Source organism: Acinetobacter sp. ANC_7513 (assembly GCF_056779915.1).
This window is the reverse complement of record NZ_JBWYIW010000001.1, coordinates 576,717-687,157: the sequence shown is the minus strand read 5'-3', so window position 1 is coordinate 687,157 and position 110,441 is coordinate 576,717. Positions and strand designations below refer to the sequence as shown.

Genomic DNA, 110,441 nt, shown 5'->3' with positions numbered 1-110,441 from the left:
TTTTCATATTGACCAGTAATTGGATTCCATCGACCACTTGAAATAACCCTTGTGCATGAAAAAGGGTGAGTTGCATCGATTAATTTGCTATCTAATGCTTTGGTGAGCTTGGATTGAATTTTGTTTTTAATCATGACCCAAACTCCAATCATATAGATAAAATAGATCTTGCGTGATGCGCTGAATTGAATACGCCTCAAACTCTACACTTGGGCATTCTTCGCCCATTCTCTTTTTAAGTTCTTGCCAAATATGCACTGCTTCGTGTGTTAGAAGACTGTGAATCTGATTTATTGTCCAATCGGTCTGGTTGCTAATTTGCACTATTGCAGAATCATCTGGTAAGAAATTTACTCTTGCGCTTGCACCACCCTCAAGAAACTCAAATAGTTTCGGCTTACATGTCATCTTTAACAGCAATTTGTCAAGCTGCTCTTGATTTGTGACTAGCGTGTAGCGCATGTGTTGAAACGGCGTCTCGTGCCAAGCTGGTAGGCGTAATTTTTTGGTCATCGATACACCTCAAAACTAAAGCCATTCGACTTATTCTGATTCTCAAGATCAACTGATTGAATCAATGCTTTGGCAATTTGCTCATATCGAGTTACAACAACCGAACCCTCGGCAAATGTTTCACTCACCGACACACCGTTGGCGTTAACCGTTTCGCTTACCGTTTGACGATCTACACCGACAAATAGCGCTTCATCAATGATGCCGCGAACAATTTCAGCAGCAGCTAAAGTAAGATTCTCATCAATTGATTCAGGCACAAAACCAATCTGATTTTTCACCCAAGCATTAGCAAGAATCAAGGTTTGAGCTTTATCACTGGAGATTTCAAACGGTGTTCCAATGATATGAAGCGCTTGTTGTTCTGTAATAAAGCTCATGTTTCACCTATTTTTTCTTTGCTTCTTTGGGTGGAGGTGCATCTGTATTTTCAGACAGCAAATCACCAGTTGTACCTGCATTTTTAATAGCAACAAATTCAGCTTGGGATGCAGCTAACTGCTCTTCGAGTTCTTTTACTTTTAGAGCTAAAGCATCACGCTCATTTTTAATGCCTTCAATTTCAGCTTTTAAGGCTTCATTTTCAGCAACAACTTTTTCGCATTCAGCTTTAGCATCATCGATTGTTTTTTGAAGTTCGGGTGCGATTTCAACACTTAATTGACCAGTGATTTTGTTCACTTTGGGTAATTCACGCACCTCGACATCAATACTTAGCGACTCGTAATCAGCTTTAATTTTCGGGTAATCGCCATAAATAATTACTGCTTCAGCAGATGGGTTTGGTTTATCGTAGTAGTCTGGATTCTGAAATGACCCCAACTCATCAATACCTGAGCTTTTTTTTGCATAGATAATTTTCAATTCTGTCTCCAAAAAGAAAGAGGGCCTAAGCCCTCCTTTATGGTGTACCTGACAAATCAAGCAATGTGCCAGCTGTCATCTTGTTGCTTGTAGCATGTTTAATCCAGTTAGCATCAGCACCCAATAGCGCCAATGTTGGGTTGGATCCTTTCGAGGAATCCCATGAATAACCCATGATATCTAAATTAAAAACACCTTCTGCACGCATACCTATTGCAAGGTTCTCCTCATCATTGATGTCGTAGGCACGGAAACCAGGTGCTTGCGATTCAGTCACCGTCAATGCGCCAGCTTGCAGACCAAAGGCATCATTGTCACCAACCAAGTCAGTCACCAAAACTGGTTTACCTAACGTTCCAGGTACCCCACCATAAATAACAATCTCAGATTCACCATAAACCTGATTTGTAAGAGCCTCATCCACAATATCGAAATACGTATCAGAGTTCATAACCCAGAGTGAAATGCGTCCAAACTTATCACCAAATTTACGCATACCTCGAGTTAAAGCTTTGCGACCATCAACAGCAATACTTCCAGCCGCAATCATGTCAGGATTGCTGCTAATTGCTGCCTTTAAAGCGGTCAAACCGTATTGAAGACGCCCAGCAACCAATGCGTCAGCAAGGTCTTGACCAACGATTTCAGCGAACTCTGCTGGTGAGCGTGCACGACGCTTAAAAGCCTCTTCAGTTGAAGCATATGGACCATATTTAAATGGAATTTTTACACCTACTGATTCACCAGCACCAATCTTCTTCGGTGTAACTTTTGCCTGCGAGTTAACGTCACGATGCTCGATACTTCCGCCAACGCGATAAAACGACTCTTGTTTAAAGTCACCTTGAATTATTTCATTCACATAGCGGATTGCACCGTTTGATGCTTGGTTAAATACATTAAGATTGTCTTGTAGGCGCTCTAGGTATGCTGTTTGCGCTAATTGGTTGTAGACAATCATGTCACTATTAACTGTAGTCGTCATTTCGACTCCTTATTTTGGAAGTTTTAAATATGATTCCTGACCATGCTGACGAATGTAATCTGCTTTAGCATCAGCATTCATCTCACTGCGTTTAAAGCCAGAATTTGAACCACCACCACCCTGATAACCACCGCCTTGAGCTTGATTACCCTTTAGAATTGAATCCTTGAATGGACATCCACCAATCAAAGTTTCTAAAGCTTCATCAAAATCGGCAACTTCACCTGGTCGTGAGCGTGAGTAAATTTTTTGACCGTCAGCACCGTAAGCCACAACTTTTCCATCTTCGATTTTAAAGTTTTTGCCGAAAGTGGCTTGAACCATCTCTCGTGGCGCTGCAATTTTTTCTTCTATGAACTTAGAACGTAAGAATCCACCACCGATTAGCTCTTCGTAATAATCGTTTTCGACTTTTTCCAACTTTTGAACCACTGGAGCGTATTTTTCTTCAACAGCCTTGATTGCTTCAGCTTTGATTTTTTCGACTTCACCTGCATCCACAAGTTTTTTGTCATCAAAATTTTTCAAAGTTTCTAAAGCTTTTTTTGCAGCTGCTGGATCTTCAATACCTTCAAAGTTTTTAAGTTGAGCAAGCGCCTGTTCTTTTGCTTCACGATGTGTTTTTGCTTCCGCATTTAGTGAGCTGATTTTTTGCATAGCTGAGCCAGCATCAAACCCCACTTCTTTACCATCGTCATGCACAAAGATTGGTAAGCCTTGTCCATCTACTTCTGCATACGTTTTGCTATCGATTTGTGTCGTTTTAAGTTTCATTGGTATCCACCATAATTTTGAGCATCCGCTCGGTTGCGCCCTATTCATCCGAATTTCAGGCAATAAAAAAGCACCCGAAGGTGCATGTTGAGAATTTCGTTTGTTTAATCTGTTGTCATAGACTTAAGCCGCATTCAATACTCGGTTAAAAGTTTCCCTATCCATTTCTTCAAGCTCAGCCAATGTGTAACCACGCTTATTTAATGGGTCGGCAAACTTCTCAATTGGGAATTTACCCTGCTTGTAAAGTAAGTAATTAGATTTGCCCAGCCATTTACGTTGGAAGAACTCATCTTGGTTAGCGAACCATTCGGGATAGGTGGTATTTGCATCCACTTGACCAATAATGCCATCTCGTTGATCTTTCGGAATATCTTTAACTTTTCGCTCATCTGCAACAAAAGGACGCTTTCCGAAAATCTTGCCTTCAGCATCACAACCAACATAAGTGGTTCTATTATTAGGGTGAACAGGAAATCTAGGCCGTTTTGGATCATCAATTGCAAACACTTTGCCATCAATTGATGCGCAATACTTGCATGTCCTACCATCCAATGTGGAGACAACTCTTACATGTGTGTATTCAAGGGCTTTATATGTATCAATATATGCTGCATTCGACACATGACTTCGAGCTGTTCTTACCTGTCTTTCAATGCTTGATCGAGATGTGTGAAGCACACCATCTTTATAATCTAAAGACTTTCGACCTTTGATTCGCTGAACAATCTGCTGATTGGTTTGACCTTGCGAAATACCATCACGAATAATGAATTCAACTTTCTTTCTTAGTGAATCCGCAATATCGGCAAATAGATAATCAACTAAAGCACCGCCAGCAAAGGGAATTTCTTTAGCCCTACTTAAAACCTCAGCGCCTTTTACAACTGCTGCTGTTTCGCCTGCAATTTTGGCAACGTAAGATGCTTCGTAAATTGCTAGTTCTAATGCTGTTTTATTAAATTGCCCACTTAGGTCAACATCGATGGATTTAAACCACTCATTTAGAATGGTTTTAATTTCCTCAATGTTCTTTGAAGCCTTCGCTTTACTCGCAAAATTAAGCGATTTCAGCGCGTTTCGTTCTGAATCTGATAAATCCTCAAGCAACTCTGCCAAACGCTGTAATTTCGCATTTGAGAGAGAATTAAAGTGCTTGATTAATTCATTTACTGATTGTGATGAAGCTCGGTATAGATAAGCGTTGTGTTGACTCAACGCATTGACCAAGGCTTTTTGCGTTGAGATGTTCATATGTTACCTGTTAAACATTTAAAACCATAAATTTTTGTAAATAATTAACAAAAGCGTTAGCAAACTTAGAACTTTCTATATCTGCTTGTTTAATTTCAGACAATATTTTATTTAATTCTGTGTCATTTCTAACACCTGATTGAATGAAGTTGTGATGATCAACATTAAGACTATATTGCTTTTTAAAAGCCTCGAGGTAATCACCAAGATTTTTTATTTGATTATTTAAGTCTGTCTTAAACTTTATAGATTCTTCATCCTGCTCTGCAAGTTGATCTTTTAATTCTCTTAACTTGGCTAAAATAATATTAAAGCCTAAATTAAAAACTGCAATATCTACATTTTTGGCAGATGGATACAAACTTAAATAAGGAATTATTTCAATAAGTTTAAATTTAATTTCACTACTTACCCTTTCATTTTTTAATGCGCGATGCTGCAGTCTCCAATCACTATATAACGTCGCTGCTATAGCTGGAGCCAAGAAATAAGCCGTTAAAGTAATTGTGTTGTTAAAAATGCTATAAGCCTTTTTGGGGTCAAAATAAGGCCCATCAGATTTAACACATACACCAACAATAAAATGTAGGATTGAGAATATTACAACAATCCATATCCATTTATAATTTTCTATCTTTTTTTGAATATCACTCATAAATCCCCCTATTTTTAGAGGGATATTACATAAAATCCTTCAGACTTAACACTACTCTTGATACGAGCCATCCACCCCATCCTCTCTAGCCTCAATCTGCTTCACTACATCTTCCCATTTAGAATCTGTGAAAGTGCCTGTTTGCTCATAGTGGTACCAAACAAACCATGGCATCGAGCCATTTAAGCAAGCCTCATAGATCAAGCGCGACCGAACAGGATCATATTTCGGTTTATTAAAGTCTTGAGCAATCGAATAACTTAGTTCTTCGGTTGTGAAATCTTGACTAGGCATTGCAAATTTTGCACACCAACGCAAAGCATTAGTGAAAGCTTCAGACACGTTTGCAACCACAAGCGACAAAACCGAATGTTGAATCGAGTTTTCATTATCTGCTTGGGTTGCTGTCTTATTTGCTGAACCAACCTCAATAAGCCTTGCGCCAAGCTCTTTCATCTGATCCCACTTATCTTGCATGCGCTTGTAAGCTAGACCATTTTCATCAGCTTGGATGAATTTACCATCGGTTGGGATTCCAGACCGACTACCCACTTGAGCGCCCGACTCTTTTACCATTGCATATTGTTCAGGTGTGATGCTTGGAAAACACAAAGTAGGCTGACCAACAATAAAAGCTGATTCCTCAACATCTGCTGAACTACGATAATACGATAACTCTAACTCAGCCAATCCGTACAAAGGTGGCATTTGAATCTCATCAGAGTTATCTACGGCACCACAAAAAGTGAATGGAATGTAATCCCAAGTTTTTCCACTAAAGTCAGTCGGAGTCGACTCACTAAATAAATACCACTTCCCTTTATCATCTTGCTTATAAACCTCAATAACGTAGGTTAATAAACCATTGATGACTTTAAGCCACAAGCAGCGATATTGCTTAGTTTCAGAGGTTTCAAACCCATTCCGCTCTTTGACTGTCTCAAGTATCTTGACGTAGCTTAATTTTCGTTGATTACCAATCACAATGTGATCCCAATCTTCAATCAAGCCCGCCTCAATCACATGAATCATTGGAAAAGCGTTTTTAGATTTATCCTCTTTTAGAGTGCGACTCGGTGTGGTTGCTGGATAGTCAACGTAAATACCGCAACGATAATTTCTCTCCACCAACCGTGTTGCACGCTGAGATACTTGCCAAATTGAACGCCCTGCACCATCTGCATTTCGCTCTAAATACGCAAGCTCATCAGGGCGATTAAATACAGGTGTCTTGCCAAATGCCAATCCAATGTGATTTGACAGTGTTACAGAAGTTACGCTTGGAAAGATTGCTCGAGCCTTGTATTCCTTGTAACGCTCTTCACCAGTCTCATCATTCTTAGATTTGAAAAGCGTTGGTAATGGCAAATAAGTTTTACCAGCTTTCTTAATTACCTCAGGACCTTTGCAAACATCATCCAACTTTTTCCAAGTTTTTTCATGTTCTAGAAAGTCGGCATGTTTGCTTGTGATACTCATAATTAAAATCCGAAAATTGGTAGGTCGATTGATGTGACTTGAGGTGCTTCATTTAATTCATTGAATCCATCGCTCAAACCATCTACTTGGTCGTCATGAACACCATTCGGGAACACTCGAAGCTCCTTAATAAGTTCCCTATTCCAATCACCGCGAAGCATCTTCACATTGCCCACATTCACTTGTGCTGCAAAAGGTTGTGCTCTTGTCACTTTGTCGCCCGAAACTGTTTCAGCTTTTACATTAAATCCTGACAACATCGTGACGAAGTTTTTAGCTTGAGCCTTACCTGCTTGTCCTGGATCTTGCGGTAGGCGAATCATGACTTTTTTACCATCCATTTGAGCAGTTTGTTTGATCGTGTTTTCAACACCATCAGGACCCCAACGACCACGCACCATATCGACAATGTAAATTGTGTTATTTGTGGTTTTTAGCATTCTAGGTCCAGCAGTCCAGTCACCTTCGTTTTCAGAGGCTGCTAAATCCCATGCTCGTATTTCTTTGACAATATCAGGTGGTAATGCATCAACAATTTCAATTCGATCAGGTTTAAAAAAACCTCCAGCTGGAGGTGAAGGTAATTGGCGATACTGCCCCGAAAAAACATAGGGTGCCGCATCTTCCATCTGTTTTAAGCGCTCAATGCTGTGTTTCTCAGGCCATAAAGCCGTTCCATCATCTTGAATTGCAGACAAACATAGATGTTCCCATTCTTCACCATTACCACCATCTAAAAGCCAACCAGACAAATCATGCTCATGAAGCCTTTGCATAATCACAATGATTGGGGTTTCAGGTGAGTTTGTTCGAGACTCTAATGTGTTCTGAAACCACTCAATGACGTTGTTTCGGATTGTCTCAGAGCTTGCTTCTGCTGCTTTATGTGGGTCATCAATGATAATTGCCCCACCAAAACCTGATCGAATCTTACCAGCACCAAAACCCGTAATTGTTCCACCTGTACCTTGTGCATAACACACACCACCGGCAACAGTTCGCCAGTCATCTTTAGCCTTACTGTCTTCACGTAGCGCAAGATCAGGAAATACACGCTTAAATGACGGCTCTAATACCAAGTTTCTCGTTTGCGAAGCATTGTTTGCCGCTAAAGTCGCTGAATAACTAATGTGAATAAATTCCGAATCTGGAACTTTTCCAAAACACCAAGCCATAAAATTAATTACAGCAATTTCAGTCTTTGAATAACGTGGTGGAATATTAATTATGAGTCGCTTCGTTTCACCTTTGAAAACCTTCATTAGCGCATCACAAAGCACTCGATGATGCCAGTTGTGCATCCATTTATATTTTCGACGCTCTTTAAACATGTAGCGCGTAAAAAAATATAAATCTTCTTGTGCTTCAATCTGTATTGCTAATTCTCTCGCTGGATCAATATTCATTAATAACTTGCTCCCGAGCTTTTAAATAGCTTTCGGTAGGCACGTTCTGATTAATTGTTTCTATAGGCTTACCATCTTTACCAGTGATTTCTTGGCGGTTGGTGTATTGATTACCTTCTTCTTTTGCAGCTTGCTCCAAAATCTTTAAAAGCATCACTGTGTTTTTAGAATTACGGGTAGCCAAGTTTTGATACATCTGCAAACGAACTGCTTTGTTGGCAATTGGAATATTTTGAGGTTTCTCTAGGAAATCTTTACGAGTCAATTCAAATTCTTTTTTCAGATCTTCACTTAGGTTTTGACCTGATCTCTTTGTCGGATCGTATGATTCACATTGCTGCAAAGATAATTCAAGTCCCTCGAATTCTTGTTTGATGAGTTCTGCAGTTTCCTTGGGTGTATTAAACACAGCAAGGGAGCGAACTATAAACAGTTTTTGCTCCTTATTTAGTCTTGCCATAATTTCACCAATATCTAACTACATCCAACAATTTACAAATAATCAAGCCAACTTCAATAAACACGTACCACATGCTTGAGCAATTTTAGCCTTACCAATCGTTGGGCCATTGTTTGCAAGCGCTACCATCTTCTGAACATCAGTCGAAGCACCATAGCGTTTAACCACACCATGGAATTCTTCAACGTCGTGACTTCTCATTTCTAAAGATGGTCTACCTTCTTGATCATACATAGGACCATGATTGCCTTGTTTGTGACCTAAGTGATAAAGCTCATGCTCAACCAACGCCATAAACTCTGTGTCTGAACACTCTGAGCAAAATAGCGCATCCAATGTAATTAATGCTTTTGGTAAAAATCCAAACCACTCAATCATTTGTGTTTCTTGTCTGTATTTCTGCCAACCGCTTACTTTGAACTGAATAATTTCAGCTTGACCTAAAACTCTTTTCCCGCGTTTTACATACCCAGAATCACACCAAAGAAATGCTATGCCACTATGATCAATTAAATGAGTGTGATCCTCGTTAAATAAATCACTATCCTCATCGAGTATGCATTCATGAAGCCAATCAATAATATCTTGAGCTGGTGCAAATTTAGCTTCCAAGCACCATTCATGCTCTAATAGATCTTTTGGTGGAAGTGGTCTATTCATATCTTCTGCCATTAAAAAACCACCCGAAGGTGGTCTTGGATTTTCCAATCATTGTTCATTTATTGTGGCTTGTGCTTTTCTGATAATTTCATAAAGCTTTTCAATTTTATTATCGTTGATTGAGGCGATCCCGCCACTGGCAATATTTTCAATAACCGCCACAGCTATAGCAGCTTTAGCTTTAATTTTTTCAATTTCCAATTGGGTTTCTAATTCTAACTTACTAGCCGACATAATTACTTCCTTGTGGTTGTGTTGAAATTAATATTTACTCTAAATTAAACTAAATTTCAACAGCATACATCAAATCATCCGGTGTATGTAAATAGCACCCATGCTTATTACAGAACGCATGTATGTCGTTTAGGTATTCAGTGAACTGCTGAACCGATGCATCTTTAGTGCTTATCAACTCATTCAAGCCATCTGCCACAGCTTGGTATTGCGGATGCTTTTGTTCTTTTAAAACTTTGACTGCTGCAAATGTGTTTCGATACTGACTAACATCATCACGATCATAGATCCGCGCTAAGAATCTTTTCTTGAAATACAAATGCTCTGTATCTTTATCAGTGCCCTGGTGTTTAGCCCATTGTGATAGCCACATCCAATAAATACGATTCTGCGCCTTACTTCGATCATCTTCTTTCTGATTAATGCGAACGACTAGTGGTTTACCCTCATGAATCGCACTGGTGTAATTGTTGTGTAAGAAGTTAATGACTTTGGTGATGTCAGCATGAGACTGAATAGGAAACACGGCTTTTTGCATTTCCCTCTCCCAAAAAAAACCACCCCGAATGGAGTGGTTCATAATTTCACATTAATTTAATTGGTAATTAGCATAGTATGCATTCTTTTAACAATCATTAAGATATTTAAAAATATTGTGAGCATTAAAAATGCAATTAAAAAAATGAGGATTTTTGAAGAAATACATGTGTATATCGTGTGGGTTAACTCACCTACTTTTGAATAAATTAAACACACCAAGACAAGCAAAAGCGCTACTACAATTGAAAAGCTAATATTAAAATATAACTGTCTCAATAACGCCTTTTTGTCTGTGTAATTTTCATCAAGATTCTTACTAAAAATCCATCTATATGCAGCAGAATCATTCAAACTTGGGTTTTTATCAATTTCTTCCTTAAAAAGTAGATACTTTTCATATTGCTCATCTATTTTATTCTCTTGATCAAAGATCAAAACCAAAACAGATAATAACAAAGCTGTAAATATGGATCCAAAATTAACAAGTAGTGAGAGAGTATCTCCTGTAATTTCAGAAATATAATATACAGCTAAGCCTGAAAGAATTAGAGGTACAATATAGAAAGTAAAAAAATCATACTTGTTAAAAGTTCCATCACTATTCCCTAAGGTTGAGCAATGCCCTCGTATAATAGAAATGATATCGATTTTTTTGCTCATAATTTTATACTCAATATTTTCAGTTAAGCTGAAAAATCTGATTTAATTGTTTCGCACCACGCCAAGATACTTTCAGTAGTTGGGTTTCCATCATTCAACTCAAGCTCGTCAGGTGCTTCAATTATACAAATTTCATCTGTGATATTTGTACCAATTCTTACCTTTCTTGTTTTTCCATTTCTTTGAACGGTTGCTACAATATTTTGATAATCTTGTTCAAGAACTTCTAGTAATTGATGTTGTTTAGAGTCGTCCTTTCCGAACGAACCCCAAGTACCAAAGTTACCACCCTTGGGTGCTTTAATGCTAATTACAGTTTCTGCTTTAGGAGCTATATTCGCAACCTTATCCGCTAAATCAGAGTGGTTATTCTTAGGAATGGCCTTTATCTCTTTAGTCACCGCCTCTTGCCACATTTTCAGAGACTTTGCATACGACTTCGATCTCATTTGGAAAACTCTATCGTATTTAGTTCGGCACATTTTATTAAGCATTTCTAAGAAAGCAGCTTTTATTCCTGATCCCCTCACACCATGAAATAATACTAAACCATCAGATTTAGAGGCGGGCAGATAGAAATAAATAAAATGAGGTATTTGCTCAGCAAAATTAACCCCCTTTTCATATTTCTCTTCTGGGTTGAATACATTTATTACTGTATTTTTTTGCCCATAGTTTCCAGTGCAAATCCATCCATAAATTCTTCTATTTACTACATCAAAAACAAAGTCTTCCCTAAAAACTATAGTTGACTTAACTTTTGGATCGACTCTCGCACCTTCTTTTTGTTTTTCTTCGATCCATGTTTTTAGCAATTCAAATGCATCAACTTTGCCATTAAATAATGACCCAAGTAAGGGATATCCGACTTTTCCATCAATCTTATCGTGCATTCTTATCCCGTACGGATGTAGCGTATGCATAATTTCCCCATTAGTTAAATATAAAATTTATCTTATGGAGTAAAATAATATCACATTACATTTTTTAACAAACTAAAATAAATCAAAACACCTCTTCAACCTTACTCATCATCACTTCTGTCTTAACCAACCATTGTTCAAATAGCTTTTCAGATTGCTCTCTATTTCCAAGCTTAAATTGATCAAATTGACTATGGCATGAATAGCAAAGCGGCACCGTAAACTCATCACTTGCCTTAATCCCTCTTCCCTTACCATGCTTGGAACTATTTGAATGAGCAGCTTGGCTTGGCGATTGACCACACCTCACACAAGGTAGCTTCCGAATCTCAGCGAGTCTTTTTGCGTTCCGCATTTATCAAATGTCTTAAGTTGTCAGTTTGGATTCTGATTTCATTCATACGGCGCTGACAATCTTGTTTGAATGATTCACGGCTATTTAAGTGATTAAGATGCGCTAGATGATAATGATCGCTCTCTAGCTTCTTAAGGCTTTTCTCAGCTTCTACGATATCGACCATTCGACACCTCATAAAAAAGAAAAACCCCGCCAATTCTTAAGAATCTATAGCGGGGTTATGTGCCGTAATACATTCGGCTATCAACGTAAAATAACTCGATACTTTAATAATGGATATGAGTTTTCATCTTTCCTTTCAATCCAGCATTCAATTCCATTACCTTGCTTTAACATCTTTTTACTCAATATGACCACAGCATTAAGTTTCTCCGCTTCCATAGTGTCCAACTGCATATCTTCTTCAAACACGTTTTCATCAATGTGATTGTCTTTACAATAAAGACATCCAAGGATTTTATTAACCTTATTTGTTGACCAGTTTGAATTCATCCGTATTACCTATTTTATAAAAATAATAGGTTGTATTTTAGCAGATAATTGAACGCTCGTGGAAAAGCCAAACACCATAAGATATTGATATTTAATGCATTCATTGCATTCATACCTCAACCTTGATTGGCACTTACTCAACCTCTTTTAAACAATCTCGACACACTTTTATTTGATCATCATTAATCGTGTAATCAATTTCAGTAGCGCCATGAAAGCCTAGAATACAAAGTAATTTACGGAGCATACGATTCTCCAGAAAATTTTTGGGCGATTCTATGTATCTCTACCCACCCAAGAAAGTGTACGCACGATAATACAAATCCCAATTACCAAGTACAGTGATGTCTTTAAGAAAATAAACCCCACCAAATGAACCTAGAGCGGGGTTTAGTGCCGTAATAAGTTCGGCAAGTACTTCATAAAGGGCTTGCTCTTACCTGCGAGCCCTTTAGGTTGGCATGGTGCAAATACATGCATGCGTTAGAAATTCAAGTTAGATGTTAAACATCCAGGTTTATTGAAAGGAAAACGCAATTCCGGATTTCAACTTGAATAGTTCCGTTTTGCTTACGGTTACAACCCAAGATCACATTAACACCCATTTAAACTTGAAATTTAAAGTTAATGTAAGGGAATTTATTTAGTGTTTTAACTTGCTAATTCAATGAAAGATTAATTATGTAAATAATCCAATATCAATTTATTTGTGATTTTAAACACAATAAAATTAACTGATAGATATTCATTAACTGTTAATAATTTAAAAGGCAAAAAAATACCTCCTGGGTGAGGAGGTAAAATTGAAGAACAGGTTAGGTCCTGTGCATAAATAATATTCAATTTCTAAAAGCGTAGCATTAGCAATAAGTTACAATATTATATTAGAAGAATTCATTAACCCGAAGATTTTAATTCAAGCTGTCTATCATCTTGAGTAATCTTAATTTTAATATTTTGATAAGTACGCTTACTAGGATTCATAGCGGATCCTACTACCTCTTCAAAAAACCTTCTATCTTTCATTAACTCTGCATATAGCTTGTAGCCTATCAATATTCTTTCAGGTTTTTTATTATTCGCTAATGTTTCTTTAAAAATATTGTTTAACTGGTTTACATCTACCATAAATAAAAATTTGCTCTAAATTTAAGAAGCACATTATGCCTTATTTAAAAGTACAAACAATGACAACTGCCTGTTATTAAAGCTTTCAGAACAAACAAACGGTTAAAACACTATACTTCGTAACTTTATCACCAAAAAAAAGAAATATTGATAACAAAAAAGCCCACCATTTGGCGAGCTTAATTTAAACATGGTCTGAAACTGCGTAATACGACCAGTATAGTTTTACTATACTATTCCAAGGAAAATTTTCCTAGAACTATTTTCATATTTCTTTAAAGGTATTTTTCTTATACTTCTTGATCGCCTCAGATGCTCCATTTATAGCAGTTTCAATCGCAATAACCATTAATTTCTCATATTGCTCCCAAGTGCATTCATAAGCCTTAAGAGACATTTGATGATCGCCAATGCCCATGTAATACATACATCCATATTTCGTATATGCATTTTCAAGTCTTGGGTTTATTGCAAAATCCAATACCTTTCGAGCCATTAACCATGCCAGGTGATACATTGCAATTCCCTGTGGCTCGCGCTTCTTATCTGCTTGCGCATTAGTGAGCATTATCTTCGCTAGATGATTTCTAATGTACTCATAGTCTGATTTTGCCAAATCCCCATATATAATCAAACTCGTCACCGACTTCTCTAATTGAGTATCCATACTCGCAATCGCACCAAGACGATCTTGATAATCTAAAGGCTTTTCAGCAGTTCCTCGAACAGTAGGCTCATAATTTGCAGTTTTAGCTGTAATTCCCTTTGCCAGCCATTCAAATGGTTCAAATTTGTCAATCGCTAAATCAATATTAATTGTGCTCATCCCCATCCCCTTAAAAATTCTCAAACTTCCAACCACTTTGCTTATCCCAATAAACCGCCACAAATGGGATAGGGTGTATTGAAGCAGCGACTTTGATCTTCACTTTTGCATCATCTTCCCAAAAGCCTTTCACTTCATGCGCCTCAAGCTCACCATTTGCTTTCATTACGATAAAATCAGGCGAGTAGAATGTTTTGTCTGCCAAGCGAAACTTGATTGAATCGAAGGCGAAATACTGGATTTCGCCCGATAGTTTTAGTTGTTCTAAATGTTGAGCGTATTTGCGCTCTGTATTGTTCATTACGCCCTGTTTAAGTCGCCCTAGTGCTCTTGCACCACCTTTCGACTTGCTAGCCGAAATGGTGGATTTCTGGCGCATTTGACGAGCTTTGAGTTGCTCCTCTGTCATTCTCACTACTTCTTCACCTCTTGGCAGTGAATGCAAATCTCTAAGTCGTAAATCCAGCAGTATTGGAATTCATGATTACAAGCATGAATAATTGTTTGCTTATTCATCCTTTCCACCCCTCAACTTCTCCAAAACCTACATAATTTCGCTCATCTTCCGCTTTCAGCAATTCAAACTCAGCGTGAATAGCATCCCATTCCTGTTTTAATGATTCATGAGTTTCACCAGAAGCTAGACTTGTAGAGCCGTTTAATTTGTCTCTTAATGTTTTTAGATCGTTCATACTGCTACCCCAAACAACTCTTTAGACTTATCGGTTAGAAAAAACCTAGAATCCTTAAGACCAGAATATTTTCGGTGTATATACCCTGCATCCTCTAAACACTTAAGGTATCTTTGAGTTGATCGTAGAGATAAACCACTAAGCGCTTGGTCTCTGATTTCAGAGGTGCTGGCGATAGGAGTGTTTTGTATAACCCTTAAAACCAATACAGCTCTTTCAAAAACATCTATTTGATTTCTCACGCCACACCTCCAACACTCTTTACCGCACCTTTAATTTTTGCCGCCAATTCTGCTGGACATGGGATCCCTTGAACTGGTGCATTGTTATGACCTATGGCTTTAGTCTCAGGCTTCTTCCATAACCGCTGAACACGCCCTTTATCCTTAGCTTTTTGAAGATAGTCTTCGTAGATGTCTTTAAATGCTCTGTGGGCTGCTTTCTGCCCCTCAATATTCAAGATATGGCGAACCTCATCTAAAGCGCATTTAGCAAGCTCTGTGATCGGCTTACTTCTATCAGCTTCAAAGTTCATAGCTTTAGCCCATGCTTGATCTGCGGTCCACCAATCTGATGCAATACACCAGCTTCTGAATTCAGGAAGTGATGGGCACCACTTCTCTGTTAACATGCGATCCAAACCACGTTTGATATCTACAGGCTTAAGACCATTCAACACTGTGCACGCTGTTAGCTTTAGTTGGTCCGCTTCAACATCGCCATACTTCTTGTCAAACTCATTCCCATAAAGCTGTTGAATACGACCTAAAACCTGATCAGCCACTTCGATCGGGAAATCAACCGTGAAGGCGTCTTGAAATAACTGAATACTATTCATTAGTTCACATCCTTCATTTGTGGTTGAGCAAAGCCTTGACCAAAGCGATGTGCTTTAGGTTGGGTAGACTGATTTTGGTTTTGATTCTTCACCCACTCCGCCTTAAATCCTTTCCATGAATTCACAACACAGTGTTCAAGGACCTGATTTAAAGTGAGTCCAGATTTTTGTTGTTCAGAGATAAGAGACTTAAATGCTGTTTCTGAATTAACGGCTTTCTTCGCTTTACGAACTTCCATGTATTCAGAGATAAGTTTTTGATCTGCTCCTTGAGAAACCAGAGCATTAGCAAAGTTGAATTTCCCTTTATATATATTGGTAGATTCATTGGTAGATTCTATTGGTAGATTCTGTGTACCAAAATTGGTACTGGTCGCAGTACCAATTTTGGTACTGGTTGAGGTACCGTTTTTGGTACTGGTACCTTTTTTGGTACCGGTTAAGTCATCTTCACGACCACGCACGCCGATCAATTGATAGACTTTTACCCCATTGCCGCGCACCTCTCCGGTAAAACGAATCAGGTTTATTTCTTGTAGGCGCTCCAAAACTTTCATGATGGTTTTGCGGTCGCATTTAGTGTCAATCTCAAGGCGTTTAATGCTTGGCCATGCTTTATGATCCTCTCCCGCTCGATCAGCCAAGGAAAGCAAGGTTGCACGCTGAGGACAGCTCTCTACAGGCGCAGTCCACGCCCAGCGAGTTGCATCTAAGCTCATTGCACCACCCCTTCACTCACAAGCTGCTCAATTACCCACTGTTCGCCCTTGTTAGTGAATTTGGATTGTGGGTAGCCTTGTTCTGTCTGTTTGACTTCGCCATAACCTTTGTCGATAAACCATTGAGCAAAGGTGCGTCCAGCAATACGACGGTCATATACACCCATATCAGCAAGGTATTGATTGAGTTTTACCGCTGACATGCCGACCTTTTTACCTACCTGGGAGGCGTTTAAAAGGTTTTTGGTGTCGGCAACACGGTCGAAGTACTGAACTTTAGGTGCTGCAAGCTCCAATTGACGCGCTTGATCGGCTGCGAGTTGTAGGGCTTCAGCGAATGTTTGAGGGAGGTGTACAGCGTTTTGGTTTTCTAGTTCATACCAACGTTTTACTAGTGCTGCTGTGAACTCTGGGCAAAGCTGAGCGACCACTGTGATTGAGTCTAATTTGCCTTGTTCGCCAGTAAAGACATACACCTCAACATTGTAGGTGCGACTATTGGCTTCTTTTTGCACAACCTCAATTTGAGGACATGCTATTACCTGTTGATTAATGAGGTTTTCGATAAGGCGCTTAACATTATCGTGGCGTTTTTGACAAAGCTTTGAAATATCAAGGCTTGTCATGCTCTGTTGATTATGATTAAATTGTGTCATCATATTCATGTTTACTTTCCTGTTAGTTAGTGAACAACCGGAAAAGCCTGACCTCGACCGTCAGGCTTTTTCTGTTTCTGGGTTATTAATACAAGCTTGGATTTGTTTATCTAGCTCAGCCAAAGCAACGTGCATCTGGTGAATCACCTTTGACATGTCTTGCACTTCACCTTTCGTGATACGGCCATCCGCCATGATTACGCGGAACAGGCTCATCACATCACCGCCCTTCATACCAATGCACAGCACTTTGTCAGTCAGTGACATGTCGCGGCATTCAGGAATTTCAGGTAGATCAATTGCAACTTTTTCATGTTCAGCAGATAGGGCATGCAAAATGCGGAAATCACCAGTTAAAGCCATAAGCTTTGAAGCCTCGGCCAGTGTTAAGTGGTGAGTTTCAGTATTTGGATTTACTTTGCTGTTAAGCACAGCCGGGCTTTTGATTCCCATACGTGCGGCTAGAGCTGAAGCTCCACCTGGGTAGTCATGAACTGTGTTGTACGCTGCATCCGTTATGTTCATTTAAGGTTCCTTTGAACGTGGTTGTTTAAATTCAAATGCTTAATAATTGGTTTAAGCGGTTAACAATGTTTGCGTGGTAGCTTCTCGAACGATCTTGTAAGAAATTCCAGGTATAACAGCCATGATTTTTCCAACAGAAGGATCGGGAACGTATTCACCCCATTGATTAATCGCCTGAGGGGTAATTCCAATTTCTTCAGCTAGGCGCGATGCATTTTTAAAATGATCAAGAGCGTCGCTGGTTTTGATAAGTACTCTCATGCCTAATCTCGAAAGTATGCTTTATTATTAAAGTGTACTTTAACACATTTATGCAAGCAAGCTTTATTAATATTGTTGTAAGCTGGCTTTAAATTTAAAGTGAATTTTAATATGAGTACTCTTGAGGATCGGATTAATCAGGCCATATCTCATTTCTTGTCCAAAAAAAATCTTAAGAAATTGGACAGAGCGGCTATGGCTAAGTATTGCGAAGCATCTGTGGCTGCGGTTGGTCAGTGGATTAATGGCAAGACAAAATCTCTTGATAGCTTTAAAAATGCTAAAGCTGCCCAATTTTTGGGTGTAAATCCCCACTGGCTAGCTGGTGATCCTAAGTACGGAATGCTAGACGCATCAAGTGATCAAAAACTTGATAACAATATCGATTTGGCGCAGAAAATAAATATCGAGGGGCGGCCTGTTCCTGTTATCTCTTGGGTGGCTGCTGGCTCATTTGAGCCGATCGAGACTGTTTTAAAAGATGCGGAGATTGAGGAACACCTTCCTCCGATCAAAGAGTGTGGCAAGAATGGCTATGGGTTGGTAGTTGTCGGCAACTCAATGAAGCCAGACTTTAAACCAGGTGATCGTATTTATGTAAATCCTGACATTCAGACTTTTGATTTACAGACTGATGATTTAGTTATCATTGCTTGTTGTGGTGAGAGTGAGGCTACTTTTAAAAAACTTATTATTGAGGGTGGTGAAAAATATCTTCAGCCACTTAACCCTGATTGGCCTGAACAGATAATCAAGCTTACAGAAGATTGCCGCCTGGTTGGAAAGGTTGTTGGTTTATATCGAAAGATTTAGAAAATAAAAGCCGCTATATGCGGCTTGGGTATTCAGGACTACTACTCCTGAATTGCGGGCTAGTAATCCGCTAAAGGTGAAGGTGAGATTAGCGAATGCTTTATTACACTGGTGGATGCCATGTATTTAAAGCAAGAAGAATCTAGCAAATCATTGGAGCCGAACGCCCCTACGGTGTGGCCACACCTTCAGGGCAAGCGCTAGGCATAGCGCTATACAAGTTACACCAATTTAACTTGGTGAGCGCTCGCCATTGTTTTCAGAGATTTATCAATGATCACATTGACGTTGCAGACTAAGAAGGGTCTGAAATTAAAAGTAAAAATAAACCTTTACTTGATAATTGCAATCCTATCTTGGTTTGCGTAAAAACGAGGGGGTGTGATAAGCACCCCCTCACCTATATTTTAAAATACATAAAATTAGAAGAAAAAACAAATGCCGCATACCCGAGCGGCTCCTGGATCGGATGGAGAGAATAATGGCAATACCTAAATACTTAATCAGCTACGACTTAATTAAGGATAAGGACTACAGCAAACTAATTAATGCTATTAAATCTATAGCTAATGGTTATACCAACCCATTGAAATCAGTTTGGATTATTGGTCATTCCGGGAAAGCTTCTGACATAGTGACAGCGCTTAGCCCTTATATGGATTCAGATGATAAGTTACTGGTCACTTTAGTCACTAAAGACACCTCCTGGACTAAAACTTTAGGAGACAAGACTAGAGAGTGGTTGCGCAAACATGTTTGGTCATAATTTAGGTTCGGATGTAATCCCAATACCATTATCAAAATCTATTTGAGCTTTTAAGGCTTGATCAAGGTAGATTTGTACACCATCTACCTTAACACCTTCCAGTAGGGTATAAGAACAACCCATAATCTGAACCTTACTTCCTTTTGGGATTACAGCAACTTCAATTTCTTTTTTTCACTCATAATAAACTCCATCTAACCCACCCCATCGGTGGGTTTTCTTTTGTCTATTAAAGCACAAATTAAAGCAAAGTTTAAAAATAATATTAAAGTATGCTTTACACACCATATTTATTAAAGTATGCTTTAATTATCAAGTAAAAAAAGCCCCAGCGTTGCGCGAACAACCTGGAGCATGACCCACACCAAACTGTGAGTGAAATTATTATGAATCAACCCGCATCACACAGTCAAACCCCGAAGTTTGACAAAGTTCAGAGTCAAACAACTCCAATCCTATATCAGCCACCTACTAAGGCTGAAATGAAACCTAAGTCATTCATTAAAGACACCATTCACAACATTGTTATGGCCCTAGTCGTAGTTTCAATTATGAGTGGTCTCACAACTGCTTGCTTCTATGCAGCCGATAAAGAAGCTGAATATCAACAAAATCAAGGAGCGCAGCATGAACGCAATATCAATTCAAACTGACTTATTAGCTCCCTGTTTTCCAGCTTTTAAAGTTGAATCGGAAATTGTCTTAGGTGATCGAATCCAATTTGCTCTAAGCCTTGGGTGTTGTTCGATTGATTGCTCAATGCCTGTGCTTAAAACCACACAAAGCTTTTTGATTAACCACACTTCCGATCCACAAAACGAAATTGATTTAGATATCGACTCGTGGAAAGCCATTGAAAATACGCTTGTTGATGTGCTTGCAAGTGATGGTGTGGCGATTCAAGAAGGTCAGCAATTCATGCTCACAGATGATCAAATTTATCGATTAAATGAGCGCATCGAGTGGGCTGTTGAAGAAGCTTTTGAAAAGGAATTAGCAGCAAAGAAGTTGGCTGCTGAAGAATACTGAGGGATTGGAAATGAATGCAAAATTTGAATTGGAAGTTTTGAGTGAAAACTCTAACGAGGTTGTTGAGGCTTTTAAAACTGAAGGTGGAGCACAAGCCTTATTTGATCGTATTGCTAGTCAAGCTAGATCAATTGTACCTGATTTACTAACCGACAAAGGTCGCAAAGAGATTGCATCGGTGGCTCGTAAAGTTGCGTCTACAAAGACCGCTTTTGATGCTCACGGCAAAGCCCTTAAAGAGCAATACACGGTAATCACAAACAAGATCGATGCAGATCGAAAACTATTCCGTGACCAGTGTGATGCCCTGCGTGATGAGATTCGCAAGCCGTTAACTGATTGGGAGAATGCTAAAAAAGCACGTGAAGCAGAGATTCAGAGCAAAATAGCTGAATTTGATAAGGGTCGTATCGATATTGGTTCTCCTGCTGAGTTAATAAAATCTGTAATAGCTGAAATCGAATCAATCGCGATTGATGACTCATTTGATGATTTCAAGGATGTTGCAAAGCTTCGTAAATATGAGTGCTTAGAGCACATGAAAGTCATATTGATCGAACGCGAAAAATTTGAAACAGAGCAAGCAGAACTCGAAGCACTGCGCCTTGCTGAACAACAACGCATTCAGCGTGAACATGAAGAACAAATTGCTCGTGAAGCTGCTGAACGTGCAACTCGTGAAGCGGAGGAAAAAGCTCGTTTAGAAGCTGAACGTGTACAACGTGAAAAGCTGGAAGCGGAACAGCGCGAAGCTCGACTAAAAGCAGAAAAAGAAGCCGCTGAACTGCGTGCGGTTCAAGCTGCTGAAAATGAACGTAAGCGTCTTAAAGCAGAGGCATTTGCTAAAGCTGAGGCAGAGCGTAAGGCTGAAGAAGCACGTAAAGCAGATGTGGAGCATCGACGATTAATTAATCGTGAAGCTTTTGATGCGATCCAAGCGCATTGTTTGGGTATTTCAGAGGCTCAAATAAAAGAATTAATTGGTGCGATTGCTAAAAACCAAATTCCACATGTTTCAATCAAATACTAAAGGTGAATGATATGAATGCACCAGTACAAACGAATTTAATTACCGCTCAGATCAGTCAGCTTTCTACTGTGCTTGGTTTGCACAACGTTGATCCTGCTGAGCTTGAGCAAACTTTAATTCAAACTGCTTTTAAGTCATCGACACAAATCACACGCGAGCAAATGGGCGCACTGCTGATTGTTGCAAGTCAGTACAAATTAAATCCCTGGACTAAGGAAATCTACGCTTTCCCTGATAAGAGTAAAGGCATTATTCCTGTAGTGGGTGTTGATGGTTGGTCTCGCATCATCAATAGCAACCCAAACCTTAACGGAATTGAGTTTGTGTTTTCGGACAACATGGTTCGTATGAATAAGGCAAAGGTTGATTGCCCTGAATGGGTGGATTGCTTGATTTACCGCAAAGACCGTGACCGCCCTACTGTAGTTCGTGAATATCTGGATGAAGTATATCGTGAGCCAATGGGTGCTAATGGTTTTGCAGGACCTTGGCAATCCCACCCTAAACGCTTTTTACGCCATAAAGCTTTGATTCAGTGCGCACGCTTGGCTTTTGGTTTTGTTGGTATTTATGACCAAGATGAAGCGGAACGAATTCAGGAGAATAACTCACCTAAAACAGTTAGTGGCTTCGATGAAAATACAATCCCTAATGGTTATGAGGAATTTGAGCTGCAGCATCTGAATGAAATGCGCGCCTTAGCTCTTGAGGGTCTTGAGGCTCTTCAAGCTGGTTTTGATTCACTACCTAAAGGTAAATGCCGTTCTCACTTCTGGACTATTCATAAAGAGTCGCTTAAAGCAGCAGCAGAAAAAGCAGATCAATCACATGGAGAGACTTATGAACATTCTCCAGCGTAATGGTGATTGGCATGCTCAAAGATGTGGAAAAGTTACCGCATCGCGCATAAAAGACATGGGTGCTAAGCCAACTAAAGGCAAGAAGTATAACGCCTTAACACTAACTATTCTTTCTGAGCGCATAACTGGCGTTCAGGAGGAATCAAAGCCGACCGCATTGATGCAATGGGGTATCGATCAAGAACCTTTTGCAATTACTGCTTATGAAAATGAGCGTGGTGTGATTGTTTTAAACGTGGGGTTGGTTGATCACCCTGCTATTGAAATGAGTGGGGCGAGTCCAGATGGTTTGGTTTGTAAAGATGGTCAATTAGAAATTAAGTGCCCATCTACAACCATACACCTAAACACCATTTTAATGGATGAGGTACCTGCTGAATATATTCCACAGATCACATGGCAGTTGGCCTGTACTCGTCGAGCGTGGTGTGATTTTGTGAGTTACGACCCTCGCCTACCTGAACATTTACAGCTTTTTATTAAAAGAGTTTATGCAAAGGACTTAGATATTCAGGGTGTTGAAAATGAAGTGATTGCTTTTAATCGCAATGTCGATATTGCCTTAAAACAGCTACAAGCTTTCGAGGTGGCAGCATGAGACAGCGAATTAAGGTCAAACCACCAAGCGATTGGCAGATACTACGTAATCGCTACCCAAGTGCTCGAGCCTATAAAAATCGAATTGCTTTGCGTGTATCTCAGCAAAACGATTTTTCGGAGTGGCTTGTTGATCAAGGTGCTGATGTTTTTACCAATGCTGAGCAATACGAAATTTTAAGATTCAAGCTTAATGGTGAATTGGGAATTTGGTATCAAACAGGGTCTGGCAATCTTCTTATGCATGACTTGGCCGACAAATTTAAAGCTGAGGTGGCAGCATGAGCCACACATACAACAGTCAAACTCGCACAGTTGAAATCACATGTAGAGGCAGAGTTAAAACTTATAGAGATATCAATCTGTTCGGAATCGAGGCATGCGTTAAAGACTTTGTGAGTACGTGGGGATATCGAAATGGCTAAGTTATTACCAAATAGCATCTCAGGACCTTTTTTAGAATGGCTTGAGCGTGGCGGTCACAAGATTACATTAAAGAAAGATTTAATGGTCATCACTAAGGATGGAAAGCGTGGCGCAATACCATTCGAGCGCCACAGAGTTAAAGAGTTTTATCACTTGGATGAGTATTTAGCTCAGCGTTACGAGTTATTTCTCACTCAATATTTTAAATATGGCAAAGATTTTATTCATGATTTGAGGCTCGGCATTGCGAATAGATATTTTCAGGCGGTTCGAGTTAATCAGTTGGCAAATTTAGCGAAGGTGGCGTGATGGATATTCAAAATTTTATCGCTGAATTTAAGAAGACTTTCGTTTACGACATGCTTAAAGATTACGCGTCTGACGAAAAGTTATTTGATCATGTGGTTGAAGGCACTAAAGTCATTTGGATGAAAGAGCAAACTCGTCAAATGTGGTCAATGTGGCAAGCAGCCAAAGCGAGTGTGGCGGAAGGGTTTGTTTTGGTTGAGAAATCAAAAATTAAGACTTGGTATCAAGATGATAGCGAGCCTGAAAACTACTGTTATGAGGCTGGTAACTTGGATGATCTTGGCGACTACTTAGATCATGAAGACATAATTCAAGTAAATAAAATTGAAGACGCAATTATTCAAACCACGCCGCTGTTTGGAGTATGGAAATTTAAATTCATTGGCGGCCAAGTTGAGCGTGATCGCTTTGTTCTTTGTTCATCAGAAGTTGAAGCTAGTGCTATTCGAGATGAATATCGCCGAATGCTCGGATTGCAAGCACAGGGGTGAAGCGATGTATGACTTTAATTGCCCTTACTGCTCATGGGGTATGAACCGCGACGATATTTTCGACCAAGTTCATGAGGATGACCATGTTGGTGAATGGGATGTGAAATGTAATAGCTGCAAGAAAACTTTTGAATTGCAAGCTGAAGTAAGCATCGATTATTGGGTCAATACAAAAGAAGCACAGGAGCCAGCCAAATGAAAATGAATGCACCAATTAAAATTGAAATGAAGGTTTATGCGGTTGAAGAAGAGTCTGGTCAGCAAGCAGTTGTAACCATGTCGCTTCCTTTGGGCCAATACCCTACTCGAACAACATTAGAGTCTATCTTTAAGCAAGCTCAAGATGCTCTACCTGAAGGCTTTCGCGTGATGGATAAATCCGAATTCTTTAATGCTTATCTGCAGGAAGAATATGGAGCAACCGAAAAGTTTGCGACTCCAGGATCTCGTGAATTTACCGATGAAGATATTGAAATGGAGCAAGACAATGACTGAAATTCAACGCACAAACATTGATTTTGCAAAGAACTTTCTTGAATTGATTGGTCCACGTGTAGGAAATGGAACAGGTATTCAAGGCACATTAACAGATGGTGAATTAGGCGCTCTATATCACATCGTTCAAGAGTGGTTATTTGAACATGATTTACCTGAGAGTGTGGTTGAGAGCTTAAAGGAGGTTTCTTAATGGCTTTAAAAAGTTTTAAGAATATCAATGAAGATGAACGATCTAAATTATTAAAACCATTTTTAGATGCACCTAATGATCAAAAGTTTGGACAAGATTTGGTAGCGTTATATTTAGATTGTTCCCCTTGGACATTGGCTAGAATGCGCTGTGATGGGTCTGAACTCCCCTACACCAAAATTGGTCGACGAGTTGCATATAGAAAAGCTGATGTATTAGCATTCGAAAAAAGCAGAACCGTCACCTGCACAGCTCAATACGCATAATAATAAGGCAGGTTTACCCTGCCTTTAATTGCTTAAGTCTTTCATCCCATACACTTTCATAATTAAAACAATCAATTTTCCCTTGATATACAACCTCAATCATATTCATGGATGCTCTTAATTCCTCCATCGGGATTTGAACATATCCACCCGTGACATCTAACCGTGGTCTAGCAGTATGGTTAAGGAGTCGTTTAGTCACATAGATGTTAAACCTTAGTAAATTACATATTGACGCGAAGGTACGCCTAAAATCGTGCATCGATACATAAAAATTAACCTGAGCACCTATTTTCTTGAGCGCAGTATCTACAACAGTGGCGTGAATATTATGAGAAGTTGGAAGTTTAGTCGCTGGGAAAACCCAATCATTTTCTTTTAGTAAGTATCTTTCTTTTAATATAGACAGCAAATGATCCCCTACTGGAAATTCATGATTAGAACCATTTTTCGTATCTCTAAAAATAACTATACCTTCTTTAAAATTCACATCTTCCCATTTAAGACCGCAGACTTCTTGACGACGGCAACCGGTATACATGGTAAATAAAATGATATCTCTATGCGTGTTGGATCGTGCTGTATTTTCTAGATTAAGTTCATCCTCATAATTCAAAACGGCGTTGTAGTACTTATGAATGATACTTTTATCTAAATGCCTATTACGACTTTCAATCTTATTCCAGCCTTTAGTTACGGCAATAATATCTACCGGATTGCTTTTTAAAATTGGGTTTTCATCGGTCGAATAAAGCACATGAATATATTTCCAGACCGTGCCAAGCAATGAAATTGCACCATTGGCTGATGACTTGCTGAGCTCAGATACTTCGATAAATTTATCCAGGACTTCTTTTTTTGTTATTTCAAAGAGCTTACGATCTGACCACTTTAAGTATAAATCAAAGTATTTTTTATACTGCCTAATTGTTTTAGGTTTGAATTCATTTCTATCGATATAAATCTTTAATGCCTCATCTACAGTAATATTTAAAAAATTATTTACGGAAACTTTTTCATTTAGACTAATGTATTCCCCATTGGAGATTTGAGCCAAAATCATTTGGGCTTTTGCTCGAGCAGAATTTACGGGTATTTCGTTCGCTTTCCCAATCACGACTCGATAAAGTTTCCCCTCGTGTCTTCGTTCTACAATATAGGATTTTGATTTTGTGGTGACACGAATCGCGAAACCGATCAAATCTTTATCTCTGATAATTTTTTGACCAGAATCCGTCAATGGGATAGCATCAACATTAGACTTGTTGAGTTTCATGATTAATCCAATAAACCTTCAGTAAGTTTATTAAATCATGCTTCTCAACAGTCTACAAATAGTCTACACGTGATTTTTTAAGACTTTTATAGCATCGTTAAAATTGATATAAACCACTAATAAATATATAATTTTAAGTTAAGAATAATCCACAATGGTGTTATAGAAAAAGTAGAATCCACCTAACCTACTTTGGATTGGGAATGTTTGGTGCATATTGAACCGTGCTTAATTTCGAATAGAACTATATTATAAAATAGATAATGAATAGTGATGAGAATAAGAAAGGCAGCTCAAGGCTGCCTTTAAATTAATTCAGTGCGATGACTTTAACTAAGATTGTTTGTGATTCTTCAAAGTCATCAAATATTTGCTTTCGATTAAGTTCTTTTGACTTCACTTTAAACTCATGATTCTGGTACTGAATGACTGATGGAATTGAATCGAAATACGCATAGTCTGCCTCGATGGTTTCTTCAAACAATGGAGTGCCCAATTGATAGTCTTTGCTCTTCAGCACCACATATTTCACAGTCGTTTTCATTTCATACTCTTTTATTAACGCTTTATTTTTAGTTATATCACCTTTTGAAAAGTGTTCAATCAAAAATAGAAACGTTTGACCATAAAGGACTCAATCAATTATTTTTTACCACCTTTAAACTTAATTCAAGCAACCTGACAAGCATCACAAAAAGAAAAATAGCAAAACACGACAATAAATATATATTTTTTGATAACTGGTTAACATTTATATGGATTGTATGCTAAATTTAGCATATACAAAAACAACATCTATTTAACTGGTTGATAATAATGAAAGTTCAATTTATATCTATTCTTACTGCTCTTTCACTGAGTGGGTGTATCGTTGTATCCAATAAACCAAATGCAAGTTCTGCAAAAGCTTATGCATCTAATGTTATTGATTTTAAACCTTCAGAAAATGCCAAGCGAATTGAAACACGTGGTCAGGTGATTTGTGAACCATCAAAACCATGTACTGAGTTAACATTTGATTGGAAACAGCAGAGCAATAATTTATTTAGAGTACATACCAATCTATTTGATCGAAAATCTTTTGATATCAAGCAAGTGATTTTCACGCTAGATGGTCAAACTTATCCTTACACAACTTTAACTCAAACCAATACACGATCAGTCAACAATTCCGATCTCATTAACTCTACAAATTACATTGATGTACCAATGAATTTTGTCGTTATGTTTGATCAGTCTAAATCTATCGATATTGCTGTAGTGACAGATCAAGGTGCTATTACGCATAGCATTTTAAAAGATGGGCATGCATCGTTTGCCTATCAAACATTTAAAAGTGGCTACCAACAATTTAAGCAAAAGTAAAAAAAGACCCACTATGGGTCTTTTTTTAATCATCGATACAAAACTGCAACGTGTAATTAGACTGCTAGGCATTTCATTTTTTAGAATTTTTCGTTAGATTTAACAAATTGTGTACACAGTTATAATAAACAAGACAATAGGTAAAATCATGAAAATCAAACTAGCGCTTATTTCAGCATTGGTTGTATTAACAGGTTGTGCAGGAAGTTATCCAGAACGTGTTGAAACCAAAGGACCTCTCATCTGTGCTACTGATGAAATTTGCCCTGAGCTTGCACTCCGTTGGAATGATGAAAAGCGTAATGGTTTTAAAATAACTGCAGATGTAAATGACACTATACAGCACGATATAAAACAATTGAACTTTATTGTTGATGGTCAGCCTTATGTCTATTCAACAATTCAACCAACCCAATATGCAACTGCAGCTGGTGTAACGAATTCATCTAATTTTATTGTCGTTCCTGTAAGTTTTTTAAACTCATTTAGAGATGCAAAACAAATTGATCTAAAAATCGTGACAGCTAACGGCGAAGTGACTCGTCCCATCCTGCAAGCTGACGGTCAGAAGTCTTCTGCTTACTTAACATTTATCAAAGGTTATACAGGTCAAACTATCGAATAAATGAATTATTCACTAAAAAGCCAGTTCGTTGAACTGGCTTTTTTTTAAGGCTTACAACTTTTTTGATAACTTGTTCCTAAATCTTGGAATGATAACTCAAAAGAATTTCTCATTTTTTTTGCAAATAATGCTTCTTCTTTTGCTTTAGCCATATGAATATTCTTTTGTGCTATTCGCTCTAAAGCATTTAATGCATCTGCATATTCACAAGCTCTTTGAATGATCAACGAAATATTCTGCTTACTATCGACCGATTGATGTAGTCGAATTTGACTCGCTTCAATTTCGTTATAAATTGACTTCACTTCAATATCAAACTGAGATTGTGTTAAGCCATTCGCATAACTATACGATAATCCGAATAAGACCATCGCCCCAACCAATATCCTTATTTTCAATTGAATTCCCCATAAAACGTTCAATTGCAATTTTAAAATTATATTAAAAAGCCAGATCAATCATCTGGCTTTTTACATCATACGCTTTTTTACTTTGGTTAAATTGGCTCAAATGGCGCAACAACGTCGGCATTTTGGGCACGATGACGCATAAAGTGATCCATTAACACGATTGCAAGCATCGCTTCAGCGATTGGTGTCGCACGAACACCCACACAAGGATCGTGACGACCTTTAGTAAGAACATCCATATCTTCACGATTAATGGTAATCGTTTTGCCTGGTGTGGTAATAGAAGCAGTAGGTTTTAGTGCAATTGATACACGAATATCTTGACCACTTGAGATACCACCTAATATACCACCAGCGTGATTCGCTAAGAAGCCATCAGTTGTCAGTTCATCACGTGTTTCATGACCAAATTGTTCAGCCACGCCAAAACCATCACCAATCTCTACACCTTTAACCGCATTAATTGACATCATCGCATGAGCGATATCAGCATCTAAACGGTCGAAAACAGGTTCTCCCCAGCCTACGGGTACTTTAGAAGCAATAATTTCAAGTCGTGCTCCACAGCTTGTTCCTTTTTCACGCAATGATGTCACAAGTGCTTCAAAGCGTGGTACGGCATCAACATCACCACAAAAGAATGGATTATTCGGCACTTCATTCCAATCTAATTTTGCTGTTTTTTCAGTTCCGATTTGAGTTACATGCCCACGGATTTCAATACCAAATTTTTCAAATAAGAATTTTTTAGCAATTGCACCCGCTGCAACACGCATCGCTGTTTCACGTGCGCTTGAGCGACCACCACCACGGTAATCACGGAAACCATACTTTTGTGTATAAGTATAGTCTGCATGACCTGGACGGAAAGTTTGTGCGATATTACCGTAATCTTTAGATTTTTGGTCTGTATTACGAATTAAAAGACCAATGGATGTCCCAGTGGTTTTACCTTCGAACACACCTGAAATAATTTCAACTTCATCTGGTTCTTTGCGTTGTGTTGCAAATTTAGAGGTACCTGGTTTACGACGATCTAAGTCTATTTGTAAGTCCTCAGCTGATAACTTCAGACCTGGTGGAACTCCATCTACAATCGCCATCAAACCAACACCGTGAGATTCACCACAAGTTGTTACACGGAACAATTGTCCAATACTATTGCCAGCCATGTTCAACAACTCCTTTAAACTTGAATAGATTGAATGAATAAATCACGATATTGACGGCATTGTGCTGCAGTCAGTGCAAAAATACCTGATCCACCACGTTGGAATTGCAACCAGTAGAAATCAACAGTATTAAAGTTTTGCTTCATCGCCCATTCTGAGTTGCCCACTTCAATGACGATTAAACCATCTTCAGTTAAATAGTCTGCGGCTTGAGCCAGCATTTTACGCACAAGATCCAAACCATCTTGACCCGCTGCCAATGCCAATTCTGGCTCGTGATGAAACTCATCTGGTAAATCTGCCATATCTTCAGCATCGACATACGGCGGATTAGAAATAATTAAATCGTATTGATTTTCAGCAGGTATTTTAGCAAAAAGATCAGATTCCAATAAAGCGACTTGATACTGTTTATTGTGATGCTCACAGTTGATTTGAGCAACCTCAAGGGCTTCTTTTGAAATATCAGTAGCATCGACTTCAGAATCAGGGAATGCATATGCCAAAGCAATTGCGATACAACCAGAGCCAGTACACATATCCAAAATACGCTGTGGAGTTTTAGGATTTGGATTCACTGGCAAATTATTGACCGCTTCTCCCATTTCACCATTTTCAGTCAAACAATAAGGTGCAAAACGATTTTCAATTAGCTCAACGATTGGTGAGCGTGGAATCAGTACACGCTCATCTACATAAAATGGTTTACCAAAGAAATAAGCAAGATTTAATAAATATGAAGTAGGAACACGGTCATTGATACGACGTTCGAGTAAACTCAAGAATTCCGCAACTTCGCTTGGCAGCAATTTTGAGTCTAAAATCTCAGCATCGGCATTCCAGTCTAGTGACAAAGTTTGTAAAACTAAAGCAGAACTTTCAGCAAAATAATCTTCAGTACCTTGACCTAAGTGTGCATCGTATTGACGTAATGCTGTAACTCCAAAACGAATAAAATCTCGAATAGTTGTTAAGTTTTCAGCGGCTTCCTGTAGATGTTCAGGGCTAATAGTCGGTCGATCCACTTAAGGCGTCTCCAAGGTCAATTTTTTAAAAACGCTCTATGATACCTTGTTTTATCCTATTAATAAAAAGTTCTATCGGTGTTATTCGGCAAATTTGTATTGAAAATTTGAATAGTTAGAATTATCCATTGAATAAGGTCTACTCATTCAGGTTTTAAAATAGCGAGAAAGTTGATTAAAACTAACGATATTGAAAATAATCGTGTATACTCGAAGCCAACTAGAAAATTTATGTTGTTTCATTAAATCTTTTATTTCGCAGTGTTAGTCATAATCCTACGTTTGGTTTCAGATTTTAAGTTTCATTTTTTTTCCAAGTTACATCATTGAGTTCAAACTCATAACATTAAAGTTTTATTAGGATTCCTATTATGTCTAATACTGTTAAAGGTACAGTTAAATGGTTCAACGAAACTAAAGGTTTCGGTTTCATCCAACAAGAAAACGGTCCTGACGTTTTTGCTCACTTTAGCGAAATCAAAGGTTCAGGCTTTAAAACTTTGGCTGAAGGCCAACAAGTTGAATTCAGCGTAACTCAAGGTCCTAAAGGTCCTAACGCTGTTGACATCGTAGCAGTTTAATTAACTGTTAAAAAGAAGCGGGCTTTGCCCGCTTTTTTTGTCTCTCGAAAAGCTCACCAGACTTGAAAAAGAAAATTTAGACTCAAACTAATAAAAGTTAAAGTGAATTTCAAAAGTTAAAGTATGAGTTATAAACACAATAATTTAATGGCAATGCGTCAAAATTACTGGAGTGATGATTCTTCCCCTCGTGTCACAACAGAAAAACAATTTCTTAAGCAATTTTTGATGGATCATCAAATTTTTGAAAATCCAAGTTTGGATGATGTTAAATATTTTTTCTTCAGCTTACCTAGCGTCATTATTATCAAAGCATATGCCCTTGGATTTATTCATGAAACTGTTGTCAACTTAATGAAGTTATTCATCTCTGAGTATCGCGTGTCTCTGTCTACTCGAGCTCAACTCCCAGTTAAATATCGACTTTAAAAAGCTTAGGCTATTTAAGTTTGAATAAATTGACCATTTATACACCTGATATTGAAATACTTGAACTATTTTAATACGTTCATAACATGTAATATTCAATACAATGATTTCTCTGCGCGATTCGCTTAAAGGACCTAAACTTCATGTCAGATCAGAATGAAAAGCTTAAACAATTAAAAACTTCTTCAATGGATCGCCGTCTTTCGATTGCGAAAGCTTCTCTACTGGCTGGCACACGCTGGGCTGCTTCAAGTGCGAGTTCTATTTTTTCAAGCGAAGAAGAAAAAGAAAAAAAACGTAAACAAGCGATGAAAGAACAAGCTGACTATCTCGTTGCTGAAATCGGTAAATTAAAAGGCTCTATCGTCAAAATTGGTCAAATGATGGCGTTATATGGTGAGCATTTTCTACCTGAAGAGATCACGCAAGCTTTAAACACTTTAAATAATCAGACCGTTGCCCTCGCGTGGCCTGCGATCCATGAGCAACTGCGCAACCAACTTGGCTCTAAACTCGATGATCTCACTATTGATCATGAGCCTTTAGGCACCGCATCATTAGCACAGGTTCACCGTGCAACACGTAAGTCTGATGGTCTTGAATTGGTGCTCAAAGTTCAATATCCCGGTGTAGCAAGCGCAATTGACTCAGATATGAGCTTGTTTAAGAACATGCTCAAACTTACACGCATGGTTCCTCAAACTCGTGAATTTGATCAATGGTTTGATGAGGTTCGCGAAATGATGCACCGTGAAGTAAATTACATAATTGAAGCTGAAACAACACGTCGTTTTAGAGCGCGTTTAAAAGATGATCCGCGTTATGTTGTTCCACAAATTATTGATCAATATTGTACAGATCAAGTGCTTTGTATGACTTTTGAGCGTGGTGTTCCGATTAATAGCCCAGTCATGCTTTCACTCCCTCAGGAACGTCGCAACAAATTAGGTGAAGCATCGCTTGAAATTGCCGTTCGTGAAGTGTTTGAATGGGGCGAGATGCAGACTGATCCTAACTTTGGTAACTACCTAGTACGCTTAGGTGACGGCGCGCAAATTGAAGATAAAATCATTCTTTTAGACTTCGGTGCGATCCGTCAATTTGATGATCAACTCCTCAAGGTAGCTCGTAATTTAATTACCGCGGGCTATCATCATGATGCTCAAGCCATGGTCAATGCTATGACAGGTTATGAGTTTTTCGATGCAATGCCATTAAGCATTAAACCTGACATGGCAAAAGTGTTCCTTCTAGCTACTGAAGCTTTTAGTACTTATAGCAATAATCCAGACCTACCAACAGGCATTATGGATGAACAGCAGCGCTATGATTGGAAACAAAGCCAACTGCATAGCCGTGTGATGCAACGAGCATCCAAGTCGATGGCATCGCGCTATTTTTCAGTTCCACCGAAAGAATTTATGTTCATCAGTCGTAAGTTCATAGGTGCATATACATTCATGACTGTGATCGAAGCAAAAACAAATGTGCGCAAAATGATCCAATCATATGTTTAAGGAACAAAGACCATAGTGATCTATCGTGTCACTATGGTCAATTTATTAAATAAAAAATTGAATTACTAAAAAGAATATATCTTAAATTTCATTAGAATACCTATTCAATTACCATTTATCTGTTTGGTCAAAAAAGTCTTTTAAGCTAGTCATTTTCGACATAGTCATTTCACTAAACACATGTCACGATCTTGTTGTATAAAAAAACCATCAGGGAATTTACAACAATGAATGATATCGCAAACAAAGCGCAAGGTTTAGGCTTAGCCTTGATCACTAAGCTCGCAGGCAGTGATTTAATCGATCAATTAAAACTAAGAAAAATTATCGAACGCTCGCTTTATCAAGGTTCTAAGGCTGGATTTAAAACCTTGGGCTCTACACAGAAAATTTTTAAACAAAAATCCAATACTCCGACTCAACGTCTATCCAATCAGCAAAAAGGGTTATTTGATCTCAGCCTTTCTGAAGAACAACAGATGACTGTTGATGCGATGCAACAATTTGCTCATGAAGTTCTCTACCCCCTAGCACATACAGCCGACCACCAAGCTACTTTTCCAGAAAACTTATGGGCTCAATTTAAAGATTTAGGTGTCAATTATTATGCATTGCCTGAACAATACGGCGGCGTTGCTTCAGAAAAGAATGTGGTTACAAATGTGCTGATCGCAGAGCAACTTGCACAAGGTGACTTCTCATTAACAGCTACATTACTCTCCACGTTCTCAGTCATTAATGCAATTACACAGTGGGGTTCAGCAGAGATTCAAAATAAGTATTTGTCGGCATTTAGCGAACAAGATGATCTATTTGCAACTTTTGCTGTTCAGGAAAATACACCTGCTTTCAACCCTTTCCAATTAAAAACAAAAGCGACACGCCAAGGCGATCATTTTGTCATTAATGGTGAAAAAACTATCGTTATTCTAGGTGAGCAGGCAGATCTTTTATTGGTTTCCGCAGATTTAGATGGAACAGCTCAGGTTTTCATTGTTGAGCGAAATGAAACGATTTCATATAAAGCAAATCCAGCAATGGGGCTGAAAGCAACCCAATCTGTAAGCCTAAAATTTAACAACACACCAGCATTTAAACTAAATGAGCAAGATTTTGATTATTCAGCGTTCATTGATCTGGGCAATTTAATGTGGTGTGCAATGGCAGTGGGTACATGCCAAGCGGTTAAACAATATTGCATTCAGTATGCCAATGAACGCACTGCATTTGGTGAACCAATATCCCACCGTCAAAGTGTTGCATTTATGATCGCGGATATGGCTATTGAAATTGATGCTATGAAAATGTTGGTTTTGAATGCTGCAAGCCGCGCAGAATCAGGTTTAAGTTTCCATCGTGAAGCATACTTAGCACGAATTTTGTGTGCAGAAAAATCAATGAAAATTGGCACTGATGGCGTACAACTCTTAGGTGGACATGGCTTTACCAAAGAACATCCAGTTGAACGTTGGTATCGGGATTTGCGTGCTACTGCCATTATGCATTCTGGTTTACATGCTTAATCAAATAATAAAAATTTAAGGACAAAGATGATGAATTTAGAAAATCCGAAAAAATTTAAAATGCTTGTTGATCAAGCTCATCAGACAGCGTTAAACGTGCTTCGCCCTATTTCACGCAAATATGATAAAGCTGAACATGCTTATCCCAAAGAACTCGACATGTTAGCATCCCTATTGGATGGTATGAATGAAGGTGGCGATGGTATGAATGCTGGCGCTGCCGTCAATAAACGTGGAGATACGACTCAAGGCAACAAAAATGGCGTGAACATGTCTACTGCTTTGGGTGTAATTGAGATGTGTTATGGCGATACTGGTTTATTACTTACCATGCCTCGCCAAGGATTAGGTAACTCTGCAATTGCTGCTGTAGCCAATGAAGAGCAACTTGAACGCTTCAAAGGAACTTGGGCTGCGATGGCAATTACCGAGCCAGGCTGTGGATCTGATTCTGCAGCAATACGCACCACAGCGACTAAAGATGGTGATGATTATATTTTAAATGGCGAGAAAATTTTCGTCACTTCTGGTGAACGAGCTGATTCAGTCGTGGTTTGGGCAACACTCGATAAAAAACTTGGGCGTGCAGCAATCAAATCATTTGTTGTTCCTAAAGGCACGCCTGGCATGACCGTTGAACGTCTTGAACATAAACTCGGAATTAAAGCTTCAGATACTGCTGTCATTCGCTTTATCGATTGTCGTGTCCCTGCTGCAAATTTATTAGGCAATGCTGAAATCGATGTTGCAAAAGGTTTCGCTGGCGTCATGGAAACTTTTGATAATACACGCCCTCTTGTGGCCGCAATGGCAGTTGGGTGCTCTAAAGCGTCTTTAGAGCGTATCAAGGAAATTTTTAAAGACCAACTAGATGCTGAATATGCCACCCCCTACCTTCAATCCTCAAATATTGCAGCTCAGATTTATCGTATGGAAGCAGAATGGGAAGCTGCTCGTTTATTAACCCTAAAAGCTGCATGGATGGCTGACAATAAAAAGCCTAACTCGCGTGAAGCTTCAATTGCAAAAGCGAAAGCTGGACGAATTTGTAATGAAATTACATTGAAGTGTGTCGAACTTGCTGCAAGTGTAGGCTATACCGAAGATGAGTTGTTGGAAAAATGGGCGCGTGATTCCAAAATACTAGATATCTTCGAGGGTACACAACAAATTCAACAGCTTATTGTTGCGCGCCGTGAACTTGGAAAATCATCAAGCGAATTGAAATAAATCACGTTGAATTAAACTCAACTCCGATGAAACTTAGATATACTCTGTGAAGATTTACTAAGTTTCATCGATTATGTACTTTATTCGAACTATTCAACCCCAAGATAATCCCCATATTGCAAAAATCATTCGTGAAGTCTCTGTGGAGTTTGCTCTCGCTGCTGAATCAGGCTTCGCAGTAGCAGATCCAATTCTAGATCAACTCTATGACGTTTATACAAAACCTCACTCCATATATTGGGTTATTAGCAATGACCAACACGAGGTCTTTGGTGGTGGGGGCATTGCACCTTTGCTGGGCCACGAAAACACCCTAGAGATACAAAAAATGTATTTTATGCCCTCAATACGAGGTTTGGGTTTTGCAAAACAAATTCTAGAAAAATGTATCCAATTTGCACGAGATCAGGGTTACACGCAAATTTATCTCGAAACCACAGCATCTCTCTGGCAGGCTGTAAAATTATATGAAAAATTAGGTTTTCAACATCTACAACACTCATTAGGAAATACTGGACATAGTGATGCATGCGAAATACGCATGTTAAAAGTATTATAAAAAAACCGACCCATGGTCGGTTTTTTTATTTTTGAGTGTTAGCCCAATAATTTATCAATAACACCAAATTTTTTAAAAATTTTTGCTCGTCGTTTTGGATGAATATTGGCTTTATTTAAATCGCCACCATAATGGTCAAATACGCGCTTATCCATAATTTTAAACCATAACTTAGGTATTAATACTGGGATCAACATCGTCGCATATCCACTTGGCAACACTGGCGCTTCTTCAAAGTTTCTCAATGCTTGGAATGGTCGTGTCGGATAAGCATGATGATCCGAATGGCGCTGCAACTGGTATAAGAATAGATTGGTTGTGATGTTATTATTATTCCAACTATGTTCAGGCATAGTGCGCGAGTAACTTCCATCCTCCTTCTTTTCTCGCAATAAGCCATAGTGCTCAAGATAGTTGACCATTTCGAATAAAGTCACACCATAAAGTGACTGAATGGCTAAGAATGGTAAAATTTTCTTACCATACAGTTTTAGCATCGTTGCGTGAAAAGTTGCACTAATGGCTGCGCCGTGAAATAGCTCATTTTTCAGTGAAAAGAACGACTCACCCTTACGATTTAATCGATGTTTTTCAATCAGTATTGCTGACTTCAAGCCACCGCTAATGGTTCTTGGAAGAAACTCATAAAAGGTCTCACCCATCTTAGAGGTCGCTGGATCTTCTGGAGTAGCTGCGCGCTTATGATGCCCATATGGGTGCTCAATACGGAAATGATTGTATCCAAGTGGTGCTAGTGTCACGTGTGACCAATAATGATCTGCACGCTTCGGTCGATGGCATAGTTCATGGGCAGTATTCACACCAATACCATTGATCAACCCCATAGTACAACCAATCAACAACTGATCCAACAATGGGGTTTCTTTACGAGAGACCACATATCCAGCAAAAAAATTGGCTGCATATTGTAAAGGCACAAACATTTTTACTATACGATCATAGTAAGGATCACTGACTAATTTTTTGATCTGCTCATCACTCGGATTATTCTCATCAGTACCGACCAAAGCATCAATGGTGGGAATAATTACGTGTAATAATAAAGGTCCACCTAATGCAAACAATTTTTTAGTTGCTTTAGGTCCGTATTGATATCCAGCCAAAAAGCCCATCCCTAATACAGGTAGTGCTGGACTAAGCAACCATAAGTAACGCTTCTTATCCAGTTGTAAGCCTTGCGCTATCGGGTTCTGACTCAATAACTCTTCAACTTTTACCTTTGCATTCACTTGCCATTTTCCTTTTCTATTTCTTATTTTTATCTTTGTTCATTTCAAATTTCAAATACAGTCGTAATCGTCCAAAAAAGCTATTGAGTCGTATTTCCACAACGATTTTGAAGCTAAAATACATTATAGAAATCTTTACACATGTTAAGATTCAGCAATTGTAAGCGTATAGGGAATATACGAAAAACATGGATGCCCTCAGTCAAGTTTTTGAAGATATTCACCTCAAAAATACGGAATATCTCTACCTTCAAGCACAAGGTAAATGGGCTTTTGAGTTAAGTCATCAAACAGCCATGATTACCTATATTTTATTATACGGTGAAGCCTTTTTTAAATTTCAAAATGGCGAACAGCTACACTTAAAAGCTGGAGATATGGCAATTATTCCTTCTGGAATGTCACATCAAGCCTATAGCCATCAAGAACAAAGATTAGTCAACATTACTCAAATAGATCATTTATTTAAAGGTTTAAGAGATGATGAAATTATCCTCGGTGACGAAGATGATAAATCTGAGAAATCTCTCATCTTCAGTATACGATCTAACATGGACAGTATTATGGGTGGACCATTGATTCAAGCCTTACCCACTTATATCCATTTAAACAATGCACTGAATGCTAGAGAGCCGGAGTGGTTAAGGATCGGGCTTTATTTCGTGGCTGATGAAACCAAGATGAACCGACCTGGTCGCCATAAGATTATGGATCACGTGGTGAGTATTATGTTAATCGAATGCGTGAGAGATTACATTTCCACGCTTACAGATCAGAATAACTGGTTAAATGCACTTACTCACCCAGAATTGAGCCCTGCATTTTCAGCGATTCACAGCCAACCAGAACGAAACTGGACTGTAGAATCATTGGCAGAAACTTGCTTTATGTCGCGTTCAAAATTCGCTCATTTATTTCAAAATATGGTGAATGAAACACCATTAGCATACTTACAGAAACACCGTTTAAGATTAGCCAGTCAACTTTTACGCTTGAGCCAGCTTTCAATCCAACAAATCGCGCACAAAGTTGGTTATTCATCAGAGACCGCATTTAGTCAAGCCTTCAAAAAACATTATCTATGCAGTCCAAGCCAGTATCGGAATACTTATTTGAATTAATCGAATTGAATAAATCATAGCAAAATAAAAAAAGCACCGAAGTGCTTTTTTATGAAGATAGAATTACTGGTGAGTTACTTAATTTTTGCAACTGACTTTAAATACTCAGTGTAATCTTTAAGTAATTGTGTACCACGATAGTTTTGATAGAGCTGTGCAAGCTGCTGTTTTTCTTCAGCCGAAATCGAATCCATAGATGGTTTTTTTACCTCAGCCACACCGATAATTACCATTTCATTTGGTAATTGAGCTGTAGTCACAGACCACATTCCTGCTTTAGGTGCAGGTACACTAAATGCAGCACGTTCAATTTCTCGTTTAAGACCTTGAGAACGACTAAAAACACCAGCATTTACGAAAGATTGCTGATGCTTAGTTAAAACCTGCTGCGAAGGTAGTGTTTTAAAATCCTTTAACATTGCAGCAACTTTTGCTTGAGCAGCTTCATATGCCTTTTGATTCAACAGCTTTTCTTTAACCTTCGCTTTTGCTACTGATAAAGGTTGAACACCAGCTTCACGGTATTCACGAACTTTCAACCAAACTGTATCACCATTCGCCAATTGTATATTGCTGGTCGCGTTACGATCACCATTTTTTACATCTTGACTAAAGATCTTAGCTTTTACAGCAGGATCCGCTAGGACTGTATTTTGAGTGGCAAGAGTTACATTATTCGCAGTGACCAATTTAGCCGATTTTAATTCCTGAGGGACTACATCTAATGCATCGCTACTTACAACGAGCTCGTTCAAACCATTTACTAGATCAGAATAAGCATTGGCATTTTTAGATTTTAATAAATCAGCTTCAAGACGTGCTTTTTCAGACTCAAAACTAGCAACATTCACTTGATCAGCTTTAGCTTGAATAATATGTACACCAAAATCGGTTTTTACTGGCTTAGAAATCGTACCTTTTGAAGCTTGAACTGCATTATCAAAAGCATCACCGAATACACCGGCTTCATAACCATCAACTCGACCCGCATTATCTTTGGAACTAGAATCTTCAGAATACTGTTGAGCGGCCTCTGCAAAAGATAATCCTGATTTAATTTTTGCATAGACCTCATTGGCTATTTTTTCAGCCTCAAGCGCAGTACGATTATCTGTTGTAATCAAAATATGTTGGACTTCAACTTTGGCATTTTTATTTTGTTGAGTTACATATTGATCATAAGCTTGTTTTAATTCTGCATCTGTAACAGTTGTTGTGGCATTTGCTACCATAGCAGGCGTTACCAATACATAATCAAGATCAACTGAGGCTGGTTGCTTAAACAGCACTTTATGTTTTTCATAATAAGCAGCGACTTCAGCATCAGTTATTTTTAAAGACGTTTTGTAATCATCCAATTTTACAGATGACATAAATAACGTACGTTGCTCACCTTGTAGATTTGCGATTTGCTGAATATCACTTTGGCTTACCAAAGAATTATCACGAATGCTTGAAACTAACATTTGAAGCGCATGATCTTGTCTTAAATTTTGGATTAGACCCTGGCTCGTCATATTAATTGATCGAAGATAGTTTTCATAAGCTTGTTGTGAAAATTTACCATCAACCTGCAGACTTGGCTGTTGAGCAATCATTTGTTCAATCTGAGCATCACTTAAACTGATGCCTAACTTTTCAGCCTGCTGAACCAATAAAGCACGATCAATTAAACTATCTAGAGCCATTTGTTCAATATACGATTGATTCAGAAGTGATTCATCACCTTGAACCATTTGTAAGAATTGATCTTTATAATTCTTCGTTTGAACTTCTAGCTCTTTATTAGAAATTTCTAAATCATTAACGGTTTTAGCAATCCCATCTTTGTTTCCACCACCGAAATAGCCTTCAATACCGACCAATGCCAATGGTGTCAAAAATAATACTAGAAGGACTTTGCCGAGCCACCCTTTAATGAGTTTACGAAACGATTCCATAGGTATTCCAATATTTTATTTCAAAGCGATTCTAACTGATAATCCAAACCGAATATATCAGATGAAGCCATAAATTTTCTTTTTAATAAAAAACGCGCCAAGTCGGCGCGTTTTGGACTTAATAAGAATTAAGCTACAGAATCTTTTAAACCTTTACCAGCTTTAAAGCTAGGAACTTTGCTTGCTTTAATTTGTAATTCTTCGCCAGTTTTCGGGTTACGACCAGTGCGTGCAGCACGATCTTTAACGCTGAAAGTACCAAATCCTACTAAAGTAACAGAGTCACCTTTTTTCAGCGCTTCGCCAATAGAAGCAATAGTCGCGTCCAATGCCTTACCAGCATCAGTCTTAGACAATCCCCCTTTCTCTGCAATTGCATCAATCAATTCTGATTTATTCATGAAGATTACGTCCTCTTATATCGTTTGTTTAAAATCCAAGGCTTGTATTTTAAAAGGCCATGACGACTTTATAGCAATGCTTTGGGGGGAAACGCAATACTGCTCGACCTGTTTTGATCAAAATAAGCGACAAAAAATACCAAAATTACAGTTTTATCTCTAAATCCATCATTTTTTTTCGAGTTTAGCTCGTAAAGCTTGATTTTCAGCAATGAGCACATCTAATTTCTGGTGAATATCTAAAATCATATTCTCAAGATGTTGTACATCTTTAGTTGAGACGAGCCCAATACGATTAAGCGAAGTACTCACCCCGTGATCTAAAAGTTTTTCCACCTTATCTTTTTTATCCGTAACAGACTCTTTAGTTTTTTCCGCAACTTTGTTTACTGTTTGATCAGTAAATTCAACCGTTTTAGATTCAAGCTCTTCACCAACTTTGACTAAAGAGTCAAACATTTTATTACCTTCTTCCTCTGCGCGAGAAAAAGCACCTAAACCAGCAAGCCAAATTTGTTTAGTATATTTACGAAAATCAAGTGTGGACTTACGTTGATACTTTGTTTTACGTGAGTTTGCAGGTTGTGAGTTGTCCATTAATTCCTGTTCTTTATTGTTATTTACATCTTGATCCACCGTTACACTCCTGTATATTTTAGCCTCTAAACTGACTATTCGTGCATAAAATACATTGATAATATCAAATATCGCTATTGAACCTTGTTCAAAACTGTTCTACAAAGCAATGATAAATGATGTAATCTTAGACTTAATTTAAGTTTGTGTTAATAGAACTTTTTAGATTTATTAAATTTGAATAGGATTTATTTATGAGTGAATCGCAACAACAACAAGGTCATACCCGTTTGTTGCTTAACATTGTTATGTTAGTTTTAGAGACATTCTATTCTTTCGTCTTAAAACATGACCGTGTTGTTCGCCTTCAAGCAAAAAAATTTGTAGAACAACAAATTACAATTAAAATGAATAGCTATATCCCCTATTTTGACTTTTATATCCAATTTACGGATAAAGGCATCTTATTTGACCTTCAAGCGCCAGAAAAAGAACCTGACCTCAAGGTAAGTAGTACTTTAGTCGATATCATTCAAATTTTCGGGTTTGCAAACCGCAGAAGTTTAAAAAAAATGCGTATTGAAGGTGATCAAACCCTTAAAGACGAATTCAGAGATTTAGCATTACATCTCTCAACACCGAAATTAATTTCAGATTGGAAAAACTGGTTAACAACAGCTTCTGAAGACCAAGATACAAAGGCTTCGAGAAAACGCATTGCACCATTACTTGAAAAAATTGACTTACAAAGATCTAAAATCAATACACTTCAAGTAGAGGTTAAACAATATAAAAATCGTATTCGTCGCATGCAAACCAACCAAAAACGTATCAATATTGCGTTCGGGATAGTTTCGGTTCTATTCGTGGCTTTAATCGTGTATAATTTATTGATTATTTATTAAAATAATAAAGTTTTATCTGTTTAAATCCTCGCCATATTTAATTCCGATTAATTTAGTTGGTTTTTAGAAAAAATACTTGACTAAATTAGTCGGAATTCATAAAATTTCATCATCTAGCCTTTTACACGTGTATCGAATCATGCGCTTAACCACTCGCGGTCGCTACGCAGTGACTGCATTACTTGATCTAGCTTTGCAGCCAACTGAACAAACCATTACTTTGGCAGAAATTGCTACTCGCCAAACTATTTCTGTGGCTTATTTAGAACAACTATTTGCTAAATTAAAGCGTCATGGCTTGGTTTCGAGTGTACGTGGTGCTAATGGTGGATACCATTTAGCGCGTAATGCTTCTGATATTACGGTCTTAGAAATTATTGAAGCTGTAAACGAAACTGTTGATGCAACACGTTGTGACCACAAAGGTAACTGCCAAAATGGCGCAATGTGTCTAACTCACGATTTATGGCAAGAACTCTCCCTCCACATTGCCGATTACTTAGCTAAAATCTCTCTTGCTGATTTAGTTGCTCGCGATAACGTTCAAACTGTTGCGATCCGCCAGAATACAGCTCCATTAGATTCAGCCCTTTTATCGGTTACAGGTATTTGACATGAAACGTCCAATTTATCTTGATTATGCTGCAACGACTCCAGTCGACCCACAAGTTGCTGAGCGCATGATGGAATGCCTTACATTCGATGGGACTTTTGGTAACCCTGCATCACGTTCGCACGCATATGGTTGGCAAGCTGAAGAAAAAGTTGAATACGCTCGTGAGCAAGTTGCAAATCTTGTAAAAGCAGATCCACGCGAAATCGTTTGGACATCTGGCGCTACAGAATCTGACAACCTTGCACTGAAAGGTGTTGCACAGTTCTACGCTTCAAAAGGCAAACACATCATTACGAGTAAAATTGAACATAAAGCAATTTTAGATACTTGCCGTGAATTAGAACAAGAAGGCTTTGAAATTACCTATCTTGAACCAGAAGCTCAAACAGGTCTAATTACTCCTGAAATGGTTCAAGCTGCTTTACGTCCAGATACAATTCTTGTTTCATTAATGATGGTCAATAATGAAATTGGTACTGTGACTGATGTTGCCGCTATTGGTGAATTAACTCGTGCGAATAAGACATATTTTCACGTAGATGCCGCTCAAGCTGCTGGTAAAGTTGAAATCGATTTATCAACCATGAAAATTGATTTAATGAGTTTCTCTGCTCACAAAATTTATGGCCCTAAAGGTATCGGTGCACTTTACGTACGTCGTAGTCCACGTGTGCGTCTTAAAGCTCAAATGCATGGTGGTGGTCATGAGCGCGGTATGCGTTCTGGTACGCTTGCAACTCACCAAATCGTTGGTATGGGTGAAGCATTTGAACTTGCAGGTAAAAACCTAGTTGCTGAACAAACTCGCTTACGCACTCTACGTGACAAACTTTGGAATGGTCTACAAGATCTTGAACAAGTTTTCTTAAATGGTCATCCGACTCAAAACGTAGCAAACTACTTAAACGTAAGTTTTAACTTCGTTGAGGGTGAATCTTTAATGATGTCACTTAAAGATGCTGCTGTTTCATCTGGTTCAGCTTGTACTTCTGCAACATTAGAACCCTCTTATGTTCTTCGTGCATTAGGCTTATCTGATGAGTTAGCACACAGTTCAATTCGCTTCAGTTTTGGTAAATATACGACTGAAGAAGACATTGATCACGTACTAGAAGTGACAAAAGCTGCTGTAGAAAAATTACGTGACCTTTCTCCACTTTGGGATATGTACAAAGAAGGGATTGATCTGTCGAAAGTTGAATGGACAGAACACTAATTTAAACCAAACACATGCATCTTATTAAGCTTAAATATTGAAATTTAATAAGATGCACCCATATTAAATATTATCAGCCGACCCTGAGGTTTGGAGACACATCATGGCTTATAGCGAAAAAGTGATTGATCATTACGAAAATCCTCGTAATGTTGGTGTTTTAGATAAAAACGCAGAAAACGTAGGTACAGGTATGGTCGGTGCACCAGCTTGTGGTGACGTTATGCGTCTTCAAATCCAAGTGGATGAGAATGGTGTAATTGAAGAAGCTCGCTTCAAAACTTACGGATGTGGTTCTGCAATTGCTTCAAGTTCACTTGTAACTGAATGGCTAAAAGGTAAAACTTTAGACCAAGCACAGCAAATCAAGAATATTGATATTGCAAATGAACTTGCGCTTCCTCCTGTAAAAGTACACTGCTCTGTACTTGCAGAAGATGCAATTAAAGCTGCTGTAGAAGACTACCGTAGCAAAAAAGCGAAAGCTTAATTTAGCGCTTGATGATTGAATGGAGTTTTCATGATCAATTTAACTGAAAATGCTGCAACTCATATCAGCAATTATTTATTGAATCGCGGTAAGGGTGAAGGTATTCGCGTTGGTGTGAAAACTTCAGGTTGTTCTGGATTGGCTTATGTTCTCGAATTCGTTGATGAAGTTGACGAACATGATCAAGTCTTTGAACAGTTTGGGGTTAAAGTTTTCGTTGATCCGAAGAGCCTTGTTTATCTAGAAGGTATGGAAATGGACTATGTTAAAAATGGTCTAAACGAAGGTTTTGAATTCAACAACCCAAACAAAAAAGGTGAATGTGGTTGTGGTGAATCTTTCACTGTTTAAGATAATCATTCTCTTTTTACCTGATTAAAACAGTGCCCTGCACTGTTTTAATTCTATTCAGCGCCCACTTTTATTTTTCACTATTTTGGAATTTCCAATCCATGAATCATTTTGAGTTGTTTAATCTCCCTGTAGCACTCGATATTGATTTAGCAACTTTGAAAGCTAACTTTCTAAAATTGCAGCAACAATATCATCCAGATAAAGCTGAAAATAAAGACCAAGCCTTGATCAAATCTAGCGAAATCAATCAAGCTTATAAAGTTTTATCTCAAGTTGACAGCCGTGCTGGATATTTACTTACACTCAAAAAACAAGACTACCATTTAGATCAATCCATCAATGATTTCGAATTTTTACAATCTGCATTAGAAATTCGTGAACAGTTAGATGAAGCTCAAAGTTCTGAACAACTTTCATCTTTAAAAACTGAAGTGCAACAATGGATTGATGGTTTAGTTCGCGAATTCAAAATAGACTATGAAGCTGAAGATTGGGCTGAGTCTCGCGATACTGTTCGAAAATTACGTTTCTTCCAAAAAGTGATGAATGATATACATCAAGCTGAAGATCGTATTCTCGATGATGAAGATTTTGACTTAGATGACGAATTCTAATTTTATTTTTTTGTTTTATTTTCAAGGGATTTAACACATGGCACTCTTGCAAATTGCTGAACCTGGACAATCAAGTGCGCCACATGAACATCGCATTGCTATTGGTATTGATTTAGGTACGACCCACTCTCTTGTAGCAACTGTGCTTTCTGGCAAACCTAAAGTTCTAAACGATGAACAAGGTCAAGTGTTACTTCCTTCTATCGTACATTATGCTGAAAACTCTACTGTGCTCGGCAATGACGCAAAACCGTTTATAACTCGTGACCCACAGAATACTATTGTCTCTGTAAAACGTTTTATGGGACGCTCAAAAGCTGATATTAAATTTCAACACCCATATCAATTGGTGGGTGAAGACAATCAGATGCCTGCTTTTGAAACAGCGCAAGGTCGTAAAACACCTGTCGAAATTTCTGCTGAAATTCTAAAAAATCTAAAAGATCGTGCTGAAGCAAGTTTAAAAAATCCCATAAATGGTGCTGTCATTACAGTACCTGCCTATTTTGATGAAGCACAACGTCAAGCCACACGAGACGCTGCACAGCTCGCTGGTTTAAACGTACTGAGATTATTAAACGAACCTACAGCAGCAGCTGTAGCGTATGGTTTAGATCAAGCAACAAATTTAAGTACAGATCAAAATTATGTGATTTACGACTTAGGTGGTGGTACTTTCGACGTCTCCATCCTACGTTTCTCACAGGGTGTATTTGAGGTACTCGCTACAGGTGGACACACTGCACTTGGAGGCGATGATTTAGATCGTCTTATCGTCAAGTGGGCTAAAAAATCACTCAATATCGAGACCTTAGATGATAACGAGTATGCACACTTCCTTGTTGCAGCACGTAAAGCGAAAGAAGCTTTATCGGACCAAGATCAAGTTAATCTTCAGCTTTTAGAAAACGAATTAACTTTGGATCGTTCAACGTTTGAAAGCATCATTAAAGTTGCTCTAGATAAAACGATTTCAGTGTGCAAACGAGTATTACGTGACGCTAAATTGAAATTAGACGATATAAAAAATGTCGTTTTAGTAGGTGGCTCTACTCGCTCTTATGCGGTACAAAAAGCTGTAGCAGAAGTATTTAGTCAAGAGCCTCTGTGTACCATTAATCCAGATGAAGTCGTTGCAATCGGTGCTGCAATTACTGCCAACCAATTAATTGGTAATAGTACAGATGGTTCTCTACTACTTGATGTAACACCATTATCACTTGGTATTGAAACCATGGGTGGACTAGTAGAGCGATTAATTTCACGCAATACTGCAATTCCTGTCGCTCGTCGTCAAGAGTTCACCACGTATCAAGATGGTCAAACTGCGATGTTAATCCATGTTGTCCAAGGTGAGCGCGATTTAGTAGAACATTGCCGTAGTCTCGGACGTTTTGTTTTACGCGGCATCCCACCGATGACTGCTGGTCAAGCACGCATTGAAGTGACTTATCAAGTCGATGCTGACGGTCTCTTATCGGTATCTGCTCGTGAAACAACATCTAACGTCTCAGCTCAGATTGATATTAAACCATCGTATGGTTTATCTGATACTGATATGGAGCGCCTACTGGTTGATGGTTTTAAATTTGCAGCAGAAGATAAAGCCCTTCGTCATTTACATGAAACTAAAGTTGAAGCTCAACGAGAACTTGAAGCTCTTTCTCAAGCGCTTAAAGCTGATATTAAACTCTTGACTGAACAGGAAGCTCAGGATTTAATTTCGGCACAAACTCATTTGGCTCAACAACTTGAAACTTCTGATATTGAAGCAATTGAAGCTGCTGTTGCTGCGTTAAAAGTTCATAGTGATGCATTTGCTGCAAAACGAATGAATCAACATATTGATCATGCTCTCAAAGGCACTAAGCTTGACGATTGGTCAAACTCAAACTAAACATAGGTAAAAATTTATGCCACGTATTAAAGTTCTTCCACATGCGCAAATTTGCCCTGAAGGTGCTGAGTTTGAAGTTGAGCAAAATGCCAATCTTTGCGAAAGCCTTCTAAAAAATGGTATCAAAATTGAACATGCTTGTGATATGTCTGCAGCTTGTACGACCTGCCATGTTATTGTTCGTAAAGGTTTTGATGGTCTTGAAGAAATGAATGATGTAGAAGCAGATTTACTCGATCGTGCTTGGGGTCTAGAGCCAGATTCACGTCTTTCTTGCCAAGTAAAAATTGAAAATGATGATTTAGAAGTTGAAATTCCGAAGTACACGATTAACCATGCTTCTGAAAATCATTAATCATTTGTAAAACCATATAAAAAAGGTCACTTAAGTGACCTTTTTATTTGTGTAGATATAAAATCCTAATTTAGATATTTTACTTCATCAGATAGTTTTAATTTCACAATACCAGAAGAGTTGGTTAAATCCTGCTGAAGTTTAATACGTTCAATCATTTTTTCTAAAACTGCGATTAATTCAGCATATTCGTAATTTTGTACTTCTTCCATATTCAGTACCAGTTGAAACCCTTTGTACTCATAATCAAACCAATGCTGATGGGTTTGCTTGGTGCTATATTTTTCCATGACCTGCCAACTTTTAATTGAACCATGAATCCCTTTCAGCTCTATAGGTTCCTGAGGTGCACAAAGATAATAGTTTTTAACTAACTTATAAGTCTCATCCGAGATTAAAATTTCATCAATTTCTGCAGCATTTTGAAGTCTTGCAGCTAAATTCGCATCCCGCCCAACAATGGTATATGCCATTCGATGAACTGCGCCATAGTTACCAACGTGACAATAACCTGTACTAATGCCCATACGTATATGCAATGCTGAGTATCCCATTTTCACCCAGCGTTCACGCAAAAATTTCATTTGTTGACGCATTGCCATCGCCATATCGATGCAATTTTTGGCATCCTGCTCAACCCCTTGCGAATCTGGATCTCCAAAGAAAATGAGAATCGCGTCTCCCATAAACTTGTCAATTGTTCCACCATATTGCTTGGCAATTTCAGTCATATGGCTCAGATAGTCATTCAAAACAAAAGCTAAGTCATCTGGAATAAGAGTCTCTGAAAGCTCAGTAAACCCCTGAATGTCAGAGAAAAAAATCGTAATTTTTTTTCGTTTATATTCAAGTTTCGCTTCAGTTTCACCACGCATGATTGATTGCCACAATTGAATTGGTGCATAGCGGCTTAACTGATTCGATAACTCAATATATCGATTCATTTCTTTAAAATAAGTTTGACGTTGAACATCTAATTTTTTTACACGTCGATTCTGATAATAATTAGCAAAATTCACAAAAAGAATCGCACATATACACGAGACTACGGACAATTCGATTGAAGTTTGCTGGAAATAATCTTCAAAACCAAAAATAAAAATTGTACAAATATAAAAAACAATGATCGCAACTAAAATTGCAATCGAACTCACCATCATCGAAATTTTATTATTAACGGCGGTAAACACCAATCCAAACAGGAAAACAAATGTTGGCAACAAACTTAAATGCACTGCTGCTAAGGCGGTAGCTACAACAACTACATCAATAATAAAGAACGCAAAACGTCTGGTTTTACTGCCATAACGATATTGGATACTGTGTGAAATTCGGGGTGCCAATAGAATCAGCAAGAAAATAAATAGAGGGTATAAAATCTGATAATTTTGGTTTTGTGAAGTGAAATAATAGATCACAACAAGAATCGCGATCATCACATACCCCATCATCCTGAGGAGTACTTCAAACTGCTGTGGCTCTTTATCCAGCATTCGTTCAAATGGCAATTGCTATTACCTCAATTCACATTATTTTTATTCTTCCTTGAAATTGACGTATTTACTCCATACGCCAATCGAAAGGCATGTCACCTTGACCACGTAGCGCGAGCATGAGCGTTTGACGCATATGCGCTAAAACATCATTACTGTAAGGAACTGCAGGTGAAGCACCCCAAACAGGCTTAGGCCATGCAGAATCATTCTGATAACGAACTACATGATGAAAATGAAGTTGAGGAACCATATTTCCTAGTGCTGCAACGTTCATTTTATCCGCACGGAAAACTCGAGATAATTGACTAGATAACCAGCTAGATTCTCTTAAAAATTGTTCTTGGTCTGCTTGGCTTAATTCATATAATTCAGTTACACCAGGAACACGCGGTACCAAAATCAACCATGGAAATTGCATGTCATTCATTAAACGACAAGTTGAAAGTGGAAAGTCGCCAACAAAAAAAGTATCTTGAGCAAGTTGTGGATGCAAACTAAACATATATTTATAAATGACGCAAAAATTAAATGGATAGCTAATACTAACACAACAGTTTTAGACTGAGTATTATTAGTCATGTGTTTCGATACAAAAAAATATGTATTTCATTGATTTGAATCTCACTCATTCATTGCAATGCATCGCTAAAAAATCAACCTATAAGGTTGACTGTCAGCCAGTGCATTTTGAGCAATGAACAAGTCTAGATTCAAGCCCAACTTAGATCAGTTGAGCCCTCTCATCAACTCATCTAAAAGATCATTAATAAACTGAATTCTTTTGTCATTTTCCTCAAGCATAACCATCACTTTCAGACGTTGACCACCGTCCATTCTAAAAAATGTCGGATGTTTTTGCATCATTTGGATAATACTCATCGCTTGAACAGGAGTATCAGGTGAAAATTCAATTTGGCCACCCTGCTTACTCAAGTCAATCTTGGTAATACCTAATTTTTCTGCTTTTATACGCACCTGATGAACAGTAAAAAGATATTTCACTTGTTGAGGTAGCAAACCAAAACGATCGATAAGTTCCATACGGATGTGATCAAGTTTTTCTTGTGTATCCGTATTACTAATTCGCTTATAGAACAATAAACGCTGATGCACATCACCTAAATATTCATCTGGAATTAATGCAGGCATATGTAAACTAATTTCAGCCGTGAGTGACAAAGGGGCATCAAAGTTAGGAGTCTTACCATTTTGGATAGCTTTAGTCGCTTTCTCAAGCATTTCCATATATAGACTATATCCAATTGCATGCATTGAACCACTTTGTTGCTCACCTAAAAGCTCGCCTGCTCCACGTATTTCTAAATCCTCTGTTGCCAATACAAAACCAGCGCCTAAAGTAGAAGCACGCTGAATGGCATCAAGTCGTTTTTCAGCATCACCTTTTAAGCCTTTAATAGACGGAACCATCAGATACGCATAGGCTTGATGATGAGAGCGCCCCACACGACCACGCAGTTGATGAAGTTGTGCCAAACCTAGCTTGTCTGCTCGCTCGATGATAATTGTATTGGCATTTGGTACATCAATTCCCGTTTCAATAATGGTCGAACACACCAATACATTATATTCTTTATGATAAAACTGCTGCATGACCTGTTCTAACTCACGCTCACGCATTTGACCATGCGCAACTGCAACCCGAGCTTCAGGAACTAACAACCGAATATTTTCAGCCGCTCGTTCAATGGTATCCACTTCATTATGCAAAATATAAACCTGACCACCACGTAATAGTTCACGCAAGATCGCCTCTTTCATCGTGGCATCGGTCTGCTCATTGACAAAGGTCTTAACAGCGAGACGGCGTGCAGGTGGTGTAGCAATAATTGAGAGGTCACGCATACCTGAAAACGCCATATTTAAGGTACGCGGGATTGGCGTAGCGGTTAGCGTCAGCATATCTACATCGGCACGCATCGCTTTAATACGTTCTTTATCTCGCACACCAAAGCGATGTTCTTCATCAACAATCATCAATCCAAGTTGTTTAAACTGGACATTTTCCTGCAAAATTTTATGCGTTCCAATGACGATATCAACTTTACCCTCTGCCAAATCTTCGATCGTTTTTAAGTGTGTTTTATTTGAGCCAAATCGAGATAACACTTCAATACGGATAGGCCAATCAGCAAATCGATCTTTGAAAGATTCATAATGCTGTTGCGCAAGTAAAGTTGTTGGAACTAAAACAGCAACTTGCTTATTGTTCTGTACAGCAACAAAAGCAGCTCTCATCGCTACTTCTGTCTTACCAAATCCAACATCACCACAGACTAAACGATCCATTGGTTTAGCTTGTTGCATGTCGTATAAAGTCGCTTCGATAGCATTCGCTTGATCAAGCGTTTCTTCATAAGCAAAACCACTGACAAACTGCATATAAGTAGTGTGATCTAATTCAAATTGAATACCTGGTTTTGAGTGGCGTCTTGCTTGAATATGAAGAAGTTCGGCTGCAACATCATGTATCTGTTCTAGTGCTTTGCGCTTAGCTTTATTCCAAGCATCAGTACCAAGTTTATGCAGTGGTGCTAAATCAGGATCACCTCCACTGTATCGACTAATCAGATGCAAATTGGTGACAGGAACATAGACTTTGGCATCATCAGCATAATTAAGTTGCAAAAATTCGTGGTCTTGATCATCAATACATAAAGTCACTAATCCCGCATAGCGACCTACACCGTGATCAATATGAACTACAGGAGCACCTATACTTAATTCAGTTAAACTTTTAACTAAGAACTCTTCAGAAACTTCATGCTGGCGTTTTCTACGGCGTTGTACAACACGATGCTCATAGAGTTGATTTTCTGAAATGACAGATATTTGTCCTTTAATCTCCAAGCCACGCTCAAGTGGTGCATGCGTTACTGCTACTGAATATTGTTGATTAATAAACTCCTGATAATGCTCTACAACAGGAATTTCACCCATACTTGCTCGCAAGGAGTCCTTTAACGATTCACGACGTCCCGCACTTTCAGCGACGAGTAAGACAGGGTGTTGCGCAGCATCAATAAATGATTTTACAGCATGAAATGGCTGTTGATGTTTAGGCTCTACCGCTAAACGAGGTGGCTGTTCAGCAGAGGTATTAATTACACCCGCTTTAGGTTCAAAAACTTCGTCAGATGCGATAATACGAGGAAACTGATTGAGTTGTTCAAAAATTTGATTTTGTTGAAAGAAGATTTGTTCTGGAGCTAATAAAGGTTGATCAACATTATGACGTCGGTCTTCATAACGCTGATAAATATCTTTCCAAAATTGAGTTAATTCACTTTCAATATTGCGATCTGTAATGACAATGGAATGATTTGGTAAGTATGATGTAATACTACTTTGTTCTAGCATTTCTTTTTTTGAAAAGAACAGCGGAAAGTAATAGTCCAATCCCGGTGAAGATATACCCTCCATTACATCCTGATAAATTGGATTTTTTTTCGGGTTCGCCGTTGGAAACTCTTCAGCATAACGGTCTCGAAATTGAGCTCTACCTTCTTTTAAAGGAAACTCTTTAGCTGGTAAAACCTTAAAATGTTCAAGTTTCGTCGTGGTCCTTTGAGTTTCTGGATCAAAAAATTTTAAAGAATCAATTTCATCATCAAACAAATCTATTCGAATTGGAGCATCTTGCCCCGAAGCAAAAATATCAACTAAACTTCCCCGAACAGCAAATTCTCCATGATCATATACAGTATCGACCAAATGATAACCAGCCTGAATCAGGCGTTGTTTCTGCTTTTCTAAATCAAATTTTTGCCCAACGCTAATATCAAAATGCTCACCTAACACCCAAGACGTCGGCGCAACACGTTGTGCCAAAGTTGTGCTTGAAATGAGTAGTATCCCTTTTGCTGGCATATTAGAGAGCACTGATAATCTTTCTGAGACAATATCTTGATGCGGAGACAACCGATCGTAAGGTAAGATCTCCCAATCTGGAAAGATCGTGGGCTTCACACCATAAAATTCAAGTTCACTCTCAAGTTGAGCTAAATGTTGATTATTTCTAGCTACCAGAACAAAGAGTCGATCAGAGTTTTGACTTATTTCTTTTAAAAGCAAAGCGATGGCAGAGCCTTTAAGCGCCCCTAACCATCTTTTTTCGCCAGATTTTATTTGTGATAGATTAAGTTGAGAAATTTCTTTTTGGAACATGAAGATCGCTTTAAAAGTCTGGTAGGACATTGCACTATTTTATCATGTTCAAAATCGAGAATGAGTTATTTTTAGATATCACAAACATTCAGTCGCAAACATTAGCGCTCACGTTTGAATTCACGATAATAATCATTGAGCAATATCACGAATTTTTTTAACTGTTCTAGATTCTGTTGATTATTACCTAATCTCGTAGTAAAACGACCTGTATTCAACTCAAGATCTATTTTCTCTTTGATCAACATTCCCCGATAAAATAAATTTTCCAAATCATCAAAACGAGTAACCTTTCGGTTCGAAAAATATGACAATCTTTCATTTAGTTCATTCAAAACAACGTCATCGATAATATATCCTAATTCAGGATCATAACGAATTTGATGAGTCTGTAAATAAACTTGCTCAGCCGATGGTTTTTTTTGAAACAAATCAGAAATTTTTTTAAACATAGTTTGGGAAGAAAAGCTGAAAACTCAAAATGATGGTCTATCTTAGCATCTGGTCACGAATACACCTATATTCATGACCAAAAAGCACTCAAACTAAAATTAACCGTAATTTTTTCTTAAATATTCTACAATCTTCTTCGATTCGAACAATTTTACGCCTGTATTAGGATCAACTAAATACGGGACTTGTATATCCTTCCCCTTGCGATTCATTATCTTTACAACCTGCTCGCGTTTACCGCCAGCCAAAGGAATATATTTCCCAGGCTTCAATCGTAAAATCGCTGGTCCTTGATCCTGCCAACGTTCTTTAGCAACATTATGAAACTTAAATGGTAATTCAAGTTCTGTGAGTTCAGCGCGCACGATTCTGGTGTATGGACTCGCTTCAAACCCCCACAGCTCAATTAAATGCTCGGGTTGTGGTCTCTGCTTAATCGCTTTATTTATAAAAATCCCACGAGCACCATTAATCAGTGTTCCAGCTAGAGCAACTACAGGCAATTTGGGGTAGTGTGAGAATTGCTTCGGTGTTTGACCTGTCTCACCATAATGCTTAAAAAGATAGTGAATAATATCCTGAGACTCGTAAAGTTTAGCCCCAGTATTTTCATCAATTAAAAAAGGAAATTGAATCTTACCACCAAGTGTTTTTACTTGATCTCGATAGACCCTTCCACCTTTCGGACAAGGATACACTTCGTAGTCAAGATTAAGTAAAGTCAACACCTCTCTTACACGACGACAGAATGGTGATCCTTCAAATTCGTAAAGCTTTAATGCTTTTTCTGGCTGTTTAGGAAAAGGTGTACCTGAAGTCCCACGTCCACCTTCTGCAACAGCTGAAGCTAGCGCCTGAGCCACTTTTAATTGATGAATCACCATACTGATTACCTCGTTTTTGTTTTATTTAAATTAATCGACTAATTTTGTCTTGGACACAATAATTCCATTATTGTCTGCATAGATATAATCACCTGGTTGGATTGTGATATTTCCAATTTGAATCGTGATATTGGTTTCGCCCACCCCTTTGCGATTACTTTTTTGAGGTATAGCCGCAAGTGCGTGCACGCCTAGATTTAAACTCGCAATGGCATCAACATCTCTAACACAACCATTAATAATGACACCACTCCATCCATATTTAACGGCAGACTCAGCAATCATATCTCCCATCAATGCACAACGCATGGAAGAACCACCATCTACAACTAAAACTTTGCCTTGCCCATCTGTAGCGAGTAACTCTTTTACTCGTGAATTGTCCTCAAAACATTTAACAGTGACAGCTTCACCCCCAAAGCTTTTTACACCGCCGTAACTTTTGAAGAATTTTCCATCAATAGATGGATACAATACTTGAATATCTAAATCAGGATGGTCATCCAGTAAATCACACGTCACAAATGTTGGCGTTGTCACTTTTTATACCCTCAGTTATGTTTTTGAATCTCTAAATTATCATAAATCTTAATTTTTTCATTTTGAGTTCTTGCGCTCACGACCATAGTATTAGCGACTTGCTCTGCTGTCACTGGCTTATATTTGAATGTATTTGGCAGAAATTGCGATACTCGCTTGAAAATACTCTGAGAAATATCTTCGAGTGTCCTTGTTTCAGCTCTTTCACCAATTAAGAGTGAAGGTCGAATGATCGCCAATTGATAGAGTGATAATGATTTTAGATAATTTTCTAACTTTCCCTTCACTTGATTATAAAAGAATGGAGATCTTTCATTCGCACCTTCCGCACTTACAATTGCAAAAAAAGTATCGGTATTCACGAGCAAATCAGCAAAATGAGCATTTATCTCAAAATCGATATTGTAAAAATTTTCTTTAGAGCCTGCTTTTTTAATTGTACTTCCTAGGCAACTAAACGCATGTGAGAATCCAGAAGCGTCCTCATCATTTAACATTGAAAAGTCATCAATGACCAACTGATCAACTTTAGTGAACTTTTCAAATTGTTCATCATGCTTACGAACAACTACGACAATTCTTTCGCAATCTACCAATTGATTCAAATGATTTACCAAAGATCGACCAACTAAACCAGTTGCCCCTATAACTATTGCACTTTTAATATTTTTAATCATTTTTTCGCCATTCCTTCCAATATTCATATAATCTAACGCGCTAACCGCATTTTATCTGCATCAAAAATGTTGTCAAAGCATGTCAAGACTTGACTTTGCCGCATCATTTAATCACAATATGGCACTTGTTTACGGGCTGGTGTAAATTCTTCTAATGTTTGTATTTAGTTGAAATTTCAGCCCGCCCAGACCAATCAATTTCAAGGAGTGCACGAGTGGCAAACTCTGCTCAAGCAAAAAAACGTGCTCGTCAAAACGTTAAAGCACGTAAACACAACGCAAGCTTACGTTCTATGGTTCGTACTTACCTTAAACGCACAGTAGCAGCGATCGCTGCGGGTGACTATGCAGCAGCTTCTGAAGCTTACAAAACTGCAGTACCTGTAATCGACCGTATGGCTGACAAAGGTATCATCCACAAGAACAAAGCTGCTCGTCATAAGAGCCGTTTAAATGCACAAGTTAAAGCTTTAGCTTCTAACTAAGTTGCGTTAAAAAAAGCCCTTTAAGGGCTTTTTTTATATCTTAAATTTATCAACAATACTTAAATAATATTAAAATTACTATCTTTCTTGCTCTACAAATTCACGAATAGACAGCTCATTACGTTCACCACGCCATATCCATTTCAATTTTGCATCTATGAATGCTTCACCTTCAAACCAAACAAACAAACCTTCCATCATTTCTGGCCAATCCTGCTGAATAATCTGTGTTTTACCTGAAATCACAGCCAGAATACCAGCCAGAATAGTGTCATGGCTAACCGCCAAACTTAATCCATGATTCTGTTGAGGGTGAGTTTGATAAAGCAAATGTAAAACATCAATCACACCTGTAATTGGCTGCTTCATCCCAGGTAAAGTATTGTTTACAAAGCTATTGATAAATCCCAAAGCACCTTGTTGCTTAAAATATGGCGCAGCTTGCTCGATATCTAAAACGAAGCTACCAGGCTCGACCAAAAGCCCCTGCTCAACAATTTTAATATGATGGGTATTTGACTTAGGATTGATTTGATCAGCACCTTGAATCATCAGTGCTGCAGTATCAATACAACGTTGAATTGGACTAGAAATACAGTGTTCAATCACACGATCTGTTTGATCAATAAGATAAGCCCCCCAAGCCTGCGCCAGATCCTTACCTTGATCTGTTAATTGCAAATCATATCCAGCGAGTCCTTGACCCACTACCATTTCACGAATTGAGTGGCGAGTAAATAGTGTAACAGGCACAGCAACATCGGGCAGTAAATCAACCGCTCTGAGCATACTTGGAGGAAGCAACTTCAGCGACATAATAATTCTAATAAATGAAATTAATTTGACTATAACACGATGAAATTATAGTTCCACTCCCCTAAAGTACATTTGACAACGCATCTAAAGCCAATTGCCTCATTTCAGGATCACGATAGGCGATAAAACCATTATTCAAAACAGTATCACGCTGATTATAGGTAAATGGCACAGAATCCAAGGTCAACAAACCACCTCCTATGCTCTCTAGCAAGCCTTGTCCAGCACTAGTGTCCCACTCGGAGGTTGGATGAAATCTTGGGTAAATATCTATTTCACCCTCAAGCATCATACAAAATTTATAAGCACTTCCAGCTTCACGACGTATAACCGGTATTTCTCTTTCAATATAATCAATATAGTGTTGATACTTAGGATTTTTACTACTATGACTCAGCCCAATTTGGATGGCATCGACTGGTGAGGCTTTAAATTTGCAATATTTTTCCCAAATATTGTTCATAAATGAATATTTATAAGGAAGATCCGTCAAATAGCCCATATACATAACTTTCTCAGTCGGCACGACTATGACTGAAAATACAGTTTGATGGTTCTGAATAAGACTCAGATTAATTGTAAATTCATCACGTTCATGAATAAACTCCTTCGTACCATCCAAAGGGTCTAGCATCCAACATTGAGGCCATTCATGTCGCTCTGAATAATCACTTTCTTCAGAAATGATCGGAATATCAGGTGTAAGTTTTGCAAGCTCTCTGAGCAGATATTGATTGACCTTTAAATCTGCTTGAGTTACAGGAGAATGGTCATCTTTTTCGTTGATTTTAAAATCACGTCCAGCACAATAGTTTTGATATTCTTCTAATAATATTTGGCTTGCAACAGCCAAAATCGGAACCAAATTTAACATTTGTTGATCTTGGGGAGCATGCGTTGTGATAAACATGGATAAAACCTATTTTTTCTGGCGCTACACACTCTAAGCACGACGATCATATTAAGAACCTCAGCCTAAAATGCAGCGTGATTTAATTTGCATTGTTGGATTTATATTTATAGTAGCAAACCTATAAAATATAACCACTTTGAAACACATAACCCATTTCAATCATAAGAACTCTAACACTTTTAAAACAAAATCCGAAGCGTGATTGCCAACAACCCTCAATACATCTTAAATAACACCCGCAATAGTTCCAAAAATCAGAGCGCGCCTTAGAGTCAGTATCAACATAAAAAAACAAGCCTTCTTAAAGAAGGCTTGTTTTTTATTTTTGCTCTTTGACTGGACTTTCAGGCTGTTCATTCGGTTTTTTTACAGGCTCTTTATTTTTAAAAGAGTCCTGATTCCCTTTATCCTCATTAGATTCTTTGTGTGGTTTCGAACTATTATCATGTTTTGTCATACTTAAAACTCCTATGCACCATTTTCAAAAAATATGATGCTTTCATAGCGACTTCTATACTATTTTTGTATTCATTATCAAGATCTAAATTTGTGACCTCACACATCTAATTCGATATAATACGAATGGAATGAAATATAGAAGTCACCACGCACACCCATTCTTGAAGTTCAATTTTAAAATGCTGATGCGAGTCCAACCTTTTGCATCAAATGATGGTGTAAATCGATATTTAAATAACACCCATTTTGTTGTTTTTATTTGTGCTAAATTGCAACAATACCTGAGGAAAGATGAATGAATAAACCCATCATCATGTTCGACATGGATTGATATATTTACAAACAATTGATTTATATAATTAATTATACACATATTTTATGATTTTAAATTTTATGTACACACTCTTGTACACATTAAGATTTTTGATTAAATCACATATAATTTTAGTGACTACAAAAATGAGCTTAAAAAATGGCACTAAGAAAAATCTTCATCAAGAAGAATGGAAAATTTCTAGCTTATAAAGATATTGTTGATGAATCGGATTACTGGGAAGTATCAGAGCTGGACGCGCAGATTAAAAGCGGATGGTACTGGACTGATGATGAAGAAAAGGCAAAGACTTTTATTGATACTGGTGTTGCTGAAAAAATATTGTTGCGCAATAGAGGTGAATTTTGGAATGGGGCTAAGGTTGTAAAGTGAATACGAATCCTATTAATTTTTCAATAGCAGTTTGCTTATGGGTAATTGTATTATCTCTTTATGCAACATTACTTATAACTAGTAATGATTCTACTTTTGCTGAATATTTATCTGGATTTTCAACCTTAGGGGCTGCATTGATAGCTAGCTTCCTTTATACGGATTGGAGAAAACCTATTTTAGTATCTAAAATAGGAATAGAAATTGAAAAAATAAAGACAACTAGAAGATCATTTAAACAAAATTTAGTCGACTTGCAGCAGTTTTTAAACTCAGTCCAAAAAAGTCCATCAACACTTAGTGATGATAATTCTTATGATAAATATAAAAAAATCATTAATTTGATACTTGACGACATGGAAGATTTGAATGATTTACTCATTTCCTATAAATGTAATTTTAATTCAAATAAACCTGATGATTTAAGCCAGTTAAAACTTATAGAAGATACAACTCAAATATTAAGCGAGCTACATTCTATATTCACTACCCCCGATTTCGATTCAGATTATGTCAACTCCTTCAAACACGTAAATAGCAAAAAACGATCAGGTGATCTAAAAAAATTATGCACTCATATAGTTTTCAAACTCCATGATGAGCTATCGACGTATTATTCCAAATTAATAAAATAAGCCCTCACTTTGAGGACTCATTAATAATCTTCACTATCGCTTCGTGTTTGCGTGCACATGAGCCATATTTAATTCGATCATCAATCATTACAGGTAAGATATCCTTACCTGTCGATCCTTCTAATTCACGCAAGTTTTCACAACGTGTTTTAAGATTCGCTGGTATATCGTAGATCGTTAACGAGTTGCATCCCGTCATCATCAAAACAAGAGTTGAGATAAACAGTACGCTCAATGATCTTTGGCACTTCAACTGTAATTTTTTCGACTCGAACTTTTTCTTTTGATTCGCGCTGTTCATATTCTTCACTCACCTCTTTTGCAATTTCTCGACCACGTTTTTCGGCATCTAGATAGGGTTGGACTGCCTCATCAATTTTTCCTTGGCATGTGATTTCAGCATTTAAAACCTTGTTATCCGCAACCGTACGGTGATATTTCTGCCAACCTAAAGAGATCAATAAAATCACGATGATTGCTAGCAAAACATAAATAATCAGTTCATAAAATTTGGCTAAAAATGCTGACATTAATTAACCTCCATACATTTTTTTATGCGTAATTCTTGACGTTTCCAAACCCCATAGCAGTTATTGCTTCTAACTCGGCAATCTTGCAACACGCCCTTAATACGTACCTTTCGCCAGGCTTCTAAAGATTTACAGGCTTGAACATATTTGCCTTGCTTAAGATTTTTAAGCATCGAAGATTGGGACCATGCACCTGTACCGAATTGGTATGTGAAGTCCATATAAAGATCGTATTCTTCTTGAGAAAGTGGAACACCCAACAGAGTTTTATTGAAGATCTTTGCATCTTTACTCATGTGATTGACGAGCAATTCAGTTGCGCGTTTCTGAGTGATTGGAGGGTCTGTCATTTTGACCTTTTGACCATTTTCGTAAGTTGTGGACCCTGTACCGATCGTTGGTACACCTCCACTATCTTTATAAGGTTTTAAAATAGTTCCTTCTTGGTTTTGAGTAAAATAAACCCCGCCTAACGAAATTACTGATACCATAGTGACCGCAATCTTAGTTTTCTTTTGCATTGCTCATCCCCATAAGTTTCTGCATTTGAAGGCGATGTATTTCTTTTTTTCTTTCTTCTTCCGCTTGCTCTCGCTTATTTTCTTCGCGCTTGTAATGCCAATTTACAAGAAATCCAAAGATACTGACAATCAAACCACCTATACCAATTGCTAAGCCAATAAATGTAATTGGATCGAGACCTAGCCACTTGGCACCAGCAGCTACACCTGCAGCGCCAACAGTTGCTTTGGTTGAAACGGATGTCACTGCGGCACTCGTTTCAATCACACTTTGTGCATGCTCAGACATGCCGCCCCCTTTTTATTGATAATAAAAAACCCTGATCTAATTAAAGATCAGGGTTAACGCAGGTTTGTTGTTAATTTCTGATACACAAAATCTCAAACCTATAAGGTTTTAATAATTCCAAAAAAAATACCTCTTTCACTGAACAACTATATATGTGGCGAATCCAGATATGCCATCACGAATAAAGCAATGACTAATTTTAAGTCATCCATATATTCCCCCTAAAAAAAGGGTGCCTATTCCTAGACACCCATATGTAAATTTTGTAGCTGTGGACGCAGCTACCGCTGCATCAACTGCCAACTGCGCCTTTTCGGATATTAAGTCCCCTAAATTTTGGTAATAAAAAACTCAATCTCATTAAAGATCAAGGATTCAAATGATATGCTGTGTTTTAATAGGAATACGCCGATTTTAAAGGCAATAAAAAAGCGCAACTCGAAGGTCGCGCTTAATATCACTTCAAAAACTAAGAAGTAAAACCACCCCTAAAGGGCTTCTCAAATACTTCTAACTCTAAATGTCAATGTCTGAGTAGAGATAGCCGCGGAATACTTAGAGTTGTTATTAATCTGGTAACTCACAGTATCATCAGCAGTAACGTAAGCAATAACATCACATCCATTTAATGATCCACTCGGTGAAACATCAACAACATCGCCAACTTTTGCACCTGCAACCGTAATATCATAACGTTCAGTCGCACTGTTTGATACGATTGTTTGTGCATATATAGTAATTGTTGCGTACCTCTGCTTATGAGCCGTTGGTTTAACATAATGATATATATCGACAGGTGAGTTAAATGTACTTAGGCTTGAACCAACAATATTACCAGACATAAACTCGATTTGATTTTTTACAGTTGTACTTTCAAAAACCTTTAGCGTGTCAAAAATACAAGATGTAAAAAACAATTTTGCGGTGAAGCTTGTTTGTAAACTTAGCGTACCTGTGAATTTGTTACTAAAATCTGTACTAAATCGCCCCATTCTCGTGATTGTAGAATAAACAATGCCTTCGGAGTTGTTGCCGACAGTACCTCCTTTGATTGTAAAATCACCCGTTGTTACATTCGACCAAGTAAAGTCTTCACAGTCTGATACATCAAGGATGTCACATTCGATATTTTGAATTAGAGGTCTAAACTGAGTTGGCTCTACAGTTGTGGTGTCTTTTATGTTTTTTAGTGTTAGTTTACGCAACCAACCTTGATCGCGTGAGAACCTTATTAATGATGAATTTCCAGATGTTGTGCCGTTTTTAAACTCTATGGTGTCAATTTCAAGGTCGGTTTTTAAAACAGTGTTTACTTGCGATGGGTCAATGCAATTAATAGCCACCATTGGTACACCACCTGACGCTTTAGTTGTGCACGGTTTAGAATTGATAATTCTAACTTTATCCCAGTGCTTATAAGTTGTCGGCTGTTCATCAACAGCGTAATGTGAGCTATAGATTAGCGCATAGTCGGACGAACAATTATCAAGCGTTAAAGTACCATCTGCGTACGGAGTATCACCACGCAAACCAACCAACGCAACCCCAAAACTATCACAATCACGTAAAGTTAATGACCCTCCTGCTATATCCACTCCTCGTGTCGTAAACGTAGCCTTCTCAACAACATAATTGTGACCCCAGTGATCATCGATCCCCCCGAGTTGTGGCATGATAAAGTTAATATTGCGCCCATGCCGCCCACCATAACCACGCTCTTTGCGTAACGTATCCACACCGTCTGTGTAAACAGGCTTAATAAACAGCATAAACCCACTCCGTATATTAAAAAGTGGGTATGTTGGTTCTGCGCTTGTATTAAATTTACTCAATGTTGGTGCAATCCAAGTAAATTCAGCGCAATCCGCGAACTTCACACCACTTCCGATAACGTGCTCCGAGCCTTCCTTACTCACTTGAAGATTTACAATTGTTTTCCCATACAAACGTCTGAATTCTACAAACGCATTTTTTTGTGTAGCGCCAGCAGAGTTAAACAACTTAACTTTGAAGTTCGTATAAGTGTTTTGTTGGGTCTTTTTAATAAGTTTAATTTGCAGCTTAGATGCGTCAGTGTAATCGTGTAAAACTGTATCTCTTAAAATACAGCCATGAGTGACAAACTCATTGATTTCTTGCTTTGTATATGAATCAATTTGCCCAACCCTGACAGTCGTAATTTCTGTTGATTCTAAGATAACCAGATAGTCTGTTGGGTCAAAATCTAGAGTTGTAAAGTGTAACTGGCTATCTCCCTTTTTTGGCAATACAGAAAGTGCAGAACCTGAAATAGTACGTGAAAGAGGTGCTGAAAACACAATTAGGGCATTAGCCACTCCTGCGTTCACATAGGTAGTCGCTCTGTTGTCTATGTTGATTTGTTTAGTAATCTCAACATAGCTAGACACGTAGTTATCAATATCAATGATTAGAGTGTCACCATCACTTAAGGCATCATTGATTGCCTTCCAAGCTATTGCGCTATCAAAATCAGGGTCAGGCTTAGCACCTAAATCACTAAGTTTAACCGTACTACCCCTAACCCACCCTGTCATATCTAAATTCGGATCGGTGGTATTGTTTGCAACAATTGATCTTACAATGCTGCCATTGTCGAGCATGACACGAGAGTTTAGCTCGTATCCAGCAACCTTGTTTCGCCATTTTGCACCATTGTAATCATTAACCTCTTGCTGCGTCTCACCACTCGCACTGACAACAAAAGAAGCATCCCACCCCTTATCTACAGCAATTTGCGCCAAACGCTGCATCAAATAATTGTAATATTCATCCAGCTGATCTAGTGCTACACCCTGCTTACGAATCTCTTCCATGAGATAAGCACGAAGCTCATTATCTTTATCATCCACATAGGTCTTTAGATTGTCGATATTTTGCTGAAGTTGAGCATCTTGCTGGTCAACATGAGTAGATAGGCTGTTAATATTATTTTGTAATTGCGTATCTTTTTGGTCGATATAGGTTTTTTGTTCACCATGCAGTCGATCTATATAAAGCCGAAGCAACCAACCAGTTACACCTAACTCCTGTAGCTTTAGCCAAACCCGATCAAAATCTCCATTTACAGAATGTGGCCGGAATGAATTATTGTAAGATTGATAATCTGTCGTCCGACCAAATGGAGTATTTCGCTGCAAGGTAATCTTCTTACCAGCTGCTGGTGCAGTGATGAATACCACATTGCCCTCGGTCAAACTCCATGTTGCAATCGGTGGTTCTATATCATCAATTAATACGATTAAATGATCTTTTGATTCACACTGGAAACCTAATGAGAAGCTTTTTGAGCTTCCGTTTCCAGTGTGTTCGATATACGGCGTTTGCTCAGGTACTGCCATGTTATGCCCCTAATTTTCAAAATCATAAGTGGCTTCATGCACACCACTTTCACTTCTCCAATTAGGACCTTCTACAACCTCATTTTGTCTGTGTATTTTGCCGACACGTTCTGGTTGGTCAACAATAGCGCCTGCTGCAGAGTCTAAATAATCGTCAGGCTGACTTACTATCGCTGGATTCCACTCACGCATTTGTTTTGCTGGTGGCGCATCCTCTTCCTCACCACTCTGATTCACTGTCACCAATACTGAAATATGAGCCCAAAGCAAACCAGACATTAGTGGGCCTTCGAATCCCTCTAAAATCCTTTTGTTTTTATTTAAGCTAGTATGTTGCTCATCGACTCCACATCGTATTCTTCTTTTCTTTAATACAGCTTTTAATGATGTTGGAGCAAAGCCACCGATGCCATTTGTTTCAACCACAATGCGCGGAACATGGAATTCTTTAATGAGATCGCTTAATTGCCAAACCTGTCCACCAACGATCTCACCGTTTTGATCTGTGATAATGTCTGGACCAGTTAAAGCTAAGGATCGATGCCAGTACTTGTTACCAAGATCATCATGAAATATCAGAGCTACTGTCGATTTATCAGATTTCAATTTACCTGATGAAGGATCCCATTTTGCAGACATACCAACTATACGGCGTTGTCCTAGCATCAGATATAGTTCACCATTCGCACGTTTCAGCACAGGCTCACAGTCATATGCAAGCATTTTGTCTGGATCAAGTCTCACATCACCAATAGGTTTTGCATGCATTTGATACTGAGAATCCCATTCATTGAGTGTCTTACACTCCTCACGGCGAATCTCCATTTCTTCTGCAGTAAAACGTTCTTCCCAAATTCCTTCAGAATAAAAGTCGATAATGTAGTGCGATTCTAGGAGTGTTATTTCCCAAACCTCACCTTTACGCTCACAGAAATAATGAATACCTTTTTTTAAATATTTTGATCCTACACCAATGCCGCTAAAGCTATGTTTAGGTTCAAAATCTAAAATTACTTTCTGTCCGACCACTCCATTTTCAATCCTTCGTTCGTGCTCGAACATTTTTAAAATGAATGTTTCTACACGTTTTTGCTTTTTTATTTTTTCGTATAAAGAGTCATAGGTGTGTGGCGTACCAATCCACAATTTTTTTGCGCCTGGTATAGCAATGTGTGTTTGCTCTGAAAGTTTTTTCGGAAGCTTTTCTCTTTGCTCTGGATTTGCAGTTGTTTGTGGGGTTTCAACGTCATCATTCTGAATAAAATGAGCACGGTGGCCTGTCACGCCTGATAAAATTCCTTTAGCCAACATAGTGCCGTATCGTACGTCTGGTGTGCCGTTTACGAACCAACGCTCGACCTCACCTTGGCGAATGCTAACTGCGTGATTATTTATGCATAAAGGATGCCTTTCTAATACATCCCTAGTACCTTTTGAGCATTTATACGCATCTGAATCAGTAGTACCTTGATGAAGAATTTGGGTTTTAGGCCAGCAGTAAATTACCCATGCATTAAACACGTCCAAGATCGAAGATTTAGAGTGTCCACGTGGCATCATTAACAAGGCTGTACGCCCTGTTAAATAGAACTTTTCTAAAAATAGGCATACGAGTACGTGAAAGGTTGGTACTTTCCAACCCTGCAATTCTGCCCATATTAAAAAAAATGCGAGAAACGTTACCTTAGGCTTAGTCATTAACTCAACCGTTGTTTAAGTTTTGCCGCCTCTTCTTCAGCTTTTTTAATCAATTGCTGTTCATATTTTTCCTGTGTCGCAGCTGTAGCACTAATAGGCTGAATAGTTCCATTTTTAAAAGCCAGAACACGTTCTAATGTGGCGAGAATGCTGGCTTGCTTTTGGGATATTGTGTATAGAAACCCTTTATCTCCCCGACCTTCTTTTGTGTGGATGGTTGTGTTGATCGCCTTGCACGTTGTGATAATGAAATCATCTGTCACTTCTTCAGCAAGATTTTCAATTTTTTCAATTTGTTCATCGCGCATAAAAAAATCCCCTGCATATAAGGCATATATACAAGGGATGGAATGTAGGTTTGTTGGGTGAGTTATTTAGCAGGTAACGTTTTATAAAAATTAAATGTCCATAAAGCTAAGCCAATCCCAGCTAACACATCAACCACCATCCATAACTCTCTTCCAAGATAGATTTTTATGAAGGGATTAAACACGATAGCCATAAATCCTAATATCCACGGAATAGTTTTTTGGTTAACACTAAATGATAAGAAAGCAGCTATACCAAAGGCAAAAAAACCTACAAATCTCAATAGTTGGTAGTAAGCATATGGAAGATCTATAACCGCTAATATCATCAAGGCAGAAGCTAGATAGAATAAATGGTTCGGTTTCATCGTCTACTGCCTATCAAAACTAATAAACCAAATAAAATAAATGGCCATAAATACAAACACAAGGCTGGAATAATACCCCAATCCCAGCCTTGGACTGCTCCCATAACTCCAAATATAGTCCCTAAAACAGGTATGCCTCCGAGTAGTAACGCTAGCACTACTGCAATAAACCCATTCCAATCTAAAACTTCACCAAAATAAGTATAAATCCCTAAAAACTGAGTTATTGCTAAAATCCAGTAAGCAACAAACATTAAAACTCTTATCATTCAACAACCCTCTCAAAATCAGGCGCACGAGCTTCATCAAAGCCAGAACCCCATTCAAAGTCCCCAAGCCAACGTGTACGATCATGATCACGCTCTGCTTTACGAAGTAATTTTTCTCTATAACCAGGTGCAATCATATCCTGCATTTCATCAAAAATCATTCGATTGGTTGCAGCTTTGGTGTACCACAAGTTTTGTGCAGGGATCTTGTTCTTGAGCAAACGGAATGCTTCATTAGATGCGTTGGTATCCTTATCATCGTAATACTGTGTCAGGTTGCCGACGGTCAAACCAAGTACCGCTTTAACGTCTGATCCCAATGGACCCACCATAAAGTCCGAAGTACTACGCCCTGAAGTATCCGTACCGGCAACAAGAATATCGCCAAGAATGGATAGACCGCCACCCTGAACCGCTGAACGTGTCCAGAAGTTCATAGTCTTCTGTGGATCGTCACTATCCCACATGGTTGAAGGATCGTTACCATTGGCTAGTTCTTTAAGCTGTACCGCTAGTGCACCAAGTAGTGTGGTCATAGCAAACAATGAAACGCCATAAGCTGCCTTACCTTTCACACCATCCTGTGCCATTGCGCGTGATCCATGGCGCATCAAGAATGCTGCTGGAAAGGATTTAAACTGAAGCATGGATTTGACCAACTCCCCCATACCTGTGCCTTTACGCTGTCCTGCACTCATCCATGTACGTTCACGCAGGCCGGCTTCAACAACTGCCATTCCCTGCTCATCAAGTAAGTGTGCCTGAAATTGTGTGGCCACTTCATCACGCACCTTTTGTGGGTCGCCAAACCTAGTCAAATCACTATCAGGAATTTCATAGATCGAACGCGCAGACATTAACTGGTTGCCCTTGCGATCCACAACCGGATCAGCCAGGCGCATGACCTCCCATGCTCGTTCGTTTAGTCCAGTTTTCTCCATAAGCTCACGATCCATTGCATTTAGATCAGCCCATGCTTTATTGCGGCTTAAACGTCCGTACTTTTCCATGAGCATTTTGGAAAACCCAACCTTACTGGCCGCAGTCAAGGCATTTAAACCAGATACGCGCATAACCTGGGATGCAATGCCACTTGATACACGCGCCAATTTCTGTGACTTGCCATGCACTGAAGTTAGACCATCATCAGACCAACGTGCGATAGAGCCAAGCATTTCTTCAGTGGCTAGACCCAAGCTGTGCGCTAGCTCCCGATCTTCTTTATTTTTTGGATTAAGCTGTGAAATCAGTTCACCAAAAGTTTTACGGTAAGCAATACCATGGATCGATGCAGTCTTGGCAATCATGGCCTGATCGGTGACGGATGAAATTGTGGTACCACCTAGCATAGATGCAACATTCATTGATCGGTATGCTAAACCTAGGTTGGCCAGCACTTCGGATTGCGGTGTATTTTGGCCTGAGAACTCATCAAACATGGTTTGTGCGCGTTTGCGTGATTTGCCTGTGTCGTTTGCATCAATGCCTTTTTGCCAGTCCTTTTGTTCTGCCGCATCCATCAATATGCGCATGGAATTTCTAGGACTACTGCCAAGATTTTCCACCAGAGCAATATCTTTAGATAATCCATTTATGTGCGCCTCGATCAGATCCACAAACGGCATACCGCCGAACTCAGCCTGGTATTCCATCCATGATTCAGCATCTTTAAAATGTAGTACTCGGCTTTCAGAATGTCGGCTGGTGACTTTGGAGTTGCCCCCAAAGGACTGACGGCCAATTTCGGTTTTATTGGCACCGTTACTGCTCAATGTGTCGAATGAATATTCCAGGAGTTCGCGGATCTCTTGCTGTGAATAGTATGCGCCATCCTCATGCACATATTTTGAAGTGTCGATTAAGCTTTCTGCCTTTTGCACCCATGCCTGTTTGCCGGCTAATACGATCTTTTCTAAGCTATGTGTCTGCGGCAATCCCCAATCATCCAGCTTGCCAATATCACCGCCGGCACGGTTAAATCGTTCGCGCATCCCTTCAAAGACTTCGCCCATTTTGTCGCTGATCTTCTTGGCTAGTGGATCATCTGTGTTATCACCAAAACGTTCACGGACAATCTTTTGCACTAGATCTGCATCGGTAAATACACCTAAACCGCCTTTGATGTTGGTATAGAAATCCACCAGCTCACCACGATAAATAGAGGCAATAGCACGTGCTTTAGAGTCAAGGGACTGAACACCTGACATATCCCCATGCGGTGCAACTAAGCGGTCTATGACTTCCATTGCAGGTAATGTCGGATGGTCCAATAAAGCAAGATTTTTATTTTGGGTCAGGATATCTTGAGCAGCAATTTTATGACGGCGTTTTAATTTTTCTTGAATATCTTGGGCAACAAATTCACCAGCTTTCACCAGTTTTTCAGCATCAGATAGATTGCGCCAGGTCTGAATGTCTTTTTTGGCCAAAGACTTCATCGCGTCCTTGATCCGGTTTTCAATGTCGGTGGCTTCTTGAATACTAAGTTGTGACTTTCCTAGCGCTTGTGCTACGGCGGCTTTACATTGTTCTTTCATAAAAAATGCTCAGATAGTTTTAGGCTATCTGAGCATTGATTGTGGTGAGATTTATTGAGTAATTAAATTTGAATCCCTAATAATTTTGTTTCTATTTTTTCTTTAAGTTCGCCCATTTCTTTGAGTTTTTCATCAAAAGAGTGCCTGGTACGATCTATATCATTAATTAATTTCTTATATTCCAAACTTTCATTAGAAAGCACACTTCGATTATCTAGTTTTTGTAAGCTATCTTCTAAGACTTTATCTCTCATAATCATGTTCTCTAAGGAAAGTGACAACTCTCTAAAATTCAACAGATCAAACAATAATCCATTACATTCTACTCCAGCTTGAGAAATAATTTTTTCGTTAAATTTAATCATCTCTCTTAAATCAAAAAGCGACCCTTTTGTTGAATGCTCTTTTAACCTGATATTTTTATCACAATACTCCAATGGTGGCTTATAAAAAGCTTGAATTGTCAGTAATAGAATGTCATTTATATACTCACTAATTTTTCTTGAGGAAGAATCAACTAATGTCAAAGTATGTTGTTCTTTCCAATCAGTAAATAATATAAGCGCTGCCACAGGTGCCAAAATTCCAGCAGTAATAGTAAAACCATCTTTAATAATTTCATAAATTTCAGGTAGTGTTTGTACTACCTTTAACCATGAACTTTTTAGCAGGAAAGCTACAATTAAATATGCAATAAAAAAAATAACCGTCCAAAAAACTAGATCGGTTATTTTTTCTTTTAATGTTTTCTTATGCATTGATATCTCTTAAATTTTAGTTTATTTAATTTATAAAATATAACATGCACTAAACTAAAAAATTAAATTTACTCCCCAAACTGTAAAGCACAACTAATGGCTGTTTGTGCAGCCAAAGTATCTTCTTGTGCCTGACGTGCTTCGGCTTCTAATTCTGCTAAATATTCTCTTAGAGTGTAAACCTCTGGGTTACCATCTTTGTCCACTCGTCCATTTAAATAAGGCCGATCTGGATTCTGCATAATAATATCCAAAGCGGCTGATTCCTCTGGACCATCACCAAATAGCGAACCTTGACGTGGATCACCCATCGATTCAATACGATCTATTTCTTTCTGAATATTTTCAGAAATTCCCTTAGCACTGCGCTTATTCTGATCAAATACATTGAGAAAGTTTTTTGCACCAGGTGTAAGTCCATCATCAATTAACTGACCTTGATTCAAATAATCTTGTACGTTTTGACTATTCGCTTTTAAGTCGCTTAGCTTTTGCGCTGCTTGTGCTAAATCACTTGCTAAAGTGTTTTGATGTCTACCCCCTTGCTTAACCAAATCACTGAGCTGTGCAAGTTGTGGAGCGCTTCGAAGTAATGCATTTAATACAGTTTTTGCATCATCATCTAAAGATTCTGCTAAACGAGTTACCAGACTTGAGTCACCATAGGCACGTTGAACTAATGCAGACTCAATACGGCGTTTACCATCTTGGTTGAGCCTACCCTCAGCAGTCATCATCGAAGCTTGTTCAGCCTTAGGTAAAGATGAAATAAAGCCTCTCACAAAATCCATAGAGCCATCTAAATTGACCGAGCCATCTGCATTGAAGTTAATCATTGATGACTCTGGCAAACGATCTACATCTGAAATAGCTCTTTCAGTCGCGCTAAATTGCGCCACATCGGATTCATTCGCTAAACGTGCAAACTGTACACGGTCAGTATCGGTTAGGCGTGTACGTACTAAAACAGGCTTATTGATACCAGCAATATCTAATCCTTTAGATGATGCATATTCGGCAACATACTGTTGATATGCATCTGCTTTGCCTGATTCATAAGCTTTACCAATGGCTAATGTACGACCATTCCCTGATTCAACAACATTATCCAGTCCAATGATCGGCGCACCATTCGATAACATTGAAGACTCGCCCAACCATTCAGGTTTTAAGTCATTCGCCATTTGTTCGATCTGTTGACGTGATGCTTCACGTGTACGATCACGCGGTTGTAATTCACTTGGATAGTTTGGATTTACTCCATACGCTAAATCATTAGACGCAATCAGTTCATCAAGGGATTTAACCTCATAAGCAAATTCGTAGCTTGAACCGTCCATTCCTAGCGCCGTACTGGTATTAGACCCACCATAACGCGCACTCAGTTGATTCCATTTACTACGCCATTTTCCTATAGCTTGACCAACTGTTAAGCCTTGCATGCCGTTATTATTAACGATGGCTTCCGCATTCTTAGCGTCGTACTGGCGAACAATATCAATCAATGGTGCATTTTGATCCGCTTTAAGGATACGACTTGCTCCACCTGGTCCAAGTAAATGACCTAAATAATGTTCGTGTGGTTCTAATTCTCGACCTATGCTTTTACGGATTGAACTTTCCGCTTGTTTCATGTGTTTGAAACCCATGCGAATTTGTTCATCAATATTGTTACGATCCCCACCGCCTTGACCTTTCCATGTTTTATCTAAAACTTGGAATAAACCATGCGCCGTTGAAGTTGGATTTTTAGAGGTATGACTAAACTTGCCACCTGTTTCAATATGGCTGATGGTCAGTGCAACGGATGGATCGATGCCTTCTTGTTGTGCTTTACGCGCAATTGCTTTGGCATTCGTAGGCAAAGCCATGGATTCAAAATTAACAGGCTTTTTAATTTCATCACCCTTCACCGTGCTTGGCACTTTGACAGGTCGACCCATGCGCACGGAATCAACCGCAGCATCTAAGTTTTTTAAATGGTTGTTATGCTGGACAGGATTCGATGCTTTAACAGGTGTGAGCGTTTCTTCAAACTCAAGCTCATTAGCGACCAAGGCTGCATGCTTTTGATCTGGTGTAGCATCGCTATTATTTAAGTATCGACCTGCACCACGTGCTGCACCAAAAAACAAAGTATTTAATAAAATATCTGTCGCCACTGACTCGCCTGTGACTTCGTATTTCTTGGCTTGCTTCTCATAGCCTTGCGACTCAAGTATTGCATTCGATGCAGCTTGACCGCCAATTGATAGACCAGATGCACCACCAATGGAAAGCAGACCATCTTTGACTAAGCCACCAGCACCCTTAAACCCATATGACATTGGCAACACTGTTGAAACTGCTGCAACTGCACCATCCGTTAATGCAACTTGAGTTGCTGTGTCACTGTCTACACCTTGCCGAGTAAGATCACCATATACGTGATTCGTTTCTGACAAACCTGTTGCAGCTGCTGCACCACCTATGCCACCAACTGCTGCACCTAAGGTTGCTCGAGTTGCGTAATCTCCGAGACTAAACGCAATATTACCGATGGTTCCTGTATTCTCTTTATCTTCAAGATATTCAATAGATCCATAAACTAGATCATCACGAGATTTACGTTCTTTTGAAATATAATCTTCAAATGGAACTATATTTCCTAAATTTAAAGCGTAATCAATACCATATCGCCCTGTATCAAATACAGCATCGATTGGTTTCATAGCTAAATCTGCGACCTTATTGAAACCTGCTGCAACACCACGAAACGGCGCACTCACAGCACCATCAAATAGCCCCACGTTTTTAGGTTGTTCAGTAGGCTTATGCGCAATTCCTTTCGCATTTAATTCATCAATCTGACGCTGTTCCTCGCCTGAATACTCAGATAACCAATTGCTCATTACTTAGTTACTCCATTCAGGTTGATACGCCAAATTGCGCCATTTACAACTAAAGGGTTCCCACGCTCATTGATCAGGTCATATTGAATTTCACCACGTGCGGATCGTTTGTCTGAACGGCGTAAACGTAGATCTTGTAACTCACCGACACTTAGACCTGTTTGTTTAGCTATGGTGTTGTAGCCTTTTTCTAAATGAGTTTCAAAGTCAGTATCTTGCATTCCATATGGTTTAGAGACTTTCCAATCAAGTTTGGACATACCATGGTTACCAAATTTTAAACCCTGACTATAAACCCCACCTGTCGCCATACTTAGCGCCGTGTTAGCAATTTGAGTATTCACACTATTGGAATCAACATGGCGAAAGTTTTCTCGCTCAGACACGTGCGCATAAATGGATTTAAAAGCTGCAAATGTCATATTTGAAGTTTCACCTGAAACTGTAGAACCAACATATTCGTTAAATTTCTGTTTAAGCAGATTGTCACTTGGCAGAATTAACTGTTTGTTTTTGAGTGCCTGTGTACCACTTAAAATTGCTTCAGCTATATCTTCACCTTGATTTGACTTATAACCATTTAATCTCGCTATTCCAGCCATTACATATGATTTATCACCAGAACCAAGCTGCCCTAATGTGGACCCCCAAACAGATGCACCACCCTTAACGCCTTTGGTTTGACCAATCATTTCTCCAATAAAATTCAGTTTTTCGTTTACTGGCATTGCTTCGAAGGCTTTACGCGCCTCTGGTAAGTCTTCTTCTGAAATTGGACGTACAGAGAGATTCGCATCTTTTAAAGCCAACTGATTCACGCCGTTATCAATCACTTTTGAAACGAATGATTTAGGATTACCACGCAATTCAGTTGGTGTAAGTGAGTGCACTTTAAGACCAGCTTCTGATACAGCTTGATTAGGATTCTTTTTGATATTCTCAAGCTTCTCAGCATGAAGCGACTCAAACACACCTAAAATCTTTTCTTCGGTTGCTGGATCGGCTGATGGACTATTTGCCATCTTGGCTTTTTGCTGATTGATACGCTTGAGTTGCTCAGAGGTGGATAGCCGAGTAAAGTGCTGAAAATTATTAGACTGTTGCTTATAAAATTTAAATTCAGCTTCATGCTCAGTACCTGTTACAGCTTTTTCAACATTTAAAGAATATTCATCATCAAGCATTCGCCCGGTGAGCACTTGAGTTTTGTAGTCTCCAAAAACCTTACCAGCCACCTGAACACGTTTGTTTTCTTCAACTTCCAATTGTTTGTTGAGTGCATCAATACGGCTTTGCGCTTGAGCTTTCTTCTGCTGCGCTTGTTGACCATCTAAATATCCGTATTTACCCTCATCCAGTTCAGTGACTAATGATTGCAAATCCGCTGTATTCTTGGTTTCAAGCGCTTTGCTAATACGACCATCAATTTCAATGAGATCCATTGATGTGTTGTAAGTACTCAAACGCTGTTGCTTAACATGCTCAGGGATATTCAAACTCGAAAGATTATTTTTTAAATATTCTGATCCTTGTTGACGTGGCATACGTGTCGCGATTTCAGTCATTCGGTCAGCAACATTTAGACCCCGCTGTTCATCCGCTTTAAATTGCAAAGGCAAAAAGCCAGTGCCATTACGATTGACGTTACTGGTCCAATGGTTTTTTAAATCCTGACGTGCATGCTGTGGTAGATCATTTTCAATTTCTTTAAATCGTTTCTCTGACCAACCACTTAATAATTTATTCGCATCTTCTGCACCCATAGCACCATTAGCCACATCGTTTTTAAGCTTTGTGACTTGCTCCGATAGCTCTACCGTCAAGATATCATCTACTTTGACTTTGGCTTCTTTGGTAGCTAATTCATTTCGAGCATCAACAATGCCACCAATAGCTTGACCTAAATTTGAAAGTCCAGAAAATGCAGGGCTTTGTCTCAATTGTGGAGTTGAATTTATACGCCCTTGAGATCGAGGAATCATCACCATAATTATTTCCACCCCATAGCTTTCGATGTACCAGAAACAACATTTGCTGCTGATCGAAGCCCATAACTATTTGATTGAATACTTCCAGCTCTGCGAATGTTTGATGCGTTATTTGCTGCATCCTGAATCATGATCGAGGCGTTATATGCACCATCCGATAAAAATTCATCCTGAATTGCAGCTGCTGAACCTACATCCACATCAAGCCCATTTTCTGCCGCTGCTGCACGTGCTGAACCTGCGTTATTCTTTGCCATGCGTCTTGCTTTTTCAGCTTCGACACGTGCCACAGATTGAACAGTTTTTGCATTACCTTTCGATTCAGCACGTGTTTGAACGGCGTTCATCGAGTTCTCAACACCACTGAATATCTCGCCGATAATATTTCCTTGACCACACATAGTTAAATATCCTTTTCCAATACATAGCCAGTGAGCTCAAAACCAAGTGATTCATAAAGTTTCACAGTTTTATCAGCATGAATGCCAGTGATGGTACCGACACTAATTCGATCAGCACCTTGCAACTCAGACCACGAAATGAATGCTTTGATTAAATCGGATGCTGCACCTGATCTGCGGTACTCAGGCAAGACATATAGCCCCTGCTCATAAGCCACCTTTTGCCCTGAACGCCAGTCAACATCCATCGCACCAATCAATGCGCCTACAACTTCAAATTCATCATCTAATGCGACAAAGATTGAGCCATACATATCGATAAGCTTTTCAAATACCATGGCTGTTCTTTTCGCATCAAAGCCTTGTTTCTTAAAACGTTCAGACTCTTGAGTTAGCTTTTCACCAAAATCTACTAATACTGGAACGTCTCGTTCTTCTGCTGCACGTACATACATTTTATTTCTCGTTCACTGATACCAACATAGAGATACTTTGAACGTGAAACGGCAAAGGTTTGTTGTGTGTTAATTTAATTTGCAGTTCATGCAGTGGTTGCCAACCAGTTAGTGCTACTTCTGTGTAGCCTGTAAATGGCTGATTTTGAAAAGCCCATTGATCATTTCGTTTGTGCTGAAACTCATATTCATTGACATAGCCGCCAATTGATTTGTTTAGCCATACCACAACTTCATGGACCATAATTTTGTGGAACATCATGGTCGATGGTACCTGGCTAAAATCAGGTGCAAGTAGATCAATCACAACCTCAATTGGCTGACCTACATAAGCGGAAGAAACATCATCTGGATAAGTTTCACTATAGAAAAATCCATCAAATTCAGACCAGTTATACAGCGGATCGACCAACTTCTGCATATTAGAATCGAGAGTTGAATTAGTGACTAAAAATTCACAGTCACTCATTGCACTGTCTGTAATTTCTTCAAGAAAAGTACTGCCGTTTCGGTCAGTAAGCATGAAGCATTGGTCAGATCCAGTACTTGTCGGCAACGCACAGATTGAAATGACATTTGCACCAAAATCATGAAGCGCCCAAGCATTCATTTCTTGATCACGATTGAGTGTGATACTTGCAACCTTGCCATCACCTAACACCATCCATACAAGGCTGTACGGCGTTTGTTGATATGTAATTTCTTTGATACCGCCATGATTCTGTGAAATATGCGGCGCAACTGCAGAGAGTTCTGGTGAAGTAAGACCATCCACTTCATAACGATAAGACAAAGCTCTTAAGCGCTCACCACCACGTTGAACAAATAACAGTTCACTCCCTACCAAGCAAGGACGCACGTCTTTTTGAACACCATATGACGTGTGTTGATCGATTTGGGCTGATGCTGGCGTCAATGCACCAGTAGAGCTAATAAGGAATTCTGAGCCGCCAGTGAGCGCTACAACGCCACCACGTTGCGCTAAATGGAGAATGTTATCTGACTGCGCAGATGATGAAGCGATACTGAAAGCATCTGAATCCTGAGTCGATTCCAAAAAGTCGCCGTCATTTCCAATCGAACTAAACCACATCTGATTTGGATTGGTTTTTGTGTTTGCAAATACCAGTCTTTGTTTGAAGAATACAACCGTCCGTGGATAACCTGTACTTGATGTAAATGCCAATGATCCCAAAGTCCAAGACTTTGCGATTGCTTGTACATCCGCATTCAGCTTGACCATGACTTCACCCATAGCCACTGTTGGTGAACTGATCGATGTGATCTTGACCTGACCACCGTTGATAGAGACTACTGCACCAATATGACTTGAATTGAATACTGAAGCATCAACATTGGTCACCAATTCCCATTGTGATGCAGATTCAGCAGGTATAGCGTTTTTATTGTCGACTATCGCTCGCCATGTTTGCCCCATATAAATTACACGGTCACCAATGAGGTATTGCTCTGCACTGTTCCAAGATGGAAAAGCTGTAGCGGTCAGACTAATATTTTTACCAACATCCGTGCCTGATGGTTTCAACGCAACGTTTGGCGACGATCCGAGTTCATCTGTAGGCTGTGTGGTGAAGTTAAACGGACTGAATTGCCAATTGGTAAAGTCTGCAGAACAGATGAATCGATAGACTGGCGTATCACCCTGCACGAAATACATGCGGTACCGAGTATGTGCAAATTGAATTTCTTTGACTTTTTGCGCAGTATCATACGGCGTTTCTACAGACCAAACTGTTTCATTAGAACGTGGATCATAAACATACAAATGACCAACTTTGAGAATGATCATGTATGCATTTTCAGAGTTTGGAATGAATGGAATTAATCTTAAGCATCCCTCCATCACACCTTCAAAACGTGTACCTGGTCTTTTCTTTGCACCGCCTTCAACCAATGGAATTGCATTGAGTAAGGTTTTAGCGCCGTTCCCATACTGTTGAACGTCTGTACGTGTATGAAGTAAGGGTGAAAGCTCACCACTACTGAGATTATTCTTTAATAACCACTGTCTAGCCATTAGTAACGACTCCCCACGTAGCGTGAAAACTCATATTGCAGTTCTTCACTAGGTCGCTCTTGTGCATTGATTGCACGTGCACGGCGTAATAATCGCTCATACTCTGCTAATGCTGATTGCCCTGCTGCATCACTTCCTGTATTCGGTTTACTGAGTCTCGAAGCTAATTTAAGCGCCATAGCTTCAACCAGCATCGAATCCCATTCATCTTCATTATCGTTATCAAAAATGTACTCAAGGTTAATTTGATTCTGGTTGGCAAGGATGTGACGACCTTCGATTTCATAGCACTCAGTATTAGCACTGATAATACGAATAAAATCTCGTGGCAATGGGAAAGCATGTGCATAGCCAAAGCTAGGATGGGTCGTAATTGGCGCAAGAATGGTACGTTTTTTTGCACAAGACCAAGGATGATCACGCAAGATTGATTTACGTGTCTGATCGTATAGGCTTCTGCATCGTTCAGCCGTTGCAGTATTTTCATCAAAGCCTGTAATTCCACGATCACCAATCAAGCTAAGCGCATGATTGCAGATAGAAACTCGTGTGGTAGTCATAAAAAAGCCCTCAATTTTATTTCATATTGAGGGCGTTAGACTTTGAAAGTTTTGTGTATAAAAAAGACCTAACACCCTTGCTGAAAAGTGTTAGGTCAAAACTGATTAACGTACGAAGTCGAGCGCTACAACTTTCTGTTCGTTAGAGCGACCAGCACCATAAGATGCGATACCACCGATTTGTTTGGTGTTTGATTTATCCCCACGAACTGTAATATCGAAGTTTGAAATCGAATTACGTCCATAGTGAATACCACCCTTAGCCACTACGAAAGTACGACCAACTGGCGCTTGTTCTGTTGAACCTGTACCTGCTGGCAAGTCTTCATATGGCAGCCAAATGAAACCACCCCATTTTTTAGCCACATCACCATCTTGAATCGCTTGGATAGTGTCACGGTCCCATTTGGTGAGTTCATCATCCACTAAAATTTGCTCAAGAATTTCAGAGTTGTAAATGAAGTATAACGGCGCATTGTCAGCATGATTTTTACGGAATAACGCACGTGCTTTTGCGATCTTCGCTTTATTTACTGGTGTAGCATTTGCACCAATGATTTGAGTAGACGGCAGAGCCAAGTTTGTATAACTCTCGCCGTCAGCAGTTTTACGCTGAACTGATGCACCAGCAGCTGCAATGATCACCTTGTCACGCTGGCGATGTTCTGCAGCGAGACATGCTTGCATGTAAGGTGATGTAGGATTAGCAGACAATTTTGCTTCATCACGTGGATCGATCGGTACGAATAATCCATAGTCAGCCATAGCTACTAAGCGAGTACCAGCTTCAGGTACAGACCATTTAGTATCGGCAAAGCGTGTTGTCATTGCCTCCATCTCTACAGTACCAAGGTCATTCACAGTAAAAGATGAACTTTGAATCTGACCACGATCAGTCGTTAAGACCTGCAATACTGATTGTGTTTGTTGACATTTCACTTCAAAAGCATCGTGGAATTGACGCTTAAATGCTGCGGAGATCATGCCACCATTGGTTGCGATATCTTGAGCCATTGGACTTGCCCCTTATTAATCCTGATATTGTTTTTCATAGTAAGCATTGATACGCGCAGTCACCGACTTGTGATCAGGATGATTTGCATCGCTATACGCTTCTGACATCATTAATTGTGTGATTGTTTCACTACCGCTTTGCTGTGTGTTTGATGGCGGTAAATCTTCCTGAATTTGCTTACCAATTGCTGCAGCAAGCTTCAAAGCTCCAATCGGTGAATCCAAATCACTTGCCTGAAAACCTAAAGCCTCAATGGCTTGCTTTGCTAAATTCACATTGGCGTTAAATTCAGAGCCCCATTCTTGTTGCAATGCATCAATTTGAACGGCGTTATGCTCATCAAAAGCTTTAACCACCGCCGTGACCTGCGCATTTGTCATACCTTCAGCATGGAAAGATTCAAGAACTTCCGCGTTACCAGTTTTGAAAGCATCAAAATCAAAGCCATCAATCTCAACTGAATAGGCATCCGCTGATTCTGGTACCGCCGTAGCTGGATCTGTTTCAGTTGTTTGCGTTTCTTGTTCACCAGGATTCTGCTGTGTTGTCTCAGTACCTGGCACCGTTTGCGTTTCTGTTGCTGCAGGTGGTGTTGTAGTTTGAGTCTGTTCAGTTGTTTGTACGTTCGTTGTGTCTGTTGTTTGTGATTCATTCATTGTTTTGCTCCATATGTGCAATTTCTAATTGCTCGCTATAGCGAGGATCATTTGCTGTATTAATTCGATTGATGATGAAGTCCACGACTTCTGCACGCCCTATACGGCGACAAGTCTCACGCTCATCATCTGTAAAGACGTTTCGTTTAAATCGGCTTGTCAGTTCTTCTAAAATTCGCTGACCATCGCTACTCATGTCGAAATGGATTCGGTAGGTCATAGACGTAGGCTTGCGAACCTGACGCCATTTGAAGTGATGACCAAGCTCATCCTTGGCTTCATTTTCATCAAGAAGCGTTTCGAACGGCTTGGAATACTCTTCATACTTGGTTTTGTAGTACTCTGCCTTGTGCTTGTTCTGGTCGTTTTCGTGTACTAATTGATAGATGACAACACCCATAACCAGTACAGCAATCACAAGAAATACGATGAATCCGATCATTGCATTGCCTCACTAACCATTTGGGCTTCTAAGCCTTTACCCATACCTTGAGCAACCGCGTCAGTCATTTGCTGAGCCATAACCGCTTGTTGTTCTTGTGCTTGGGCTTGTTGCTGCTGTTTGGCTTTTTCTTCCCGATAGGCTTCAAGTTTTTCAGTCGTGCGCATGATTGAGGTCGGCACACCTAAACCTGCTGCCAATACATGCGGAATTGCATCTGTATCGATGTTGTCCAATGCATTCGGATCTACTTCAATGATTGAGCCTAAAGACATCATCAAGCGTTCAATACTTGATACTTCTTCAAGCTTTTGAGCACGTGCCAAAGGTGAGATAAATTTGAAAGTAAGATTACGCTCGACAAGTTCTTCAGGAGCTTCACCAAGCACACCAGCACGATAAGCAAGCCCAAATGAACGCTCTAATAGTGGAACTAGTAGTTCAGCTTGTGCACGACCATATAACGGACCTAACTGCTGTCGAATCATGTCTACACGCGCATAGATTTCAGCTGCAGTTGGCGGTGTGTTGTAGTGTTGAGTCAGACCATCAGCCAATAATTTACGGCGAATACCTGATTGGATTTTTTCTAAAAGACCATCCCCAACCACGAAGCCTTTTCCTGAATCTAAGCGCTTCAATGAATCAGTGCTGTTCGCTGTAATGATTTTCCCACCACCTAAACGCACTGTACGAGGATTTAGAATGCCATCATCTTCTGCTACCCACATACCAAGAATATCGATCTCAGCACTTCGTAACGTATCTCTAATCAATGTATTGGCTGTCTTTGCATCAGGTAGTGCAGTTGACATGATGCCAACGCCGTAAACTGAACCAGGTATTTTTCTAAAACGTGGTACCGCACATGGGAATTCGTTATAGCCTGATTCTTTAAGCATGTGCTTACTATCGACTTCTAAGTGATATGACGCAAAAGGCATATTCTTTGGAAGCAATGGACGACCATCTAACGGCGTTTTAACGTCACGTGGTTGAATCACGTGCAGTAATTTAAATCGATCATCTGGACGATTTTGGAATGCATCAAGCACTGCTTTACTGACCTTGTGCTCCCCAAACTCACTCACGATCTGTGCTGCTGTTTTGGTGTATTCACGGAAGATGGTATCAATCAAACCATCTGATCGAGTCGATGCAATAAAGCATTCACCAATAGGCCATCCTTGGAATACGAAGCCACCGCCTTTCTTACGATCAATGTCTTGGTACATGACACACCAACCAGCAATAGCGAAGTCAATCATCACGTCAAAGATTTCAGAATCGTAATTCGCGCCGTGGATGTTACGGAAAATGAACTGTGCAACCTGCTCTAGCCAATGCTCACCCTCAGTTAATTCGGCTGGATCGTCCATACCATCAGGTACAGCTTTAAACCAAATTGCATTCGCTGGCGTGGTACCGCTAATTAAATTCGACACAAATGTTTGAATCGAATCTGCAGCAGTTGAATCTAGCAAATCAGCACGTTGTTTCTCACGTGTGCCAGTTAGATCACCGCCACCGCTAAAACATTGTTGGCGTTCAGGTGCACCAAACTTGTAACACTCAGTCCAATGCGACTCGAACTTGGAACGCTCAGAGCGCATTTCCCCAAGTCTTTTGCATAGCTGTTTTGCTAGTTCACTCATGCCTTAACCGCCTAATGTTGTTTTCTTTTCGTTTTCTTCTGCTGAAGCAAGCACATCAGAGGCTTTACGTTTCTTACGTTGCGCTTTGGCATCGTTCTCAGCCAATTGCGCTTCTTTCTTCGCTTGTGCTTCTGCTGCTTGAGCATCGAACCCTTTTGACGCTGCTTTGGTATCAGTAAGACCAACCGCATCCGTCACCGTTCCGATGACTTTCCCTACTACGCCACCACACATGATTAGATTTCCTTTTGCTCTAAGCCGTGTTCACCTTGAATCCAACGTGTTTTCTTTTTCGCTTCGATACCACCAGCTTTGAGCAATTGGTCGAGCTTTGATTCGATACGTTTTTGGTTATCAAGAATGAGATCTAGACGTGCGTCATCGACTTGAATTGATTCAGGTGTACTTTGAGCTTCGGTAGATACATCAATTTGAATTGACTCAGGCTCAGTCGATATTTCATTGGAGATATCTTCGCCGTGAGGATTTGATTCATTCGCACCGATTGGTGTTTCATCTATCGCAGGTTGTGCACCTGGTGTTTGGAGTTTTCTTTTTTGAGTGGTCATTAAAAAGCCCTATTCATTTGTTGGTGAATAGGGCTACTGTGAGGGGTTATTGATTATGGTTTGTTGGGTGATTAAAACTTGTTAAAAAATGTGATTTAAACTATTTTTAAGAAAATTATTAGAGAGTATTCATTATGAGTATATTAAAAAGAGGAATTATTGTATCCAATACTAATGCATTCGAGTTTAGAAGCAGGCCAGATTTATTAGAGTCCAAACTAACTAAAAATGATTTAATGAATTATTCTTTTTATTGGGATCAAATTATGCTTCCTTATGGAAGTTTCATAAAAAAAATAGCAGGAGATGATTCATATGTTCAAGAAGGGATACTCCAATACAAGCGTACAGGGGTAAGATTTTCTGGAATTTTAAACGAAGAGAATATTCATAGAAACAATATGGAAGTGATAATTAAATGTTATGAAGATAGTTGTTTTACACACTCCGCAATTGACTGGACTTTGCATCATAGAATTAATAGTCCTTTTGCTATAAGTAATAAAGTTATGGAGCAAAATGTTATACGTGTAAAATTTAATTCGTTACTGCCTATACCGAGTCAATTTGTAACTGCAGATAAAATTTTAGAATTTAAAGAAAATAATAGGCAATCTTTACAAAACTTACATAATCATATTTTTGATATTTATGCTCGTATCTCCAACATGTCTGACCCAGATATCAGATCGATTTATGAACAGCAGTTATTTAATGAATTTGAAGAATCCTTGAAAGAGTATAAGAGTGCTTTTAAAAGTAAATTTAAAAACCCTCTTTTAATGCCATTAACTGCCGATATCAACTTAAATAGTGGTCTTTTAGAAGCTGGCCAAATGATCCTTGACCAGAGTATAAGCATTAAAGGAGCATTAGAATTTGGAAAAAATATTCTAAGTATATTTTCTACAAAACAGAATATCCCTAAAGTGGTTAGTAATAACACTACTTTCCATTATATTGGCGAAGCAATTCAAAGAGGGATTATCAGCCAATTTTAGCTAACATTATTTTTTTTAGATTTTCTTCATCTACACGGATGATTAACTCATACCCTTGGTAAGATATTCTTACTGTAAATATCTTTTCTCCAATTTGGGTATTAATGGACTCAACAATATAAGTTTTGAATGGCTCAAGCCTAACGACTGTTCCATTCAAAACTTTAATATCAAACTTTCTTGTAAAAACAAATCTTAATACATAAAACAGTAATCTCACTTTTTTAACTCCCGATCCAATTGTTCAATCACGCCGTCAATTTCCCCACCATCTTCAAAAATATCTAACTGACCTAACTTGTATTGGTAGGTCTGCCACTCACCTTCTCGTGGATATCGCTCAATGCCTGTTTCCGTTTGCCACAACTCGATAAATGCTGCGCCGTTGTCATAGTTTGGGATTCCACCTCTCGCCCATTCAGAGACTGTAGAAGCACCAGAGACAGGCAAAATGAATGCGATCTTTTCATGCGTCCAACCAAAGTGATTACACAAATCCAAGATCATACGGTTGAAGTCTGGACGCTTGTATCCACGCTGTTTCACGCGAAATTCTTTAACCGTCTTTTTGTTTTTTTGATTAATAAAACGCGCGCGCGCGCGAGGATCAGTGGCAAACGCTACAGAATCAACCGTCATATCCATATTTATTCCCCTTAAAGTTCCCAGACTTTCAAACGAATTAAGCCACCCTTAACGACACTTCCACGCTTGACATGAAGTTCATCGAACTGCTCATCGTCCTCACAAAAACCACACTTCACTAAAGAATCGATAGTTGCTTTCAAATGGTTATCGATATCTCGTTTCTGATTGGTTGGAAAATGAAACGTCACTTCTAATTTCAACCGTGTGGAAAGCCTTAATGCTGGGATGAGTGCATTGACTACGGCGTGAAACTGACGCGCCTTATCGCTTAATTTCATGCCTTTGCCGTGACGTTCCCAGTAGTGATTCACACTTGGTGGTGTTGCAGCGATTTCGCAAAATAAAACTTGGTTGTCGTCATAGTCTGTATTTCGCTCTAATTTCGCTTGTGTTGCGTTTTTCTTAGCTTGCTGTACCTTTGCTTGATTTTCTTGTTTAAGACGCTCACGCGCTAAACCTGATCGATTCTGATGCGCTTTCAAGTGCGCTTGTAACTGTTGTTCGCTCCATCGAAGTGTTGTCATGCATTCCACTCCTTTTTCGCTTTACGTGCCTTAGTCGCTCTGTCGCAGTAATAACAAGAGTTTGTGCTGACGTATTTCTCAGTAGTTCCACAATTTCTGCATGATGCTCCGTGGTATCGCTTTAAACCTTTTGCCTGTGCATCCTTACGAGCAATCACGTTAGGGTTGTTCTGTCTCGCTTTAGAACTGGCTATTGCAGCTGCCATAACGGCGTTCATTGTGCGTTTGCTGTCAGAAGCACGATTGTTGAAACTGTGAGTCTCACCTGAATAACCACGAGGCAAATAATTAATTTGACCGCCTTGTTTTAAGAATTTTTTGATTTCAGCGTCGATCTTTTCTGATTCAAATTTTTTCTGAGAGATATTCATACAGCACCTCCCAAACGATGGTCATTCCAACCGCATTCGATAATGGTCAAAACGCCTTGTTGGAAACGTGACCAGAGACGATCGCCAAGATCTTTTTTCAATTCACTCAATGGCATGTTCGATATCAGCATAGTCGGCTTCAATCGGTCATATCGTGCATACAAAACCTTGTGAACTAACTCACGGCGCTTATCACGGTCATGCAATCCATACTCATCAATGATCAGTAAGTCATACTGCGAAAACTCATAAATCACCGACTTTTCAGTTTCATTCGGAGCATCCCATGCATCCATGATCTTTTGTGCTAAGTCTTCACTGGTGATATAGCGTGTGTATTTACCCTTCTTGAGCAATGTTTTAGCCGTTGCACAGCTCAGATGTGTTTTACCTGTACCTGTACGACCTGCCATGATCAGGTTGTTTTTATCGCCGTTCAGAATGCTTTTCGCATAATTCACGGTTTTGTCTAACGCATACTTGTGGCCTTCATGCTCAACCAGATAGTTTTTAAAACCTGATTCTGCGTGACGTTCTGGAAGCATTGCACCTGTCATGTGTTTAACTCGAACCATCTCGTCTACAGATTTTTGATGGTTAGCGTTTGAGTTATTCACTGATTCCACTGCGCATTTCGGGCATGTTGTAAATGGACCTGCTTTGACCATTGCAACGTTGTGGATCTGACAAACTTGAGCAACGGTGTTGAGATCAAAATTGATTGATGACATCGCATTCATAGAAAATCCTCCGGAATGTCTACAGGTGCAGAAACTGGCTGATACTCAGCTTTTTCCCATGCTGCATTCACATCAAGATTAGTTTTCGGTTTTTGAGATTGTTTTGCCTTGCGTTGTTGAAAAGCCTGTTCCTCTGCATCGGTTTTAAGGTTTTTCATGAACGTGGTTAACCAGATCGACATCCACTTTTGAGGTGTATGTTTCCCCTTGTCTAATGACCATTGCGCCATGGTCTCGAGATTTTTATAAATTCGATCAACTGAGTGATTCGGAAAGTTGGTTCTTGCCTGGTCTTGAAAATCGACTTGTGCTGGATATTTTTTGCAAAGGTCTTTGAAAGAAATGAAGTCGCTGTCTTCAGGATGATATTCAACGAAATTCAATGGGCGATTTTGAGCCGTGAATTTCTTATTATCTTTTTCTTTAAAGTTTTCTTTAATATTTTCTTTAATAGCCCCCTGTTTCATGGGGGTACTCTCCCCACTTGTGACGGTGGTACTCTCCCCCTGTTTCATGGGGGTACTCCCTTTTGATGGGGGTGGTACTGTTTGTTGGTACTGGTCAAGCGTGAGGAGGTACTCATTTAAACGCCCTGATTTACGCTCTACTTTAATAGCTTTACATTGCTCTAATTCACGAATTACCTTGGCAACGGTTTCCTCTTTTTTAATACCGCAATACTTTTGGAACTGAGTAATTGAAATGGTGTGAGAATTGCGCCCAAACCCTAGAGTTTGACGCACTATGAACACTAGGCATTTGAACGCCTTGTCGCTCAGATCCGCCATAATCTCAGAGTCAATGAGCAGATTTGGAAGTCTTGTATATCCCTCATCTATCCCTGTCATCTTTAGTCGCTCTTTTTTGGGAAACGGCACTAGTAGCCCTTGAGCTGGGTGCTGTTCCTGTGCTAAATTCAACATTAGTTACATGCCTCGTTTACTCTCGAGTGAACGGCAAGAAAGTCCATCTGTTCGAGCAGTTGGGCTTTTTTTGTTCCTGTGGATTTTGGTAATGGTTCGGGTGTTAATTCAAAAATAGGCGTGTCTACGGTATCTGTGGTCATACGAAGCAATGTTGCGAGATGATTAACTCGCTCTCTTACTTCTGTGATATTCGCCATGCCTAAAGATCTAATGTGCTCAGACAAAGTTTTTAATTCAGATCGAGCTATTGCCTCTAAATCACGTTTTTCTTCATACGTGCATTTAAAAGTTATGCTCTCCGTAAGTTTTTCAGACATAGACTCACCTAAGCTCTTGCTTCCTGCAGATTTGCTTTTAACTTTCCTTTGGTTAAGACCTGAATTCTCGCCTGTGTATCAGTAGGAATCCCTTTATGACGCCACTTGCTAATAGTTCCTCTTGTTACCCCAAGAATTGTTTCTGTTAGCTGGATGTCTTTCTCAACACCGAAGTGGTTTTTTAAATCATCAACGGTCATGTTTACCTCAATAAACTATTAGTTTCCATTAGTAAACCACAAGTTTCCGCATTCTTCAATGCATTTGTTTACTATGGGAAACATAAAGCGGAGAGTTTTTATGAGTTCAATTAGAGATCGAATAATTCAAAGAATGACTGATCTAAAGCTCAGACAGGTCGATTTAATGGATGCAACAGGTGCAACCAAGGGAGCTGTTTCAAAATGGGTTTCAGGAACTAATGTACCTAGTACTGAATTCATGCCAGCACTTGCAGCAATTCTAAAGACTTCAGAAAACTGGCTTTTAACAGGCAATCAAACCCCTGAATTTAGACAAGTCGAGCCTTGGGATAGCAATACCCCTCTTGATGATGACGAGATTGAAATTCCTTTCTTTAAAGATTTTTCTTTTGCTTGTGGTGGCGGCTCTATTGGCGAGGCTATTGCTAATGAGACACGAAAATTACGCATGTCCAAAGCAACACTGCGAAACCTCTCGATTGCAAAAGATAATGCAGTAGCAGCTACAGCTACGGGCGACTCAATGAGTCCAACAATTAAAGATGGCGATACAATCCATGTTGATTTAGGCCGAAAAAATATTAAAGACGGCAAAATTTTTGCTATCTGTCTCGGTGGTCTGTTTTATTGCAAACGCTTGTACAACTTGCCATTGGGTGGGGTCCGCATTGTTTCAGATAATTCTACAGAGTTCCCAGAAATACAATTAAATGCCCAAGAAGTAGTTGATCAGCAATTAGAAATTATCGGTTGGGTTTGGCAAATATCTAGTTTAGAAAGTTGGTAATTTTATGAAAATAATTAATGCTTTAGTGGCTTACTTTCTGTATTTTTTTGCCCCAAAAACATTAATGCGGCGCTCATTTATTGGAACTTTATTGCATTTTAATATCAGGCTACCCAGCGAAGCGAATGATGAAATCGTGTCTTACTTACATGATATTTACGAAAAAAATAAAAAAATTGATAAAGTCATGAATAGAGGTGGTATGACAGTAAATATGGAGAGGATGTTAAGTCTAATTCAGTGCGAGGCATTTTTTATAAATGATTATTTCAGCAACCAATACACACTCACATCTGGACATGAAGAAGTGGTTAATGTTTTAGAGAAATACAATTTAAAGTGAAATAGGCTACTCATAATGAAATACATACTCGCAATAATAATTTCAATTTTTTCAATAACATCATTTGCTAAAACTGGTTATGAGAATATATTGACTCTTAATACAAGCGATTGGCTTTCTCAAAAAACACCTACTGGCTTTGGCTTAACCTGCAAACTCTGTGATAACCAATTAATGGTTTCTGTAGATGTTGTTCCAGTCAACAAATCCAACCCATACACAAAGTCTAATGCTGATTTCATTTCATATATAATGAAAGATAAAGACGACTTTGCTAAAAAAATGGCTTCTGATGCCGCTATGGGTGGAAAAATTCAACTAATCAAAACGGGTAAAGCTAAAATAAATAATAAAGATGTATTTCGATATGTATTCATAGCAAATACAGGATTAAGTAAAACTTTTGACAATACATCTTTGCTTTTGCATAAAAATAAAATGATTAAAATCACTCTTAATTATTTCGATGGTCACTTCTCTCAAAAAGATAGAGCTCAAGTAGACGCATTGTATAAATCAATTAAATTCACACCATAGTATAGAGTTACAACCCCAAAAACTCTTTGTTCTATAGCCCACCCAAACGGTGGGTTTTTTTTGCCAATAAAAACTTAAAGTTTCCAATTAAAAAATAATTTGTTTCCTTTAATAAACTTTTTATTGACTTAAAAGTTTCCTTTGATAAACTAAATCTCGTACCCAATAAAAAAGCGGCAATGATTTCGAAGGCATGCCGCTTTGCAATTAAGCGAGGTAAGTATGAACCAATTAAAACCAAATAGTCAAACGTCTAAGCGTTTGCGCCAACACCCTACCGAAGCGGAAATGACGACACCTCGTCTTGCATATATCCGCGCCAATATAAAAGAGTTCTCAGTATTTGCTGTAATGGCTGTGCTCTGCTGGCTATTGGTTAGCTTCTTAATTTCTTTGATATTCGGAGGTTGATCATGAATGCACTAATTGAGCTGCCGACTGCAAAGCTCATTGAAAAAATGAGCAACGATGAATATCACGCTCGTTCTGAATTTAGTTCAAGCCAGCTCAAAGATATTTTACGTTCAAGTGCTCATTTCTATTCAAAAAACATTTTGAAAGAAGTTGAGCGTGAATCTAAATCAGCAATGGATTTTGGCACATTGGCTCACACGCTATTTTTAGAGCCTGAGCAATTCGAAAATGAGTTTGTGATTGCGCCTAAATTTGATCGTAGAACGAAAGATGGTAAAGCCCAAGCATTGGCATTTGAAGAAGCTAATCAAGGGAAAATTCTAGTAGATCAGGAACAAGTGGATGGAGCACATCGGATAGTAGCGAATCTTAAAAAACTCAGTTCATACGCTGACATGCAGAACCACTATGGAATGCCAGAAGCAAGCATCTTTTTTGTAGATCCTGAGTTTGGTTTAGAACTTCGTATCCGTCCTGACTGGCACATTGCACCGTGCAAAGCCTTTCCGTATGGGCTGATTTTGGACCTCAAAACAACGACTGATGCACGACCACACAGCTTTTCTAAGAAATGCTCTGACTTTGGATATGACTTAAGCGCAGCTATGTACCGTGAAGGATTTCAACAGTACTACCAGACTGATGAGAAACCGCCTTTTTTATTGCTTGTAGCTGAAAGCTCAATCCCTTTCAACGTTAAGCAGTACAAAGCTTCCGACCTATTTCTAAGTGTTGGTGAAGTTCGGTACCGCAAATCTAAAGAATTACTTGCTGAATCGCTATTGATCAATGAGTGGGATGGCTACTCGACTGATCTTGAAGAGCTGTTTTTACCGTCATACATGACTAAACAAGCTTTAGAAAACGATTTTAACTAATAGGAATATTAATAATGAATACTCAAACTCAAATTACTGCTGCACCTCAAATGAATTCTGTTGGTCTTTTAAACCTAGAAGCTTTTGAACTTTCTCAACGAGTGGCAAAAATGCTTTCAAGCTCGACATTGGTACCAGAACAATATCGCGCTGTACTAAAAGTAAAAGCAGGCAAAGATCAAAGCGGACAATGGATTTACCGTGATGAAGAAAATCCGAATGGATTATCTAACTGTGTAATCGCACTGAATATGGCAAACCGTATGGGTGCAGATCCTTTGATGATTATGCAAAACCTTTATCTTATTGAAGGTCGCCCTTCTTGGTCTTCTCAATTTATTATGGCTTCAATCAATAGTTGTGGTCGTTTTTCTTCACTTCGTTTTGATTTAGAAGATCTAGGAGAAAAGGAAGTTGAGTATCAAGAAACATCTTGGGCGAATGGACGTAAAAGCACATTAACTAAAAAAATCACAATTCAAAACTATGCTTGTACAGCTTGGGCCATTGAACGTGAATCTGGTGAACGTTTGGCATCTTCTAAAATTACTATCGAAATGGCAGTGAAAGAAGGATGGTATCAAAAGAATGGTTCAAAATGGCAAACGATGCCTGAGCAAATGCTTCGTTATCGTGCTGCTTCTTTCTTTGGACGTGTGTATGCACCAGAGTTACTAATGGGATTACGCTCAACTGAAGAGGAGCAAGATCGTATCATTGATGTCACACCAGAAAAGGATGTGAAAGTTGATTATAGTCAGTTAAAACGCTCAATTTTAAGTGCTAAATCCCCTGCTGAACTTAACGCTCTAGAAGAACAAGTGTTTGATATTGAAGACCTGAATACACGTGAAGACTTACATAAGCTTGTAAAAGCTCAGTCAGTAAAATTCATCCCTAAATCGGAGGAACCAGCAGCAAAAAAGCCTGAACCTCAGCTTGAAGATGCTCCACCCAAACAAACAACAGCTGAAAAAAAGCCGACTTCGACCGAGGTGCGTAAAGAGTTCTTAGATCGTATTGCATTGATGAGTAATACAAAAGATTTAGAGACTGTAATCCCTTTTATTAACGGTAACGAAGTCCTCACTGAAGCGCATAAAACCTATTTAGTGAATGCCGTTACAAACAAAATTGAGGACATTAACAAGTCCAAAGTAACCGCTGTGGATCCTAACAAGAGTGCTCAAGTCAAAGGTGGTCTAATGCTAATGATGGATGAGGCTAAAACACTTCCTGAATTAGAAGCTGTAGCACCAAAGGTAACTGAGAACAAAGCAAAGCTCACACCTGAAGATCATCAAGAGCTACTGGTTAAATACAGCGAACGTAAAGTGGTCGTTGCGCAAGGAGATATCTTCGAGTTTGTTACAGAGCAAACACCAGTCGAAAAGTCCATTTCTAGAATCATGAACTGTCAGAGCCAAGATGAGATCAATCAAGTTTGGGCTGAAATTGAAAGTGATCCTTACTTATCAGCATCCTTAACAGAGGACGATAAGAAAGCAATCGAAAGTGCCGCAGATCAACGCGAAGCTGAAATTACAGGCTAATCACAAGCGCCCTTCGGGGCGCAATCCAAGGAGTGGATCGTATGAAACGTGAATATTTTTATGGGTGTGTGATGTTAATTATTTTTGGTTTTTCGGCTGTGGTCGTGACGATATGGGAAAAGGTGGCGTGATGGATATTCAGAAAGAAAGAGAGGCGTTTGAGGATTGGTTTGTTGTTAATTATCACGATGGCGATATCCACCCAAATCATCATCTTTTGGATTTTAAAGAGTGCGACCAAGAATATGTAGATGATCTAGTGAATATGCTTTGGGAAGCATGGCAAGCAGCCAAAGAGAATGCGGTGCAAGCAAGTAGAACTGACTTTGAAATTATTGATTCGACTATTCAGTTGGTTGATTTACTGGGTAATGCAAACCGCTTCCAACGCGATAAATCAAAACCACTCCCTTTTGAGTCTGAAAACCCACGAAATATGGAGTGGTGGCGTTTGGCTTGTCAAATCCAAGAGTTACTTACCGCTACCGATCCAAATAACTGTGACTTTGAAGAATATAAGACCATGATCGAAGCACAGGAGCCAACCAATGACTGAATACTGCTTTATTTGTAAGAAATTTACCGTTCATTGCGGCGTGTTTTGTTCAGTATGCGGATTTAAATAGGAGTAAATTTATATGGCGATTTTTATTACAACTCCAGAATTATTAGAGCGTTATCAAATTTGTGAAGGGACTTTGATCAACTGGCGCAACAATAAAGCTTTCCCACAACCAGTGATCAAAGCACATGGTAGATCACATAGCCGTTATGGCATCAAAGCGGTGGCATCTTGGGAAAAAAGTAGCGGATTGCTTGATAGTTTAGATATTGAACCGCTTCTATCAAATCGTTCATGATTATCTAATATGGCACAAAGCTTATCGAACCACTTCGAATAAGCTTGTGCCTGAGCTTCTAAATACTCATTCAAATCATAAGTTCCCCAAATCTGCGGTAAAGCGTGTCCAAGCATAATTTCACAAATATGCGGTGGCGCTAGATCTGATATGTGCGTTCGCATAGTTCTTCTCAAATCATGAATAGACCAACTTGGCATATCAGCACCAAATATTTTCTTAATATTATTATCAATGTAATACGGTATGGTTGTTTGAAAGCCTTTCGTTAATTGCGTGTACTTTTTCCCATTCACATTCGGAAAAACATATGGACATGAATCTGGTGTCATCGCGAATACAGATTTCAAAAATTCCTCAATTTGAGGAATCAATGGGCGAACGATCCCCTTTCCGTTTTTACGACCAGTCTTATGGTTTTCTACAGGAATATTCCAAACGTGGTTTTCAAAATCAAAATCTGATTTTTTTGCTAAACGAAGTTCACCCACTCGACAACCGAAATGCAAGAGCATCAGAATAAGCGCTTTATTTTTTGATGGCATATTTCTAGATTGCATTGAAGCATGTACAACCCAAAATATTTCTTGTTCAGTTAGAAATCTATTTTTGACAGTCTTTTTAATATTTAAATCTGCAGCTCTCAAATGCTGTAACGGTTGATTTATTAATTTTCCGTGTACACATCCCCAGCGCATTATTAGCTTTAAATTGCCAAGAACCTTTACTGCTACAGTACGAGCATTTTCAGCGATTGAAAACAGGAGCTGTGACCATTCCTGCAATCCAACCTCATCGCAAATTCTTTTGCCGATTACTGGATATACATGAAGCTCAAAGGCCCTTGAATCATCTTTCATGGAGACTTTGGTTACTGCGACTTTATTGAACCACTCTGTACAAATCTCTTTGACTGTAGGCTGGCTAAAATAATTTTGTTCTGTTTTTAGTTTTAGTTGATACGGATCTTTGCCCTGGTCTAATTGAGCCTTGAATAATAAAACTTGGTTACGTGCATCTTTTAAGCTCATTAAAGGATATGTTCCAACATCGAGCCTTTTACTTTTTCCGTTGAATCTGTAGCGGTACTGGAAAACAATTTTTCCCTTTGGTGAGATGCGTACAGAAAGTGAATCACGGTCAGTAACGACTTCAACTTTATCTCTCTCTTTACCATTATTCGATTTCAACCATGAATCACTTAAAGCCATGAAGCCCCCACACTATTCCGCTATAATGGACACGAATTTGTACAAACTAAAAATATGTACACAGTTTTGTACATAATTTTGCTTGAAAGGTAAATATTTTTGTTCAAGTTTGAAAATATTTTATTTGAGTTAATTTTAATTTAAACATCCAAAATCTATGTAAATATTGAAATTTTCTCATTGATTTTAAAGTTTGAAAATATTTGAGGAATCTTGAATGGACAAACCGATCATCATGTTCGACATGGATGGAACCCTACTCGATCTTGCTTTTGACGATTTAATTTGGAATCACAAACTCCCTGAGCGACATGCCAAAACTCATCAAATCAGTTTAGAGCAGAGCAATCAAATTCTATTTAAATTTTATCAAGATCATAAGCACACGCTCGATTGGTATTCTACGCGCTTTTGGACAGCCAAAGTCGGCGTTGATACTTTTCAGCTTCAACACGATCACAAAGAATTCATCAAGCCGAGACAGGGATGCATTGCGTTATTATCAAGCCTTAAGCAAGCTGGATACCGAATATGGTTAGTCACCAATGCTGATGAAAGAGGTTTGGCATTGAAAATGAATCAAGTTGACCTCACCTCTTATTTTGAAGTGATGATCAGTAGTGAAACAATCGGTTTTGCTAAAGAGCGTTTTGAATTTTGGGATCAATTACAGCAAATGCACCCATTTGAACCTCGTCACTGCGTTCTCGTTGATGATACTGCGGTTGTACTCGAAGGTGCTAAATCTTTTGGTATTGAGCATCTAATCACAATTACCCAACCATCTAGCGCTCAACCTGAGCGCGAAAGGTCTAAACTTCAGTATCCTGCAATTAATGATCTAAGATCATTAATCCCCTATTTAGACCAAATTAACCATGAGAAAGAAATGAATGTCAAAACAGCATGAAACTAAAATCACTGATTCAATGCGAATTGATAAGTGGCTTTGGGCAGCACGCTTTTTTAAAACCCGCTCAATTGCCAAAGCAGCAATCGAAGGTGGTAAAGTTCATCACAACAATGATCGTGTTAAAGTTTCCAGAGAAGTACGTGTAGGAATGGAGTTAACGATTCAGCAGGGATTTGAAAAGAAAACCGTCATTGTGAAAGCATTATCATCTGTACGAGGCGGGGCACCTACTGCACAATTACTCTATGAAGAAACTGAAGTCAGTATCGCGCGTCGTGAGTTGCTTTCTGCACAAAGAAAATTGCATAATCTTGCACGACCAGATCATCGACCAAGCAAAAAAGATCGACGTGATATTACAAGATTCCGTCAACAAAATGGTCAGCAATATGACGAAGTTTGGTCATACGATGATGAATAAGTTAAAGCGACAAATACTGTCGTTTTGAAGTTTAAAATTATAGAACAGTTCGATTTTTTCTGTCACTATAAATGCCGTGGACATTAGACTTAATTAAAGACATCCACTTAAGTTATCAGTGATTTACATCGTTTTGAGGTTATGAGATGGATGATAATAAAAGCAAAGCACTGAGTGCTGCTTTAAGCCAAATTGAAAAACAATTTGGTAAAAATACGGTAATGCGCCTTGGTGACAATACTGTTCAAGCTGTAGAAGCTGTATCTACAGGCTCTCTTACATTGGATATCGCACTAGGTATTGGTGGTTTACCTAAAGGCCGTATTATTGAAATTTATGGTCCAGAATCATCAGGTAAAACCACCATGACACTTCAAGCGATTGCGCAATGTCAAAAAGCTGGTGGTACTTGTGCATTTATCGATGCTGAGCATGCTTTAGATCCTCAATATGCTCGCAAACTTGGTGTAGATATCGATAACTTATTGGTGTCACAACCTGATCACGGTGAACAAGCACTAGAAATTGCAGATATGCTGGTACGATCTGGCGCTATCGACTTAATTGTTGTCGATTCTGTAGCAGCCTTAACCCCTAAAGCCGAAATTGAAGGTGAAATGGGTGACTCTCATATGGGTCTACAAGCACGCTTGATGAGCCAAGCATTGCGTAAAATTACAGGTAATGCAAAGCGCTCCAACTGCATGGTGATCTTCATTAACCAAATTCGTATGAAAATTGGTGTCATGTTTGGCAGTCCAGAAACCACTACTGGTGGTAATGCGCTCAAATTCTATGCTTCTGTACGCTTAGATATTCGCCGCATTGGTCAAGTGAAAGAAGGCGATGAGATTGTTGGTTCTGAAACACGCGTTAAAGTGGTGAAGAACAAAATGGCACCTCCTTTCCGTGAAGCATTATTCCAAATCATGTACGGTAAAGGTACAAATCAGCTTGCTGAATTGGTCGATCTCGCTGTACAACAAGAACTTGTTCAAAAAGCTGGTGCTTGGTATTCATACCAAGGTAACAAGATTGGACAAGGTAAGAACAACGTGATTCGTCATCTTGAGGAAAATCCTCAACTTGCACAAGATCTTGATCGCATGATTCGTGAACAGTTGTTAACCACAGCGACTCCAGCTCCAACCGAAGAAAATGACGAAGAAGCTGATTTATTTGAAGTATAATTTTTCAAAAAATTTGAAATCGAAGCGCCCAAATTATGGGCGCTTTTGTTTAAGAGCATGGATTTAAAATGTCAGAGAAGTTTCCCAAGTTCATTCATTATGAGGACTTAAAATCAATAATGAATGAAGATGAACCTCAACATCTCATCAATGATCAACATGTGGCTAGCCAACACCCGAAAAATCAAGCATCAGATGAATGTGATTTAGATGACAACCATTCATCAGCTCTAGCACAAAATAAAGGCTTAACAGGAACTCGTTTGAGATCGTATGCATTTGCAGTCTTAACTCGCAAAGAATACTCAAAAAAAGACTTAATCGATAAACTTGCTTTGTATGCACAAAATAAGGAAGAGGTTTTGAGCTTAGTTGATGAGCTAGCGCGAGAAAATTATCAAAGTGATGCTCGCGTTGCAGAAATGACGGTACGCAGCCAATTACGTAAAGGAAAAGGTCCAAATCGAATAAAGCTAGCGCTTAAAAGCAAACACGTTGATAAAGCCTTGGCTGAACCAGAAATGGAAGAAATAGATTGGTATGAACAAGCATACTTATTGAAGGTCAAAAAATATGGCTATGAAGTTGCTCAGGACGCAAAATTAAAAGCAAAACAAATTCGCTTTTTACAATATAGAGGCTTTGAAATGGATGCGATTATGAAAGCTATAAAAAGAAAAGAGAATGAAGAATAAGAAATAAAATTATTATAATGGTGGCAACCCTACTAGCAAAACTCCGGCACATCATAGTTCTGATACCGTTGCTACCTTCCGGTCCTGGCGGGGTTCTCAGAGTACAATTGCGAAGCCACCAGCAGGGCTACCATTGCAAGAACAGAGTATAGAGATTTTTAACGATCTTGCAAGACCATAATGGGCTTTAAAGGCACTAAAAAAGTTCAAGTGAATATTTACTAATCTATTAACAACAAACTTGATATTTTTCATCTAAATAACTTCAACTTAAATTTCTTCATTTATACAGTTTCATTGTAAATTTATATTGATTTTAAATGCTATGACGTTTTTAATGATCTGATTATTAAGAATTGAAAATACTCAAAGTTCAAATTTGAGTATGGACACAAATGGAATAATGAACATGCTCAATAAGCGTACTTTTCTTGCACTAGCATTGATGAGCTCAACATCAGTTTTTGCCAATATTCCTATCGAATCAAAAGGATTAAGCCAAAATTCGAGTTTGAACCAAACAGCAGTCGCAGCGAATAACACCGCTACAGCCCCTACCAACACCAGTTGGCAGCTTATCCAACAAAGTCAACGCTTAGAAAATCAAATTCGTGCACTTCAAGGCAAATTAGAAGAACAAGAACATCAAATTAATCAACTGACCAACGAATTAAAAAATCGCTATACAGATCTAGATCAAAGATTAGAACTCCTTCAACAAAAAATTGATCCTGTGGAAGAGTCCAATATCGAGGATCCTAATGCTGCACCACCCGTTCCTAATGAGTCAACTGCACCAAGCACTAGCACTAACTCAAATACCACAGCATCACAAAATGCAACGAACTTGAATCAAACCAACCAACAAGAACTTGATAAAGCAGCTTATACAGTTGCCTTAGATGCATACAAACAAGGTGGCGCAAAAAAAGCCATTGCACCTATGCAAAACTTTGTACGTAATAATCCAAATAGTGTGTATACAGGTAATGCCTATTTTTGGTTAGCTGAATTCAATTTAGCAATTGAACCACCCAATTATGAAGAAGCAAGAAAACACTATGAAACTGTCGCTTCGAAGTTTCCAAACTCAGGAAAAGCACCGCGATCTTTATATCAGCTGTATAGCATCGCGAAAGATGTAAATAAAAACGCTCAAACTGCTGAAATTTATAAAAATAAACTACTAAGCACCTATCCTGACTCAGAAGAAGCTGGATATTTCAAAAAAAGTTAAATAAAAAAGACATCATAAGATGTCTTTTTTTTGCTAGCAAAAGCTCTTAACGAACAATACCGCGCTTAGATTCATTTAGAGAATCTATGAGGAGCTGAGCTTCAGAAACATTTGGTAAAATTTCAGCAGTAATCTGCTCAATGGCTTGTTGTGTCGTCAGACCACTTTTATAAATCAACTTAAATGATTCTCGTAAACCATTGATTACATCTTTGGACCAACCCTTACGACGCATACCTTCTACATTCATTCCAAATGCATGCGCCGGATTACCAGACACCATCACATAAGCAGGAACATCCTTCAAAATCAATGATGCTCCACCAATCATGCTGTATGAGTCGATTTTACAGAATTGATGAATACCGGAGTTGCCACCGACAACAACGAAGTCACCAACATGCACATGACCTGCGACACCAACATTGTTTGCAAAAATGTTGTTATTACCCACCACACAGTCATGCGCAATATGCGTATTGACCATCAACAGATTATTACTACCAATTTTAGTAATACTTTGATCCTGCACTGTACCGCGATGCAGACTGCAATGCTCACGAATTTTGTTGTTGTCGCCAATCTCAAGCCAAGTTTCTTCACCAGCATACTTAAGATCCTGACACACCTCACCCACACTGGCAAACTGGAAAATTTCGTTTGATTTACCGATGCGAGTATATCCACCAACCACCACATGAGAATGTAACACTGTCCCACTATCAATCGTCACATGAGGACCAATAATCGAATAAGGACCAATTTTTACATCAGAAGCAATCGTTGCCGTAGGATCAATAATTGCTGTAGGGTGGATTAAATCACTGTTACTCATGCTTGCTCTAATTTCTGATGAGAAATAATAATTTCAGCTGTCGCTGCAATTACACCATCAACGCTCGCACTACAAAGATACTTGTAAATACCACGTTTCTGCATTACAAGCTCTGATTTTAACACGAGTTGATCACCAGGAACGACTTGTTTTTTAAAACGAACTTTTTCAGCGCCAGCGAAAAGAAAAAGTGAACCCGGTTTGGGTTTTTCATTGTTCATAATAAAGCCAAGAACGCCAGAAATTTGTGCCATCGCCTCAACGATTAAGACACCCGGCATGATTGGATAACCTGGAAAATGACCTTGCATAAACTCTTCATTTATGGAGACATTTTTAAATCCAACAATTCCATTCTCAGTCACTTCTGTAACACGGTCTACCAATAGAAATGGATAACGATGCGGCAAATATTCACGAATTGTTTGAATATTCATCGGCAATTCAGGAATTGAAAAAGATAAAGTAGACTCTGTCATATTATTTACGCAATTTTAAAGTTGATTCGATTGACTCTAACTGAGCCTGCATATCATCTATTTGTTTGACTAATTTGGTCAATGGCACATCTGCTAATTGTCTTAGACGAACAACTGTCCGTTTCCAACGAGAATTTTCGAGCAATCCCATTCCTGAAGAATATGTACCAGCTTCTAAAATGCTACCTGTGACCATTGACATTCCAGTTAGCGTCACATTATCTACAATTTTTAGATGTCCTGAGATACCACAAGCACCTGCAAGGATACAGTTTTTGCCAATCACAGTACTGCCCGCAATACCGCATTTTGCAGCAATTGCAGTATTTTCACCGATTTGAACGTTATGTGCGACTTGCACAAGATTATCAATAATCACACCATCATGAAGTATAGTGTCATCTAAAGCGCCACGATCAATACTACAGTTAGAACCAATTCTGACATCATTTCCAATTTGAACAGACCCGAGTTGAGCAATTCGGTTCCACTTACCTTGATAAGGAGCAAAGCCAAAACCCTCTCCTCCAATTACGGTATTCGCATGGATACGAACACGTTTAGCAATTTTAGATCGACCCGTAATCGTGACATGCGAATCAATGAAACAATCCTCACCGATTTCAACATACTCATCAATTTTAGTTTGCGAATGAATTACTGTATTTGAACCAATCACGGCATGTGGGCCAACTACAACGTAATGACCAATGTATACATTATCTCCAATCATAGCACTCGGATCGATTACTGCGGTGGCCTCGATTCCACGTTGCACAGTTTTAGATTCGAACACATGAGTTAAAATCGCGAAAGCAAGATACGGATTTTGTACGACAATAAAATTATTATGCTGATTAAGCTGAGCCTGCATCTCAGAAGTGACAATTAAGGCACCTGCTTGAGATGAAATCGCTTCGTCTAAATACTTATCAGAATTTACAAAAGAAATTTGGTTTGAGTTCGCTTGAGTTAAACTTGCAAGACCCTCTAGCAACAGATCTGCATCACCAATAACTTGGCCTTGTACAAGTTTGGCCAAGTGATCGAGACGAAATTGATTTGATTTCATTGACTATTTGATTGCATTAACCTTTTGAATCATTTTAGCAGTTAAATCGTATTTTGGGTCATATGCCAAGGCAGCATTTTTATTTAAAACTAAATCAAGATTATTTTCTTTGCGCAATTGTTCAGCAACTTGTTTAATTCTTGAGTCGAAAACTTTATTTGTATTTTGAATGGTGCTTTGAACACGTGATTGAACAGTCTGTTGCAAAGATTGAAATTCGTTCATCTTCGTTTGATATTGAGAGGATAGTTGCTGGGCATTCGATTGATTGGCTTGAGCCGATTTAGCCAACGCTTCAATTTCTTTACCCAATTGTTCTAATTTTACCGTTTGCGGTTTAATTGTCTGCTCAAGCTGAGTATTCTGCTGTTTTAAGTACGTGCTATTTTCAACGACTTTTTCTAAATCAATTACTCCATATCCTGCTGCATGCGCAAAGCCAACTACAGATGTGAGTAAAACCGTTGAAATCGTTGTTTTAAACATATTCATTATTATTCCTTAAAGGCAAAAGGCCGTACTAGAAAGTACGACCAATTTCAAATTGAACAGACTTAGTTTCATCACCAGGCTTATCATTCAGTGGGTACGCATAGCTTAATGATAGTGGACCAATCATCGTAATCCATGTGAAGCCTACACCAACACTATATCGCATATTTCCAGCATCGAAACCAAAGTTGTCTTTACAGTATTGTCTAGCATCGAATGCAGTCGAATTGGTTGCGCCAAAATAAATATTTCCAGTAGGTACGTCACATTGAGTGTCGAACACTTGAGCACCTTCTGCAAAAATAACAGGACGGACCTGTCGCGCCCAGTCGCCTTTAAAAGGAACTGGTAAGATTAATTCAGTACCAAATTGAACTAATGCATTACCCCCCACCTCTTCAGGGTTTCTATCTTCTCGAGTTAGAGCAGCATCTGTAATACTCGGATATTTTGGACCTAATGTACTATTATCATAACCACGAACAGACCCATAACCACCAGCGTAATAGTTTTTATAGAATGGTAAATCATTACCGAAACCTACCTTACCATAACCACGCCATACAAAATCCTTTCCTAAAGGAATAAAGGCTTGAGTATCGTATGTTACCTTCTGATATTCAACATCACTACCCGGCAATGCAATCTCTGCATTAACACGATGAGACATACCCGACGTTGGGAAGCGTGGATTATTTAATGTGTTATAAGACCAACCTAAATTTAAACTATAAGTAAAGAAATCACCTTTAAACTCATTACCGTACTCAACTTCAGGTTCAGAGCAAGGTTCATAACCAATTACATTACCGTTATCATCTTTAATTGGCTCTAAGTCGACTGGACAATACTTACCAGTACTTGTTTCCCTACCACCATTGGCAAGTAAATAATCACGCACATAAGTAGAAACAAATGGACCAGTCGTTACTTCAGTTTGATCAATATTAATACCAGCACTTAAGCTCTGATTCTCATCAATTGGGTAACCAAAGCTCAGACCACCACCGAAGCTATCTGTAACATAATTGTTAACGTTATAGTCTTCGTCTAATTTCGTCTTACGATAATAGAGATTGTAACCACGGCTGACACCATCAATTGTAAAGTATGGATCAGTAACACTTAGGTTATAATAATCTTGTGTCTCAGAACGAGAAAGATCAATCGCTACACGGTTACCTGTACCTAAGAAGTTAGTTTGACTTAAACCTGCTTGGAACGTAATACCCCCGTTTTGCGAATAACCCACAGCTAAAGTACTTGATCCTGAGTGTTGTTCTTCAACAGCGATATTCAAATCAATCTGATCAGGCGCCCCCGGAACACGTACCGGCTTAACATCTACTTTACTGAAAAATCCAGTACGCATTAAACGGACTTTTGAAAGATCAATTTTTTCGTTACTCGCTAATGCACCTTCCATCTGGCGCATTTCACGACGTAAAACTTCATCAGCAGTCTTGGTATTACCTGTAAAATTAATACGTCTAACCGTAACTTGCTGACCCGGATTGATGTAATAATTCAAATTAACTTTTTTTGTTTCATTGTCAATTTGAGGCACAACATTAATTTCAGCATAGTAATAACCAGCATTACCATACTTACGCTGTAACAACTGTTTTACTGCATTCACCAACTCTTGTGAGTAAGTTGCATCATCTTTATAAATCTTTAGTGCACGAAGATCTTCGTCTTTATATAAAGCATCACCTAAAAATTTGGTTTCACCAAATTTAAATTGCTCACCCTCATTCATTGAAACTTCAATGAAAATATTTTTTTTATCTTCACTGATATTCAAATTAGAGTTGGTAATTTCAAAATTGATATAACCTTTATTAAGGTATAAAGCTCTTAATGCTTCAAGGCTTGCTGCCATTTTTTCACGCGCGTAGCGATCATTTCTGGAAATGACAGATAACCATCCGCTTTCCTTGACAGCAAAGACTTGCTTAATTTCATCGTCTTTAAATACAGTATTACCAATTAAATTAATTTCAAAAACTTTAGCTGGTTTACCTTCAATGAAATTAATATTGACATCAACACGGTTATTGGCTTTTGCAACAGTTTCGACCTGAATATCCGCATTATAGCGACCTTGTTGTGAATACTGCTGTTCAAGCTCAGTTTCTAGCGTCTGAAGTGCAGATTTAGTGAGCACCTCACCTTCAGCTAGACCCATTTTCTTCAAGCCCTCTTCCAAGGCTTCTTTTGGAATGAGCTTATTACCCTTGAAATTGATTTTAGAAATAATAGGACGTTCAACGACTTTGAAAACCAAAACATCGTTTTCTTTGAAAGCTTGAATATCATCAAACGAATTAGAGGCATACAACGCACGAATCGCATTCGCAATCACTGGATCATTAATGCGATCCCCAGCATTCACCGGTAACATTGCGAGTACATTAGCTTGCGTTAGTCGAACTAATCCATCAACACGCACATCCCGCGCGATAAACTCGTCTGCTGCATATACTTGTTGTACTGCTGCCATTGCGCTAACGAGTGCCAATGGCATAAATAAATGTTTGTGCTGCATGCCTATTGTTTTCCAGTAAGTTAATTATCCATCTATAACGCTTATAAACGCATAAAATCATTAAATATTGCGAGAAACATCATACTTCCCAGCAACACCATACCAATTTTTAATCCAACCAATTGTATTTGTTCAGAAACAGGTTTACCACGAATTAATTCAATTATGTAATAAACTAAATGCCCACCATCCAACATCGGAATCGGAAGCAAATTTAATATCCCCAAACTTACACTCATTAATGCCATAAATGAAATGAAAGTTTGCCACCCCATTTCAGCACTTTGACCTGCAACTTTAGCAATCGTAATTGGACCCGAGAGATTATCCAACCCAATCAATCCTCGAATCATTTTGACAATTGAGCCAAGGATCATAGAAGATAATTGACCCGTTTTTTCAACCGCTACCACGAAAGCTTCCGCTGGATTATATTGAATTGTATGCTTATATTCAGCAGGAATATTGATCTGACCAGATTGAGCTTGCACTCCCAACATTCCTGTCGTATTGCCCATATTGTCACGCTTTCCTTGCGGCATGACGTTTAATTGAACAATCTCGCCTTGACGCATCACTTCGATATTCAATAGTTTTTCTGGTGATTTTTGTACTATATCAACAACTTCAAACCAATCGTTAATTTTTTTATTATCAATCGCGACAATTACATCACCTTCTTTCATCCCTTGGCGTATAGCAGCACCATCTTCAGATAATTTATGTACAACTGGTTGAATATGAGGTCGATATGGTAAAAACCCCAAGACATCCAATGGTGATTGAGACTGATCTTTTAAAAATTGCTGAATCGGTAAATTAAAAGTTTGTACCTGACCATCACGATCAGCTTGAATTTGAATCGTACCAGTTTCACCTACGCGATCAATCAGCGCATAATTCAATTTTTCCCAAGTTGGTGTCGCAGTTCCATCCACTGCTATGATTTTATCACCAGAACGCATCTCTACTTGTGCGGCTGGCGTATTTTTAATCACTTTACCAACTCGAGTGTTTAATTGTTCCTGAGCTGGTAAGAACAGAATCCAAAAAAGTAAAACAGCAAAAATTAAATTAACAAGTGGTCCCGCAGCAACGATTGCAATTCGTTTTAAAGGGGATTGCCGATTAAACGCATAAGGTAAATCTTCTGCACTTACATTACCTTCACGCTCATCTAGCATTTTTACATAACCACCTAAAGGCAATGCAGAGAGCTGATATTGAATGCCTGACTTTTTAGAGGTCCACTTTAGAACTGTTGGACCAAATCCAATTGAATACACAAGAACCTTAACGCCAAGTTTTCGTGCTACCCAGTAATGTCCAAATTCATGAATTGCAATCAATGGACCTAGAAGCAAAATAGCCGCGACGATAATGAAAAGTATATTCATCTTAGGTACTCAGTGAATTCGTGAGTTGAATAGCATAACGACGTGAAAGCGAATCAGTCTCTAGGATTAGCTCTAAAGAATCAGCATTTGAATTTTGAATATGGTTCAAAGTTGATTCAACAACTTTAGGAATATCTAAAAATTTGATTTTATTTTTTAAAAATGCTTCAACCGCGATTTCGTTTGCAGCATTTAAGATCGCAGGGGCCAATCCTCCAGATTTCATTGCTTCACGAGCCAATTGCAGCGCTGGAAAGCGCACAGTATCAGGCTGCTTAAAATTAAGCGTATCGTTTACAAATAAATCTAGCGGAGGAACATGTGTTTCAATTCGATTTGGCCATGCAAATGCATGTGCAATCGGCGTACACATATCAGGATTACCCATTTGAGCCAAAGTACTACCATCAACATACTGAACCATTGAGTGAATAATACTTTGTGGGTGCACAACCACTGTAACAAAATGTTCTTGAATTGAAAATAAATGACAGGCCTCGATCAATTCGAGACCTTTGTTCATTAGCGTTGCCGAATCAACTGATATCTTCTGCCCCATAGACCAATTAGGGTGCTTACAAGCCTGTGCAGGTGTCACCTTACTGAGCTCATCTAGCGTATGATGCAAAAATGGCCCCCCAGAAGCAGTCAACAAAATTTGTGAAACACCTAACTGGGGTTTACCACCTGTATCTAATTGTAAATAATTTTGAGGCAGGCACTGAAATATTGCGTTATGTTCAGAATCTACAGGTAATAATAAGGCTTTATTCTCTTTAGCGGCCTTCATCATGATGTCACCAGACATCACCAACGATTCTTTATTTGCTAGAAGAACACGCTTACCAGCTTGAACAGCAGCGAGTGTTGGCAATAATCCTGCCGCACCCACTATCGCCGCCATCACGATATCAACCTGAGGATGCTCAGCAACAGCGATTAAACCCGACTCATCAGAGAGAATTTCGGTTGAAGTGATATTTTTTAATTTGAAAAATTGATGTAGTTCATCCACCTTGCCTGAAGGTACAACAGCATACTGTGGATGATATTGTTGACATATTTCGCTTAACTGCTCTACACGACTAAATGCAGATACCGCAAAAACATTGTACTTCTCTGGATGTCGATCAATGACTTTTAAGGTACTTTGTCCAATTGAACCCGTTACACCTAATATACATACTGATTGAGACATCTATAAATCTACACCAACAAGTTTTAAAACAAATATTCCCGCAGCAAAAATAGGTGCGGCAGCAAGCAATGAGTCAATGCGATCTAATACACCACCATGACCAGGCAAAATACGACCTGAATCCTTAATACCTGCACGACGCTTAATCATTGATTCAAATAAATCACCTTGAACTGAGCTAAATACTGTCAGCACAGATAGGAGTAAAAATAGAATATGCTCTACTGCGGTTAAATCTAAATAGTTAAATTGTACAAATAAGATAACAATGATGACTGTAATTACACCACCGATTAACCCTTCAATAGATTTATTCGGGCTCACCTCAGGTGCAAGCTTACGCTTACCAAGCTTCCTACCTACAAAATACGCCCCACTATCAGCACCCCACACTAAGAGGAATAGATACATGAGCCACCAAGGTGAACTTATCCAGACTTCGTATATTGCCGATACTGCAGCGCTAATAATCACTACACCAATCCAATTCAGTGAAGTGTTATACCACGCATCATAAAGAGGATATTGCTTAACCCAATAAATGGTAATAACCCAAGTAATAATCGAAGCACTCCACAACAGCAGTACTAGATCATCAAAATAAAGCGCAATTGCAGAAAATACCGCAGTGATTACACCAAAGCATCCTGCTTTAAATTTATTCACTTGATCAGTTTGACGAGGCATGAGTTTAAACCACTCATAGCCAGCCCCCCCGGCAGCGATAATCATTAACGCTAACATTGGATAAATGGATGTAGTTGCAAACATACAGCTCAAGACTACAGCCACTAAAATCAATGCGGTAATTATCCGCTCTAACATTATTAGTTCTCTATTTTCTCTTGTTGGACCTGCTCAGAGGTTTTTCCAAAGCGCCTTTCACGCCCTAAAAACACACCAAAGGCATGATCCAATTCTTCTGTTGTGAATTCTGGCCACAACGTCTCAGTAAAATACAACTCAGCATATGCAGATTGCCATAATAAAAAATTAGACAATCGATAATCACCACCAGTACGAATCAATAAGTCGACTGGAGGTAAGTCACCTAAACTGACATGCTGAGCAAACAAATCAACATCAACTTGATCAACATCAATTTTTTGTTCTTTGACGAGTTGTGCGATTGTTTTAGCAGTTTGTGCGATATCCCACATTCCACCATAGCTCACAGCAATTGTGAGCGTCATTTCTGTGAAAGTAGCAGTCCTTTGTTCTGCTTGCAACATTAATTGTTGCAATTCTGGCGATAAACGAGAGCGATCCCCGATGAATCTAAGCCCAATCTGAAACTTTATCATTCGAGGAATTTGTTCATTAATCGTCTCTTCCAACAGTTTCATGAGCAAATCAACTTCGTATTGAGGTCGATTCCAGTTTTCACTTGAGAAGGCATAAACAGTAAGTGCTTTTACACCCACTTTACGACAATGCTCTACAATCGGATCAAGGACATTTTTTCCTTCACGATGTCCATCACCTTTTTGTAGATGTTTCTTTTTTGCAAAACGATTGTTGCCATCCATAATGATGGCAACATGTTGAGGCAGAAGCTCTGCTGAAATGGTCATTATATAGCTTAGACCTTCATCAACTCTGCTTCTTTTGCTGCTAAACGCTTTTCAACTTCAGCAACAAATTTATCTGTGATTTTTTGGATTTCATCGCCAGCACGACGCTCATCGTCTTCAGAAATTTCTTTTTCTTTCAGCAACGCTTTAATATCACCTAATACATCACGGCGAATATTACGAATCGCAACTTTTGCATTTTCAGCCTCGTTACGTGCCACTTTTTGCATATCACGGCGTGTTTCTTCAGTTAATGCCGCCATTGGTACACGAATTGAATCAGCAGTAATTGGGTTCAAACCTAAATCTGACTCACGAATTGCTTTATCAATTGCAGCAACCATGGTGCGCTCGAAAGGTTGAACAAGCAATGTACGCGAATCTTCAACACCAATGTTAGCAACTTGGTTTAATGGCACATCAGAGCCATAGTAAGGAACCATTACGCCGTTAAGAATTGATGGATGTGCACGACCTGTACGAACTTTAGCAAAACCATGCTCTAATGAGTCCAATGATTTATTCATGCGCTCTTCAGCATCTTTTTTAAGATCGTTAATCATGTGATCTTCCTTACCTAATTCTCAAAATTTAAATCAAAATAGTGTTTAGTATAAATAGCTTTGAAAGCCACGTACATCAATTAGTAACGTGAGTACCTTCTTTTTCACCCATAACCACTGACAATAACGCACCTGATTTATTCATATCGAATACTTGAAGTGGAACATTATGGTCACGGCATAAGCAAATCGCGGTTAAATCCATTACACCAAGTTTCTCATCTAAGACTTGGTCAAATGTCAATGCATCATATTTAACAGCATCTTCGTATTTGCTTGGATCTTTATTGTAGACACCATCTACCTTCGTCGCTTTAAGAATTAAGTTGGC

138 protein-coding genes and 1 other RNA gene (2 of these 139 cut by a window edge) are annotated in these 110,441 nt (G+C 38.8%); 48 read left to right on the top strand and 91 right to left on the bottom strand.

Annotated features, from left to right (window positions below; genetic code table 11):
- From AC1M9B_RS03430 to AC1M9B_RS03295, 28 genes are all read right to left on the bottom strand, one after another.
- A protein-coding gene (locus tag AC1M9B_RS03430) for a hypothetical protein (RefSeq protein WP_481608579.1) crosses the window boundary here: on the bottom strand, nt 1–134 show its start. The gene continues 244 nt to the left of window position 1, outside the view; 134 of the gene's 378 nt are visible here — the first part of the coding sequence; its start codon is at nt 132–134; the stop codon falls past the left edge of the window.
- Nucleotides 127–513 (bottom strand): hypothetical protein, encoded by a 387-nt coding sequence (locus tag AC1M9B_RS03425; protein WP_481608578.1) that lies wholly within the window; start codon nt 511–513, stop codon nt 127–129. The genes AC1M9B_RS03430 and AC1M9B_RS03425 overlap by 8 nt, the downstream gene beginning before the upstream one ends.
- Nucleotides 510–893, bottom strand: coding sequence for a hypothetical protein (locus AC1M9B_RS03420; protein WP_481608577.1), 384 nt, complete (start codon nt 891–893; stop codon nt 510–512). Before AC1M9B_RS03420 ends, AC1M9B_RS03425 begins: the two co-directional genes overlap by 4 nt.
- 7 nt (nt 894–900) lie before the next feature.
- Nucleotides 901–1,377 carry a hypothetical protein gene (locus AC1M9B_RS03415; RefSeq protein WP_481608576.1) on the bottom strand — a complete coding sequence of 159 codons (477 nt, stop codon included), beginning with the start codon at nt 1,375–1,377 and terminating at the stop codon, nt 901–903.
- A gap of 37 nt (nt 1,378–1,414) precedes the next feature.
- The gene (locus AC1M9B_RS03410; RefSeq protein ID WP_481608575.1) at nt 1,415–2,362 is read right to left on the bottom strand and encodes a major capsid protein; all 948 of its coding nucleotides are present in this window, start codon (nt 2,360–2,362) and stop codon (nt 1,415–1,417) included.
- Between the two features lie 9 nt (nt 2,363–2,371).
- On the bottom strand, nt 2,372–3,136 hold the full coding sequence (locus AC1M9B_RS03405; protein WP_481608574.1) for a DUF6651 domain-containing protein: 765 nt from the start codon (nt 3,134–3,136) through the stop codon (nt 2,372–2,374).
- A gap of 123 nt (nt 3,137–3,259) precedes the next feature.
- Nucleotides 3,260–4,390 (bottom strand): minor capsid protein, encoded by a 1,131-nt coding sequence (locus tag AC1M9B_RS03400; RefSeq protein WP_481608573.1) that lies wholly within the window; start codon nt 4,388–4,390, stop codon nt 3,260–3,262.
- 10 nt (nt 4,391–4,400) lie between these two features.
- Entirely contained in the window at nt 4,401–5,045 is a 645-nt protein-coding gene (locus AC1M9B_RS03395; protein ID WP_481608572.1) for a hypothetical protein, read from the bottom strand.
- A gap of 51 nt (nt 5,046–5,096) precedes the next feature.
- Nucleotides 5,097–6,524, bottom strand: coding sequence for a DUF4055 domain-containing protein (locus tag AC1M9B_RS03390; protein ID WP_481608571.1), 1,428 nt, complete (start codon nt 6,522–6,524; stop codon nt 5,097–5,099).
- Between the two features lie 2 nt (nt 6,525–6,526).
- Nucleotides 6,527–7,930 carry a phage terminase large subunit gene (terL, locus tag AC1M9B_RS03385; RefSeq protein WP_481587454.1) on the bottom strand — a complete coding sequence of 468 codons (1,404 nt, stop codon included), beginning with the start codon at nt 7,928–7,930 and terminating at the stop codon, nt 6,527–6,529.
- Entirely contained in the window at nt 7,920–8,390 is a 471-nt protein-coding gene (locus AC1M9B_RS03380; RefSeq protein ID WP_481608570.1) for a DUF2280 domain-containing protein, read from the bottom strand. Before AC1M9B_RS03380 ends, terL (AC1M9B_RS03385) begins: the two co-directional genes overlap by 11 nt.
- Nucleotides 8,391–8,432: 42 nt before the next feature.
- The gene (locus tag AC1M9B_RS03375) at nt 8,433–9,050 is read right to left on the bottom strand and encodes a putative metallopeptidase (protein WP_481608639.1); all 618 of its coding nucleotides are present in this window, start codon (nt 9,048–9,050) and stop codon (nt 8,433–8,435) included.
- A 48-nt stretch (nt 9,051–9,098) separates the two neighbouring features.
- Complete coding sequence (locus tag AC1M9B_RS03370) at nt 9,099–9,284, bottom strand: hypothetical protein (protein ID WP_481608569.1); 186 nt, start codon at nt 9,282–9,284, stop codon at nt 9,099–9,101.
- 49 nt (nt 9,285–9,333) lie between these two features.
- Nucleotides 9,334–9,822 carry a NinB/YbcN family protein gene (locus tag AC1M9B_RS03365; protein ID WP_481608568.1) on the bottom strand — a complete coding sequence of 163 codons (489 nt, stop codon included), beginning with the start codon at nt 9,820–9,822 and terminating at the stop codon, nt 9,334–9,336.
- Nucleotides 9,823–9,878: 56 nt separating this feature from the next.
- Nucleotides 9,879–10,484: a hypothetical protein gene (locus tag AC1M9B_RS03360; RefSeq protein WP_481608567.1), complete on the bottom strand. Its 606-nt coding sequence runs from the start codon at nt 10,482–10,484 to the stop codon at nt 9,879–9,881.
- Nucleotides 10,485–10,507: 23 nt separating this feature from the next.
- Nucleotides 10,508–11,377: a hypothetical protein gene (locus AC1M9B_RS03355; protein WP_481608566.1), complete on the bottom strand. Its 870-nt coding sequence runs from the start codon at nt 11,375–11,377 to the stop codon at nt 10,508–10,510.
- Nucleotides 11,378–11,489: 112 nt separating this feature from the next.
- Nucleotides 11,490–11,762: a DUF968 domain-containing protein gene (locus tag AC1M9B_RS03350; protein WP_481608565.1), complete on the bottom strand. Its 273-nt coding sequence runs from the start codon at nt 11,760–11,762 to the stop codon at nt 11,490–11,492.
- A complete protein-coding gene (locus AC1M9B_RS03345) occupies nt 11,737–11,928 on the bottom strand; it encodes a hypothetical protein (protein ID WP_481608564.1) in 192 nt (63 codons plus the stop codon). The genes AC1M9B_RS03350 and AC1M9B_RS03345 overlap by 26 nt, the downstream gene beginning before the upstream one ends.
- Nucleotides 11,929–12,008: 80 nt before the next feature.
- Entirely contained in the window at nt 12,009–12,257 is a 249-nt protein-coding gene (locus tag AC1M9B_RS03340) for a hypothetical protein (protein WP_481608563.1), read from the bottom strand.
- A gap of 897 nt (nt 12,258–13,154) precedes the next feature.
- Complete coding sequence (locus AC1M9B_RS03335; protein ID WP_481587460.1) at nt 13,155–13,385, bottom strand: hypothetical protein; 231 nt, start codon at nt 13,383–13,385, stop codon at nt 13,155–13,157.
- Nucleotides 13,386–13,650: 265 nt separating this feature from the next.
- Complete coding sequence (locus tag AC1M9B_RS03330; protein ID WP_481608562.1) at nt 13,651–14,211, bottom strand: hypothetical protein; 561 nt, start codon at nt 14,209–14,211, stop codon at nt 13,651–13,653.
- Nucleotides 14,212–14,221: 10 nt separating this feature from the next.
- Nucleotides 14,222–14,620 carry a DUF1064 domain-containing protein gene (locus AC1M9B_RS03325; RefSeq protein ID WP_481608638.1) on the bottom strand — a complete coding sequence of 133 codons (399 nt, stop codon included), beginning with the start codon at nt 14,618–14,620 and terminating at the stop codon, nt 14,222–14,224.
- Nucleotides 14,621–14,723: 103 nt separating this feature from the next.
- Nucleotides 14,724–14,903: a hypothetical protein gene (locus AC1M9B_RS03320; protein WP_481608561.1), complete on the bottom strand. Its 180-nt coding sequence runs from the start codon at nt 14,901–14,903 to the stop codon at nt 14,724–14,726.
- A 238-nt stretch (nt 14,904–15,141) separates the two neighbouring features.
- Entirely contained in the window at nt 15,142–15,741 is a 600-nt protein-coding gene (locus AC1M9B_RS03315) for a restriction endonuclease (RefSeq protein ID WP_481608560.1), read from the bottom strand.
- Entirely contained in the window at nt 15,741–16,460 is a 720-nt protein-coding gene (locus tag AC1M9B_RS03310; RefSeq protein ID WP_481608559.1) for a helix-turn-helix domain-containing protein, read from the bottom strand. The genes AC1M9B_RS03315 and AC1M9B_RS03310 overlap by 1 nt, the downstream gene beginning before the upstream one ends.
- Entirely contained in the window at nt 16,457–17,125 is a 669-nt protein-coding gene (locus AC1M9B_RS03305; RefSeq protein WP_481608558.1) for a phage antirepressor KilAC domain-containing protein, read from the bottom strand. Before AC1M9B_RS03305 ends, AC1M9B_RS03310 begins: the two co-directional genes overlap by 4 nt.
- A gap of 51 nt (nt 17,126–17,176) precedes the next feature.
- On the bottom strand, nt 17,177–17,641 hold the full coding sequence (locus AC1M9B_RS03300) for a phage regulatory CII family protein (RefSeq protein ID WP_481608557.1): 465 nt from the start codon (nt 17,639–17,641) through the stop codon (nt 17,177–17,179).
- Nucleotides 17,642–17,692: 51 nt separating this feature from the next.
- Nucleotides 17,693–17,902: a Cro/CI family transcriptional regulator gene (locus AC1M9B_RS03295; RefSeq protein WP_481608556.1), complete on the bottom strand. Its 210-nt coding sequence runs from the start codon at nt 17,900–17,902 to the stop codon at nt 17,693–17,695.
- Between the two features lie 111 nt (nt 17,903–18,013).
- On the opposite strand from AC1M9B_RS03295, the gene AC1M9B_RS03290 reads away from it, so the two are divergent.
- Both AC1M9B_RS03290 and AC1M9B_RS03285 read left to right on the top strand, forming a co-directional pair.
- The gene (locus tag AC1M9B_RS03290; protein ID WP_481608555.1) at nt 18,014–18,715 is read left to right on the top strand and encodes a S24 family peptidase; all 702 of its coding nucleotides are present in this window, start codon (nt 18,014–18,016) and stop codon (nt 18,713–18,715) included.
- Between the two features lie 481 nt (nt 18,716–19,196).
- The gene (locus tag AC1M9B_RS03285; RefSeq protein WP_481608554.1) at nt 19,197–19,481 is read left to right on the top strand and encodes a hypothetical protein; all 285 of its coding nucleotides are present in this window, start codon (nt 19,197–19,199) and stop codon (nt 19,479–19,481) included.
- Here the strand turns inward: AC1M9B_RS03285 and AC1M9B_RS03280 are convergent.
- A complete protein-coding gene (locus tag AC1M9B_RS03280) occupies nt 19,476–19,604 on the bottom strand; it encodes a hypothetical protein (RefSeq protein ID WP_481608553.1) in 129 nt (42 codons plus the stop codon). The genes AC1M9B_RS03285 and AC1M9B_RS03280 overlap by 6 nt on opposite strands.
- Before the next feature lie 263 nt (nt 19,605–19,867).
- Here AC1M9B_RS03280 and AC1M9B_RS03275 point away from each other — a divergent pair, with 263 nt between their 5' ends.
- The 12 genes from AC1M9B_RS03275 (at nt 19,868) to AC1M9B_RS03220 (ending at nt 25,177) form a co-directional block, all read left to right on the top strand.
- Nucleotides 19,868–20,134: a hypothetical protein gene (locus AC1M9B_RS03275; protein ID WP_481608552.1), complete on the top strand. Its 267-nt coding sequence runs from the start codon at nt 19,868–19,870 to the stop codon at nt 20,132–20,134.
- Nucleotides 20,109–20,510 carry a hypothetical protein gene (locus tag AC1M9B_RS03270; protein WP_481608551.1) on the top strand — a complete coding sequence of 134 codons (402 nt, stop codon included), beginning with the start codon at nt 20,109–20,111 and terminating at the stop codon, nt 20,508–20,510. The genes AC1M9B_RS03275 and AC1M9B_RS03270 overlap by 26 nt, the downstream gene beginning before the upstream one ends.
- Before the next feature lie 10 nt (nt 20,511–20,520).
- Nucleotides 20,521–21,540, top strand: coding sequence for a hypothetical protein (locus tag AC1M9B_RS03265; RefSeq protein ID WP_481608550.1), 1,020 nt, complete (start codon nt 20,521–20,523; stop codon nt 21,538–21,540).
- A gap of 11 nt (nt 21,541–21,551) precedes the next feature.
- On the top strand, nt 21,552–22,400 hold the full coding sequence (gene bet, locus AC1M9B_RS03260; protein WP_481608549.1) for a phage recombination protein Bet: 849 nt from the start codon (nt 21,552–21,554) through the stop codon (nt 22,398–22,400).
- Complete coding sequence (locus AC1M9B_RS03255) at nt 22,381–22,998, top strand: lambda exonuclease family protein (protein ID WP_481608548.1); 618 nt, start codon at nt 22,381–22,383, stop codon at nt 22,996–22,998. The genes bet and AC1M9B_RS03255 overlap by 20 nt, the downstream gene beginning before the upstream one ends.
- Nucleotides 22,995–23,282 (top strand): hypothetical protein, encoded by a 288-nt coding sequence (locus tag AC1M9B_RS03250; RefSeq protein WP_481608547.1) that lies wholly within the window; start codon nt 22,995–22,997, stop codon nt 23,280–23,282. The genes AC1M9B_RS03255 and AC1M9B_RS03250 overlap by 4 nt, the downstream gene beginning before the upstream one ends.
- A 132-nt stretch (nt 23,283–23,414) precedes the next feature.
- Nucleotides 23,415–23,732: a hypothetical protein gene (locus tag AC1M9B_RS03245; RefSeq protein WP_481608546.1), complete on the top strand. Its 318-nt coding sequence runs from the start codon at nt 23,415–23,417 to the stop codon at nt 23,730–23,732.
- Nucleotides 23,732–24,223, top strand: coding sequence for a hypothetical protein (locus AC1M9B_RS03240; protein ID WP_481608545.1), 492 nt, complete (start codon nt 23,732–23,734; stop codon nt 24,221–24,223). The genes AC1M9B_RS03245 and AC1M9B_RS03240 overlap by 1 nt, the downstream gene beginning before the upstream one ends.
- Nucleotides 24,224–24,227: 4 nt before the next feature.
- Nucleotides 24,228–24,422 (top strand): hypothetical protein, encoded by a 195-nt coding sequence (locus AC1M9B_RS03235; protein WP_481608544.1) that lies wholly within the window; start codon nt 24,228–24,230, stop codon nt 24,420–24,422.
- A 2-nt stretch (nt 24,423–24,424) separates the two neighbouring features.
- The gene (locus AC1M9B_RS03230) at nt 24,425–24,718 is read left to right on the top strand and encodes a hypothetical protein (protein ID WP_481608543.1); all 294 of its coding nucleotides are present in this window, start codon (nt 24,425–24,427) and stop codon (nt 24,716–24,718) included.
- Nucleotides 24,711–24,911, top strand: a complete 201-nt coding sequence (locus AC1M9B_RS03225) for a hypothetical protein (RefSeq protein ID WP_481607392.1) — start codon at nt 24,711–24,713, stop codon at nt 24,909–24,911. The genes AC1M9B_RS03230 and AC1M9B_RS03225 overlap by 8 nt, the downstream gene beginning before the upstream one ends.
- A complete protein-coding gene (locus AC1M9B_RS03220) occupies nt 24,911–25,177 on the top strand; it encodes a helix-turn-helix domain-containing protein (RefSeq protein ID WP_481608542.1) in 267 nt (88 codons plus the stop codon). The genes AC1M9B_RS03225 and AC1M9B_RS03220 overlap by 1 nt, the downstream gene beginning before the upstream one ends.
- A gap of 13 nt (nt 25,178–25,190) precedes the next feature.
- On the opposite strand, the gene AC1M9B_RS03215 is transcribed toward AC1M9B_RS03220, so the two are convergent.
- Both AC1M9B_RS03215 and AC1M9B_RS03210 read right to left on the bottom strand, forming a co-directional pair.
- On the bottom strand, nt 25,191–26,453 hold the full coding sequence (locus AC1M9B_RS03215) for a tyrosine-type recombinase/integrase (protein ID WP_481608541.1): 1,263 nt from the start codon (nt 26,451–26,453) through the stop codon (nt 25,191–25,193).
- A gap of 310 nt (nt 26,454–26,763) precedes the next feature.
- Nucleotides 26,764–26,997, bottom strand: coding sequence for a hypothetical protein (locus AC1M9B_RS03210; protein ID WP_035270711.1), 234 nt, complete (start codon nt 26,995–26,997; stop codon nt 26,764–26,766).
- A gap of 272 nt (nt 26,998–27,269) precedes the next feature.
- Between AC1M9B_RS03210 and AC1M9B_RS03205 the strand changes: the two genes are divergently transcribed.
- Both AC1M9B_RS03205 and AC1M9B_RS03200 read left to right on the top strand, forming a co-directional pair.
- Entirely contained in the window at nt 27,270–27,818 is a 549-nt protein-coding gene (locus tag AC1M9B_RS03205) for a hypothetical protein (protein ID WP_179998064.1), read from the top strand.
- A 148-nt stretch (nt 27,819–27,966) separates the two neighbouring features.
- Nucleotides 27,967–28,443 (top strand): hypothetical protein, encoded by a 477-nt coding sequence (locus tag AC1M9B_RS03200; RefSeq protein ID WP_481608540.1) that lies wholly within the window; start codon nt 27,967–27,969, stop codon nt 28,441–28,443.
- A gap of 44 nt (nt 28,444–28,487) precedes the next feature.
- Here AC1M9B_RS03200 and AC1M9B_RS03195 read toward each other — a convergent pair whose 3' ends face one another.
- From AC1M9B_RS03195 to prmB, 3 genes are all read right to left on the bottom strand, one after another.
- Nucleotides 28,488–28,841 (bottom strand): hypothetical protein, encoded by a 354-nt coding sequence (locus AC1M9B_RS03195; RefSeq protein WP_481608539.1) that lies wholly within the window; start codon nt 28,839–28,841, stop codon nt 28,488–28,490.
- Between the two features lie 98 nt (nt 28,842–28,939).
- Nucleotides 28,940–30,025 carry a chorismate synthase gene (gene aroC / locus AC1M9B_RS03190; protein WP_481608538.1) on the bottom strand — a complete coding sequence of 362 codons (1,086 nt, stop codon included), beginning with the start codon at nt 30,023–30,025 and terminating at the stop codon, nt 28,940–28,942.
- A 14-nt stretch (nt 30,026–30,039) separates the two neighbouring features.
- The gene (prmB, locus tag AC1M9B_RS03185; protein ID WP_481608537.1) at nt 30,040–31,050 is read right to left on the bottom strand and encodes a 50S ribosomal protein L3 N(5)-glutamine methyltransferase; all 1,011 of its coding nucleotides are present in this window, start codon (nt 31,048–31,050) and stop codon (nt 30,040–30,042) included.
- Between the two features lie 371 nt (nt 31,051–31,421).
- On the opposite strand from prmB, the gene AC1M9B_RS03180 reads away from it, so the two are divergent.
- The 6 genes from AC1M9B_RS03180 (at nt 31,422) to AC1M9B_RS03155 (ending at nt 36,889) form a co-directional block, all read left to right on the top strand.
- Nucleotides 31,422–31,631 carry a cold-shock protein gene (locus tag AC1M9B_RS03180; RefSeq protein WP_035263597.1) on the top strand — a complete coding sequence of 70 codons (210 nt, stop codon included), beginning with the start codon at nt 31,422–31,424 and terminating at the stop codon, nt 31,629–31,631.
- Between the two features lie 123 nt (nt 31,632–31,754).
- Nucleotides 31,755–32,060 (top strand): hypothetical protein, encoded by a 306-nt coding sequence (locus AC1M9B_RS03175; RefSeq protein ID WP_481594617.1) that lies wholly within the window; start codon nt 31,755–31,757, stop codon nt 32,058–32,060.
- A gap of 143 nt (nt 32,061–32,203) precedes the next feature.
- Entirely contained in the window at nt 32,204–33,577 is a 1,374-nt protein-coding gene (locus tag AC1M9B_RS03170; RefSeq protein WP_481608536.1) for an ABC1 kinase family protein, read from the top strand.
- Nucleotides 33,578–33,804: 227 nt separating this feature from the next.
- Nucleotides 33,805–35,100, top strand: coding sequence for an acyl-CoA dehydrogenase family protein (locus AC1M9B_RS03165; RefSeq protein WP_092766330.1), 1,296 nt, complete (start codon nt 33,805–33,807; stop codon nt 35,098–35,100).
- 30 nt (nt 35,101–35,130) lie between these two features.
- The gene (locus AC1M9B_RS03160; RefSeq protein ID WP_035263603.1) at nt 35,131–36,330 is read left to right on the top strand and encodes an acyl-CoA dehydrogenase family protein; all 1,200 of its coding nucleotides are present in this window, start codon (nt 35,131–35,133) and stop codon (nt 36,328–36,330) included.
- A 73-nt stretch (nt 36,331–36,403) separates the two neighbouring features.
- Nucleotides 36,404–36,889 carry a GNAT family N-acetyltransferase gene (locus tag AC1M9B_RS03155; protein WP_481608535.1) on the top strand — a complete coding sequence of 162 codons (486 nt, stop codon included), beginning with the start codon at nt 36,404–36,406 and terminating at the stop codon, nt 36,887–36,889.
- A 38-nt stretch (nt 36,890–36,927) separates the two neighbouring features.
- Here the strand turns inward: AC1M9B_RS03155 and AC1M9B_RS03150 are convergent, their stop codons facing one another.
- Nucleotides 36,928–38,139 carry an alkane 1-monooxygenase gene (locus AC1M9B_RS03150; protein ID WP_481608534.1) on the bottom strand — a complete coding sequence of 404 codons (1,212 nt, stop codon included), beginning with the start codon at nt 38,137–38,139 and terminating at the stop codon, nt 36,928–36,930.
- A 188-nt stretch (nt 38,140–38,327) separates the two neighbouring features.
- Between AC1M9B_RS03150 and AC1M9B_RS03145 the strand changes: the two genes are divergently transcribed.
- Nucleotides 38,328–39,260 carry an AraC family transcriptional regulator gene (locus AC1M9B_RS03145; protein WP_481587489.1) on the top strand — a complete coding sequence of 311 codons (933 nt, stop codon included), beginning with the start codon at nt 38,328–38,330 and terminating at the stop codon, nt 39,258–39,260.
- A 74-nt stretch (nt 39,261–39,334) separates the two neighbouring features.
- Here AC1M9B_RS03145 and AC1M9B_RS03140 read toward each other — a convergent pair whose 3' ends face one another.
- The 3 genes from AC1M9B_RS03140 to AC1M9B_RS03130 form a co-directional block, all read right to left on the bottom strand.
- Complete coding sequence (locus AC1M9B_RS03140; RefSeq protein ID WP_481595332.1) at nt 39,335–41,200, bottom strand: SurA N-terminal domain-containing protein; 1,866 nt, start codon at nt 41,198–41,200, stop codon at nt 39,335–39,337.
- A gap of 128 nt (nt 41,201–41,328) precedes the next feature.
- On the bottom strand, nt 41,329–41,601 hold the full coding sequence (locus AC1M9B_RS03135; RefSeq protein WP_035263613.1) for an HU family DNA-binding protein: 273 nt from the start codon (nt 41,599–41,601) through the stop codon (nt 41,329–41,331).
- A gap of 168 nt (nt 41,602–41,769) precedes the next feature.
- Nucleotides 41,770–42,198 (bottom strand): phasin family protein, encoded by a 429-nt coding sequence (locus AC1M9B_RS03130; RefSeq protein ID WP_481591128.1) that lies wholly within the window; start codon nt 42,196–42,198, stop codon nt 41,770–41,772.
- A 233-nt stretch (nt 42,199–42,431) separates the two neighbouring features.
- On the opposite strand from AC1M9B_RS03130, the gene AC1M9B_RS03125 reads away from it, so the two are divergent.
- From AC1M9B_RS03125 to fdx, 8 genes are all read left to right on the top strand, one after another.
- A complete protein-coding gene (locus AC1M9B_RS03125; protein ID WP_481608533.1) occupies nt 42,432–43,082 on the top strand; it encodes a hypothetical protein in 651 nt (216 codons plus the stop codon).
- Nucleotides 43,083–43,221: 139 nt separating this feature from the next.
- Complete coding sequence (locus tag AC1M9B_RS03120) at nt 43,222–43,695, top strand: Rrf2 family transcriptional regulator (protein WP_035263618.1); 474 nt, start codon at nt 43,222–43,224, stop codon at nt 43,693–43,695.
- A 1-nt stretch (nt 43,696) separates the two neighbouring features.
- Nucleotides 43,697–44,914, top strand: coding sequence for an IscS subfamily cysteine desulfurase (locus AC1M9B_RS03115; RefSeq protein WP_035263620.1), 1,218 nt, complete (start codon nt 43,697–43,699; stop codon nt 44,912–44,914).
- 103 nt (nt 44,915–45,017) lie between these two features.
- Nucleotides 45,018–45,404 carry a Fe-S cluster assembly scaffold IscU gene (gene iscU / locus AC1M9B_RS03110; RefSeq protein ID WP_035263622.1) on the top strand — a complete coding sequence of 129 codons (387 nt, stop codon included), beginning with the start codon at nt 45,018–45,020 and terminating at the stop codon, nt 45,402–45,404.
- 30 nt (nt 45,405–45,434) lie between these two features.
- The gene (gene iscA / locus AC1M9B_RS03105) at nt 45,435–45,755 is read left to right on the top strand and encodes an iron-sulfur cluster assembly protein IscA (RefSeq protein ID WP_035263624.1); all 321 of its coding nucleotides are present in this window, start codon (nt 45,435–45,437) and stop codon (nt 45,753–45,755) included.
- 101 nt (nt 45,756–45,856) lie between these two features.
- On the top strand, nt 45,857–46,372 hold the full coding sequence (gene hscB / locus AC1M9B_RS03100) for a Fe-S protein assembly co-chaperone HscB (protein ID WP_092766335.1): 516 nt from the start codon (nt 45,857–45,859) through the stop codon (nt 46,370–46,372).
- 37 nt (nt 46,373–46,409) lie between these two features.
- Nucleotides 46,410–48,269 (top strand): Fe-S protein assembly chaperone HscA, encoded by a 1,860-nt coding sequence (hscA, locus tag AC1M9B_RS03095; RefSeq protein ID WP_481587493.1) that lies wholly within the window; start codon nt 46,410–46,412, stop codon nt 48,267–48,269.
- A gap of 16 nt (nt 48,270–48,285) precedes the next feature.
- Entirely contained in the window at nt 48,286–48,624 is a 339-nt protein-coding gene (fdx, locus tag AC1M9B_RS03090; RefSeq protein ID WP_035263630.1) for an ISC system 2Fe-2S type ferredoxin, read from the top strand.
- Nucleotides 48,625–48,689: 65 nt separating this feature from the next.
- Here fdx and AC1M9B_RS03085 read toward each other — a convergent pair whose 3' ends face one another.
- From AC1M9B_RS03085 to AC1M9B_RS03055, 7 genes are all read right to left on the bottom strand, one after another.
- Nucleotides 48,690–50,132 carry an adenylate/guanylate cyclase domain-containing protein gene (locus AC1M9B_RS03085; RefSeq protein WP_035263632.1) on the bottom strand — a complete coding sequence of 481 codons (1,443 nt, stop codon included), beginning with the start codon at nt 50,130–50,132 and terminating at the stop codon, nt 48,690–48,692.
- A gap of 52 nt (nt 50,133–50,184) precedes the next feature.
- The gene (locus tag AC1M9B_RS03080) at nt 50,185–50,622 is read right to left on the bottom strand and encodes an HIT domain-containing protein (protein ID WP_035263634.1); all 438 of its coding nucleotides are present in this window, start codon (nt 50,620–50,622) and stop codon (nt 50,185–50,187) included.
- A gap of 224 nt (nt 50,623–50,846) precedes the next feature.
- The gene (mfd, locus tag AC1M9B_RS03075) at nt 50,847–54,305 is read right to left on the bottom strand and encodes a transcription-repair coupling factor (RefSeq protein WP_481608637.1); all 3,459 of its coding nucleotides are present in this window, start codon (nt 54,303–54,305) and stop codon (nt 50,847–50,849) included.
- A gap of 101 nt (nt 54,306–54,406) precedes the next feature.
- Nucleotides 54,407–54,757 carry a hypothetical protein gene (locus AC1M9B_RS03070; protein WP_035263638.1) on the bottom strand — a complete coding sequence of 117 codons (351 nt, stop codon included), beginning with the start codon at nt 54,755–54,757 and terminating at the stop codon, nt 54,407–54,409.
- Nucleotides 54,758–54,856: 99 nt separating this feature from the next.
- Entirely contained in the window at nt 54,857–55,642 is a 786-nt protein-coding gene (locus AC1M9B_RS03065) for a glutathione S-transferase N-terminal domain-containing protein (protein ID WP_481608532.1), read from the bottom strand.
- 30 nt (nt 55,643–55,672) lie between these two features.
- Nucleotides 55,673–56,182: a ribonuclease E activity regulator RraA gene (gene rraA / locus AC1M9B_RS03060; protein WP_035263643.1), complete on the bottom strand. Its 510-nt coding sequence runs from the start codon at nt 56,180–56,182 to the stop codon at nt 55,673–55,675.
- Nucleotides 56,183–56,193: 11 nt separating this feature from the next.
- Nucleotides 56,194–56,859, bottom strand: coding sequence for a Rossmann-fold NAD(P)-binding domain-containing protein (locus tag AC1M9B_RS03055; RefSeq protein ID WP_481608531.1), 666 nt, complete (start codon nt 56,857–56,859; stop codon nt 56,194–56,196).
- 215 nt (nt 56,860–57,074) lie between these two features.
- Here AC1M9B_RS03055 and rpsT point away from each other — a divergent pair, with 215 nt between their 5' ends.
- Nucleotides 57,075–57,344, top strand: a complete 270-nt coding sequence (gene rpsT / locus AC1M9B_RS03050; RefSeq protein WP_035263646.1) for a 30S ribosomal protein S20 — start codon at nt 57,075–57,077, stop codon at nt 57,342–57,344.
- 78 nt (nt 57,345–57,422) lie between these two features.
- Here rpsT and AC1M9B_RS03045 read toward each other — a convergent pair whose 3' ends face one another.
- From AC1M9B_RS03045 to AC1M9B_RS03035, 3 genes are all read right to left on the bottom strand, one after another.
- Nucleotides 57,423–58,160, bottom strand: coding sequence for a histidine phosphatase family protein (locus tag AC1M9B_RS03045; RefSeq protein WP_092766340.1), 738 nt, complete (start codon nt 58,158–58,160; stop codon nt 57,423–57,425).
- 61 nt (nt 58,161–58,221) lie between these two features.
- Nucleotides 58,222–59,070: a 3'(2'),5'-bisphosphate nucleotidase CysQ family protein gene (locus tag AC1M9B_RS03040; RefSeq protein ID WP_180027811.1), complete on the bottom strand. Its 849-nt coding sequence runs from the start codon at nt 59,068–59,070 to the stop codon at nt 58,222–58,224.
- Nucleotides 59,071–59,392: 322 nt separating this feature from the next.
- Nucleotides 59,393–59,530: a hypothetical protein gene (locus tag AC1M9B_RS03035; RefSeq protein WP_171076720.1), complete on the bottom strand. Its 138-nt coding sequence runs from the start codon at nt 59,528–59,530 to the stop codon at nt 59,393–59,395.
- A gap of 474 nt (nt 59,531–60,004) precedes the next feature.
- On the opposite strand from AC1M9B_RS03035, the gene AC1M9B_RS03030 reads away from it, so the two are divergent.
- Nucleotides 60,005–60,238, top strand: coding sequence for a hypothetical protein (locus AC1M9B_RS03030; protein WP_481608530.1), 234 nt, complete (start codon nt 60,005–60,007; stop codon nt 60,236–60,238).
- Complete coding sequence (locus AC1M9B_RS03025) at nt 60,235–60,873, top strand: hypothetical protein (RefSeq protein WP_481608529.1); 639 nt, start codon at nt 60,235–60,237, stop codon at nt 60,871–60,873. Before AC1M9B_RS03030 ends, AC1M9B_RS03025 begins: the two co-directional genes overlap by 4 nt.
- A gap of 149 nt (nt 60,874–61,022) precedes the next feature.
- On the opposite strand, the gene AC1M9B_RS03020 is transcribed toward AC1M9B_RS03025, so the two are convergent.
- The 22 genes from AC1M9B_RS03020 to AC1M9B_RS02915 form a co-directional block, all read right to left on the bottom strand.
- Nucleotides 61,023–61,403, bottom strand: a complete 381-nt coding sequence (locus tag AC1M9B_RS03020; protein ID WP_481608528.1) for a hypothetical protein — start codon at nt 61,401–61,403, stop codon at nt 61,023–61,025.
- The gene (locus tag AC1M9B_RS03015) at nt 61,403–61,924 is read right to left on the bottom strand and encodes a glycoside hydrolase family protein (RefSeq protein ID WP_481608527.1); all 522 of its coding nucleotides are present in this window, start codon (nt 61,922–61,924) and stop codon (nt 61,403–61,405) included. The genes AC1M9B_RS03020 and AC1M9B_RS03015 overlap by 1 nt, the downstream gene beginning before the upstream one ends.
- Nucleotides 61,908–62,213, bottom strand: coding sequence for a holin (locus AC1M9B_RS03010; protein WP_481608526.1), 306 nt, complete (start codon nt 62,211–62,213; stop codon nt 61,908–61,910). Before AC1M9B_RS03010 ends, AC1M9B_RS03015 begins: the two co-directional genes overlap by 17 nt.
- A 500-nt stretch (nt 62,214–62,713) precedes the next feature.
- On the bottom strand, nt 62,714–65,572 hold the full coding sequence (locus tag AC1M9B_RS03005; RefSeq protein ID WP_481608525.1) for a hypothetical protein: 2,859 nt from the start codon (nt 65,570–65,572) through the stop codon (nt 62,714–62,716).
- A gap of 9 nt (nt 65,573–65,581) precedes the next feature.
- Nucleotides 65,582–67,270 (bottom strand): phage terminase large subunit, encoded by a 1,689-nt coding sequence (terL, locus tag AC1M9B_RS03000; protein ID WP_481608524.1) that lies wholly within the window; start codon nt 67,268–67,270, stop codon nt 65,582–65,584.
- Nucleotides 67,270–67,578, bottom strand: coding sequence for a hypothetical protein (locus tag AC1M9B_RS02995; protein WP_481608523.1), 309 nt, complete (start codon nt 67,576–67,578; stop codon nt 67,270–67,272). The genes terL (AC1M9B_RS03000) and AC1M9B_RS02995 overlap by 1 nt, the downstream gene beginning before the upstream one ends.
- Before the next feature lie 62 nt (nt 67,579–67,640).
- On the bottom strand, nt 67,641–67,946 hold the full coding sequence (locus tag AC1M9B_RS02990; protein ID WP_481608522.1) for a DUF6804 family protein: 306 nt from the start codon (nt 67,944–67,946) through the stop codon (nt 67,641–67,643).
- The gene (locus AC1M9B_RS02985) at nt 67,943–68,200 is read right to left on the bottom strand and encodes a hypothetical protein (RefSeq protein WP_481608521.1); all 258 of its coding nucleotides are present in this window, start codon (nt 68,198–68,200) and stop codon (nt 67,943–67,945) included. The genes AC1M9B_RS02990 and AC1M9B_RS02985 overlap by 4 nt, the downstream gene beginning before the upstream one ends.
- An 11-nt stretch (nt 68,201–68,211) precedes the next feature.
- On the bottom strand, nt 68,212–70,752 hold the full coding sequence (locus AC1M9B_RS02980; protein ID WP_481608520.1) for a hypothetical protein: 2,541 nt from the start codon (nt 70,750–70,752) through the stop codon (nt 68,212–68,214).
- 62 nt (nt 70,753–70,814) lie between these two features.
- Nucleotides 70,815–71,510, bottom strand: coding sequence for a hypothetical protein (locus tag AC1M9B_RS02975; protein ID WP_481608519.1), 696 nt, complete (start codon nt 71,508–71,510; stop codon nt 70,815–70,817).
- Between the two features lie 68 nt (nt 71,511–71,578).
- Entirely contained in the window at nt 71,579–74,401 is a 2,823-nt protein-coding gene (locus tag AC1M9B_RS02970) for a lytic transglycosylase domain-containing protein (protein WP_481608518.1), read from the bottom strand.
- Complete coding sequence (locus AC1M9B_RS02965; RefSeq protein WP_481608517.1) at nt 74,401–76,389, bottom strand: methyl-coenzyme M reductase; 1,989 nt, start codon at nt 76,387–76,389, stop codon at nt 74,401–74,403. The genes AC1M9B_RS02970 and AC1M9B_RS02965 overlap by 1 nt, the downstream gene beginning before the upstream one ends.
- A 2-nt stretch (nt 76,390–76,391) precedes the next feature.
- The gene (locus AC1M9B_RS02960; RefSeq protein WP_481608516.1) at nt 76,392–76,790 is read right to left on the bottom strand and encodes a hypothetical protein; all 399 of its coding nucleotides are present in this window, start codon (nt 76,788–76,790) and stop codon (nt 76,392–76,394) included.
- A 2-nt stretch (nt 76,791–76,792) separates the two neighbouring features.
- On the bottom strand, nt 76,793–77,245 hold the full coding sequence (locus AC1M9B_RS02955) for an N-acetyltransferase family protein (protein ID WP_481608515.1): 453 nt from the start codon (nt 77,243–77,245) through the stop codon (nt 76,793–76,795).
- Nucleotide 77,246: 1 nt separating this feature from the next.
- Nucleotides 77,247–79,283 (bottom strand): phage nozzle protein, encoded by a 2,037-nt coding sequence (locus tag AC1M9B_RS02950; protein WP_481608514.1) that lies wholly within the window; start codon nt 79,281–79,283, stop codon nt 77,247–77,249.
- Nucleotides 79,283–79,843, bottom strand: a complete 561-nt coding sequence (locus AC1M9B_RS02945) for a phage connector family protein (RefSeq protein WP_481608513.1) — start codon at nt 79,841–79,843, stop codon at nt 79,283–79,285. The genes AC1M9B_RS02950 and AC1M9B_RS02945 overlap by 1 nt, the downstream gene beginning before the upstream one ends.
- Nucleotides 79,844–79,948: 105 nt before the next feature.
- Nucleotides 79,949–80,857, bottom strand: a complete 909-nt coding sequence (locus AC1M9B_RS02940) for a phage capsid protein (protein WP_481608512.1) — start codon at nt 80,855–80,857, stop codon at nt 79,949–79,951.
- A gap of 15 nt (nt 80,858–80,872) precedes the next feature.
- Nucleotides 80,873–81,514, bottom strand: a complete 642-nt coding sequence (locus tag AC1M9B_RS02935; protein ID WP_481608511.1) for a hypothetical protein — start codon at nt 81,512–81,514, stop codon at nt 80,873–80,875.
- On the bottom strand, nt 81,507–81,956 hold the full coding sequence (locus AC1M9B_RS02930) for a Bbp19 family protein (RefSeq protein WP_481608510.1): 450 nt from the start codon (nt 81,954–81,956) through the stop codon (nt 81,507–81,509). Before AC1M9B_RS02930 ends, AC1M9B_RS02935 begins: the two co-directional genes overlap by 8 nt.
- Entirely contained in the window at nt 81,953–83,611 is a 1,659-nt protein-coding gene (locus AC1M9B_RS02925; protein WP_481608509.1) for a portal protein, read from the bottom strand. Before AC1M9B_RS02925 ends, AC1M9B_RS02930 begins: the two co-directional genes overlap by 4 nt.
- Nucleotides 83,612–83,614: 3 nt before the next feature.
- Nucleotides 83,615–83,845: a hypothetical protein gene (locus AC1M9B_RS02920; RefSeq protein ID WP_035264458.1), complete on the bottom strand. Its 231-nt coding sequence runs from the start codon at nt 83,843–83,845 to the stop codon at nt 83,615–83,617.
- A gap of 2 nt (nt 83,846–83,847) precedes the next feature.
- Nucleotides 83,848–84,180 carry a hypothetical protein gene (locus AC1M9B_RS02915; RefSeq protein ID WP_481608508.1) on the bottom strand — a complete coding sequence of 111 codons (333 nt, stop codon included), beginning with the start codon at nt 84,178–84,180 and terminating at the stop codon, nt 83,848–83,850.
- A 134-nt stretch (nt 84,181–84,314) separates the two neighbouring features.
- Here AC1M9B_RS02915 and AC1M9B_RS02910 point away from each other — a divergent pair, with 134 nt between their 5' ends.
- A complete protein-coding gene (locus tag AC1M9B_RS02910) occupies nt 84,315–85,181 on the top strand; it encodes a DUF6236 family protein (RefSeq protein WP_481608507.1) in 867 nt (288 codons plus the stop codon).
- On the opposite strand, the gene AC1M9B_RS02905 is transcribed toward AC1M9B_RS02910, so the two are convergent.
- The 8 genes from AC1M9B_RS02905 to AC1M9B_RS02870 all read right to left on the bottom strand — a co-directional run bounded on the left by AC1M9B_RS02905 (nt 85,168) and on the right by AC1M9B_RS02870 (nt 88,907).
- Nucleotides 85,168–85,401: a hypothetical protein gene (locus AC1M9B_RS02905; RefSeq protein WP_481608506.1), complete on the bottom strand. Its 234-nt coding sequence runs from the start codon at nt 85,399–85,401 to the stop codon at nt 85,168–85,170. The two genes, AC1M9B_RS02910 and AC1M9B_RS02905, sit on opposite strands and share 14 nt — an antisense overlap.
- Complete coding sequence (locus AC1M9B_RS02900) at nt 85,398–85,826, bottom strand: hypothetical protein (protein ID WP_481608505.1); 429 nt, start codon at nt 85,824–85,826, stop codon at nt 85,398–85,400. Before AC1M9B_RS02900 ends, AC1M9B_RS02905 begins: the two co-directional genes overlap by 4 nt.
- Before the next feature lie 11 nt (nt 85,827–85,837).
- On the bottom strand, nt 85,838–86,353 hold the full coding sequence (locus AC1M9B_RS02895; protein ID WP_481608504.1) for a RusA family crossover junction endodeoxyribonuclease: 516 nt from the start codon (nt 86,351–86,353) through the stop codon (nt 85,838–85,840).
- Nucleotides 86,350–86,724: a hypothetical protein gene (locus tag AC1M9B_RS02890; protein ID WP_481608503.1), complete on the bottom strand. Its 375-nt coding sequence runs from the start codon at nt 86,722–86,724 to the stop codon at nt 86,350–86,352. The genes AC1M9B_RS02895 and AC1M9B_RS02890 overlap by 4 nt, the downstream gene beginning before the upstream one ends.
- Nucleotides 86,721–87,464, bottom strand: a complete 744-nt coding sequence (locus AC1M9B_RS02885) for an ATP-binding protein (protein ID WP_481608502.1) — start codon at nt 87,462–87,464, stop codon at nt 86,721–86,723. Before AC1M9B_RS02885 ends, AC1M9B_RS02890 begins: the two co-directional genes overlap by 4 nt.
- Entirely contained in the window at nt 87,461–88,387 is a 927-nt protein-coding gene (locus AC1M9B_RS02880; protein WP_481608501.1) for a replication protein, read from the bottom strand. Before AC1M9B_RS02880 ends, AC1M9B_RS02885 begins: the two co-directional genes overlap by 4 nt.
- Nucleotides 88,387–88,587, bottom strand: a complete 201-nt coding sequence (locus AC1M9B_RS02875; protein WP_481608500.1) for a hypothetical protein — start codon at nt 88,585–88,587, stop codon at nt 88,387–88,389. Before AC1M9B_RS02875 ends, AC1M9B_RS02880 begins: the two co-directional genes overlap by 1 nt.
- 128 nt (nt 88,588–88,715) lie before the next feature.
- A complete protein-coding gene (locus AC1M9B_RS02870; RefSeq protein WP_481608499.1) occupies nt 88,716–88,907 on the bottom strand; it encodes a Cro/CI family transcriptional regulator in 192 nt (63 codons plus the stop codon).
- A 100-nt stretch (nt 88,908–89,007) separates the two neighbouring features.
- Between AC1M9B_RS02870 and AC1M9B_RS02865 the strand changes: the two genes are divergently transcribed.
- The 8 genes from AC1M9B_RS02865 (at nt 89,008) to AC1M9B_RS02830 (ending at nt 94,282) form a co-directional block, all read left to right on the top strand.
- Nucleotides 89,008–89,697 (top strand): S24 family peptidase, encoded by a 690-nt coding sequence (locus AC1M9B_RS02865; RefSeq protein ID WP_481608498.1) that lies wholly within the window; start codon nt 89,008–89,010, stop codon nt 89,695–89,697.
- 4 nt (nt 89,698–89,701) lie between these two features.
- Nucleotides 89,702–90,040, top strand: a complete 339-nt coding sequence (locus AC1M9B_RS02860) for a hypothetical protein (RefSeq protein WP_481608497.1) — start codon at nt 89,702–89,704, stop codon at nt 90,038–90,040.
- Nucleotides 90,041–90,055: 15 nt separating this feature from the next.
- Nucleotides 90,056–90,577 (top strand): hypothetical protein, encoded by a 522-nt coding sequence (locus AC1M9B_RS02855; protein WP_481608496.1) that lies wholly within the window; start codon nt 90,056–90,058, stop codon nt 90,575–90,577.
- A 222-nt stretch (nt 90,578–90,799) separates the two neighbouring features.
- Nucleotides 90,800–90,988, top strand: a complete 189-nt coding sequence (locus AC1M9B_RS02850; protein WP_481608495.1) for a hypothetical protein — start codon at nt 90,800–90,802, stop codon at nt 90,986–90,988.
- A gap of 2 nt (nt 90,989–90,990) precedes the next feature.
- Nucleotides 90,991–91,869 (top strand): PD-(D/E)XK nuclease-like domain-containing protein, encoded by an 879-nt coding sequence (locus tag AC1M9B_RS02845; protein WP_481608494.1) that lies wholly within the window; start codon nt 90,991–90,993, stop codon nt 91,867–91,869.
- Between the two features lie 14 nt (nt 91,870–91,883).
- On the top strand, nt 91,884–93,422 hold the full coding sequence (locus AC1M9B_RS02840) for a recombinase RecT (protein WP_481608493.1): 1,539 nt from the start codon (nt 91,884–91,886) through the stop codon (nt 93,420–93,422).
- A 130-nt stretch (nt 93,423–93,552) separates the two neighbouring features.
- Nucleotides 93,553–93,978 (top strand): phiTE_015 family protein, encoded by a 426-nt coding sequence (locus tag AC1M9B_RS02835; RefSeq protein ID WP_481608492.1) that lies wholly within the window; start codon nt 93,553–93,555, stop codon nt 93,976–93,978.
- Between the two features lie 82 nt (nt 93,979–94,060).
- Nucleotides 94,061–94,282: a hypothetical protein gene (locus AC1M9B_RS02830; RefSeq protein ID WP_481608491.1), complete on the top strand. Its 222-nt coding sequence runs from the start codon at nt 94,061–94,063 to the stop codon at nt 94,280–94,282.
- Here the strand turns inward: AC1M9B_RS02830 and AC1M9B_RS02825 are convergent.
- On the bottom strand, nt 94,192–95,493 hold the full coding sequence (locus AC1M9B_RS02825; RefSeq protein WP_481608490.1) for a tyrosine-type recombinase/integrase: 1,302 nt from the start codon (nt 95,491–95,493) through the stop codon (nt 94,192–94,194). The genes AC1M9B_RS02830 and AC1M9B_RS02825 overlap by 91 nt on opposite strands.
- Before the next feature lie 217 nt (nt 95,494–95,710).
- On the opposite strand from AC1M9B_RS02825, the gene AC1M9B_RS02820 reads away from it, so the two are divergent.
- The 4 genes from AC1M9B_RS02820 (at nt 95,711) to AC1M9B_RS02805 (ending at nt 98,712) form a co-directional block, all read left to right on the top strand.
- The gene (locus AC1M9B_RS02820; RefSeq protein WP_481608489.1) at nt 95,711–96,403 is read left to right on the top strand and encodes an HAD-IA family hydrolase; all 693 of its coding nucleotides are present in this window, start codon (nt 95,711–95,713) and stop codon (nt 96,401–96,403) included.
- Nucleotides 96,387–96,827: an RNA-binding S4 domain-containing protein gene (locus AC1M9B_RS02815; RefSeq protein WP_035263651.1), complete on the top strand. Its 441-nt coding sequence runs from the start codon at nt 96,387–96,389 to the stop codon at nt 96,825–96,827. The genes AC1M9B_RS02820 and AC1M9B_RS02815 overlap by 17 nt, the downstream gene beginning before the upstream one ends.
- A 146-nt stretch (nt 96,828–96,973) precedes the next feature.
- The gene (gene recA / locus AC1M9B_RS02810) at nt 96,974–98,017 is read left to right on the top strand and encodes a recombinase RecA (RefSeq protein WP_035263652.1); all 1,044 of its coding nucleotides are present in this window, start codon (nt 96,974–96,976) and stop codon (nt 98,015–98,017) included.
- Between the two features lie 119 nt (nt 98,018–98,136).
- Nucleotides 98,137–98,712 carry a regulatory protein RecX gene (locus AC1M9B_RS02805; RefSeq protein ID WP_481608488.1) on the top strand — a complete coding sequence of 192 codons (576 nt, stop codon included), beginning with the start codon at nt 98,137–98,139 and terminating at the stop codon, nt 98,710–98,712.
- A gap of 27 nt (nt 98,713–98,739) precedes the next feature.
- Here AC1M9B_RS02805 and ffs read toward each other — a convergent pair.
- An RNA gene (ffs, locus tag AC1M9B_RS02800) (signal recognition particle sRNA small type) lies at nt 98,740–98,836 on the bottom strand.
- 285 nt (nt 98,837–99,121) lie between these two features.
- Between ffs and AC1M9B_RS02795 the strand changes: the two genes are divergently transcribed.
- Nucleotides 99,122–99,949 carry a YbgF trimerization domain-containing protein gene (locus AC1M9B_RS02795; RefSeq protein ID WP_481608487.1) on the top strand — a complete coding sequence of 276 codons (828 nt, stop codon included), beginning with the start codon at nt 99,122–99,124 and terminating at the stop codon, nt 99,947–99,949.
- A gap of 46 nt (nt 99,950–99,995) precedes the next feature.
- On the opposite strand, the gene lpxA is transcribed toward AC1M9B_RS02795, so the two are convergent.
- The 11 genes from lpxA to pyrH form a co-directional block, all read right to left on the bottom strand.
- Complete coding sequence (lpxA, locus tag AC1M9B_RS02790) at nt 99,996–100,784, bottom strand: acyl-ACP--UDP-N-acetylglucosamine O-acyltransferase (protein WP_035263657.1); 789 nt, start codon at nt 100,782–100,784, stop codon at nt 99,996–99,998.
- On the bottom strand, nt 100,781–101,263 hold the full coding sequence (fabZ, locus tag AC1M9B_RS02785) for a 3-hydroxyacyl-ACP dehydratase FabZ (RefSeq protein ID WP_035263658.1): 483 nt from the start codon (nt 101,261–101,263) through the stop codon (nt 100,781–100,783). Before fabZ ends, lpxA begins: the two co-directional genes overlap by 4 nt.
- A 1-nt stretch (nt 101,264) precedes the next feature.
- The gene (lpxD, locus tag AC1M9B_RS02780; protein ID WP_092766345.1) at nt 101,265–102,335 is read right to left on the bottom strand and encodes a UDP-3-O-(3-hydroxymyristoyl)glucosamine N-acyltransferase; all 1,071 of its coding nucleotides are present in this window, start codon (nt 102,333–102,335) and stop codon (nt 101,265–101,267) included.
- Between the two features lie 3 nt (nt 102,336–102,338).
- On the bottom strand, nt 102,339–102,827 hold the full coding sequence (locus tag AC1M9B_RS02775) for an OmpH/Skp family outer membrane protein (protein ID WP_373683274.1): 489 nt from the start codon (nt 102,825–102,827) through the stop codon (nt 102,339–102,341).
- Nucleotides 102,828–102,855: 28 nt separating this feature from the next.
- Complete coding sequence (gene bamA, locus AC1M9B_RS02770) at nt 102,856–105,378, bottom strand: outer membrane protein assembly factor BamA (RefSeq protein ID WP_092766346.1); 2,523 nt, start codon at nt 105,376–105,378, stop codon at nt 102,856–102,858.
- 41 nt (nt 105,379–105,419) lie between these two features.
- The gene (rseP, locus tag AC1M9B_RS02765; protein WP_481608486.1) at nt 105,420–106,775 is read right to left on the bottom strand and encodes an RIP metalloprotease RseP; all 1,356 of its coding nucleotides are present in this window, start codon (nt 106,773–106,775) and stop codon (nt 105,420–105,422) included.
- 1 nt (nt 106,776) lies between these two features.
- Nucleotides 106,777–107,973, bottom strand: coding sequence for a 1-deoxy-D-xylulose-5-phosphate reductoisomerase (ispC, locus tag AC1M9B_RS02760; protein WP_481592676.1), 1,197 nt, complete (start codon nt 107,971–107,973; stop codon nt 106,777–106,779).
- Nucleotides 107,974–108,798: a phosphatidate cytidylyltransferase gene (locus tag AC1M9B_RS02755; RefSeq protein WP_035263666.1), complete on the bottom strand. Its 825-nt coding sequence runs from the start codon at nt 108,796–108,798 to the stop codon at nt 107,974–107,976.
- A gap of 2 nt (nt 108,799–108,800) precedes the next feature.
- Entirely contained in the window at nt 108,801–109,547 is a 747-nt protein-coding gene (uppS, locus tag AC1M9B_RS02750) for a polyprenyl diphosphate synthase (RefSeq protein WP_481587503.1), read from the bottom strand.
- 8 nt (nt 109,548–109,555) lie between these two features.
- The gene (frr, locus tag AC1M9B_RS02745) at nt 109,556–110,110 is read right to left on the bottom strand and encodes a ribosome recycling factor (protein WP_035263669.1); all 555 of its coding nucleotides are present in this window, start codon (nt 110,108–110,110) and stop codon (nt 109,556–109,558) included.
- 76 nt (nt 110,111–110,186) lie between these two features.
- A protein-coding gene (pyrH, locus tag AC1M9B_RS02740) for a UMP kinase (RefSeq protein ID WP_035263670.1) crosses the window boundary here: on the bottom strand, nt 110,187–110,441 show its 3' portion. Its footprint extends 474 nt past the window's final position; only the last 255 of its 729 coding nucleotides appear in the window; the start codon falls outside the window, past its right edge; the stop codon is at nt 110,187–110,189.

What these genes read in the sequence shown, in the direction of transcription:
- AC1M9B_RS03425 (WP_481608578.1), bottom strand. Translation starts at nt 513, where the DNA reads ATGACCAAAAAATTACGCCTACCAGCTTGGCACGAGACGCCGTTTCAA.
- AC1M9B_RS03420 (WP_481608577.1), bottom strand. Translation starts at nt 893, where the DNA reads ATGAGCTTTATTACAGAACAACAAGCGCTTCATATCATTGGAACACCG.
- AC1M9B_RS03410 (WP_481608575.1), bottom strand. Translation starts at nt 2,362, where the DNA reads ATGACGACTACAGTTAATAGTGACATGATTGTCTACAACCAATTAGCG.
- AC1M9B_RS03405 (WP_481608574.1), bottom strand. Translation starts at nt 3,136, where the DNA reads ATGAAACTTAAAACGACACAAATCGATAGCAAAACGTATGCAGAAGTA.
- AC1M9B_RS03400 (WP_481608573.1), bottom strand. Translation starts at nt 4,390, where the DNA reads ATGAACATCTCAACGCAAAAAGCCTTGGTCAATGCGTTGAGTCAACAC.
- AC1M9B_RS03395 (WP_481608572.1), bottom strand. Translation starts at nt 5,045, where the DNA reads ATGAGTGATATTCAAAAAAAGATAGAAAATTATAAATGGATATGGATT.
- AC1M9B_RS03390 (WP_481608571.1), bottom strand. Translation starts at nt 6,524, where the DNA reads ATGAGTATCACAAGCAAACATGCCGACTTTCTAGAACATGAAAAAACT.
- terL (WP_481587454.1), bottom strand. Translation starts at nt 7,930, where the DNA reads ATGAATATTGATCCAGCGAGAGAATTAGCAATACAGATTGAAGCACAA.
- AC1M9B_RS03380 (WP_481608570.1), bottom strand. Translation starts at nt 8,390, where the DNA reads ATGGCAAGACTAAATAAGGAGCAAAAACTGTTTATAGTTCGCTCCCTT.
- AC1M9B_RS03375 (WP_481608639.1), bottom strand. Translation starts at nt 9,050, where the DNA reads ATGAATAGACCACTTCCACCAAAAGATCTATTAGAGCATGAATGGTGC.
- AC1M9B_RS03370 (WP_481608569.1), bottom strand. Translation starts at nt 9,284, where the DNA reads ATGTCGGCTAGTAAGTTAGAATTAGAAACCCAATTGGAAATTGAAAAA.
- AC1M9B_RS03365 (WP_481608568.1), bottom strand. Translation starts at nt 9,822, where the DNA reads ATGCAAAAAGCCGTGTTTCCTATTCAGTCTCATGCTGACATCACCAAA.
- AC1M9B_RS03360 (WP_481608567.1), bottom strand. Translation starts at nt 10,484, where the DNA reads ATGAGCAAAAAAATCGATATCATTTCTATTATACGAGGGCATTGCTCA.
- AC1M9B_RS03355 (WP_481608566.1), bottom strand. Translation starts at nt 11,377, where the DNA reads ATGCACGATAAGATTGATGGAAAAGTCGGATATCCCTTACTTGGGTCA.
- AC1M9B_RS03350 (WP_481608565.1), bottom strand. Translation starts at nt 11,762, where the DNA reads ATGCGGAACGCAAAAAGACTCGCTGAGATTCGGAAGCTACCTTGTGTG.
- AC1M9B_RS03345 (WP_481608564.1), bottom strand. Translation starts at nt 11,928, where the DNA reads ATGGTCGATATCGTAGAAGCTGAGAAAAGCCTTAAGAAGCTAGAGAGC.
- AC1M9B_RS03340 (WP_481608563.1), bottom strand. Translation starts at nt 12,257, where the DNA reads ATGAATTCAAACTGGTCAACAAATAAGGTTAATAAAATCCTTGGATGT.
- AC1M9B_RS03335 (WP_481587460.1), bottom strand. Translation starts at nt 13,385, where the DNA reads ATGGTAGATGTAAACCAGTTAAACAATATTTTTAAAGAAACATTAGCG.
- AC1M9B_RS03330 (WP_481608562.1), bottom strand. Translation starts at nt 14,211, where the DNA reads ATGAGCACAATTAATATTGATTTAGCGATTGACAAATTTGAACCATTT.
- AC1M9B_RS03325 (WP_481608638.1), bottom strand. Translation starts at nt 14,620, where the DNA reads ATGACAGAGGAGCAACTCAAAGCTCGTCAAATGCGCCAGAAATCCACC.
- AC1M9B_RS03320 (WP_481608561.1), bottom strand. Translation starts at nt 14,903, where the DNA reads ATGAACGATCTAAAAACATTAAGAGACAAATTAAACGGCTCTACAAGT.
- AC1M9B_RS03315 (WP_481608560.1), bottom strand. Translation starts at nt 15,741, where the DNA reads ATGAATAGTATTCAGTTATTTCAAGACGCCTTCACGGTTGATTTCCCG.
- AC1M9B_RS03310 (WP_481608559.1), bottom strand. Translation starts at nt 16,460, where the DNA reads ATGAGCTTAGATGCAACTCGCTGGGCGTGGACTGCGCCTGTAGAGAGC.
- AC1M9B_RS03305 (WP_481608558.1), bottom strand. Translation starts at nt 17,125, where the DNA reads ATGAATATGATGACACAATTTAATCATAATCAACAGAGCATGACAAGC.
- AC1M9B_RS03300 (WP_481608557.1), bottom strand. Translation starts at nt 17,641, where the DNA reads ATGAACATAACGGATGCAGCGTACAACACAGTTCATGACTACCCAGGT.
- AC1M9B_RS03295 (WP_481608556.1), bottom strand. Translation starts at nt 17,902, where the DNA reads ATGAGAGTACTTATCAAAACCAGCGACGCTCTTGATCATTTTAAAAAT.
- AC1M9B_RS03290 (WP_481608555.1), top strand. Translation starts at nt 18,014, where the DNA reads ATGAGTACTCTTGAGGATCGGATTAATCAGGCCATATCTCATTTCTTG.
- AC1M9B_RS03285 (WP_481608554.1), top strand. Translation starts at nt 19,197, where the DNA reads ATGGCAATACCTAAATACTTAATCAGCTACGACTTAATTAAGGATAAG.
- AC1M9B_RS03280 (WP_481608553.1), bottom strand. Translation starts at nt 19,604, where the DNA reads ATGGGTTGTTCTTATACCCTACTGGAAGGTGTTAAGGTAGATGGTGTA.
- AC1M9B_RS03275 (WP_481608552.1), top strand. Translation starts at nt 19,868, where the DNA reads ATGAATCAACCCGCATCACACAGTCAAACCCCGAAGTTTGACAAAGTT.
- AC1M9B_RS03270 (WP_481608551.1), top strand. Translation starts at nt 20,109, where the DNA reads ATGAACGCAATATCAATTCAAACTGACTTATTAGCTCCCTGTTTTCCA.
- AC1M9B_RS03265 (WP_481608550.1), top strand. Translation starts at nt 20,521, where the DNA reads ATGAATGCAAAATTTGAATTGGAAGTTTTGAGTGAAAACTCTAACGAG.
- bet (WP_481608549.1), top strand. Translation starts at nt 21,552, where the DNA reads ATGAATGCACCAGTACAAACGAATTTAATTACCGCTCAGATCAGTCAG.
- AC1M9B_RS03255 (WP_481608548.1), top strand. Translation starts at nt 22,381, where the DNA reads ATGAACATTCTCCAGCGTAATGGTGATTGGCATGCTCAAAGATGTGGA.
- AC1M9B_RS03250 (WP_481608547.1), top strand. Translation starts at nt 22,995, where the DNA reads ATGAGACAGCGAATTAAGGTCAAACCACCAAGCGATTGGCAGATACTA.
- AC1M9B_RS03245 (WP_481608546.1), top strand. Translation starts at nt 23,415, where the DNA reads ATGGCTAAGTTATTACCAAATAGCATCTCAGGACCTTTTTTAGAATGG.
- AC1M9B_RS03240 (WP_481608545.1), top strand. Translation starts at nt 23,732, where the DNA reads ATGGATATTCAAAATTTTATCGCTGAATTTAAGAAGACTTTCGTTTAC.
- AC1M9B_RS03235 (WP_481608544.1), top strand. Translation starts at nt 24,228, where the DNA reads ATGTATGACTTTAATTGCCCTTACTGCTCATGGGGTATGAACCGCGAC.
- AC1M9B_RS03230 (WP_481608543.1), top strand. Translation starts at nt 24,425, where the DNA reads ATGAATGCACCAATTAAAATTGAAATGAAGGTTTATGCGGTTGAAGAA.
- AC1M9B_RS03225 (WP_481607392.1), top strand. Translation starts at nt 24,711, where the DNA reads ATGACTGAAATTCAACGCACAAACATTGATTTTGCAAAGAACTTTCTT.
- AC1M9B_RS03220 (WP_481608542.1), top strand. Translation starts at nt 24,911, where the DNA reads ATGGCTTTAAAAAGTTTTAAGAATATCAATGAAGATGAACGATCTAAA.
- AC1M9B_RS03215 (WP_481608541.1), bottom strand. Translation starts at nt 26,453, where the DNA reads ATGAAACTCAACAAGTCTAATGTTGATGCTATCCCATTGACGGATTCT.
- AC1M9B_RS03210 (WP_035270711.1), bottom strand. Translation starts at nt 26,997, where the DNA reads ATGAAAACGACTGTGAAATATGTGGTGCTGAAGAGCAAAGACTATCAA.
- AC1M9B_RS03205 (WP_179998064.1), top strand. Translation starts at nt 27,270, where the DNA reads ATGAAAGTTCAATTTATATCTATTCTTACTGCTCTTTCACTGAGTGGG.
- AC1M9B_RS03200 (WP_481608540.1), top strand. Translation starts at nt 27,967, where the DNA reads ATGAAAATCAAACTAGCGCTTATTTCAGCATTGGTTGTATTAACAGGT.
- aroC (WP_481608538.1), bottom strand. Translation starts at nt 30,025, where the DNA reads ATGGCTGGCAATAGTATTGGACAATTGTTCCGTGTAACAACTTGTGGT.
- AC1M9B_RS03180 (WP_035263597.1), top strand. Translation starts at nt 31,422, where the DNA reads ATGTCTAATACTGTTAAAGGTACAGTTAAATGGTTCAACGAAACTAAA.
- AC1M9B_RS03175 (WP_481594617.1), top strand. Translation starts at nt 31,755, where the DNA reads ATGAGTTATAAACACAATAATTTAATGGCAATGCGTCAAAATTACTGG.
- AC1M9B_RS03170 (WP_481608536.1), top strand. Translation starts at nt 32,204, where the DNA reads ATGTCAGATCAGAATGAAAAGCTTAAACAATTAAAAACTTCTTCAATG.
- AC1M9B_RS03165 (WP_092766330.1), top strand. Translation starts at nt 33,805, where the DNA reads ATGAATGATATCGCAAACAAAGCGCAAGGTTTAGGCTTAGCCTTGATC.
- AC1M9B_RS03160 (WP_035263603.1), top strand. Translation starts at nt 35,131, where the DNA reads ATGAATTTAGAAAATCCGAAAAAATTTAAAATGCTTGTTGATCAAGCT.
- AC1M9B_RS03155 (WP_481608535.1), top strand. Translation starts at nt 36,404, where the DNA reads ATGTACTTTATTCGAACTATTCAACCCCAAGATAATCCCCATATTGCA.
- AC1M9B_RS03145 (WP_481587489.1), top strand. Translation starts at nt 38,328, where the DNA reads ATGGATGCCCTCAGTCAAGTTTTTGAAGATATTCACCTCAAAAATACG.
- AC1M9B_RS03140 (WP_481595332.1), bottom strand. Translation starts at nt 41,200, where the DNA reads ATGGAATCGTTTCGTAAACTCATTAAAGGGTGGCTCGGCAAAGTCCTT.
- AC1M9B_RS03135 (WP_035263613.1), bottom strand. Translation starts at nt 41,601, where the DNA reads ATGAATAAATCAGAATTGATTGATGCAATTGCAGAGAAAGGGGGATTG.
- AC1M9B_RS03130 (WP_481591128.1), bottom strand. Translation starts at nt 42,198, where the DNA reads ATGGACAACTCACAACCTGCAAACTCACGTAAAACAAAGTATCAACGT.
- AC1M9B_RS03125 (WP_481608533.1), top strand. Translation starts at nt 42,432, where the DNA reads ATGAGTGAATCGCAACAACAACAAGGTCATACCCGTTTGTTGCTTAAC.
- AC1M9B_RS03120 (WP_035263618.1), top strand. Translation starts at nt 43,222, where the DNA reads ATGCGCTTAACCACTCGCGGTCGCTACGCAGTGACTGCATTACTTGAT.
- AC1M9B_RS03115 (WP_035263620.1), top strand. Translation starts at nt 43,697, where the DNA reads ATGAAACGTCCAATTTATCTTGATTATGCTGCAACGACTCCAGTCGAC.
- iscU (WP_035263622.1), top strand. Translation starts at nt 45,018, where the DNA reads ATGGCTTATAGCGAAAAAGTGATTGATCATTACGAAAATCCTCGTAAT.
- iscA (WP_035263624.1), top strand. Translation starts at nt 45,435, where the DNA reads ATGATCAATTTAACTGAAAATGCTGCAACTCATATCAGCAATTATTTA.
- hscB (WP_092766335.1), top strand. Translation starts at nt 45,857, where the DNA reads ATGAATCATTTTGAGTTGTTTAATCTCCCTGTAGCACTCGATATTGAT.
- hscA (WP_481587493.1), top strand. Translation starts at nt 46,410, where the DNA reads ATGGCACTCTTGCAAATTGCTGAACCTGGACAATCAAGTGCGCCACAT.
- fdx (WP_035263630.1), top strand. Translation starts at nt 48,286, where the DNA reads ATGCCACGTATTAAAGTTCTTCCACATGCGCAAATTTGCCCTGAAGGT.
- AC1M9B_RS03080 (WP_035263634.1), bottom strand. Translation starts at nt 50,622, where the DNA reads ATGTTTAGTTTGCATCCACAACTTGCTCAAGATACTTTTTTTGTTGGC.
- mfd (WP_481608637.1), bottom strand. Translation starts at nt 54,305, where the DNA reads ATGTTCCAAAAAGAAATTTCTCAACTTAATCTATCACAAATAAAATCT.
- AC1M9B_RS03070 (WP_035263638.1), bottom strand. Translation starts at nt 54,757, where the DNA reads ATGTTTAAAAAAATTTCTGATTTGTTTCAAAAAAAACCATCGGCTGAG.
- AC1M9B_RS03065 (WP_481608532.1), bottom strand. Translation starts at nt 55,642, where the DNA reads ATGGTGATTCATCAATTAAAAGTGGCTCAGGCGCTAGCTTCAGCTGTT.
- AC1M9B_RS03055 (WP_481608531.1), bottom strand. Translation starts at nt 56,859, where the DNA reads ATGATTAAAAATATTAAAAGTGCAATAGTTATAGGGGCAACTGGTTTA.
- AC1M9B_RS03045 (WP_092766340.1), bottom strand. Translation starts at nt 58,160, where the DNA reads ATGTCGCTGAAGTTGCTTCCTCCAAGTATGCTCAGAGCGGTTGATTTA.
- AC1M9B_RS03040 (WP_180027811.1), bottom strand. Translation starts at nt 59,070, where the DNA reads ATGTTTATCACAACGCATGCTCCCCAAGATCAACAAATGTTAAATTTG.
- AC1M9B_RS03035 (WP_171076720.1), bottom strand. Translation starts at nt 59,530, where the DNA reads ATGACAAAACATGATAATAGTTCGAAACCACACAAAGAATCTAATGAG.
- AC1M9B_RS03030 (WP_481608530.1), top strand. Translation starts at nt 60,005, where the DNA reads ATGGCACTAAGAAAAATCTTCATCAAGAAGAATGGAAAATTTCTAGCT.
- AC1M9B_RS03020 (WP_481608528.1), bottom strand. Translation starts at nt 61,403, where the DNA reads ATGTCAGCATTTTTAGCCAAATTTTATGAACTGATTATTTATGTTTTG.
- AC1M9B_RS03015 (WP_481608527.1), bottom strand. Translation starts at nt 61,924, where the DNA reads ATGCAAAAGAAAACTAAGATTGCGGTCACTATGGTATCAGTAATTTCG.
- AC1M9B_RS03010 (WP_481608526.1), bottom strand. Translation starts at nt 62,213, where the DNA reads ATGTCTGAGCATGCACAAAGTGTGATTGAAACGAGTGCCGCAGTGACA.
- AC1M9B_RS03005 (WP_481608525.1), bottom strand. Translation starts at nt 65,572, where the DNA reads ATGGCAGTACCTGAGCAAACGCCGTATATCGAACACACTGGAAACGGA.
- terL (WP_481608524.1), bottom strand. Translation starts at nt 67,270, where the DNA reads ATGACTAAGCCTAAGGTAACGTTTCTCGCATTTTTTTTAATATGGGCA.
- AC1M9B_RS02995 (WP_481608523.1), bottom strand. Translation starts at nt 67,578, where the DNA reads ATGCGCGATGAACAAATTGAAAAAATTGAAAATCTTGCTGAAGAAGTG.
- AC1M9B_RS02990 (WP_481608522.1), bottom strand. Translation starts at nt 67,946, where the DNA reads ATGAAACCGAACCATTTATTCTATCTAGCTTCTGCCTTGATGATATTA.
- AC1M9B_RS02985 (WP_481608521.1), bottom strand. Translation starts at nt 68,200, where the DNA reads ATGTTTGTTGCTTACTGGATTTTAGCAATAACTCAGTTTTTAGGGATT.
- AC1M9B_RS02980 (WP_481608520.1), bottom strand. Translation starts at nt 70,752, where the DNA reads ATGAAAGAACAATGTAAAGCCGCCGTAGCACAAGCGCTAGGAAAGTCA.
- AC1M9B_RS02975 (WP_481608519.1), bottom strand. Translation starts at nt 71,510, where the DNA reads ATGCATAAGAAAACATTAAAAGAAAAAATAACCGATCTAGTTTTTTGG.
- AC1M9B_RS02970 (WP_481608518.1), bottom strand. Translation starts at nt 74,401, where the DNA reads ATGAGCAATTGGTTATCTGAGTATTCAGGCGAGGAACAGCGTCAGATT.
- AC1M9B_RS02965 (WP_481608517.1), bottom strand. Translation starts at nt 76,389, where the DNA reads ATGGTGATGATTCCTCGATCTCAAGGGCGTATAAATTCAACTCCACAA.
- AC1M9B_RS02960 (WP_481608516.1), bottom strand. Translation starts at nt 76,790, where the DNA reads ATGTGTGGTCAAGGAAATATTATCGGCGAGATATTCAGTGGTGTTGAG.
- AC1M9B_RS02955 (WP_481608515.1), bottom strand. Translation starts at nt 77,245, where the DNA reads ATGTATGTACGTGCAGCAGAAGAACGAGACGTTCCAGTATTAGTAGAT.
- AC1M9B_RS02950 (WP_481608514.1), bottom strand. Translation starts at nt 79,283, where the DNA reads ATGGCTAGACAGTGGTTATTAAAGAATAATCTCAGTAGTGGTGAGCTT.
- AC1M9B_RS02945 (WP_481608513.1), bottom strand. Translation starts at nt 79,843, where the DNA reads ATGACTACCACACGAGTTTCTATCTGCAATCATGCGCTTAGCTTGATT.
- AC1M9B_RS02940 (WP_481608512.1), bottom strand. Translation starts at nt 80,857, where the DNA reads ATGGCTCAAGATATCGCAACCAATGGTGGCATGATCTCCGCAGCATTT.
- AC1M9B_RS02935 (WP_481608511.1), bottom strand. Translation starts at nt 81,514, where the DNA reads ATGAATGAATCACAAACAACAGACACAACGAACGTACAAACAACTGAA.
- AC1M9B_RS02930 (WP_481608510.1), bottom strand. Translation starts at nt 81,956, where the DNA reads ATGATCGGATTCATCGTATTTCTTGTGATTGCTGTACTGGTTATGGGT.
- AC1M9B_RS02925 (WP_481608509.1), bottom strand. Translation starts at nt 83,611, where the DNA reads ATGAGTGAACTAGCAAAACAGCTATGCAAAAGACTTGGGGAAATGCGC.
- AC1M9B_RS02920 (WP_035264458.1), bottom strand. Translation starts at nt 83,845, where the DNA reads ATGTGTGGTGGCGTAGTAGGGAAAGTCATCGGAACGGTGACGGATGCG.
- AC1M9B_RS02915 (WP_481608508.1), bottom strand. Translation starts at nt 84,180, where the DNA reads ATGACCACTCAAAAAAGAAAACTCCAAACACCAGGTGCACAACCTGCG.
- AC1M9B_RS02910 (WP_481608507.1), top strand. Translation starts at nt 84,315, where the DNA reads ATGAGTATATTAAAAAGAGGAATTATTGTATCCAATACTAATGCATTC.
- AC1M9B_RS02900 (WP_481608505.1), bottom strand. Translation starts at nt 85,826, where the DNA reads ATGGATATGACGGTTGATTCTGTAGCGTTTGCCACTGATCCTCGCGCG.
- AC1M9B_RS02895 (WP_481608504.1), bottom strand. Translation starts at nt 86,353, where the DNA reads ATGACAACACTTCGATGGAGCGAACAACAGTTACAAGCGCACTTGAAA.
- AC1M9B_RS02890 (WP_481608503.1), bottom strand. Translation starts at nt 86,724, where the DNA reads ATGAATATCTCTCAGAAAAAATTTGAATCAGAAAAGATCGACGCTGAA.
- AC1M9B_RS02885 (WP_481608502.1), bottom strand. Translation starts at nt 87,464, where the DNA reads ATGAATGCGATGTCATCAATCAATTTTGATCTCAACACCGTTGCTCAA.
- AC1M9B_RS02880 (WP_481608501.1), bottom strand. Translation starts at nt 88,387, where the DNA reads ATGTTGAATTTAGCACAGGAACAGCACCCAGCTCAAGGGCTACTAGTG.
- AC1M9B_RS02875 (WP_481608500.1), bottom strand. Translation starts at nt 88,587, where the DNA reads ATGGCGAATATCACAGAAGTAAGAGAGCGAGTTAATCATCTCGCAACA.
- AC1M9B_RS02870 (WP_481608499.1), bottom strand. Translation starts at nt 88,907, where the DNA reads ATGACCGTTGATGATTTAAAAAACCACTTCGGTGTTGAGAAAGACATC.
- AC1M9B_RS02865 (WP_481608498.1), top strand. Translation starts at nt 89,008, where the DNA reads ATGAGTTCAATTAGAGATCGAATAATTCAAAGAATGACTGATCTAAAG.
- AC1M9B_RS02860 (WP_481608497.1), top strand. Translation starts at nt 89,702, where the DNA reads ATGAAAATAATTAATGCTTTAGTGGCTTACTTTCTGTATTTTTTTGCC.
- AC1M9B_RS02855 (WP_481608496.1), top strand. Translation starts at nt 90,056, where the DNA reads ATGAAATACATACTCGCAATAATAATTTCAATTTTTTCAATAACATCA.
- AC1M9B_RS02850 (WP_481608495.1), top strand. Translation starts at nt 90,800, where the DNA reads ATGAACCAATTAAAACCAAATAGTCAAACGTCTAAGCGTTTGCGCCAA.
- AC1M9B_RS02845 (WP_481608494.1), top strand. Translation starts at nt 90,991, where the DNA reads ATGAATGCACTAATTGAGCTGCCGACTGCAAAGCTCATTGAAAAAATG.
- AC1M9B_RS02840 (WP_481608493.1), top strand. Translation starts at nt 91,884, where the DNA reads ATGAATACTCAAACTCAAATTACTGCTGCACCTCAAATGAATTCTGTT.
- AC1M9B_RS02835 (WP_481608492.1), top strand. Translation starts at nt 93,553, where the DNA reads ATGGATATTCAGAAAGAAAGAGAGGCGTTTGAGGATTGGTTTGTTGTT.
- AC1M9B_RS02830 (WP_481608491.1), top strand. Translation starts at nt 94,061, where the DNA reads ATGGCGATTTTTATTACAACTCCAGAATTATTAGAGCGTTATCAAATT.
- AC1M9B_RS02825 (WP_481608490.1), bottom strand. Translation starts at nt 95,493, where the DNA reads ATGGCTTTAAGTGATTCATGGTTGAAATCGAATAATGGTAAAGAGAGA.
- AC1M9B_RS02820 (WP_481608489.1), top strand. Translation starts at nt 95,711, where the DNA reads ATGGACAAACCGATCATCATGTTCGACATGGATGGAACCCTACTCGAT.
- AC1M9B_RS02815 (WP_035263651.1), top strand. Translation starts at nt 96,387, where the DNA reads ATGTCAAAACAGCATGAAACTAAAATCACTGATTCAATGCGAATTGAT.
- recA (WP_035263652.1), top strand. Translation starts at nt 96,974, where the DNA reads ATGGATGATAATAAAAGCAAAGCACTGAGTGCTGCTTTAAGCCAAATT.
- AC1M9B_RS02805 (WP_481608488.1), top strand. Translation starts at nt 98,137, where the DNA reads ATGAATGAAGATGAACCTCAACATCTCATCAATGATCAACATGTGGCT.
- AC1M9B_RS02795 (WP_481608487.1), top strand. Translation starts at nt 99,122, where the DNA reads ATGCTCAATAAGCGTACTTTTCTTGCACTAGCATTGATGAGCTCAACA.
- lpxA (WP_035263657.1), bottom strand. Translation starts at nt 100,784, where the DNA reads ATGAGTAACAGTGATTTAATCCACCCTACAGCAATTATTGATCCTACG.
- fabZ (WP_035263658.1), bottom strand. Translation starts at nt 101,263, where the DNA reads ATGACAGAGTCTACTTTATCTTTTTCAATTCCTGAATTGCCGATGAAT.
- lpxD (WP_092766345.1), bottom strand. Translation starts at nt 102,335, where the DNA reads ATGAAATCAAATCAATTTCGTCTCGATCACTTGGCCAAACTTGTACAA.
- AC1M9B_RS02775 (WP_373683274.1), bottom strand. Translation starts at nt 102,827, where the DNA reads ATGAATATGTTTAAAACAACGATTTCAACGGTTTTACTCACATCTGTA.
- bamA (WP_092766346.1), bottom strand. Translation starts at nt 105,378, where the DNA reads ATGCAGCACAAACATTTATTTATGCCATTGGCACTCGTTAGCGCAATG.
- rseP (WP_481608486.1), bottom strand. Translation starts at nt 106,775, where the DNA reads ATGAATATACTTTTCATTATCGTCGCGGCTATTTTGCTTCTAGGTCCA.
- ispC (WP_481592676.1), bottom strand. Translation starts at nt 107,973, where the DNA reads ATGTCTCAATCAGTATGTATATTAGGTGTAACGGGTTCAATTGGACAA.
- AC1M9B_RS02755 (WP_035263666.1), bottom strand. Translation starts at nt 108,798, where the DNA reads ATGTTAGAGCGGATAATTACCGCATTGATTTTAGTGGCTGTAGTCTTG.
- uppS (WP_481587503.1), bottom strand. Translation starts at nt 109,547, where the DNA reads ATGACCATTTCAGCAGAGCTTCTGCCTCAACATGTTGCCATCATTATG.
- frr (WP_035263669.1), bottom strand. Translation starts at nt 110,110, where the DNA reads ATGATTAACGATCTTAAAAAAGATGCTGAAGAGCGCATGAATAAATCA.